Origin of the sequence: Amycolatopsis sp. NBC_00348 (genome assembly GCF_036114655.1) — a bacterium.
Classification (GTDB): Bacteria; Actinomycetota; Actinomycetes; order Mycobacteriales; family Pseudonocardiaceae; genus Amycolatopsis.
The window spans coordinates 8,327,005-8,441,194 of record NZ_CP107994.1 but is presented as its reverse complement, the minus strand read 5'-3'; the positions used below and the strand labels follow the sequence as shown (position 1 = coordinate 8,441,194).

Here is a 114,190-nt window from a genome sequence, read left to right as displayed (position 1 = left end):
CGCGACGCGGCACAGCAGGCGCTGACCGACGCGAAGCTGACGCTGGACACGAACGTCGCGGAGGTCGAGGTCGACGACCCGAACCAGGCCGGCCTGGTGCAGTCGCAGACCCCGACCGCGGATTCCGAGGTCGACGAGGGCACGAGCGTCAAGATCACGGTCGCGAAGTCCAAGGAACTGAAGCAGGTCCAGGACTTCACGGGCAAGCCGTACTCGCAGGCCGACCCGGCGCTGCGAGGCCAGGGCTTCAAGACGAAGCGCGTCGACCAGGCTTCGGACAGCGTCCCGAAGGACAGCGTCATCACCCAGAACCCGAACGGCGGTTCGGTGATCCCGGGCACCACGATCACCCTCACGGTGTCGACGGGTCCGGAGCAGACCGACAAGATCGAAATGCCGAACCTGTCCGGCATGACGACCGACGAGGCGCAGTCGAAGCTGCAGAGCATGGGCTGGACCGGAAACCTGCGGCAGCAGTCCGACAAGACGAGCAAGGAACCGGAAGGCACGATCACCAAGCAGAACGTGACGCCGGGCACCCAGATCGACAAGGACCAGGCGATCACCGTGGGCGTGTCGGAGGGCAACGGCGGCTTCCCGTTCCCGACGACCACACCGGGAACGCCCGGCGGCTGACGGATCCACGAGAAAGGCCCGCACGGTTCACACCGTGCGGGCCTTCTTCGTTTCAGGCTTTGTCGAGAAACCCTTGGACGGCGCCGAGAACCTGCTCGGCGTCGCTGCCGGCGCCGCAGTCGATGTCCAGTTCTTCGGCGGCCCCCGAGCGCTTGACCTTCAGGGAGACGCCGGACTGGCAGCGGCGCAGCCACCCGAACAGCGAGCGGCAGAAGACGCCGGCGGAGTTGCTCGTCACGCCGACGAGGACGGCGTCGAAGAGCTGGACCCGGCCGCGGAGCTCGTCCTCGCCGCGCAACCACGCCGCGAGGTCCCGGAGCTCACCATCGGAGTTCGGGACGGTGATCGCTACGATCCCAGCCGTCACCCGGTCTCCCTTCACCCAGAACCGGAGAGGACCCGAACCTTAGTCGTGTTCGAGGACCGCCGGGAAGTCTCGCCGGGCAATTGAAGATTGCAAATTGCACTCAGCTGAGACCGGCGATGGGAACTCCTGGAGACTTGGCTGGCCGGTAGACGCGGAAAAGCTTGTACGCGCTCGTGCCAGCGAACGAAGCGAAGAGAACGACACCCCACCAGCTCGACATCAGGTTGCTGATCACCATGCCGGTTTGGGTCGTGGCAGGCGCCCCTCCCGTCGACGTAGCCGCCATGGCAGCCGCGAAGATCACGGAGACAATCAAGATGACACCGAGCCACGCCACTCGCGCCTTCGACAAGCCTGAGGACCACGAGGGGAACACATCCTCGAGCCGGACAACCTTCGTCTCCCTACGTGCCTGAACTCGGCGGCGGATGAAAAACCCGCATGCACTGCCGACTACCAACATGGCCAGGCCGAACGGGAAATCAGCAGACGTACGTCCCGCCGGCACCTCACCGAAGAACGCACCCACGATCCCGGCGATTCCCATGCTGCCGCCCGCATAGAACCCCGTCCACAACAACACGGAGCCGGTTGCACCGACCAACCACCTGGCAAAGGCCTTCCCTAGCTCTCGCGACTCAGGCTGATTCGTTGACACGGCAGACGGCTGCGGCTGCGGCTGCGGCTGCGGCTGCGGCTGCGGCTGCGGCTGCGGCTGCGGCTGCGGCTGCGGCTGCGGCTGCGGCTGCGGCTGCGGACCAAAGTATTGATCCGCAGCCTGCACAACCGGGTGGCGCACGAGAGGCGGCGAAACAGGAGAGCGCTTGGCAGTCGGCGCATCCGGTTCTTGGCCCACCTGCCGTTTCTGAGGCGCCGGTTCCGGCAGAACCGGCTTCGGGTCCCTCCGGAGCAAGAGACTCCCGCTCGTGTTGCCGGTCTGGGTTTGGGGCTGAGGAAGGCCTCGTTTCGCCATGGCCGCCCTCAGTGACCGAATCAGCTGGCTGACGTCGAGCTGCTGACCGGGCACGGGTGAGCCTCGGGTCAGCAGAGAAAGCAGTTCTGTGGTGAACGCTGTGTTCCGCTCATCCGCCGGCGAGTGTGAAATCGAGTTCCTGGGCGACGAAGCGATCACCGTCGTGCCGCTCACCTCAAGGTCCCGTGCGTCCACGCCACTGCCAGACATCGCCCCGATGGCCATGCCTGAGTAGCAGCAGTCCAAGACGAGGAGACGGGTCTGAGCGGGACTGTCTTCGATGATTTCCCGCACTGCCTCGAACGAGACAGCAGTGGCCTCGAGTTCGTCCGGATCAGTCTCCCTCGTGCTGAGGTACAGCTTCTCCTTGTAGCGGTGCCGAATGCCGTGTCCGGCGTAGTAGACCAGCAGGAGATCCTCGGCCTGCTGAGCCGCCTTGCGCAGTCGTGCCAGGAAGCTACGCGGGGAATCCGGCGTATCGACGACCGTGCACTGGGCCCAGCTGACGATTCCGACGAGCTGATCTGTCAGCACACCTCGCAGGTCAGCGAGGTTGTGATGCACTGCGGGAAGGTCAGGGAGCCGGCTTGCCTGAAACTCTCCGGTTCCCATGAGGATGACGCGTGAGAGTTCGGCGACGGGTAAGGCGCTCACCCCGGCTCAGGCTCCTTCGCCAAGAACATTCCGCAAGGCTCGGAGGACCTGATCTGCGTCTTCAGCCGAACCGCAACTGAGCACCAGTTCTTCACCCTTGGGACTCTTGACCTTCAGATCGACCTTCGACGCATCTCGCCGGTGCTTCAGCCAACTGAACAGGCCGTTGCAAAACGCCGTGGCTGTGCCGCTGGTCGCGACAACCACCAGGGACTCGAGCGTGCCACCCATCTGTCCTGGGAGCGGGGGCGCCTCCGAGAGCTGGACTCTTCCGCGAAGGCCTTCTTCCGCGCGCAGCCACGATCCGAGCTGGCGCAACTCGTCCTGCGCATCCGGCATCGAGATCTCGATCATTCCTGCCGACACTTGCCATCCCCTCACCCGCGCCTTACTCGACTCGGCCAAACAGAGTAACCCAGTGATACACATCACGGGAAGTTCGGGCGAAAGATATGCCTTTTGCAAATTGCCACCGCAGAGCACCTGCACTCAGGAACGGCGCTGCACGAGCCGGGAGACGACCACGAAGCTGACGGCCAGCGCCACCGCCGACGTCACCACCGCCAGCGCCAGCGGACCGCCGACCGGATCTTCGTTCGTCAAAGCCCGCAGCAGCGGGTGGACCAGCGGGATCTTCGCCAGCAGCACGACGACCAGGGTGATCACCGCGGCGAGCACCGTCCAGCCGATCCGGTTCACCAGCAGCCGCGAGCACGGCAGCGCGATCGCGATCCCCAGCAGCGCGCACGCGATGTGGGCCAGCAGCCCGATGCCCAGCGCGGCCGGCTGGACCTTGAACGACTTGAGCGCCGACCACGTCTCGGTGATCACCGTCAGGACCAGCGAGCAGCCCAGCACGGTCAGGACCGCGCCGGTGATCAGCCGCCGCCACTGTCGCGCGTGGCTCAGGGTCACCAGGCGCTGCACCGGGTCTTCGATGTCGAGCAGCGCGATCGTCAGCCAGCACGACACGACCAGCAGCCCGCCGGCGCTCACCCCGAACAACGGCAGCGGCGGCGAGTGCGGGTCGGCGTAGAGGATCACGCAGAGCGCGAGGTAGGCCAGCAGCGCGGGCAGGTACCGCTGCGAATGTCCCAGCAGCGCCAGGTAGTACCGCGTCAACGCGAGCACGGCGCGACCTCCCGGACCGACCAGCCGTCCTTCAACGCGCGCAGCAGCACGGCGTCGACGGAATCGACGTCGACGGTGAGCACGACCTGGGCGCCTTCGACGACCGCGTGCCGCACGCCGGGCTCGTCCGCCCAGTCGGTGCCGTGCCCGCGCAACACGATCCGCGTGGCCGGTGCGGTGGTTTCGGTGGTTTCTCCGGTGAGCCGGCCGGCGGCCATCAGGTGCACGACGTCGGCGTGGTCGTGCACCACCTGCGGCCGGTGGTCGGTGAACACGACACTCGCGCCGCGCGCCCGCGTCTCGTCGACGAGCTCGCCGAGGATCGCGTGCGTGGCGACGTCGAGCCCGGACCACGGCTCGTCGAGGATCAGCAGGTCCGGCCGCACCAGCACGGCCTGGGCGAGCCCGACCTTCTGCGCGTTGCCCTTGGACAGCGTCCGCAGCGGCGCCGTCGGACCGCCGACGAGCGCGAGCCGCTCGAGCAGCGGGTCGATCGCCGACAGGTCGGTGAGACCGCGGATGCGGCCCATGTGCCGCAGGTAGGCCCGCGCGCCCATCCGCTGGCCGGCCGGGAAGCGGTCCGGCAGGTAGCCGATCCGCGGGCTGCCGGTGACGGTGCCGGTGGTGGCGTGCGAGACGCCGGCCATGATCCGCAGCAGCGTCGACTTGCCGGAGCCGTTGGTGCCGAGGATGCCCACGACCCGCCCGGGTTCGACGCTCAGGTCGACGTCGTGGAGGACGAAGTCGCCGCGCCCGTACCGCTTACCGACGCCCTCGAGCCGGATCACGCAACGGCGGCCTTCTGCAGGGCCTTCGTCGCGCGCTCCAGCTCGGCCACGCGCTTCGGGTCGACGGGGTGCCCGGCCGTGGCCATCCAGTTGGCCAGCATCCGGTGGCCGCCTTCGGTGAGCACGGACTCGGGGTGGAACTGGACGCCTTCCAGCGGCAGCTCGCGGTGGCGCATGCCCATCACGATGCCGGTCGCGGTGCGGCCGGTGACCTCGAAGACGTCGTCCGGGATCGTCTCCGGGAGCACCGTCAAAGAGTGGTAGCGGGTGGCCGTGAATTCTTCCGGCAAGCCTTTCAGAACGCCGACGCCGGCGTGGCGCACCTGGCTCGTCTTGCCGTGCAGCAGTTCGGGAGCGCGGTCGACGGTCGCGCCGTAGACGACGCCGAGCGCCTGGTGGCCGAGGCAGACGCCGAGCATCGGGGTCGACGTCTCGGCGCACTTGCGGATGACGTCCATGCTCTGACCAGCGCGTTCGGGGGTGCCGGGGCCGGGTGAGACGAGCACGGCGTCGAACTCGGAGACGCGGTCGAGGTCCACGACGTCGTTGCGCCAGACCGTGCAGTCCGCGCCGAGCTGGGCCAGGTACTGGACCAGGTTGTAGACGAAGCTGTCGTAGTTGTCGACGACCAAGACGCGCATGCGGCGAGCTTACCGGCTCCCACTGGCTGGACCGTACCGCAAATCACATTTTAGGTTAGGGCATCCTAACTTACCGTGGAGGGTGTGAGCCGATCCCTTCGCGTAGCCGTCGTGGGCGCTGGTCCCGCCGGCATCTACGCCGCCGACATCCTGGACAAGTCCGACGCCGACGTCACGATCGACCTGTTCGAGCGGATGCCCGCGCCCTTCGGGCTGATCCGCTACGGCGTCGCGCCCGACCACCCGCGCATCAAGGGCATCGTGACCGCGCTGCACAAGGTGCTGGACAAGCCGAACATCCGGCTGCTGGGCAACATCGACTACGGCACCGACATCAAGCTCGAAGAGCTGCGCGAGTTCTACGACGCGGTGATCTTCTCGACGGGCGCGTCCGCCGACCGCGCGCTGGACATCCCGGGCGTCGACCTCGACGGCAGCTACGGCGCCGCCGACTTCGTCTCCTGGTACGACGGCCACCCGGACGTCCCGCGCACCTGGCCGCTGAACGCGTCTTCAGTCGCGGTGCTGGGCGTCGGCAACGTCGCGCTGGACGTCGCCCGCATCCTCGCGAAGACGGCCGACGAGCTGCTGACCACGGACATCCCGGACAACGTCCACCAGGGCCTCAAGGCGAGCCCGGTGACGGACGTCCACGTGTTCGGCCGCCGCGGCCCGGCGCAGGCGAAGTTCACGCCGCTGGAGCTGCGCGAACTGGACCACTCGCCGAACGTCGAGGTCATCGTCCAGCCCGAGGACATCGAGTTCGACGAGGGCAGCATCACCGCGCTGCGGGCGTCGAAGCAGATCGACATGGTCGTGAAGACGTTGCAGGAGTGGGCGATCCGCGACCCGGGTTCCCGCCCTCGCCGCTTGCACCTGCACTTCTTCCACTCGCCGTCGGAGGTCCTGGGCGCCGACGGCCGCGTGACGGGCCTCCGCACGGAACGCACCGAACTGACGGGAAACGGAAACGTCCGCGGCACGGGCGAGTTCCACGACTGGGACGTCCAGGCGGTGTACCGCGCGGTGGGCTACCTGTCGTCACACCTGCCGGAACTCCCGTTCGACCACGTGAACGGCGTGGTCCCGAACCAGGCGGGCCGCGTGCTGGACCTGGACGAGAACCAGCTCCCGGGCGTCTACGTGACAGGCTGGATCAAGCGCGGCCCGATCGGCCTGATCGGCCACACGAAGGGCGACGCCGCGGAGACGATCGCCAGCCTCCTGGCCGACGCCGACACCCTGACGGCCCCGAAGTACCAAGCACCGGACGCGATCCTGGACTTCCTGGCCGCCCGCGGAATCCCGTTCACGACCTGGCAAGGCTGGGCCAAGCTCGACGCCCACGAGAAGTCCCTGGGCCTCGCGACCGGCCGAGAGCGGATCAAGGTGGTGGAGCGCGAGGAGATGACCCGGGTCTCGCGCGACTGAGCTTCCCCAACGCCGTGGCGGCCACCCCCGGGCAGGCCGGACCGGCCGCCACCGACCAGCCCAACACCCCGATCTTCGGCCCACTCACCTCACAAGACAGCCCCCACCCATCCCTGGGGGGCGTCCCCTGTCCAGCGTATCGGGACCCGGTCGCCCAAAAGGGTGACGCGGGGAATCTGTGGACAACTCGCGCCCTGTGGATGGTTTTGTTGCGCGTCAGCTCGCGCCGAGGTAGGCGAGGACCGCCAGGACGCGGCGGTTCGTGTCGTCCGAGGCTGTGATGGTCAGCTTGGCGAAGATGTTCGCCGTGTGCTTGCCGACTGCTCCTTCGCTGAAGTGCAGCCGCGTGGCGATCGCCGCGTTCGAACAGCCTTCCGCCATCAGGCCCAGGACTTCGCGTTCGCGTGCGGTCAGGGCCGCCAGTGGGTCGGATGGGTTGCCCGCCAACAGCTTGGCGATCACCTCCGGGTCCATCACCGTGCCGCCGGCGGCGACGCGGCGGACCGCGTCGATGAACTGGTCCGCGTTGAACACGCGGTCCTTCAACAGGTAGCCGATCGCGCCCGTGCCGTCGGCCAGCAGCTCGCGCGCGTACAGCTGCTCGACGTGCTGGGACAGCACCAAGATCGGCAACCCGGGGATCTCGCGGCGGACCGAGAGCGCCACTTGGATGCCTTCGTCCGTGTTCGTGGGCGGCATCCGAACGTCCACAATGGACACGTCGGGTCGGTGGGAACGCAACGCCGACTCCAGTTCCGGGCCGGTGCCGACCGCCGCGACGACGTCGAAGCCGTGGGCGGCCAGCAGGTGCGTCAGGCCGTCTCGGAGGAGGTACTGGTCCTCGGCGATGACGGTCCGGGGTCGAGCTGGCACGGGATCTCCACGGTCGCCCTCGTCGGCCCGCCGGTCGGGCTGGTCAGCGTCAACCTACCGTCGAAGCCGCCAAGCCGGCGCTCGATCCCGCGCAGGCCCGAGCCGCGCGCCGGGTTCGCGCCGCCCGGGCCGTCGTCGGTCACCGTCAGCGTCAGCACGCCGTCCTCGAACGCGACGTCGATGGTCGCGCGGCGCGAGCCGTGCTTGGCCGCGTTGCCCAGCAGTTCCGACACCGCGAAGTACGCGCACGCCTCCACCGGCTCCTCGACGCGCCCGGGCAGCGAGCCGGTGACTTCCGCTTTGACCGGGCTGTCCAGCGCGATCGCGCGCACCGCGTCCAGCAGCCCGCGCTCGGACAGGACCGGCGGGTGGATGCCGCGGATCAGCACCCGCAGCTCGGCGAGCGCCTCCGCCGACGCCGACCGCAGCTCGGCCGCCAGCCGTTTCGCCGCCGCCGGGTCGTGGTCCACCAGCGCTTCGACCGCGCCGAGCTTCATCCCCATCGCGACCAGCCGTGACTGGATCCCGTCGTGCAGGTCGCGCTCGATCCGCCGCAGTTCCGCGGCCTGCGCGACCGTGACGTCCGAACGCGTCTGCTTCAGCCGTTCGACGCGCTGGGCGAGCCGGGACGCCTCGGTCGGGCCCAGCAGCAGCCGCGCGAACTTGCCCGCCTCCTTCGCCAGGAACATCGTCGGGACGAGCCCGAGGACGAACGCGGCGAGCGCGACCGGGGTCAGCATGAGCGCGTGCCAGGTGTCCGACGGCCCGCCGAAGAACCCCGGCCAGGTGACGCCCCAGGTCGCCATGATCGGCCGCCAGATCCACAGGTCGAGCAGGCCGAGGAAACCGCCGAACACCAGCACGGCCGTCGGCAGCGCCAGCAGCGCCGAGCTCAGCGGCAGGACGACGGCCGCGAGCACGTCGCGCCAGGTCGCGCGGTCGCGCAGCACCCACCGCGTCCGCGAGAGCTGCATCGGCCACCACGGCTCTTCGTAGAGTTGCTGGCCCACCTGGAAAAGCCCGTCGGGCCGCGGCGTCGGCAAGGGCGGCAGTGGCAGGTATGGAGACAGGATCCGCACACCGGTCCAGTTGCCGACTTCGCGGCGCAGGGTGTTCGCGATGTCCCGGCTCCACCGCACCACCGGCGCCGCCATCGGCGGGGCCACGAGCAGCAGGGCCACCGGCCACACCGCGAACGCCGTGAGCACCAGCGAAAGCGCGAAGATCCCCAGCTGGTGCCCGAGCGAATCCAGCCGCCGGTGCATCCACCGAAGGGCGCCGATCTTCGACGCCGCACCGGGACGGCGGCCGAGCCACCAGTGCGTCCAGTGGCCGTAACCGCGCAGCGCCACCGGCCCGCCGAGCAGCGCGAACACCGGTAGCAGCAGCGTGACCAGCGGGTTCACCAGCTGCCAGCTGAACTCGCGCTGCGCCGCCGGGTCCTCCATCACCCACGTGAGCCGGCGGCTCCAGCTGATCCAGAACGCGCGCTTGTAGAGCGTGTTGCCGTCGCGGTACCAGCCATCGCGTTCCCGTTCCGGTGCCGGCGGCTCGGGTCGGTACGGCGGCTCGACCTCGACGCCGCACCAGCGCCCGGACAGCGTCCGGACCGTCGCCGAGCGGTGCCGGGCCCATTCGATCGCGGGGCCCAGGAAGAAGACGAGGCCGAGGCACAGCAACGCGAAAGCGACCAGCTCGACCAGGACGTCGAACCAGCTCAGCAACGCGAACGCCGCGAGCGCGAACGCCCGGCCGACCGCACGCACGTAGGCCATCTCCCACCTCCTGTCCCGTGATCCTCGCCGATCGACGCGCACCCGCGCACTGCCCGCAGCTCCCCGGACGAGGTGGGCCCAGCCCCACCCCGGCGTCAGCAAAACCCTACTTGAGCTGGGGATTCAGCAGGATTCTCCGGACGCTCCCGAGTTCGTAGCGTTCGAGCCATGCCCCTCATCGAAGTCACCGACCTCCACAAGCGCTACGGCGACCGGGTCGCGGTCGACGGCGTTTCGTTCACCGTCGACCGCGGCGAAATCTTCGGCATCCTCGGCACGAACGGCGCCGGGAAGACCACCACGGTCGAATGCCTCCAGGGCCTGCGCCAGGCCGACGCCGGCACGCTGTCGGTGCTCGGCCTCGACCCCGCGACCGACCGGGCGGCACTGACCCGCCGTGTCGGCGTCCAGCTCCAGGAGAGCCGGCTGCCCGCGAAGCTGCGGGTGCGCGAGGCGCTGGAGCTGTTCGCCTCCTTCTACGCCGAGCCGGCCGACGTCGACGTCCTGCTCGACCAGCTTGACCTGCGGGCGCACGCCCGCAGCTACTTCGGCAAGCTCTCCGGCGGCCAGAAGCAGCGCGTCTCGATCGCGCTCGCGCTGGTCGGGAACCCGGAGCTGGCGATCCTCGACGAGCTGACCACCGGCCTCGACCCGCACGCCCGCCGCGACACCTGGAAGCTCGTCGAAGCCATCCGCGACGCCGGGGTCACGGTCCTGCTCGTCACGCACTTCATGGACGAGGCCGAGCGCCTCTGCGACCGCGTCGCGATCTTCGACGCCGGGCGCGTGGTCGCCACCGGCACCCCCGCCGAACTCCGCGCCGCCGCCGGAGAATCCACTTTGGACGACGCGTTCGTGTCCCTGACCGGCCGCGCCTGAGGAGAACCAGATCATGCACACCTTCGCGAAGATCACCGCCACCGAAGCGAAACTGTTCCTGCGCACGCCGATGTGGGCCGTGACCGGGTTGCTGCTGCCGACGGGTGTCCTGCTCGCCGTCGGCCTCATCCCGGGCATGACCGAGCCGAGCGAGATCACCGGTGGGTACCGGTTCATCGACCTGTGGGTGCCGTCGCTGATCGTCATCAGCATCGGCATCCTGGCGCTGCAGTCCATCCCGGCCGCCGTCGCGACCTACCGCGAACAGGGCGTGCTGAGACGCCTGGCCACGACGCCGGTGCACCCGGCGTACCTGCTCGGCGCGCAACTGCTCGTCCACGTCGTGGTCGCGCTGGCCGGCATCGCGCTGACCCTGGGTCTCGCCGCCGCCGTGTTCGACGTCCCGCTGCCTAAGCACCCGCTGGCGTTCGCGGTGACCCTGCTCCTCGGCATCGTCTCGGTGTTCGCGCTCGGCCTGCTCGCCGCGGCGGTGGCCCGGACGGCGAAGAGCGCCGGCGGCATCGCGGCGATCGCGTTCCTGCCGATCATGTTCTTCGGCGGCGTCTACCTGCCGCGGCCGCTGCTGCCCGAGGTGCTGCGCCGGATCGGCGACTACCTCCCGCCGGGCGCCCAGCCGCTGCAGGACGCCTGGGTCGGCCCCGGCGTCCAGCCGCTGCAGCTGGTGGTGCTCGCGGCGTTCGCCGTAATCGGGACGGCATCGGCCGCACGGCTCTTCCGCTGGGAGTGACCGGCCCTTCCGCCATAATGGTGATGATCATCGTTTTCTCTTGTGGCCGGGCCACTCGGCCGGTAGCCAAGAGGGTGGCCCTGCTCAAACTGGAGGTTCGATGTCCCTGGACGTGTCACCCGCGCTGCTGGAGAAGGCCGAGCGCGGGGAGGTCTCCGACGCCGAGTTCGTCACCTGCGTCAAGGAATCCCTGCCCTACGCCTGGGAAGTCATCACCGGCGTCATCGCCGACGCCGAGGGTGCCGCGGACGGCTTCGCCGACAACGAGACGCCGCCGCCGAGCGAGGCCGCCCGCGGCCAGCTGCTGCGGGCGCTGGCGTCGGACGCGATCCGTGGCGGCCTGGAGCGGCACTTCGGCGTCAAGCTGGCGTTCCAGAACTGCCACCGGATCGCCGTGTTCAAGAACTCCGAGCTTGACGGCGACCGCTACCGCGCGTTCGTCTCACCGCGCGGGCAGCTGCTCAACCAGAGCCCGGAGCTGCGGGACTGCTAGCCCGCAGCGCGGGCAGCACCTCGGTGCCGATCCGCGCGCAAGTCCCCTCCGGCGCGCCGGCCGCCTCCACGAGCATCAGCACGTGGGCGACGCCGGTGCGCCGGAGGCTCGTTTCCCGCGTCCGCACGCAGCGCCCGGCGTCGCCGACGGGGTGGATCGCGCAGAGCCGTTCGGTGTACGACCAGGAAGATCCCGAACTCAGTTGACCGCGACCTCGTTGAACCACAGCCGCGGCTCGAGCCACGGGAACACGATGAACATCAGCAGGGCGACCACGCCGAGCGCGAGGACGACGGACACCGTCAGCTTCGCCGCGAACGGGCCCGGCAGCTTCCGCCAGAGCCAGCCGTACATCAGGCCTCCCCGATCTTCGAGAGCAGGTCGCCGTAGTCCTTGACCTGGTTCTTCGGCACCTGCTGGGTGAGCACCGAGGTGATGATGAGCCGCTGCTGGGCGGAGAACTGCGGGTGGCACGTCGTGAGCGTGAGCAGCGCGGCCTGCTGGGCCTTCGGCAGCGTCTCGGCGTCCTTGTACGGGACCGGGTTCACCGCGGTGCCCTGGCTGGGCAGCACGACCTTGCGGCCGAAGGTCTCGCTGTACGCGCCGCCCTCTTCGGCGTTCGTGTCGCGCAGCGTCGAGACGCCCTTGCACCGCGGGTCGGCGCCCTTGCCGCCGGCCCAGTCCTTCATCTCGTCGTCGTACGGGAGGACCTTGTAGATGTAGAAGTCGGTCGAAGTCTCGATCACGATCTGGTCACAAGATGAGAGGTTGTCCAGATCGTTGAACGGGGCGCCCTTGCCGACGCGGTGGCCGGCGACGGCGAAGTTGCCGGGCTCGCCGGGCAGCGCCGTGCCCTTGTAGTGGCCGGGACCGACTTCGAGCGAGGCGTCGTCGGTGCCTTCCTGGATGGTGAAGTTGTAGTCGACGCCGAACGTCGGGATGTGGATCCGGGCGAACGCCTTGCCGTCGACCAGCTCGGGGTGCAGCGTCCGGTCGTGCTCCCACTCGCCGTTGAGCTGGTCGCTCGCCTCGGACTGCTTGCCCGCCGAGAACAGGTCGGTCACGTACAGCTCGTAGACCATGAACAGCAGCACGACCAGGCCGAGCGTGATGAGGATTTCGCCGGCCGTGCGGATGGCGACGCCGCCCTTGCCCAGCGGGGCCGGGGCGGGTTTCTCCTTGGTCGCGGTGCCGCCCTTCCCGACCGGGGCGAAGACGACGGTCTCTTCGGCCGAGCCAGGCGGTGGGACGGGGCCGGTGTAGCGGCGGGGCGGCGGGCCCTGCGGACGCCGTGGCGGGGGCCCCTGCGGGGCCTGGCCGCGCGGCGGCGTCGGGGGCTGGCGGCGTTGGGGAACCGGCCGCTGTCCGGGGTGTCTGCGCCGGTCGTCATCCGGTCCTTCGCGCGTAGCCACGCAAGCTCCTCTCAAGCCGCGTCGAACCCTGGGTGACGCATGCGTCACGGTCCGGGAAATCCGACCACTCCTGGACGCTGCTTTACTGCGGTCGTTTACGTTAACGTGTGCGGGTGGCGCTGGTTGCGCACCCTAAGCGGGACAGCGCCACCAGACGAGCCCGAAGAGCACCGCGAGGAACACACGATGCCCAAGTCCAAGGTCCGCAAGAAGACCGCTTACACCCCGCCTGCCGACCGGCGCACGCCGGTGAAGGTGCGGGCCGCAGGCCCTACCGGCCTCGCCTGGAAGATCCCGATGTTCGGGTTGATGATCCTGGGCCTGGTGTGGCTGCTGGTGAACTACATCGCCGGGGACAAGATCTCCTGGATGGCCGACCTCGGCAACTGGAACTTCGCCGGCGGGTTCGCGCTGATGATCGCGGGTCTGCTGATGACGATGCGCTGGCGCTGATTATTACTCCGAATGGCGGCTTGACGCCGAATTACACCGGTGTGACTCATCCCCAGTGTGGATAACCCCTGTGGATAACTACCCCACCTCGTGGGCGCCGCGGCGAGCCCTTGTGGTATCCGCGTGGGCCGTCACGGCGTTGCTGGTGCTCGGCGTGGTCGTCGACGCCTTGACCGACGACCGCGGCGGCCTGGTGCTGTTCGCCCTGGCGGCGGTGGCTGTCGGCGCCTTCGCGACGCACGCCACGATCGTCCGGCCCCGGCTGGCCGCCGACGCCGACGGCCTGCTGACCAGGACGCTCGGCGGCACGCAGCGGCTGCCGTGGGCCCAGACCCGGACCCGGCTGCGCACCACGCGCCGGTTGGGCCGCGACGGCGTCACCCTCGAGATCGAGCACGACGACCAGCTGTACGTCTTCGGGTGGCTGGAGCTCGGCGAGGACCCACGGGACGTCCTGGACGTCCTCAGCTCCCTGCGTGCGCGCGGCTAGACGCAGTTGTAGAGCTGCAACCCGCGGTACGGGACGAGGCCGCACGTCTGGGCGGCGAACTGGCTGTCCTTGTAGACCAGCAGGCCGACGATCGCGACGACGATGATCGCGAGCCCGGTGATCTGCCAGCGCCGCTGGTCGGCCTCCGGCGCGTAGAGCAGCGCCACGGCGACCAGCGCCCCGGTCACCAGGCCGCCGACGTGCGCGTAGATCGAGATGCCCGGGATGCCGAACGTGATGAAGGCGTTCAGGGCGAGGGTGATGATCAGCCCGGTCGGGTTCAGCCGCAGCTTCAGCACGATCACCGCGTACGCGCCCATCAGGCCGAACAGCGCGCCGGACGCGCCGGCGGTCGACTTCTGCGGGTCGTCGAACAGCAGCACCGCCGCGGACGCGCCGAGCATCGAGATGAAGTAGAGCGCCAGGTAGCGGCCGCGGCCGCAGACCTGCTCCAGGGACCGGCCCATCATCCAGAGCGAGAACATGTTGACCGCGACGTGGATCGGCCCGAAGTGCAGGAACCCGCTGGTCAGGACCCGCCACCACTCGCCGCCGCCGAGCGTCGCGCTGCCGTAGAGCTCGCCGTACTGGAAGAAGCTCGAGTAGTCGTTGTTCGTGAGGCTCTTCGCCTGGAACGCCGTGAACAGGAAGACCAGGACGTTCACCGCGAGGATGACCTGCGTGACGAGCACCGACTGGGACAGCCGCGCGCCGAAGACGGTGCGCTGGCCGAAGCCGGCCTCCTGGTAGCTGCGTTGCTGGCGGCGCTGCTGCTGGCTGCCGGCGTGCACGCAGTCGGTGCACTGGAAGCCGACCGGGGCTTCCTGGAGGCAATCCGGGCATGCCGGACGCCCGCACCGGGAACAGCTCAGCCCGGTCGGGCGGTTCGGGTGCCACCAGCACCCGGGCAGTGCGGCCTGGGGATTTGCGGCGGGGTTCGGCGGTTGGCTCACGATAGGAACCAACCTACCGAAACTCCCCGCAGCTCAGCCCTCGTGGTCGATCGTGACCTTCTCGATGACGACGTCGGACAGCGGACGGTCCGCCGGCCCGGTCGAGGCACGGCCGATCGCGTCGACGACGTTGCGCGACTCCTGGTCGGCCACCTCGCCGAAGATCGTGTGCTTGAAGTTCAGGTGGGTGGTCGGCGCCACGGTGATGAAGAACTGCGAGCCGTTGGTGCCGGGCCCGGCGTTCGCCATGGCCAGCAGGTACGGCTTGCTGAACTGCAGCTCCGGGTGGAACTCGTCGCCGAACTTGTAGCCCGGGCCGCCGCGGCCGGTCCCGGTCGGGTCGCCGCCCTGCAGCATGAAGCCGTCGATGACGCGGTGGAAGATCGAGCCGTCGTAGAACGGGCCGGAGTTCGTGCCCGCCGCGTTCGGCTGGGTGTACTCCTTGGTGCCCTCCGCGAGACCGACGAAGTTCGCGACCGTCTTGGGCGCGTGGTCGGGGAGCAGGATCAGGTTGATGTCACCCTGGTTGGTGTGCAGCGTCGCTTTCACGCGCTTCATGGTGCCATCTGCGGCGGGCGCGCGGAAAAAGGGGCACGATAGGTTACGGGCAACAGAGCAGTGTCAAAACGATTGATGAGGTGAAGGCCATGTCCCGGGCGACAGCCCAGGCCGTCGATGCCGCCGACAAGCTTGTCTCCGAAGGAGCCAAGACCGGCCGCCGCGTGCAGAAGCAGCTCGCGAAGAAGACGGAACTGACCCGCAAGGAGCTCAAGAAGAGCTCGAAGGCCGCCCGCAAGGAGGCCCTCGCCCGGCTCTCCGAGCTGCGCAAGCCTGGTCGCAAGGCGAAGAGGGCCGCCATCAAGGCCGCGAAGGCGGCCGGTGACTCGAAGCGTCGCGGCAAGAAGGACTTCAAGTCCGCGAAGAAGGACTTCGCCGCTGCCGTCGTCGAGGCGAAGGCTGCTGCCAAGGGCACCCGCAGCCGTCGTCGCTGGCCGTGGCTGCTCGGGCTGGTCGTGGTCGGCGCCGGTGCCGCCTACGTGCTGCGCTCGAAGCAGGAGCCGCCGGTCGCCCCGGCGCCGCCGAAGGCCACTCCGCCTGCTCCGCCGAAGCCGGCTGAAGCAGTGAAGCCCGCCGCGGCTCCGGCTCCCAAGCCGGCTCCGCAGGCGAACGGCAAGGCGCCGTCCTCGTCGCCTGCCGAAAAGAAGAACTGAAGACGACGCGAAGAGGCCCCCGGGGGTGCACCGGGGGCCTCTTCAGTCGTGCTCAGGTGTTGCTCAGACCGCGGCGGCGTGCTTGTCGACCAGCTGGCCGAGACGGGGCAGCGCCTCTTCGACGTTCTTCTTGCCGTTCGGGCGGAGCTTGCCGTAGACCTTCTTGATGCTGTCGCGGCTGCTGCGCTCCGCGCGCGAGTCGGTGACGCTCAGCAGCGCGTCGGACGCCTCGTCCGAGCGGCTGGTCAGGTAGGCACCGAAGTCGCTGCCGCCCTTGGCGCGGAAGTCGCCGTAGAACGGCTCGAGCGCGCCGACGAAGTCGGGCAGCAGCGTGTCGACGGCCGAGGGGATGATGCCCGGCTTGATCTTCTTGACCGCGGCGAAGCCGGTCTTGACGACGGCACCCGAAACGCCGCCCTTGTCCGAGACCTCAGCGTCCACGAGGCCTTCGAAGTCGCTCACGACAGCCGGGCGACGGCTGGAGTCGAGCAGGATGTCCTTGAGGGTGTCAGCCACGAATCTAGTCCTTTGTCGTTGCAGAGTTGGTGCCCCGCCCCGGGGTGGGGATTCCCCGGCGGCTGCGGTGCGCGAGTCCACGAAGCCTGCGCGTGACGCACAGGGTAATACAAGATCAACTTCACTCACCCGTGTGGCTACGACTACCTAGAGCTTCAGGGCCGTGATGGCCTTCCTCACCACGGAGCGTGCCTTCACGCTCTGCTTCTGGTTGGTCGTCGCGACGATGGCCGCGGTCCCTTTCGAGACCGCGTAGACGGCGCCGTCGTCGGTCGACTGGTAGCCGCCCTTCCACCCCGTCGGGTCGTTGGCCGGGTTGGACGTCTCGACCGGCGCAGCCTTGTTGACCAGCGCCGTTGCGACGCTCGCCGCCCCGACGTACACCTGGACGGTCAGCTGGACCTTGCCGTCCGGGCGGTAGAAGAAGCACGCCGGATGGGGCTGGTCGGCGGACACGCGTACCTTCGAAACGTGCTGCCCGTTCGCGTCGGCCACGAACTGGCTGTCGAGGTACGGGCAGTCCTCGGTCGCCCCCGGCTGGGGATCCGGTGGCAGTTCGGTGCCCGCCGCCGCACCGGCGGACTTGGACGGCGGACTGGGAGTCGCGGTCCCGGACACGATGGTGGCGCTGCAGCCGGCGAGGAGAGCCACGGCGGGCGCGAGAAGTACGAGTCGTCGCATAGCGCGCTCAGTCAATCATGTCCAGTCACACGAGTGAGTGCGGTCGAAAGTTCAAGTACCGCTCAGTATTGGACCAATCACACATTGTGTTCCCTGGAGGCTTAGGGTCTCCTAACCTGGCTGTCACGTTTCTTTCCAACAGCCAGCCTGGGAGACGACGAAATGAAGCTGTTCGACAAGGGTCGAGACCACGTGATGGCGCTCTTCCGCATTGTGTTCGGTTTTCTGTTCCTGTGCCACGGCGCTTCACGGCTTTTCGGCCTCTTCGGGGCCAAAGCGGCGGAATTCGGGTCCTGGCCGACGTGGTGGGCCTCGCTGATCCAGGTGGCGGGCGGGGTGCTGGTGACGATCGGGATCGCCACCCGGCCCGCCGCGGTGCTCTGCTCCGGCTCGATGGCGTTCGCGTACTTCACCGTGCACCAGAGCGGCGGCCTGCTGCCGGTCGAGAACGGCGGCGAAGCGGCCGTGCTGTTCTGCTGGGGCTTCCTGGTCATCGCGTTCGCCGACCGCGGCCTCTGGTCGGTCGCGGGCGCGTTCCGCCGGGCCCCCGCCCAGCTGGAACCCGCAGCTTGACGCGACCGGCCTGACGGCGTCGGCACCGCCCGGCATGGGAGCATGACCGGGCGGTGTCCGGCCGTGTCCGTCTTCGGCGAGGGAGGTCTCCCCGCGTGCTCACCTCCGAGCAGTACCTCGGTGCGGTGGCCGAGCGCATCCAGCGCTCCGGTGGCCGGCTGAACTCCGTGCAGTTCGGGCCCGCGGTCGCCGTGGTCGGCCTGTTCACCGAGTCGGTGATGCTCTCGACGATGAACTACTGCGTGGTCGCCTGCGCCGTCCCGGAGGTCACCGCCGCCGCGCTGTACGACTTCACCAGCCGCGCGACCCAGCACGCCCGCGCGAACGTCATGGGCACCGTCGGCTGGACGGCGGCTTCGGTCGTCATCGCCGGGCTGATCGGCCAGCGCGTCTACCCGGACGCCGCGCAGGCCGCGTCGGCGAAGTCGGGCAACCAGTTCGGCGGCGAGACGCGGATGGTCGCCGTCGACGTCTCGGCCGGGCAGATGTACGCGTTCGTCGGCGGGAAGTTCTGGGGCGCCGCGGTGCAGGGCTCGGTCAACGCGAAGCTGACGTACTGCTTCCCGCAGCCCGCCGAGGTCTACCAGCAGGTGCAGTGGCAAGCGCAGCAACAACAACAGCAGCAGCTGCCGCCCGCGCAGCCGGGTCAGCTGCCGCCGCCGGGCTGGCAGCAGCAACAGCCGCACCAGCCGCCGCAGCACCAGCCCCCGTACGGTTACTGACATGGTCGCGTTGCGCGGATGGCCGTCGTTCCCCGAAGAGCTCCCGGCGTTCACGCCGGGAACGGCGTCGCCGGAGCCCCGGGAGCTGTTCCTGGAGTGGCTGACCGAAGCCGGCGAGCACGTGCTGGCGCCGCACGCCGTCACACTGTCCACTGTGGACGCCGATGGCGCGCCGGACGCCCGCGTGGTGATCCTCAAGGACGTCGGCCCCGGCGGCTGGGCGGTCGCCACCAGCTCGGAGAGCCCGAAAGGCCTGCAGCTGCGCAAGGATCCGCGCGCGGCGCTGACGTTCTTCTGGCCCGGCCGCGGCCGGCAGGTGCGGCTGCGCGGGCCGGTCTCCCCCGCCGCGCCCGAGGTGTCCGCCGAGGACTTCCTGGCGCGGCCGCCGGCGTCGCGCGTCGAGGCGTTCATCGGGCACCAGTCGCAGGTGCTGCGCGACCCGGCCGAACTCGACACAGCGGCCGCGGAAACCGAGCGTTGGGTGGCAGAAAACCCCGGCGTCGCCCCGGAAACCTGGACGCGCTACCTCGTCGACCCGGACGAAGTCGAGTTCTGGCAAGCGAGCCACGACCGCCGGCACGTGCGGTTGCGGTACCGGAAGGCCGACGGCGAATGGGTCCGCGAACGCCTCTGGCCTTGACGCACCGGGGGCGGCGCGGGTAGGCAGGAAATCCGACAAAACGGAGGCCCTGATGCGCCGAACCGTCGTCCTTGCCGCCACCGCCGCGTTGTCCGCCGGGCTGTTGTCCGGCGCGTCCGCCGGTGAAGTGTCCTCATCGCAGCGTCCCGCCGTCTTCGAGACGGTGTTCGCGTCGCCGCTCGGCCTCGAAGGCCTCACCACCGACGGCCGCGGAAACCTCTACACACCCGCGCGCGGCGCCGATCCCTGCCCGGTCTACCGCGTCGCGGCCACCGGCGGCCCGGCCGCGGTCGTCGGCACGATCCCCGCGCCGTGCGGCCCGGCCGGGCTGACCTTCGACCGCCGCGGACGGCTGTACGTCGCGAACGCCGACACCGTGGTGTCGTTCGTGCCGGACGCCGCGAACCCGCCGGCCGCGACGGTGTTCGCCCGCGGCGTCCCCGGCGCGAACGGCCTGGCGTTCGACCGCGCCGGCGCGCTGTGGATCTCCGACGGCGGCACCGGCCAGGGCCGCGTGTGGCGGGCGGGCAGCGACGGCGTCGCCGCGGAGATGTTCCGCGTCCAGCCGCTGGTCAGCGACGTCATCGCGGGTGGCGTCGGCCGGGACGTGCGCGGCTTGCCGCCCGGCACCGTGACGATCACCCCGGCCGGCCGGACCGCCGCGGACACCGCCGGCTCGCAGCACATCGTCGCGAACGGCCTGGCGTTCACCGAGGACGGCACGCTCCTGGTCGCGGACACCGCGCGCGGCGCGCTCTGGCGCGTCCCGATGGACCGCGCGGGCCGGCCGCGCGCGGCGACCGGCTGCGACGCCGCGTTCCCCGCGAACACGCTCTGCCTGGACGACCTCGACGTCCAGCACCCGTACCTCGAGGGCGCCGACGGGATCGTCCTCGACCGCGCGGGCAACGTCTGGACGGCGGCGAACGAGCGCAACGCGATCGTGCTGGCCCGGCGCGACGGCCGCGTCGTCGAGTACTTCCGCAACCCGGCCGACGCGGCGACGAAGCTGCGCAACGGCGGGCCGCTGGAGTTCCCGACCAGCCCGGTGCTGCTGCCGGACGGCCGGCTGTGCGTCACGCAGTCCGACGGCAACCGTCGGGACAACTCGTCGAACACGGCGGGCGAGGCCGGCCCCGGGAAAGCCGCGCTGGCGAAGGTTTCCTGCGTCAGCCGGTGAGACGGTCCGTTCGGGGGTTTACGGCGCCGGGGCCGGTGGGGCCATGATGGATCATGCGTTCGAAACTGCTGACCGCCGGGCTGGTCCTGGCGCTGACCGCCGCACTCGGGGGTGTGGCCGCGGCCGACACGCGTCCCGGGGGACGACCGACGCTGACGGACTCGCACCCGTGCCCGGGCCAACCGGGCTTCACGTGCTCGACCCTGACCGTCCCGCTCGACCACACCGGCCGCGTCCCGGGCACGCTGAAGCTGCCGATCGCGGCCGCGGACAACGTCGACGCGCCGAAGGGCGTGCTCCTGTTCCTCACCGGCGGCCCCGGCCAGGGCGGCGTCGGCACCATCACGCGGATCGCCACGCAGCGGCTGCCGGAGGTCGCGAAGGACTACCGGTTCGTCATGCTGGACCAGCGCGGCACCGGCCCGTCGGGGGCGCTCCTGTGCCCGGGCCTGCAGGCGCAGATGGGCAGTTCGGACATCGCGACGCCGACGCCGGACGCCGTCACCGAATGCGCCCGCATCCTCGGTGACACGGCACCGCTTTACTCGACGGACCAGACGGTCGCCGACTTCGACCAGCTGCGGCAGGCGCTGAACGTGCCGAAGATGGTCGTCGACGGCGTCTCGTACGGCTCCTTCACGGCGGCGCGGTACGCGATCGCGCACCCGGGCAACGTCAGCAAGGTCGTGCTGGACTCGGTGCTCCCGCACCACGCGACGGCGTCGGCCTCGCTGTACCTGACCGGCCTCCAGGCCGAGGCCCGCGTCCTGCGGCTGGCCTGCGCGACGCCCCCGGCGTGCGGTTACGACCCGGCCGAGGACCTGGCGTGGGTGGTCCGCCACCGGAGCACGGCGGACGGCGTGAAGATCTTCGACACGATCGTCTCGTACGAGTTCAGCGACCCGTCGTACCGAAACCCGGCGGCGGGCGACATCATCGGCGCCCTCCACCAGGCCCGCGGCGGTTCGAGCGGCCCCCTGAACGACCTGCTGGAGGCGTACAAGTCGGGCGGCGACAACCCGTCGTCGTTCAGCGCGGGCCTCCACGCGGCGACGCTGTGCGCGGACCAGCGCTTCCCCTGGGGCTCGGCGGCGACCCCGGTCTCCCTGCGCCAACCCCTGCTTTCGCTGACGGCGCGGGCGTTGCCACCGCAGGCGACGTGGCCGTACACCACGGCGGTGGCGACGCGGCAGGGGTTCATCCAGAGCTGCCTGCCGTGGCCGGCCGAGCGGCCGGGCTCGAACCCGTCGTCAAGGCTGCCGAACGTCCCGGTGCTGCTGCTGAACGGCGACCACGACCTGTCGACGCCGCTGGAGTGGGCGAAGGAGGAGGCTCGCCAGGCACCGCGGGGGACGCTGGTGGTGGTCCCGGGAGCATCGCACTCGATCCAGAACCGCGAGCTGGGCCACGCGGGCCGCGACGCGGTGATCGCCTTCCTCGGCTGAACGACCTCAGGGCCAGGTCAACGGATGACCTGGCCCTGAGGGGTTGTGGAGCTGAGGGGAATCGAACCCCTGACCCCCGCCTTGCAAAGGTGCGAACCCGTCTTCTCGCCGACCAGCAGAACCTTCGCTCCCTGGTCAGCGCTCTGCACGGCCTGCAGTTCCCCGTGGCTCCCCGTGCACTCCCTCGGCAACGGGCACGCGAGGGGCACGCGGGGACACAAGCGGCTGAAACATGCGGTGGTGGCCACCCACCCCGTGTTTCAGCCGCTTTCGTTCTTCCTGTGACTATAGAGACATAGAATTAGAGTGGGAGAAGAGTTGTCACCGGAGGTGTCACTCCCCTGTCACACCTAAACCCGCAGGTCAGAGCGGGGCGAGTGACAGGGTGACAGGTGTGACACCTTCGACACCCCGCCCGTGTCACACCCCGCCCGTCGTGACGGCCGGGCCAACGTGCACAGGGCCGACGTCGATCTTCAAACTGAACAGACCGGCCGCAGCGAGGACCAGGACGAGCAGTACGCCGATGAAGATGAGCGCACGGACCATCGCGCCTGGGCTCGCCACGATCCGACCTGCGAGATCGGCCAGCCCCCGCCGTTCATCGCCCGCTCGTCTATAGGGGCCAGCCATCGCGGTCTGCCGCCTAGCGTCCCGCGAACGCTGGTCGTCGTGCGAGCCTCGCGACCGGCGAGGGTCACGCCTTAAGGTCATTGGTGTCGCCCTTCAGTGACAGTTATAGAGAGCCCCGCTGACGAGCATCTGCTGTTGAGGCCGGATGAGATGTCGACGGGTGTGACGCAGTAGCTGGCTTCATGCCGAAGGCGACACCGGTCCGGGGCGCTCCAACGCACCGAATCGGCACGGGCGGCTTCCTCCAGTGCGAGGAAGCCGCCCGATCTCGCCTTCAACCTTTGCTCTCGTCCAAGAGTAGGGCTGGTCATGCTCGCTACGAAGACACTCGACGCTCCCTGTCGACGACCGGTGATTCCGGCGCGATGTGCGCCCAGTAGGCCATCAGTCCAACTGAATTCGCCCAGCGTGCTACGAATGTGGCGCAGTCCAGCGTGGTCCAGCGCAGTCCAGCGTGATCTATGTCAGTTCAGCGTGATCGACGTCAATTCACATGGCTACCGCTTAGCCCGTGACCTGCGTCTTCATGCCGCCCAACGGACGCTGCCCACCGTTCATCGTCCGATCTCGCTCCTTGAGCACGCCTTCTATGACGACTAACTCAGAGGAACGGAGAGAGTGCGCCCGCAGCGCCGCAGGAGGCCGTTGTTATGTCAACTTGAGTTAGCGACACTCACAGCGAGTCAACTTGCGCGTCATCGAACACGTGTTCTACGGTGGCGGATGTCGGGCGAGGCGGGGAAGGTCCCGCCCGACGCACCAAAGCACGTCGCCCCGTACCGCACATGGCGGGGCGACGTGCACTCAAACCGGACCATGCGATGGAAACGTCACCCAACCTGACCAACGCCGCAACGTAGGTCGTAGCCGACCAGCCCACAGCGGTCGACCACTGGCACATTCTGCTCAACCCGACCGAAGCGTCACCCTTCGAGTGCCCATCGAGCCCGCGCGGCTTCGTAGTGGTCAGCCAAAGCGAACCGGTCCGGCATCAGGTCTGCGGATATGGCAAGCCTTGTCCCAGCGAGTGGCCCATAAGTGGAGTGGTCTCGCAGGCTAGGCGCGACCACGACCGTGCCAGTAGAGGCCTCGATGGCAAGTAAGCCGGCATCGAAGAGAGCATGGATATCCGACCTGAGCAGAAGCCCTTCGCCGAGCTTGTGCGTCTCATGTTCGGCGAAGGCCCTGAGGTGGGCCGCCTGCAGCGCTTCCTTTGGCACAGGTCCTGTGACTGCACAGGTGAGGCCGTACTTCCCTAGCAACCCGGCACGGAACTGCCGCTGCCCACGTCGGACCTTGACAAGGGAGACCTGCCGACCGCCCGTCCACGACGTGTTGTCGTCCTCAGTTTCGTCCGGGTCTGACTTCGGGGCCGGCACGCTTGCGGTCCCCAGCCTGACGAGGCGGAACCTCCAGATCCGGAAGCCGTCCTGCTTCCTATTCTCTGGCCAGACCTCTGTGATGCCAAAGAGGCCGTCGTACCGGTAGCCACTTGCGGGCGAGAAGCGCCTATCGCCGTTCGAGCCGCGGATCACGCGGACTGGCTGCCGCTCTTCGTATGCTCTCAGAAGACCCGCATTGGCCCGAGTCAGTTCCTGGTCGGCCACGTGTCGCTTACGCGAGTTTGGGTGACGCCCGCCTCCCCCCGTGTAGATGATTTCGTCACCGTCGTCGACATCATCGGCGTACCCGCCATTCACCACAATCGAGTCAGAGCCATCCTTCCCGCCGGAGATTCCTCCCTGCGAAGCGCGATGCACTCTCGCTAAATTCATTGCGTCGTAGTCCGCGAACGTGTCCCCGATAGACACACCAGGAATCTCGCCATATCGAAATGCGCTAGCCACCGGCGAATCATACCAAGGTGTGCCGCCGCCAACTAGCCCTACTCTGCAAGTAGTTGATCTGGCGAATTCCAGCGGATTGCTTCATAGTGGTACCAATTATTCCTATCTGAGGCGCCAGGTTCATCTGATGCCTCAATAGACAATATTTGAACCTGCGCTTCTACCTCAACAACCTCTCGACCTGGCGGAAGTGGAACACTGAAGATAATCGAGTTACCGGTAAGTTGACTTGTCCAGAAGTCCATCTGACTGTACTGCGGATGACTCGTTCGCACGTCTTCCGATTTATCCCAATACCAAGCTAACGAGGTGACCGCACCGGTAACGTTGATAGGCGTTAGTGATTTCATGATCTTTGCCTCAAAAGTACACGTTTGCCCAGCGACCGATAGGACAGATATCCTCCACTTAGGAGCATTCTGCTGCTTCCATTGCGCCTCGGACAGAATGACTGATTTTTCTGCAGCGCTAGCAGATGCCGAGGCAGCCTCTGCCGAGCGTTCAGCGAGGGGCAGTGCCCGATGTGCCACATTGGCCGATCGTCGCGATTGCCAGAAACTCAAGATTGCAACAACCGCACTCAGTGCAGCAATCCAGGCCGATGCGTCGAAATTTCGATGAACCCAGTCAATAACTTCTGATGAATCGATGGAATTTATGACCAGCAGCGCCGCGGCGAGGATTGCGAATAGCGGTATACATAAAAGCAGGGGACGCCAGTTGTATTCATTCCCATTACTTATTTCACCTTTATTGCGGTTCGACACTTCTGCCGCTCCTTGCCGTTGTCCAGCATTCAGGCTGTGGAATTACTACTAACTCGTCAACTCAAGCCGCTGGATGAGCCAACCGTCGCTGGAACTAGGGGCACGACAATCCCCAGGCCGACTTACAAGTCAGTCATGTTCGACGGCGTTCGATGGCTGCTCACCCCGCAGAAATGCGGCGATCTGAAGGACTGCTACTTCATAGCACAACCGGTTGGTCCCCGGCACAGTTCGGGCGGAGTGCGGACTGATCACCGTACCCTGCTGCGCCCACAAGGGATGGTCGACAGGCAGCGGCTCCGGGTCGGTCACATCGAGCGCCGCGCGTAAGCGCCCCGACGCCAACTCGCGAACCAATGCGTCCGTTTCGACAATCTTGCCGCGACCCGCATTAACCAAAATGGCATTGTCATCCATTAGCCTTAGAAATTCTGAATTAACCAATCCGCGCGTTTTATCCGTTAAGGGCACAGTAATCACAACGACAGAGTGACCAGACACGACTTCCGGCAAGGAATCTGCACCAAGAACGCCTTTTCGAGGACGAGAGGCGACAAGGGTTGAACTCGCACCAAATACTTTGAGACGTCGCGCAACTTCAGTCCCAATTGCGCCAGCGCCGAGAATGAGCGCACGCTTTCCCGCTAACGTGTCAGCTTCGAATTTTCTGTGCGCCCACACACTTTTGTCTTGGAATCGGACTAGCGCCGGCCATTGTCGAAGCTGCGTAAGCACGGCCGACAAAACCCATTCAGATACAGGACCGGCGTGCGCACCCCTAGCAGTTGCAAGAACCACTCCCTTGGGCACGTCTGCAGCCCATTCGTCACCGCCCGCAGACAAGAGTTGCACCATCTTGAGCGCGCCAAACTGACCAAGTAGCCGAATAGGCCGGTGGCTGCTGCGATATGGAGGCAGCAGAACGGAGGCTGTCGACTGTTGCGAGGTTAGTTCCTCAACGTTCGGGTCGTACGACACGACCTCGACGTGTTGGAGCCGACTAAGCAAACCATGGCCGACCAAGTCGTCAGCTTCGTTGCTTACGAGAACCTTCACCGCGGGGACGTCCATTACTTCCCTTTGCTCTCAGATGCGAGCCGCTCGATAAGTTGACCCGCCTGCTCGACCATTACTCCACCCGATACTGAATTGTCGATTACGACATGTGGAACCGGTGGCCGAAAGTCGACGTCGACCCCCCGCATGTAGTTATCCCAGTTAGCAAGCTTAGTAGCGTCGCGCGGCGCATCGCGGTGCCGGACGTAGGTGTGCATCGTGTCGGCATCACAGTAGACCCAGACGATTGTCAACTGCGCACCGAGATTTCGACAAAGCAACTCACGCTGCCGAATCCATCCCTCATCTGCAAACTCGCGAGTGAATGGAGCCGTGACGATTGCGTTGTTGCCACATTGCAGGTTCTCGGCCATAGCCTCAAGAAGCGAGTCATACTCAGCGGGCCGAATTTTGGTCAGGTACGTCTCCGACTCACGGTCGTTTCGTGAAAGTCCCTGCATTTCGAGTGCAGACTCGACCACGAACCGAGTGAGGGTGTCTTTATCGAGCATCGGCCAGCCGGTCTCGCGGGCTAAAATACGCCCAAGTTCCGTCTTTCCGCTGCCAGCATAGCCGCCGATCATAAGAACTTGCGGAGCCGCAGCTCGGACCTCCCGGCGCCCTTCGCGATCCGGGGCGTTCACCGTGCGGGCAGCCCGCGGTTTACTCACCACGAGCCCCTTTTTGGCAAGTATGTCCATCGCTTCATTGATGGTGAAGACGCTTACGTCCCACTCACGAGCCAGCTCTCGGGACGAAGGCAAGCGCTGCCCATGTCGAAGACGTCCAGCGTCGATGTCGTTCTCGACGTTCCGAGCGATCTGCTGTGCAAGCGGCTCAGACCTCGCCACCGGCGATCGTGGGCGCGACATAACTACTCCTCGCCGGGCTCCCGCCCATCGACTCAACTGAACGGTCACCATACCAGAACCTATCAGTTGACTTTCATGTTCCCGCAGGTCGTAGGCCAGTTTCGATCAATCCAACATCTAACAGTTGACCTGCTGACCATTCAACTGTTAGGTTCTTGGTGGTCAGGGTCACACAGATTCGGCCGCAAGGGTCACCCCGAACACGGAGGCAGCGATGGCGCGAAAGCAGCAGGGAATGCCGGTCCTCAAGACCGGTTCAGGGTTCGGCCGGAAGGTCGTCGGGCTGGTGCTGCTGGTCGCGGCGCTGGTGTTCGTCGTGTCGTCGCCGCTGGAGGCGGCCGGTCACGTCCGGCACGTCGTGCACAGCCTGACCACGTTCTTCGGCTCGCTCTGATCATCCGCTGACCAGCAACTTTTCTCGAAGGGACCTCAGATGGACACCAACGTCTACCGCCGCCAGATCGACGCCGCTGCGCTGAACGCCGACGAGTACGCCGGTGAAGCCGTTTACCCGGACGGTCTGACCGAATCGGCGATCGACGCGCTGCTGGAGGACGTCGACCGTGAGCTGGCCGCCGATGCGTCCGCCGCGGAGGCCGCGTACCGCTTCGACTTCAACGACCAGCGCCGGGTGAGCCGGTCCCGCCGCCGCGCCGGACGCGAGCTGCTGCGGTCGCACGTCCTGATCGCCGGCGTGCAGAGGCAGGGCAAGAGCACCGCGGCGCTGTCGCTGCTGCTCGGTGACGAGGCCGCGTGATGGCCGCCCGGACGGTCCGCGGCCTGGCGTTGTTCGCCGCGTTGCAGGCGACGTTCGCCGACATTCACCCCCTGTGCGACCAGTGGTTGCAGTCCAGCGACGACGCCGCCGGCAAGGGCAAGCCGGGCCGCGAAGGCGCGAAGCACTGCGCCCGCCACGTCGCGAGCTACACCGCCGGTCAGGTCACCGCGGCGGTCGCGGTGACGCGGGTCCTCGGGTTCCGGGTGCCGCTGCGGGCGCTGGTCGCCGGCGCTGCGGTGAACGCGGTGACGCACTTCGTGATCGACCGCCGCGAGCCGCTCAAGGCCATGGCGCGGTTGACCGGCCACCAGGGCTACATCGAGCACGCCACGGTCCAGCGCCGGGACGGTGTGGTCGACATCGCCGGTCCGGGCACGGCGCTGACCGAGCTGGACCAGGCCGCGCACCGCGCGATCGGCGTGCTGGCCTCGCTCACCACCACCTGGCTTGCGCTGCGGGCCGGTGGTTCCCGATGACCATTCGCCTGCTGATTTACCCCGACGCGGCGGCCCCTTCCGGCAAGAACGTGCCGACCGCGCCGGGTTCCACCGACCAGTCACATAACCGCACGGAGGAACCCCAGATGGTAGACACCACCAGCCCGGTCCGCGACGTCCACACGGTGGCCTACACGGTCTCGGAGCTCAACCGCCTGGTCTCCCGCGAGATCGCCGGCCGCTACCGCGAACTGGCCTCGACCCTCTGCGACAACGCCGCGTTCCTGCTCGCCAACGACGACGTGCCCGCCCGGGTCAAGCAGCAGCGCTCCCGCGCCTACCTCGACATCGCGATGCAGCTGCACCAGCTCGCCGATGGCGAGATCCGCGGCGCCGAGCTGGGGCAGGTGACCCGGTGAACCCGCGCAACCGCCGTCAGACGGTGACCACGGTGTTTGACGGCCGTACCCACCACGTGGCGCTGTGTCGCGGGGAGCAGGACGGGCTGCCGGTGTTCGGGTGGGGCGAGGCCCCCTCGACGCTGCTGACCCGCTCGCAGTTGCGGGCGGTCGGGTTGCGTCCGAACGGGCAGGACCCGGTGGCGTTGCTGGTGTTCCGGCACCACCGCCCCTACGCCCGGGAGACCACTGCGGAGCTGTTCTCGGTCGAGCTGGCCGCGGCCTACCGGCCGCCGACGCCGGCGCAGCTGAGCGCGCTGGACCGCGCGATGGAAGCCCGCCGGACCTGCGTCGACTGCGCCGGGATCCAGGACTACTGCGTGCCGACCAGCACCCGGCAGTGCTGGACCTGCTTCGACCTGGAGCAGGGCGACCGGGCGGGGGTGGCCGCGTGAGCAGCAACGACTCCGGCGCCTGGCACCGGGAACTGCAGCGCCAGCAGGAAGCCCTCGACAAAGCCCGCCGCGAAGCCGCCAGCAAGGAGGGTTCCCGGTGAGCACGTTCGAGGTGTTGCAGCGCCACGGAACCCTCGCGCTGATCCGGTTCGCCGGCACGGTCTGTCTGTTCCTGACCCTGCACCTGCTGCGCATCCCGCTGGTCATCTGCGAACGCGTCCTCGCCGGCGTGCTGGTCCGCCTGGACCGGGCCGCCGCGGTGCAGGCCTCCCGACCGCCGCGCCGGCGCGTCAACCAGTTCTTCCCCCTCGACTTCCCCACCGGGCAGGAGGTGCCCCGATGAACGTCACCCGCGAGAAGCAGACCCGCCTGGAGCACGCGATGGAGTGGGCCGTCTGGCACTTCGGTGAGCTCGCCGGCGTCCTCGGACCGCTGGTGCTGGCCGTGGTGTTCACGCCGTGGTTCGCGCTGCTGTCGGCCCTGGTCGCCGCCGGGTGGGCCGTGCACGAGATCCGCGACCACCGCGAGCAGACCCGCCTGCGGGCCGCCGCGGTCGAGCGCAAGCAGCTGCCGGCGTGGCCGGCGACCGACACCGACGCCCCGGTGGCGGGCCGTGACGAGAGCCGGGAGGACGCGCGATGACCAGCTGGGCAGAGGAACGCCGCGCCAATCGCGCCGCCGACGCAGAGCAGAACCGCCAGAACGCCGACGCCGCCGTAGCTCGGAAGCTGCGGGAGCAGGCCGCGCGGGCGGAGCAGGCCCGCACCGACGCCGCTGCCGCGGCGAAGCTCGCCGACAAGCAGCGCGAGACCCGCCGCGCCGCCCGCGCCGCGATGCTCGCCCGGGTCACCGGGTGGCTGTCGACGAACCGGGTCCGGCTCCCGATCTACCTGCTCGCCCTGGTCTCCGCCGGCATGGCGGTGCCCGCGATGGCCGGGTACGGGCTCGACACCTACGGGGACGTGACAGGCGCAGCCCTGCCGGCGCTCTCGGAGCTGGGCATGTGGGCCTTCGCCCTCGCGGTCGAGGTGTCCCGGCACCGGCACCCGGATCGGCCGGTGTGGGCACTGCAGCTCGGAACGTGGGTGTTCGCCGGCGTCGGGTTCACCCTCAACGTCCTGCACGGCTGGCACCGCGGCTGGGACGCCGCCCTCGTGATGGGCATCGTGTCGATCGCCGGCGTCATCGCCCACCAGCTCGCCGTCGCGTCCCCGCCGCGGTCACCGGCTGAGCGGGCCGCCAGCCGGATCGAGCGCAAGGCTCTCCGGAAGGTCGCGAAGGTCCGGGCCGCCGCGGTCCGGACCGCGGTCGCCGAAATTGACGCCGCCGGCACGGCGCGGTTGGTGTTCACCCCGGGCCGCTACACCCTCGACGGGCGTCGGCTCGCCGCGGTGGTGGAGCCGGACCGGCACGCCGGGGACGTCCTCGCTGACGAGGTGTCCGCGTTCCTGGCCGACCAGGTCCGCCCTGCCCACGGGGTTGACGACGGCCCGATCGTCGATGCCCCGGTGCTGACCCTCGACCGGCCCGCTGACCAGCGGGAGTCGACCCCGCCGCGGCGGACCATCCCGGCGCCGAAAGCCCGCACGATCGACCAGCTGCGCACCGAGTTCGCGGCGGCGATCGACGACCCCGACGTGGCGATCAACCCGGCGTCGGCGGAGTCGATCCGCAAGACGCTGCACTGCGCGATCAAGGCCGCGCGGCAGCTGCGTGACGAGCACAAGAACCCGAACCGCAAGTGAGCCGGAGGGACACGACCATGGACACCACCGAGACGCCCGACGCCGGCGAGCTGGCGACGGTGCACCACCTGCCGATCCAGTCCGAGCAGGGCGAGGTGATCGAAGGCGAGATCGTCACCGACGAGGAGTACGCCCGGCTGACCTCGCAGCGGACCCGGGCGCTGGCCCGGTACGAGGGCTATCGCAGGGACGTGACAGTCGTCGTCGGCGCCGCCCGCAAGGCCGCGACCCACGAGAAGACGAAGACGGCGCTGCACCACAGCCTGACCGTCGTGCAGGGCCTCGACTCGTGGCGGGGCCGGCTGTGGGACGCCTCCACGATGGGCGTCTACCGCCGCCAGATCAAGGCCGCCGAAGCCATGGGCGACCAGACGCTGGTCGCGGAATGGCTGGAGCGCAAAGCGCGGGTGCAGGACGCCCGGCACCGCCGGGTCATGGACCTGCCGAAACTGCTGGTCGGGCTGGTCAAGGCCGGCGTCATCGGGCTCGCGGCGCTGGTGGTGATCGTGCTGCTGATCGGTCTGCTCGTGCAGCTGTCCGGGGCCGGCGAGTTCACCCGCGTCGTCGGCGGGGTGATGGACGCGCTGCGGTTCATCTTCACCGCCATCGCGTGGGCCTGGACCCCGCTCGCCCTGGTCGCCCCCTACGTCATCAGCATGGGCGTGGTGCTCGGGGCGTGGCGCGAGGGCCGCCAGCGGGGCAAGGTTCCGGGCTGGTTGGCCACGTCCACACAGGACAGTGACGTCACGATCGACGAGACGACCATCGCGCAAGCTCTCGGGGCGCTGCGGATTCCGCAGATCACCAACTACCTCAAGGAAGGCTTGCCGATGCAGTACCTCACCCCGGCTCGCCGCGACGGACGCGGCACGCACGCCGTCGTGCGCCTGCCGGCCGGGGTGACCGCGGAAAAGGTCGCCCGCCGGCGCGCTGACCTGGCCACCGGCTTGCATCGACTGTCCAAAGAGGTCTGGCCGACCACCGGCAGCGAAGCCGGGATCCTGGACCTGTGGGTGGCCGACAAGGGCGCCCTGTCCGAAGGCGCCGGCGCATATCCGCTGCTGGAGGACGGTGCGGTGGACGTGTTCAAGGGTGTCCCGTTCGGACGGACGCTGCGCGGGGAGCCGATGCTCGCGCCGCTGCTGGAGCGCAACACCATCTGCGGCGGCATGCCTGGTCAGGGCAAGTCGTCCGCGGCGCGGGTCATCATGGCCGGCGCGGCGCTCGACCCGACGGCTGAGCTGCGGATTTGGGTGCCGGACGCGAACTACGACTTTGAGGTGTTCGTGCCGCGGTGCTCCCGCTACGTGATGGGCGCCGAAGACGAGAAGATCGCCCAGATCGCCGCCGACCTGCGCGAGCTGCACGCTGAAGTGCAGCGCCGCGGTGACCTGCTGGTCAGGTACGAGATTCCGGCGGTGACCAGGGAGTATGCGTCGAAGAACGTCGGGTTGCACCCGATCTTCGCGCTGCTGGAAGAGGCCCACGTGGCGATCCAGCACAAGAAGTACGGCGAGGAGATCGGTCAGCTGCTGGTCGACATCGTCCGGCTGGGCCGCAAGCGCGCGATCCACCTGATCGTCTCGACCCAGGCCCCCACCAAGGACTCCATGCCCAGGGACGTGACACGCAACTGCTCCAACGGGGTCGCGTTCGCGGTCGGCGACCACGTCGCCAACGACGCGCTGCTCGGGCAGGGCGCCTACTCCGCCGGACACCGCGCGACCGAGCTGATTCCCGGCACCGACAAGGGAACCGCCGTGGTCAAGGGGTTCTCCGGGGAGCGGTCGGAGATCGTGCAGGTCTACTTCCTCGACGTCGCGAAGGAGCACGACCAGGTCACCCCGATCCTCGAACGCAGTCTCGCGGCGATCGCCAAGCGCGGTCGCGTCCCCTGGTCCACCAGGGACAACGCCGAGATTGAGGCGCCGCCGGCGCCGCGGAACCTGCTCGAAGACCTCGACGAGGTCCTCGGGGATGAGCCGGCGCCCGCGGCGAAGGTCGCACCGCTGCTGATCTCGCTGGCCACCGACTACAGCGGCCTGACCGGCAAGCAGCTCTGCGCCGACCTCGCCGCGGTCGGGGTCAAGGTCCCCAGCTCGAAGAATGTCTACCCGGTCGACCCGGTCACGATCCGTAAGGCTCTGGCCGACCAGGCGACCGCCGACCTCGACGACGAGAACTAGCCGAACGCCACCGGGTTAGCCCGCTCGCTGGGCTGCGCGCGGCCCCGGATTCCGGCCGGAAACCCGGCCGCCGGGAGCGGGCTAACCCACCTAACCCAGCTAACTTTCCGCAGGCCAGTGCCCATGCGGCGGCTCTAACCCCCGAGGTTAGAAACCTAACCCGGATTCGCCGACCTAACCCCGCCGATCTAACCCGCCACGCGACACCACACCGGGTGCTCGCGCCGGCACCCCCTACCCCAAAACAGGCACACACCGTCACCGATCGAAGGGAAGTCCGATGGCCAGCACACCTGTCTTGCATCGCGGCCGGAGGTCCTGGTGGTCCGGCAAGGTCACCACGCTCTGCGGGCTCGTGCTGGAGCCCGGCGAGGGCAGCTCGCCCTGGTTCTGGTGGTTCACCCCGAAATGCCCCGGCTGCGAGGCGGTCCACCAGCTCAAGCAGCGGACGTAGCTGCGCAGGTCAGCACGGGGACACGACAACTTCGACCACGCCGCAACGGGAAGGACTCGCTATGTGTCGCTCCACTTCGGACGGCGGACGCCGCTGCACCGGCAGCAGCCACGCCCGCAATCGCGCACTCGGCACGGCCCGCAAAGCCGTCGAACGCGCCGGCCGCGCCGTCGACCAGGCCCGCACCGCCGGTGACCAGGACGCGGTCGAGGCCGCGGAAGCCCAGCTCGCCGCGGCCGAGCAGCGGCTCGACGACACCCGCGCCGCGCACCCGCACACTCCCGCCGCTGGTCAGCCGCGGGGACACGACACCGCCGAGGAGACCGACATGCCCGAAGGCACCAGTCCTCGCAACGACGACGTCGCGAGCGCCAGCGCACACCGTCCTGACGAAACGCCTGTTCATGACGGGGACACGACACCCGGTGTCATCGACCTCGGCCCCGGCGAAAGCTACCGCGTCGGCGACAACGTCATTCACAACGGTGGCAGCGCGCCGACCCAGGTCTACCACTCCGGCGACGGCGACACCCACTTCACGGAACCGTTCGCATCGGCCAGGTCTGACCACGCCGACCGGGCAGACCGCCCCGCTGATACGACCGCGTCAGAACAGCGGGGCCCCGCCCTGGAGGCGCAGCTGAAGTCGCTGGCTCAGGCGCGACGCAACCTCGAAGACTTCGCCCAAGGGAATACGAAGGCTCAACCCGAGCACCACTACTACGGCAACGGGCCTGTGTTCCTTCACGGTGGCACCGGAGACACCTTCTTCAACGGCGAACGGGTCGGCCCGAGCAGTTCCGACGAAGCACACGGCACCGACCACGACGGACCGCAGACCACCAGCCACACCACCACGTCGGACGGCACGACGTTCACCAACGTCAACAACGCCGCACCGGGCGCGGTCGTGGGAATACAGGCCCACACCGTCAACGGCGCGACCGTGGTCATGGGCGGCGGCCCCATGCCTCCGGGCCTGCCCGACCAGCTGCGCCAGGTGCACGAGCAGGTCCAGACCGCGATGGCCAGCGGCCACTACACCGTCCACCACAGCGACGACATCACCGAACCCAGCGGCCCGACCGCTCCGGGCGAACGCGTCGCCTTCCAGGTCGGCTACGTCCACCGGCGCGACAACCCCGCCACCTGAGCCCACCACACAAACGCCCTGCTCACGACAGGGACACGACAACCCCAGATAACCGTCCGGAAAGGACACACGCGATGGAACACACCGACGACACCCACGAGACGGTCCGGCTGACCTCCGACGTGCTCGCGTTCGCCCGCCGCAACGACGTCTGGCACATCCTGATGATCCAGCGCCGCTGGGAGCCCTTCCGCGGCCAGTGGGCGTTCCCCGGCGGGCACGTCGACCCCGGCGAGACCTTCCGCGCCGCCGCGGCCCGCGAGCTGACCGAGGAAACCGGGCTGCTCCTGTCCGACCTGCGGCAGCTCGGGATCTACGACCAGCCCGACCGCGACCCCCGCGGCCGCTACGTCACCGTCGCGTTCTTCACCGTCGTCGGCCACCTGGTCAAGCCCACCGCCGGCGACGACGCGGCGGCCGCCGCGTGGGTGCCGGTGCCGTGGCTGCTGCGCAACCGCGACGCCATCGCGTTCGACCACGCCGACATCCTCGCCGACGCCGCCGCGACGCTAACCCACTTCACCCCCGAGGAGGCCCGATGACCACGGCAACCGGGCTGACCGTCTGGATCGACGAGGACAGCAACTACAACGTCCTCGGGCCGTGCACCCGCGAGCAGGCACTGCACCTCATGCGCGAGTACGCCGTCGCGGTCGCGGTCGACGACCACGACGGCCCGACCGCGCAGAGCCCGACGGACCTGGACACCGGGTGGGTGCTGAACCCGGTGCCCGGCTTCCCGGACGGAGACGTGATGTACGCGCCCGTCCCGGCCGGCACACCCGGCGCCATCCCGATCACGACGTCGCTCTACTGAACGGGGAAACCACGATGGACACCACCACTTTGGACGCTGCCCTGGACGCCGCGGCTCGCGGCTGGCACGTCTTCCCGTTGCGGCCGGGCAGCAAGCGCCCGGCCGGGCACCCGGAGGACCGGTGCCCTGGCATCGGCCGGTGCGCCGGCGGGCACCGCACGTGGGAGCAGCGCGCCACCACCGACCCCGACAAGATCCGCGCGGCGTGGACGCACGCCCCCTACGGGATCGGCGTGGCGACAGGCCCGTCCGGGCTGTGCGTGCTCGACCTCGACACCGCCAAGCCCGGCGAGGAGATCCCGCCGCGGTGGGCCGCGGCCGGCGCGCGATCCGGGGAGGACGTGCTCGCCGTCGTCGCCGAGCAGGCCGGGCAGGAACTGCCCGGGGACACGCTCACGGTCCGGACGCCCTCCGGTGGGCTGCACCTGTACTACCGGGCGCCGGGGGACGTGACACTGCGGAACACCAGCGGGGAGCGCGGGAACGGGCTCGGGTGGAAGGTCGACACCCGCGCGTGGGGCGGCTACGTCGCCGGCGTCGGCACCACCACCCCGGCCGGGCGCTACGAGTTCCTGTGGGACGGCGCCGTGGCGGAACTCCCGCGGTGGCTGGTCGAGCGGTTCACCCCGGCGCCGCTGCCCGCGGCCCCGGTCGTGCCAATCCGCCCGGCCGGCGACCGGCGCGCCCGCTACCTCGACGCCGCGGTGCGCGCGGAGGCAGGGAAGGTCGCCGACGCCACGCAGAACCGCAACGCCACCCTCTACGCCGCCGCGGTCGCACTCGGGCAGCTGGTCGAAGGGAACGCGCTCACCGAAGACGAGGTCCGCGCGGCACTGATGACCGCGACCGGACGCCACATCGGGACGCGGCACTTCACCGCCCGCGAGGCCGAAACCGCGATCACGTCCGGACTTCGTGCCGGCGCCAAGCGTCCCCGCCGGATCGCCTGACCCGCACGTTGTCACGTCCCTGGAGGTCCGAACCATGACCACGCCCCGGCCACTGGCCGCCGTCCCGGCACCACCTGCCCGCCGCACCCGGTGGACAGATGCGGAGCTGATGCGAGAGGAGTTCCCGCCGCCGAAGTGGGCCGTGCCCGGTCTGCTCGCGGAAGGGCTGAACCTGCTGGCCGGCGCGCCGAAGCTCGGGAAATCGTGGCTGTCACTCGGGTTCGGCGCCGATATCGCCAACGGCGACCCCGTCCTGGGATCGATCGACGTCGAACGCGGCCCCGTCCTCTACTGCGCCTTGGAAGACACCGGACGCCGGCTGCAGCGCCGCCGGCGGCAGATGCTCGCCGCCGGCGGCCGGGCCGCACCGCTACTCACCCTCGAAACCGCCTGCCCCACGATGACGAACGGCGGCGACGCCGTGCTGGTCGAGTGGCTGGAGGAAAACCCGCACGCTCGGCTGGTCATCATCGACACCTTCGAGAAGATGCGCGGCACGGACGCGGCCGGGTCATCGGCCTACAGCGCCGACTACGCCGCCGCTGGCCGGTTCAAGCAGCTGGCCGACCACTACAGCGTCCCGTTCCTGCTCATCCACCACGTCCGCAAGCAGAGCGCCGAAGACTGGCAAAACCTCGTCTCCGGCACCGCCGGCATCACCGGCGCGGTCGACGCGACCCTCGTGCTCGAGCGCGCCCGTGGTCAGGCGGACGGGGTGCTGCACGTGACCGGCCGCGACGTCGAAGAAGCCGACTACGCCATGAGCTTCGATGCCCAGTCCGGTGCGTGGACCAAGCTCGACGGCCCGGCGACCGATCACCTCGTGCAGAACGGGCGAGCGGACATTCTTCGGCTGCTGCGCGAGCACGGCCCGCTCAAGCCGGCCCGGATCGCCGAAGCGCTCGACCTGAACCCGGCCACCGTCCGCAAGACGTGCTCGCGGATGGCCGGTGACGGCCAGCTGCGCGTCGCCCCGAACGGCACCTACAGCCCACCGGAGCCCGGTGACACCAGCGACACCTCGCAGCTGTCACACCTGCCGCACCTGTCACCACAAGCCGCTGACCAGCACGAATAGGTGTGACAGCAGGTGTGACACCCCCGCGAGCTGTCACACCCCAGCCGTCACCGCCGTGACGCCTGCCCATACCGGGTGGGGACGTGACAAAGCCCAGGTCAACGTGCCGAGAGGAGAACCCCGGATGTGTCGCTCAAGCGCTGAAGGCGGACGCCGATGCAACGGACGCAGCTGCGGCGCCGCCGGCGCCCGACTCCGCCAGCAACGCAGCCGCGCCCGCCGCGGCCTCGAAACCGCCTACGCCACCGGCGACCCGGCCGCGGTCGCCACCGCCGCAGCGAAGTACACCGCCGTCACCGGCCACCCGCTACCCGAAGTCGACCAGTTCGCCGGCGACCTACACGCCCCGCCCGCGCCGACCGCGCCCACCATCTCCGGCCAGTTCGCCGGCGAGCTGACCACACCAACCGAGCCGACCGCACAGGAGGACCCCATGCCGAAGCCCGAACCCCAGCCCAGCAAGCCGGAACCGGCCAGCACTCCGTCCGGGTCGACCGAGGACCGCGTCCGTGACGCAGTGGCCAAGCTGGCCGCGCAAGGCGAATGGGTCGGCATCATCGACGTCCGCAAGGCACTCGGGGACGTCGACCACGACGAGGTAACCCGGGTCCTGCTGAAGATGAACCGCAACGACCCCAACGTCCACATGGTGCCGGAGGACAACCGCAAGGCCCTCACCGACGCAGACCACGCCGCGGCGGTCGAGATCGGCGGCGACGCCCAGCACGCCATGCGAATCGAGCGCCCGCGCGACACCAGCGCGAAGGACCGCGTGCAGGCCGCCGGCGTCGGCAACGCCAGCGCGGACGACCTCGCCCAGGCCCTGCGTGACCCGCTGACCCCGTCACGGACCTACGACGAGATCCGAGCCGAGCAGAAACGCCGTGAGCAGCAGGTTGTCACGTCCCCGGCTCCAGCTGACGCGACGCCGGCGAACGAGACGGCACGCGTCGAAACCCAACCGCCCGCAACGGCCGAGCAGCGCGTCCGCGACGTCTACCGCGAGTTGGCCAGCAGGCCGCAGGGCTGGGTGCGCCTTAGTGACGTCCGCGAGCGGCTCGGAGCCACGCTCCCGCGCGACGAGGTCGACAAAGCCCTGCAGGCCATGACGCGGACCGGGCGGGTCCACCTCTCCCCGGACTCCGACCGCCGTGGCCTCACCCAGGTCGACCACGACTCCGCCGTGCGGATCGGCCGAGAAGACAACCACCTTCTCGCTATCGAGCCGGACGACGACGAGTAGCTGCCTGACCTGCACGTTGTCACGTCCCCGGCAGGTGTGACACCAGCGACCACCCCATGGGTGTCACACCTGTCACTCCGTCACTCAACCTGCCCTGACCAGCACAAACAGGTGTGACACCTGCTGTGACACCTCGACCTCGGAGGACAGAGCCATGACGCGTTCCGCCGCCAGCATCCGCCTGCACGAAAGGTCTACCACGCCATGGATTCCGCGCGCACTGGTGAGCGCTACCTCAACGTCGAACAGGTCGCCGAGTTGCTCGGGACCACGGTGCGGTTCCCGCGCCGCCTGATCGAAGAACGGCGAATCGAGTTCGTCAAGCTCGGACGACACGTGCGCATCGCGGAAAGCGTGCTGGCCGAGTTCATCGCTTCAAACACCGTTTCACCTCGAACAACGGCTTTTAGGGGGGCTGCCTGATGGCTAGCAATCGACGCGACTGGGGCCGAATTCGACAGCTCAAGTCTGGCCGGTGGCAGGCTCGGTACCCGGGGCCGGACGGCGCTCTGCGGCCGGCGCCCGAGACCTTCGAGACGCGCAAGCTGGCGTCGTCCTGGTTGGCGGAGAAGCGCACGGAAATCATTCGCGACGACTGGGTCAACCCGGACTCCGGGAAGGTGCCTTTCATGGCCTACGCCACGACGTGGGTCGCGGAACGGAAGCTCAGCGACACGACACGCGAGCGCTACGAAGGCATCGTGCGTAACCACTACGCGCCGACGTTCGGCGAGCTGACGGTGGCCGGCATCAAGGAAGCGACGGTGCGCCGGTGGCGGAGCGAATTGCTTGCGCGGAAGGTCGGCGAACCCACGGTCGCGAAGGCGTACCGCCTGCTGCGCGCGATCTACAACACGGCGGTGGACGAGGACCGGATCGTGAAGCGGAACCCTTGCCGCATCAAGCGCGCCGGCGAGGACAACTCCGCCGAACGGCCGGTGCTGACGATTCGCCAGGTGTACGCCGTCGCCGACGCGATCCAGCCGCGGTATCGGATGCTCATCCTGCTGGCCACGTTCACGTCGCCTCGGTTCGGCGAGCTAGCCGCACTTCGGCGGCGAGACGTCGACCTCGAACGCCGGGAAATTCGGGTGCTGCGCTCGCAAGCAGAACTGCGGGGCGGCTCGACGATCAAGGGACCGAAGAGCGAGGCCGGGAAGCGACGCGTGGCCGTTCCGAAGGCGATCGTGAGCGAGCTGCGCGAGCACATCGGGCGGTACGCCGAACCGGGCGCGGACGGCCTGGTGTTCGTCGGCCCGCAGGGCGGTCGGCTCCGCCGGCACAACTTCCGCCGGGTGTGGGTCAAAGCCCGGAAGGCCGCGCGGATCCCCGATGACGTGCACTTTCACGACCTGCGGCACAGCGGCAACGAGCTGGCTGCCGAGGGAGGCGCGACGACGCGGGAGCTGATGGCGCGGATGGGCCACTCGACCACGCGGGCCGCCCTGATCTACCAGCGCGCGCGGCGGGAGCGTGACCACACGATCGCCGACGCGATGAGCGGCAACATCGAGCAGGCCCGGCGACGTCCGCAGGGCAAGAGGAGCCGGAAAAGTGCCCGCCGGCGAGGTGAGGGGCACGCAGGGGGCACGACGGGCAGCACGGCCGCCTGACACGACGAAGGCCAGGTCAGCGGAAACACCGCTTGACCTGGCCTTTGTCACGTCCCTGGGGTTGTGGAGCTGAGGGGAATCGAACCCCTGACCCCCGCCTTGCAAAGGCGGTGCTCTACCAATTGAGCTACAGCCCCGGGTGCGGGCGGCGGACCGCCCGCACGAAGACTCAGTTGTGGGACGCGCCCGCCGGCTTGGCCGGGGTGGTTCCGTTGTTGGAGGGGACCGGAGCGGTCGCCTCGCGCCAGAGGTCGGCCTCGGCCTTCGCCGCCTTGTTGCGCTTGACCACGAACAGGACGCCGCCCGCGATAACCGCGAGTGCCAGCAGCTTCTTCACCGAAGCCCCCTTCTCAGCTTGCTTCCCTTACCCCGCGATGTTACCGGACCGGCCGGGCACGAGATCGACCGGTGCCGTAGCGCCGTGTTCCACGTGGAACCACTGGAACCACCAGTAACCCACGTCACACCAGGCCGGAAATACCGCACCGAGCGCCGTCGTTGTACAAGGTGGTCGACCCCCAACTCAGCCCTGCCGGCACTTCTCTTCCCGGCAGGGCTGACCTGTACCCAGGATCGTGGCTCTCGCAGTACCTGGATCACCAGGATCTCCCAGCCGTCCAGAACGCCTGCCAACCTGGTCGAGCACTGCGGTTTCCACGACAAAAGGAATGACGACCAATGGCGGACGGCCGATTCACCACTCACGCGGACCTTTTCGATCTGAGTGGGAAGTACGCACTTGTCACTGGCGGCACCAAGGGCATCGGGATGATGATCGCGCGCGGCCTTCTGCAGGCGGGCGCCCACGTCGTCATCAGCTCACGCAATGCGGATACGTGCGCGCAGGCCCAGGATCTGCTGTCCGAATTCGGCGACGTTCGAGCAATTCCCGCCGACCTTTCCAGGCACGACGAATGTCAGCGCCTCGCCGATCTTGTCGAGGCCGGCTCGGAACGCCTGGACATCCTCGTCAACAACGCGGGAGCGATGTGGCGCGAGCCGCTGGAGACATTCCCGGACGAAGCCTGGGACACGGTGATCGACCTCAACCTCAAGTCGCCGTTCTGGCTGGTGCAGGCGCTGCTCCCCGCACTTCGCAGGGCGGGCACCGCCGACGATCCCGCGCGGGTCGTCAACATCGGCAGTATCGCCGCCATCCACGTCGCCGCGTCGCCCAACTACTCGTACGCCAGCAGCAAAGCGGGACTCCACCAGCTCACCAGGGTGCTCGCCAGGGAACTGGGCCCACAACACGTCACGGTGAACGCGGTGGCCCCAGGACCGTTCCCGTCGCAGATGATGGCGTCCACGCTCGACGCCATCGGCGACACGATCGCGGCGAAGGCCCCGCTGCGCCGGCTCGGCCGCGACGACGACATGGCGGGTATCGCCGTGTTCCTCGCCAGCCGGGCCGCGTCCTACCTCACGGGCACCATCATCCCGGTCGACGGCGGCATCGCCACGACCGCAACAGGTACCTAGGCGTCGGGGGTACCAGCAGAACCTCCCTCCGCCTGCGGACAACGCCTACGGTGACGAGGTGGCCACGATCGATCTGCGCACCGAGATCAAGGAATTCCTGAGCTCCCGTCGCGCGCGGATCACGCCCGAGCGGGCCGGACTGCCCGCCTACGGCGGCAACCGCAGGGTCAAAGGCCTGCGTCGCGAAGAGGTAGCTCTGCTGGCAGGAGTATCGGTCGACTACTACGTGCGCATGGAGCGCGGCGGCCTCGCCGGCACTTCCGACGGAGTGCTCGACGCGTTGGCCGCCGCCCTGCAGCTCGACGAGGCCGAGCGCGATCACCTGCTCCACCTCGCGCGGCAGTCCAGAGCCCCCAGCGTTCCACGCCGCCGGCGACCCGCCTTGACGGTGCGTCCGGCGCTTCAACAGGTGCTCAACGCCATCACCGATGCGCCGGCGTGGATTTGCAACGGCCGTTATGACGTACTGGCCGTGAATCACCTCGCCCGCGCGCTGTATTCACCGGTGCTGGCCGACACGCGACGACCGGCGAACACCGCGCGGTTCTTGTACCTGAATCCCGAATCGGCAAGAAAGTTCTTCGTCGACTACGACCGAATCGCCCGCGACACGGCCGCGAAGCTCCGCATGGAAGCCGGCCGCAATCCGCACGACGAGGAGCTCATCGCTCTGGTCGGCGAATTGTCGACGCGCAGCGAACTATTTCGCCAGCGGTGGGCTTCCCAGGACGTTCGGCTCCACCGGTCCGGCCGCAAGCGTCTGCACCACCCGGTAGTGGGCCAGCTCGACCTGGACGTCGAGTCGATGGAGCTGCCCGCTGAACCCGGCTTGCACCTGACCGTCTACACCGCCCCCGCCGGCACGCCGACCGCGGACGGTCTGGCCCTGTTGGCGTCGTGGGCGGCCAGCCAGGAGAACCTGGTGCGGTGACCTTCAAGGTTCACCGGGATTGGTGGTAGTCGCCCAGGTCACGCGAAGCCCGGCTCGCACATCGCGAATCGGGCATCACGCCGGCTGCGATCTTCCGGATGCTCGCCGACGGCCCGATGACGCTCCTGTTCGACGAGATCGACGCCGTGTTCAACCCGAAGACGGGCGGGAACAACGAAGACCTCCGCGCGCTGCTGAACGCGGGCTACAAGCGCTCGGCGACCGTGACGAGGTGCGTCGGCGACGCCAAGAGCATGAACGTGACCCGGTTCCCGGTCTACGCGCCGGTCGCGCTCGCCGGAATCGCCGGCGGAATGCCGGACACGATCACCACGCGGGCGATCACCGTGCACATGCGCAAGCGCCGCTTTGACGAAGTGGTCGAGGAGTTCATCGAAGAGGACGTCGAACGCGAGTCGGCGCCGGTACGAGCCGAGCTGGCGGGGTGGGTCGGACGTGTCGGCGACGAGGTGAGCCGCGCTCGACCGGACCGGCCGGACGGCGTGCGCGACCGCGCCGCGGAGATCTGGCGTCCGCTGCTCGCCATCGCAGATGCGGCCGGCGGGCACTGGCCGCAGACAGCACGTCGCGCCTGCCGCCACTTCGTGCTCGAAGCCAACGCACAACCCGTCTCAGTCGGTGTGCGGCTGCTGGCGGACGTCCGGCAGATCTTCGCCGCGGAGAGCACCGACCGCATGGTGACCGCCGAGCTGATCCGCGAGCTGCACGCCATCGAGAACGGCCCGTGGACCGATCTGCAGGGCAAGCCGCTCGACAGCCGCCGTCTCGCGAAGGAACTCGACCGGTACCTGGTCCGACCGAAAGACCTCAAGGTCAGCGGCAAGACGCTCAAGGGCTACCGCATCGACGGCGATGGCGGCCTCGCCGACGCCTGGAGCCGCTACCTCCCGCCGCTCGAATCGGGCGCGACTGCCGCGACCAGCGCGACCCCGCAGGTCAGCGCCGTACCGGGCGCCGCGGAGTCGCCGAACCTGGCCGCGACCTCCGCGACCGAGGTCGCGGACGGTCGCGGCATCCGAGAGCCGCTCGCACCAGTGCTGATCAGCCCGGTCGCGGAGGTCGCGGACGTCGCGCCCGCCAAGCCGGACCACGACCACGAGGGGGATCGATGAACGCCGTATCCATGCCGGTCGCTGTGCCCGAACGGCACCTCTACCGGATCACCGAAGCGATGCGACTGCTGTCGATGAGCCGCTCGGTCATCTACGAGCAGTTGCGCGCGGGGCGCCTGCGCTCGGTCAAGCAGGGGCGCGCCCGACTCGTGCCGGCGGTCGCCATCCAGGAGTACGTCCAGTTGCTGATGAACGAAGCGGAGGTCAGCTATGACGAAACGGCGTAGCCGCGGAGACGGCGGCCTCCGCTGGTCGGAAAGCCGTCAACGTTGGATCGCGGAGATTACGGTGGGCTACACGCCGGCCGGAAAGCGAAAGGTCCGGTCTGCGTACGGCAAGACGAAGACCGAGGCGAAAGACAAGCTCAGGGAGATGCTCCGCGAGCACGACGACGGGCTTCCGCCGGAAGACCGGTCGTTCACGGTGGCTCAGGCGGTGCGTGACTTCCTCGCGCACGGTCTGCCCCGGCGATCGGCCTCGACTGTCGAGAAGCTGACGATCCTCGCCGACAAGCACATCGTGCCGTTGATCGGTCGCCGTAACGCGCGCGAGCTGACCGCCGACGAGGTCGACACGTGGCTCGCCGGCCGGGCGAAGGTCGTGTCGACGCGGACGTTGCAAGAGCTGCTGTCGCTGCTCCGACGGTCGCTGGCCAGGGCGCAGAAGCGGGAGAAAATCAAGCGCAACGTCGCGCTCCTGTGCGAGGTCCCCGAGGGGCGGGCCGGCCGGCCGTCGAAGTCGCTGACCTTCGAACAGGCCGAGGCCGTGCTCGCGGCCGCTGAGTTCACCTCGATGCGCGCCTACATCGTGATGTCACTGCTGACCGGTGCCCGGACCGAGGAAATGCGGGCCCTCACCTGGTCGCATACCGACTTGGAGGGCCAGCCAGACGTGACGCCGCCCGTCCCACCACATGTCATGGTGTGGCGATCGGTGCGGGAAGGCGGCGACACGAAGACGGCGAAGTCGCGCCGGTCGCTCGCGCTTCCAAAGCGGTGTGTGGACGCCCTACAGGCGCACCAAGAGAAGCAGGCGTTCGCGCGCAGGCTGGCCGGCGGCAACTGGGAGGAGAACGGGCTGGTGTTCGCGTCTGCCGTCGGGCGCGAACTGGACGCGGCCAACGTCCGCCGAGCGTTTCGCCGGGTGCTCAAGAAGGCTGACATGAACCCCGCAGAGTGGACACCACGTGAGTTAAGACACAGTTTCGTGTCACTGCTGTCCGACAATGGCATGGAACTGGAAAAAATTTCACGACTCGTCGGCCACAACGGAACAACGGTGACCGAGAAAGTCTATCGCCATCAGCTGCGGCCAGTGATCCAGCATGGCGCCGAGGCGATGGACAAGATCTTCGCCGGGAACTGAAGGTTCGGAACGATGGAGAGTTGGCCCGAGTCGTCGCCGACTCAGGTCACTCTCCACCCGTTCACGCCAAGGCCGCCGTTGAATCATGCTTGGCGCAATTTGGGCGAACTTGCTAATCGTGTCGCAGGTGAAGGAGTATCAGTAACGAATCTACCAAACTTCCAACTACGTCATCCGATGCCCTGTGAGGGACATGCAAGAACTGGAGGAGCGCAAGCGCTCGGATCGACTCCGGCAAATCGTCAGGTCGCAAGGTGCCGCGAGCACCAAATAGCACTGGAACAACAATCAGATCATTCGACAGTGCAGTGGAAACCTCCTGAACCACCCAGTCATCCGACGCTCGATGTCGAGATTCCCAGCCAGGACCAATAACAACAACTATAATCTTTGAACGAAGGATCTCATCTGAAACTACACGCGCAAGATGAGTCCCCGGCAAAGTTGACCGGGAAGGCGGAAAAACGCTATCCGACCCCAGCTTACTAGCCAACGCTTGACGGAGACTTGAGGCAAAGCGGTGCTCCTTGTCCCCAGCAGCGAGAAAGACGCTCGCCTTCTGAGGATAGTCGTCATGCCTTTCCGACACTGCGGCCGTTAGCTCTCCACCCTTTGGACGGTTGACGTCTTCGACGCGGCGCAACTGCCGAACCATTGCTGCAAGATCTGGCGCACGGTCTGCCGGCTGAGCCTCTATTGCCGCCCGTAGCGCCGCGCCAAGGATGCCGGGCTGATACGGCCATGGCGCCCGTCCAGCCATTAGATAGGTGACCCTAGGCCCGCGATCACCCACAGGAGATGGTTCCGCAGTCCTCCAATTCTCTTGCCATGCAGCCTCGGTCGCACCAACGAAGCAACAATCTAGAATGACGACGATTGACCGGGCCCTTGCGTCAGCAAGGGTCCGACGTACCGTATTCCAGGAGAGACCGGTTAGTTCAGAAGCTCGCGAATCATAATCGCGGGTGGCCAAGACTAGATCGCCAAAGGTAGACACAACACCGTGACCTGAAAAGTACAAGAGAAGCTGATCGTCTGCCTCGGCACACGCATTCGCCAGGGCCCGCACGAACTCATCCCGAGTCGGGTCGACGACAGTCTCGATATCAAGAGCACCGCTGGACTGCCATTTGGCTGCCTCGGCAGCTAAGTCTTCCGCGCCTCGACTACCTGACGGCAAGTCCGGCAACGCCGGGTCGTCATACCTGGCCACGCCGACCAAGACGGCCCGGGACCGCGTACCACGCACCACGCGATCAGACATGGCTGTCTCCTGACCACTTGTTGTCCTCTATACCGTCGTACAGGAAACCTTGTCCGAGACCAAGCGCGTCATAGCGTTCAGCCGACAACCACAGCCGGTCGAACCGATCTAGGACAGCATCGACATCCTCGGTTGGTGCCATCGACGCGAGGATCCGTACGACCTCCAGGAGCAGGGGCAGCTTGGGGGTCTCTCGACAGCTGCTGAACAGCCGATGGATCGCGTCGCGCCCGAAGCGATCCCCTGTCGGGCTGTTCTGCCTCTTGCGCATCTCATCGAGGCTGGGATGGCCTGCCCTCGCATGCAGAAGGTGCAGTTCGATCAGGAGGGCGCGCAGCGGTCCTTCAGGGACACCGTCCGGAAACGCCAACCTCCCCATGAGCTCTCCTGCCCTGTCGCGTCCTAGCGGCTTCTGTCGCAATCCATCGGCGTTCGATGGCCGGGCGTTGCAGGACGGCCGTGCGCCTTGGGGGCGTGGGTTTTCCTAACGGGGTACCGAACGAACCTCACCGAGGAGACAGACCCAATGGCCGGACAGCCGCACGGTGGTGGAGCAGGTAAGCCGCCGTTCATGGAACACCGAACAGTCTTGATCCTGCTCGTCGCCTTCGTCTGCGGCACGGTCGCCGGGGTGCTGACGTTTCTGGCGTACCACAACGTCGCCGGCGCCGTACTTGCCGGGATCGGAGCTGCGGGCGGCGCGATCATCGTTCTTCACCAACTGCTTGATTGACGTCGGCTCTCACCGGGGCCTGTCTCGCGAGGTCTCCTAGGTTACGAGACCGTCAGTCAGGCAGCTAGTCAGGCACGCCGCAAGAAGGCCGGTTCGCGATACATGCGAACCGGCCTTCTACGTGCAGTGGGCCTACCAGGACTTGAACCTGGGACCTCTTCGTTATCAGCGAAGCGCTCTAACCACCTGAGCTATAGGCCCTTGAACGAGGAGAACTTTACAGGACCCCCGAGGGGGCCCTGCAACCGGGTTACTCCCGTTCCGACAGCGTGACTTCCAGGCCTCCGGCGAGGTCGGCCGACACGTTGTAGATGAACGCGCTGACCGTGGCCAGTGCCGACACCAGGACGATGTTGATCGCGCCCAGGATGGCCGCGATGCCGAAAACTCGGCCCGCGCTGATCAGCGGTTCGGAGGACGCGTTCGCGCCTTCGCCGCCGACCAGGGAGGAGTACGTGCCGTTCAGCTTGTCCCAGACGCCCATGCCGTCGAGGACCGTGTAGAGGACGCCGACCGCGACGAGCCAGACGAAGAACATCGCGACGCCCAGCACCAGCGACAGCTTCAGGACCGACCACGGGTCGAACCGCTTGACCTGCAGGCTCGCCCGCCGCGGGCCTCGGCCCGGGCGGCGGAGGGCGCTGGGGCGGGCGCGCTGGGTCGACGCCGACGGGATGGCGGCCGCGGACGGCTCGCCTCCCGGCGGGGTGTCGCCGCCGCCGAAGAGGCGGGGGGCGGCGCTGCCGGTCACCACCGGGTGCTCGGCCGGCGAGACGGTTTGCGTCTCGCCGGCCGGGCGCACCTCGTCCGTGGCCAGCCCGACCGTCGCCTCGGCGTCGCCGCCGTCCTTGCCGACCCGCTGCCAGGGTGGGCTCGACGGAGTCCCGTTCGAACCCGCTGCCTCGGGATTCTCGGATGGTGTCACGAAGAGTCAGTCCTTATCCGTGCCGTGGTGGCGCCGTCTCACTGCTCCGGCGGCGCCGTCGTTTCTTCATCCGCGTCTGTGGTTTCGGCCACTGCTTCCGACACGGCTTCCGCAGTGTCGTCCACCGTGACGTCTGCTTCCACGGTGTCGTCACCGTTGGCGACGTCCGAGGGCTCGTCCGCGTTGCGTGCGACCGCGAGAAGAGTGGTGCCTTCGCCGAGATTCATCAGCCGCACCCCCTTCGTCTGCCGCCCCGCCTTGCGCACGTCGACCGCCGGCGTGCGGATCACGCCGCCGCTCGAGGTGATCGCGTACAGCTCGTCCTCGGCGTCGACGATGAGCGCCCCCACCAGCCTCCCACGTTTGCGGTCGTGCTGGATGGTGAGCACACCCTTGCCACCGCGACCCTGCACCGGGTAGTCCTCGATCGGCGTGCGCTTCGAGTATCCGCCGTCGGTCGCGACCAGCAGGAACTTGTCCGGCTTGACCACACTGATGCCGAGCAGCTCGTCGCCGTCGTTGAACCGCATGCCGAGCACGCCGGACGTCGGGCGGCCCATCGGCCGCAGCGCCTCGTCGGTCGCGTGGAAGCGGATCGACTGGCCCTCGGCCGACACCAGGAGCAGGTCGTCCTCGGCCGCCGCCAGGACCGCGCCGACCAGTTCGTCGCCCTCGCGCAGGTTGATCGCGATGAGGCCGCCGGAGCGGTTGGAGTCGAAGTCGGTGAGCTTGGTCTTCTTCACCAGGCCGCGCTTGGTGGCGAGCACCAGGTACGGCGCGACCTCGTAGTTCTTGATCTCGATGACCTGGGCGATCTTCTCGTCCGGCTGGAACGCCATGAGGTTCGCCACGTGCTGGCCGCGCGCGTTGCGGTTGGCCTCGGGCAGGTCGTACGTCTTGGTCCGGTAGACGCGGCCCTTGTTCGTGAAGAACAGGATCCAGTCGTGCGTCGAGCAGACGAAGAAGTGCTGGACGATGTCGTCCTGCTTCAGCGTCGCGCCCTGCACGCCCTTGCCGCCGCGCTTCTGCGAGCGGTACAGATCCGTCTTCGTCCGCTTCGCGTACCCCGTGCGGGTGATCGTGACGACGACGTCCTCGACCGCGATGAGCTCTTCGTCGGTGACGTCGCCGTTGAAGGCGATGATCTTCGTGCGCCGGTCGTCGCCGTACTTCTCGACGATCGCCATCAGCTCGTCGCGGATGATCGAGCGCTGCCGCTCGGGCTTCTCGAGGATGTCCTTGAGGTCGGCGATCTCCAGCTCGATCTCGGCCAGCTGGTCGATGATCCGCTGCCGCTCGAGGGCGGCCAGGCGCCGCAGCTGCATGTCGAGGATCGCGGTGGCCTGGATCTCGTCGACGTCCAGCAGCTCCATCAGGGCCGGCCGGGCCTCGTCCGCGGACGGCGACCGCCGGATCAGCGCGATGACCTCGTCGAGCGCGTCGAGCGCCTTGACGTACCCACGCAGGATGTGGGCCCGTTCCTCGGCCTTGCGCAGGCGGAAGCGGGTGCGCCGGACGATGACCTCGACCTGGTGCTTCACGTAGTGCCGGATGATCTGGTCGAGCCGCAGCGTGCGCGGCACGCCGTCGACCAGCGCCAGCATGTTGACGCCGAAGTTCTGCTGCAGCTGGGTGTGCTTGAACAGGTTGTTCAGCACGACCTTCGCGACGGCGTCGCGCTTGACCGTGACGACGATCCGCATGCCGGAGCGGCTGTTGGACTCGTCGGCGATGTCGGAGATGCCGGTGAGCTTGCCGTCGCGGACCAGGTTCGCGATGTTCTCGACCAGGTTGTCCGGGTTGACCTGGTACGGCAGCTCGGACACGACCAGGATCGTGCGGCCCTTGACGTCTTCCTCGACCTCGACGACCGCGCGCATCCGAACCGAGCCGCGGCCGGTGCGGTAGGCGTCCTCGATGCCGGACGTGCCGAGGATCATCGCCTTGGTCGGGAAGTCCGGGCCCTTGATCCGCACCAGGAGCGCGGCCAGCAGCTCGTCGTCGTCCGCCTCGGGGTTCTCGAGCGCCCAGACGACGCCCTCGGACACCTCGCGCAGGTTGTGCGGCGGGATGTTCGTCGCCATCCCGACCGCGATCCCGGAACCGCCGTTGACCAGCAGGTTCGGGAAGCGCGACGGCAGGACGTCGGGCTCCTGCGTGCGGCCGTCGTAGTTGTCGCGGAAGTCGACGGTGTCTTCTTCGATGTCCGCCAGCATCTGCATGGCCAGCGGCGCGAGCCGGGACTCGGTGTACCGCATCGCGGCGGCGGGGTCGTTGCCCGACGAGCCGAAGTTGCCCTGGCCGTCGATCAGCGGGTACCGCAGCGACCACGGCTGGGCGAGCCGGACGAGCGCGTCGTAGATCGCCGAGTCGCCGTGCGGGTGGTAGTTGCCCATGACGTCGCCGACGACGCGGGAGCACTTGTTGTACCCGCGGTCCGGCCGGAAGCCGGAGTCGAACATCGAGTACAGGATCCGGCGGGCGACCGGCTTGAGGCCGTCGCGCACGTCCGGCAGCGCGCGCGACACGATCACGCTCATCGCGTAGTCGATGTACGAGCGCTGCATCTCCTGCTGGATGTCGACCGGTTCGATCCGGTCGTGGTCCGGAGCCGGCGGCAGAGTTTCCGTCATGGGTCCTTCTCGAGTGCGGGGGTCCTAGCGGGACAAACGAACGGGGGACGCCTACACGTCCAAGAAGCGCACGTCCTTGGCGTTGCGCGTGATGAACGAGCGGCGGGCCTCGACGTCCTCGCCCATCAGGACGGAGAACAGGTCGTCGGCCTGGGCGGCGTCGTCCATCGTGACGCGCCCCAGCAGCCGGTTGGCCGGGTCCATCGTGGTCTCCCACAGCTCTTCGGCGTTCATCTCGCCGAGACCCTTGTACCGCTGGATCGCGTCGTCCTTCGGCAGCCGCTTGCCGGCCTCGACGCCCGCGCGGATGACGGCGTCACGCTCGTTGTCGGAGTACACGTACTCCGGTTCGGCCCGCGGCCACTTGATCTTGTACAGCGGCGGCCGCGACAGGAAGACGTGGCCGTGCTCGATCAGCGGCTTCATGAACCGGAACAGCAGGGTGAGCAGCAGCGTGGTGATGTGCTGGCCGTCGACGTCGGCGTCGGCCATCAGCACGATCTTGTGGTAGCGCAGCTTCTCGAGGTCGAACTCGTCGTGGATGCCGGTGCCCAGCGCGGTGATCAGCGACTGGACCTCGGTGTTCTTGAGGACGCGGTCGATGCGGGCCTTCTCGACGTTGATGATCTTGCCGCGGATCGGCAGGATCGCCTGGTACATCGAGTCCCGGCCCTCCTTGGCCGAGCCGCCGGCCGAGTCACCCTCGACGATGTAGAGCTCGCACTCCTCCGGCTTGGTGGAGCGGCAGTCCTTCAGCTTGCCGGGCAGGCCGCCGATGTCGAGCGCGCCCTTGCGGCGGACGAGGTCACGCGCCTTGCGCGCGGCCATCCGGGCCTGCGCCGAGGAGATCGACTTGTTGATGATCGTCTTCGCCTCGGCCGGGTTGCGCTCGAACCAGTCGGCCAGCCACTCGTTCGACTGCTGCTGCACGAACGTCTTCGCCTCGCTGTTGCCCAGCTTGGTCTTCGTCTGGCCCTCGAACTGCGGCTCGCTCAGCTTGATCGAGACGATCGCGGCGAGGCCCTCGCGCACGTCGTCACCGGTCAGGTTGGTGTCCTTCTCCTTGAGCAGCTTCTTGTCGCGCGCGTACGTGTTGACGACGCGGGTCAGCGCGGCGCGGAAGCCCTCTTCGTGGGTGCCGCCCTCGTGGGTGTTGATCGTGTTGGCGAACGTGTAGACCGACGGCGTGAACCCGGTGTTCCACTGCATCGCGACCTCGACCTCGAGGCCGGGGCCCTTGGCGTCGAAGGAGATCACGCTGGCGTGGATCGGGTCCTTGCTGCCGTTGATGTGCTTGACGAAGTCTTCGAGCCCGCCCGGGTAGCAGTAGACCTTCTCCTTGACCCGGGCGACCTTGCCTTCGGCGTCCGCCTCGGCTTCCTCGTCGGCGACGCGCTCGTCGCGCAGGGACAGCGTCAGTCCCTTGTTGAGGAACGCCATCTCCTGGAGGCGGCGCGAGATCGTCTCGAAGTTGAAGGTGGTGGTCTCGAAGATGCCGCCGTCGGGCCAGAAGGTGATCGTGGTGCCGGTCTCGGACGCCGGGCCGAGGTCGTCGAGCGAACCAGGGATCTGGTCCGTGTACAGCTGGCGCCAGTCGCGGCCGCCGTACTTGACCTCCGCCAGCAGCCGCGTCGACAGCGCGTTCACCACGGAGATGCCGACGCCGTGCAGGCCGCCGGACACCGCGTAGGAGTCGCTGTCGAACTTGCCGCCCGCGTGCAGCTGGGTGAGCACGACCTCGATGGTCGGCTTGTGCTCCTTGGGGTGCATGTCGACCGGGATGCCGCGGCCGTCGTCGACTACCCGCACCCCACCGTCGGCGAGGAGGGTAACCTCGACCTTGGTGGCGTGGCCCGCCATCGCTTCGTCGACCGAGTTGTCGACGACCTCCTGGACGAGGTGGTGCAGCCCGCGCTCACCGGTGGAACCGATGTACATACCGGGGCGCTTGCGGACCGCTTCAAGGCCTTCGAGCACCGTGATCGATGACGCGTTGTACTCGCTCTTGTTCTCGGTCACAGGCCTTGTTTCTCCTCGTCTCGCCCGAGCGGACGCTCGCTCCCCTCCAGTGTACTTGGCCGTGTCCGCTGACATGCGGCAAGGACACCCCTGAACGCGTCACAGACGGACGAAATCGGTCCGAGCCGAGTCTTGACGTATTTCAGCGCGTCTGGATGCGTTCTCGGGGCATTCAACCGAGCAACGCGCAACCCGGGTCAGCCGTACGTGTCACGCGGGCCGCGACCCGACACGTGCCGGGGCCCTTTCCGCCAGCTCGGGGCCATCGGACCCTGGATCCGCATGCGCTTGACCACGCCGTTTCCGACCCCCGCCGCGATCTTGGCCAGCAGCTTTCCCTGCAGCAACCGCAGCTGGGTGGCCCACGCCGTGGAGCTGGCGCGGACCGTGAGCTCGCCGTCTTTCAGCGCGACCGGCTGGGCGTGTTCCGCGACGTCTTCGCCGACCAGGCGCGCCCACTGCGCGAAGACGCGGGCGCCGGAGACGCTCTCGTTCCAGCCGCGGTCGCTGACGAGCCGCGAGACGAGCCGGCCGAGGGGCTGGGGATCACGCGCGTCCGCACCCGGTCCCGACCAGCGGCGGCGCCGGGGGTTCTGTCCGCTACTGGCCACGCGGCGGCGCTGCCCCGGCGGGACGCCCCGCTCCTTGGCCTTGGCTTTCGCGGCCTCGAGCGCGGCGTGCGCGAGGTCCCGGCCCGTCATCGCCGCCCCGTTCGGAGCAGTGGGGTTCTCACTCTGCGTACTCGGCGTGGCGTTCCCGGCCGGGTTAACCCCCTTGAGGGGGGTGTCAAGCGGCCGATCCGGCCTTTTGGTCACGCGCGGCGATAACCCGGGTACGGGTTTATCCACACTGTCCACAGGTTTGTCCCCAGATCGGTGGGTAACTCCTGTGTCAGCGGTCACACCGGGTGGTCGAGTCGATCTTGGCGCGCCTTTTTTGCGCTGTTCAGCCACGCGTGACCTCACCATCCGCCACCACGAACCGGCTCCCCGCCAGCTCGCTGGGCACGTCTTCGTCGACGGCGGCCGTCACCAGCACCTGCTCGGCGCTCGCGGCCACCTCGGCCAGCCGGGCCCGGCGCTTGCGGTCCAGCTCGGCGAACACGTCGTCGAGCAGGAGCACCGGCTCACCCGCCTCCCCGCGCAGCAGCTCGTAGCTGCCGAGCCGGAGGGCGAGCGCGAACGACCACGACTCGCCGTGGCTCGCGTACCCCTTGGCCGGCGCCTCGCCCAGGATCAGCTCCAGCTCGTCCCGGTGCGGGCCGACCAAGCTGATCCCCCGCTCCAGCTCGGCTTTGCGAGATTCACCGAGCGCTTTGAGCAAGACGTCCTTCAGGACATCGGGTTGCGCCCGCTCGCCGTCCGGTACGCCGTACGTCTCCGGCAGCCCTTCACCCAGCGAAGACTTGTACGAGATCTTCGCCGGCCGGGAGTCCGGAGCGACGCCCATGTACGCCGCCGCAGCGTACGGCCCGAGGTCGGCGACGAGGTTCAGGCGCGCGGCCAGCAGCTCCGCGCCGGCCACCGCGAGGTGGTCGTCCCAGACTTCGAGCGTCGACAGCGCGTACGGGTCCTCACGTCCGGTCCGGCGTTTGCCGGCGGTCTTGAGCAGGGCGTTGCGCTGCTTCAGCACCTTCTCGTAGTCCGCGCGAACCCCGGCGTACCGCGGCGCGCGCAGCACGAGCAGCTCGTCGAGGAACCGGCGTCGCTCGCCAGGGTCGCCCCGCACGAGCGCCAGGTCCTCCGGGGAGAACAGCACTGTGCGCAGGATGCCCAGCACGTCACGCGGCCGGCCGACCGCGCCGCGGTTGACCCGGGCGCGGTTCGCCCGGCCGGCGGTGATCTCGAGCTCGACGGTCAGCTCGCGGTCGTCGTTGACCACCGCGACCCGCACCAGCGCGCGCTCACAGCCGTGCCGGATGAGCGGCGCGTCCGTCGCGACGCGGTGCGAGCCCAGCGTCGCGACGTACCCGATCGCTTCCAGCAGGTTGGTCTTGCCGCGACCGTTCTGGCCGACCAGCACGGTCGGCCCCGGTTCGAGGGCGAGATCGGCCTGGGGCCAGGAGCGGAAGTCGGTGACCTGCAGGTGGCGCAGATACACGTGGTTCCTTCCCGGACGGGACCTACCCGCCGACCTTCTTCACGGCGTGTCCACCGAACTGGTTGCGCAACGCGGCGACCGCGCGCATCGCGGCCGAGTGCTCCTGGCGGGAGGCGAACCGGGCGAACAGCGCGGCCGAGATGACCGGCGCCGGCACCGCGTTGTTGATCGCCTCTTCGAGCGTCCACCGGCCTTCGCCGGAGTCCTCGACGTACCCCTCGAGGTCGTCGAGCTCCGGGTCCTCGTCGAGCGCGCGCACGAGCAGGTCGAGCAGCCAGGACCGGACGACGGTGCCACGCTGCCAGCCCTTGATCACGGCGGGCACGTCGTCGACGACCTTCGCGGCCTCGAGCAGTTCGAAGCCTTCGGCGAAGGCCTGCATCATGCCGTACTCGATGCCGTTGTGGATCATCTTCGCGTAGTGGCCGGCGCCGACGCTGCCCGCGTGCGAGAAGCCTTCCTCACGCGGGCCTTCCGGGCGCAGCGCGTCGAAGATCGGCATCGCGCGCTCGACGTCGGCGGCCGTGCCGCCGACCATCAGGCCGTAGCCGTTTTCCTTGCCCCACACGCCACCCGAGACACCGCAGTCGGCGTAGCCGATCTTCTTCGCGGCGAGCAGCTCGGCGTTCAGCTTGTCGTCGGTGTACTTCGAGTTGCCGCCGTCGATGACCATGTCACCTTCGGCGAGCAGGTTGCCCAGCTCGGTGATGGTCTGCCGCGTCGGGTCGCCGGCCGGGACCATGATCCAGACGATCCGCGGAGCGTCCAGTTTGGACACCAGGTCCTCGAGCGACGTCGTGTCGCTGACGTCCGGGTTGCGGTCGTAGCCGACCACTTCGTGACCGGCCGCGCGCAGCCGCTCACGCATGTTGAAGCCCATCTTGCCCAGGCCGATCAGACCGAGCTGAACCATGAGATCCCCTTACGTACTAACGAAAAATTGTGGGTCAGCCCGGAAGACGGACGGGCATCAGGAGGTAGAGGTAGCCGGGGATGAGGTTGCCCTCGGCGTCGGCCGGCTTGATGAGGGCGGGGCGGTTCGGCGTGGTGAACGTCAGCTCCGCCCGGTCGCTGTGGAGGGCGCCGAGACCGTCGACGAGGTAACCCGGGTTGAACGCGATCGTCACCGGCTCACCTTCGTAGTCGACCTGGAGCTCTTCCTCGGCGCTTCCCTCGTCGTCGCCGCCAGCGGACAGCCGCAGCGTGTTGTCCCCGAACTCCAGTCGTACCTGAGTCCCCCGCTCCGCGACCAGCGAAACTCGCTTGATCGACTCCGTGAGAGCCGACACCTCGATGACCGCGCGCGACGTGTGCGTCGCGGGCAGCAGCTGGCGGTAGGGCGGGAACTCGGCGTCGAGCAGCCGGGTCGTCGTGTAGCGCCCGGAGCCGGACAGGCCGAGCAGGCCCTCGCCGCTGGCGAGCGCGAGCCGGATCGTGGCGCCGCTCGCGCCGAGCGTCTTGGCCGCCTCGGCGAGCGTGCGCGCCGGGACGAGCACCGCGGCGTCGGCCAGGCCCTCGGCGGGCTGCCAGGTGAACTCGCGCATGGCGAGCCGGAACCGGTCGGTCGCGACGAGGGTCAGCGAGCTGCCGGAGATCTCGAGCCGCATGCCGGTCAGCATCGGCAGCGTGTCGTCCTTGCCCGCGGCGACGACGACCTGGGTGACGGCCTGGCCGAACGCGTCGCCGGCGAGCTCACCCGCGAAGGCGGGCTGGGACGGCAGCTGCGGGTAGTCCTCGACCGGCATGGTCGGCAGGGAGAAGCGCGCGCTGCCGCACGTGATCGTGGCGCGGGCGCCGTCGACGGCGATCTCGACCGGCTGGTTCGGCAGGGACTTGGTGATGTCGGCGAGGAGCCTGCCGGACACCAGCAGGCGGCCGCCGTCGGCGATCGTCGCCGGGACGCCCACGGTCGCGGACACCTCGTAGTCGAAACCCGACACGGTCAGCGCGTCGGAGTCGCCGTCGGAACCGGCGTCGAGCAGGACTCCGCCCAGTACCGGCACGGGAGGCCGGGAGGGGAGGCTTCTCGCCACCCACGCGACGGCGTCGGCGAGCCCGTCACGCTCGACGCGGATCTTCATGCGCGCATCCTTTCGACGACCCGAGCCACTCGGCTCGGACAGGGCGACGGGGCCGGCCCGGCCTCGCTCTGGCTTGGGGCAGTGACCGGCTGCCCGCTCCGGCCGGTCCGCCCTCCGCGTCAGCGGCCGGAGCACGGACCAGGTGCAGACATCCACGGTAGGCCGTCGCGGGGGCAGCCGTCACTTCGGCCTCCCCTTGACTTTGTCGACTTGACGACAGTCTCTCGCGGTTGTCCCCAGATTCGTCCTCCGCCTGTTTTTATCTTTTTCTCTCTTAGAAGAGATCTAAAAGGCAGTAGCAGTAGTAAGTCCTGTGGATTGTGTGGATTGAGGTCGTTCGCGCAGGTGGGAGTGCTTGCGGGCATGTGGAGAACCATGGTGGTGGATCTGGGGACAGATCGGGCCGTCCGTGGACAACTTCGAGCGGCCCCGGATCCGTCCACAGTTGTCCCCAGTTATCCCCACGGTTGTCCCCAGGTGTGGGGCCTTCTGTACCCAGGGTCTGGGGGTGCGCGGCACGGTCCGGATCGCTCTTCCGGGTGATCGGGCCCTCCTGTGCACACAATGTGGGCAACCTGTGGAATCAGCGTGGACAACGGTGTGGATTTCTTGTGGATCACCTGTGGGCGGGGTGTGGACGGATTCCGGGTCGTCGCTGGTGGGAGATCCGCGGACGCTGTGGGCAAACTGCCCACACCATGGGGAAACTTCCTTGTGTACAAACAATTTTCGCGACTTTGCGAAGCGTGCGTACGTGCGCTTCGCTGCTTCGCGGGCCTAGGCGTGCTTCAGGCAGTCCAAAGACGACTCAGGGGCGCCCACATCGCGTGGACGCCCCTGAGTCGTTGGGAGGTAAGGAAAGCCGGGCTACTGGCGGGCGCGCTGCTTGATGCGCGACGTCAGCTCCTGCACCTGGTCGTAGATGCGCCGGCGTTCGGCCATCTCCTTGCGGATCTTCTTGTCCGCGTGCATGACGGTCGTGTGGTCGCGGCCGCCGAACGTCTGCCCGATCTTCGGCAGCGACATGTCGGTCAGCTCGCGGCAGAGGTACATCGCGATCTGGCGGGACGTGGCGAGCGCCTTCGTCTTGCCCGGGCCGCACAGGTCGTCGAGCGAGACGTCGAAGAACTCGGAGATGACGCCCATGATGGTGGGCGCGGTGATCTCCGGGGCGTGTGAGTCGGGGATGAGGTCGCGCAGCACGATCTCGGCCAGCCCGGCGTCGACCGGCTGCTGGTTCAGCGACGCGAACGCCGTGACCCGGATCAGCGCGCCTTCGAGCTCCCGGATGTTCGCCTCGACGCGCGAGGCGATGAACTCCAGGACGTCACCCGGTACCGCGAGCCGGTCCTGCGCCGCCTTCTTGCGGAGGATCGCGATGCGCGTCTCCAGCTCGGGCGGCTGGATGTCGGTGATCAGGCCCCACTCGAACCGCGTCCGCAGCCGGTCCTCCAGCGTTTCGAGGCGCTTGGGCGGGCGGTCGGAGCTGACGACGATCTGCTTGTTCGCGTTGTGGAGGGTGTTGAAGGTGTGGAAGAACTCTTCCTGCGTACCTTCTTTACCCTCCAGGAACTGGATGTCGTCGACGAGCAGGATGTCGATGTCGCGGTAGCGGCGCTGGAAGGCGACCTTGCGGTCGTCGCGCAGCGAGTTGATGAAGTCGTTCGTGAACTCTTCGGTCGAGACGTACCGCACGCGCATGCCCGGGAAGAGCCGTTGCGCGTAGTGGCCGACCGCGTGCAGCAGGTGCGTCTTGCCGAGCCCGGACTCGCCCCAGATGAAGAGCGGGTTGTACGCGCGGGCCGGCGCTTCGGCGACGGCGACCGCGGCCGCGTGCGCGAACCGGTTGGACGCGCCGATGACGAACGTGTCGAACGTGTACTTCTCGTTCAGCTTCGTCTTCGACGTCTGCGGCTGCGCCGGCGCGGTGTAGGGCTGGCCGGCGATCGGCTGCCCGGAGAACGTGGGCCAGATCTCGTGGACGGCGGCGAGCGCTTCGCCCTCTTCGTCGACTTCCTCGTCGGTGTCGTCACCGTCGTCGGGCTTCGGCCCGGCGGACTGGTGGGCCGGCATCGGCGGCGCGGGCTCGGGACGCTGCGGCGGCATCATCGGGCCGGGGCCCGGCATCGGCGCGGGGGCCGGCTCGGCGCTCACGCCGTTTTCCACCCGGGCGGGTGACGGGACGTAGCGCGGCGCGGCGACCGGGGCGAGGGTCTCGGCGGTGTCGACCTTCACGGCCAGCGAGATGGCGCGGCCGAGCCGGCGGGAGAGCGCGTCGGTGATCGCGCCGCGGAGACCGCGTTCGATCGCTTCCTTCGCGAAGTCACTGGGGGCCGCGAGCAGCGCGGTGCCGTCGAGCAGACCGATGGGGCGGGTCACGCGCATCCAGGCACGCTGCTGGGGGGACAGGGTCCCGTCGGACAGTTCGCGTACCACCTGTTCCCAGATGACACCCAGGTTGTGCTGGTGCTCCGACACCTGGCTGGCTCCCCTCCCCTCGACGGCGCGTACGGCCGGATCGGCCCGGGAACGCCCCTGGTCACACCGCCCTATGACCCCCTGCGGACCTGACCGGGTACCGGCACAGCGAATATCCACATAGTTGTCCACAGCTGTGCACTAATGTACGGCGACCCGCGGCGACGCCACCTGCGGGCTCGTCGTAAGCCGGTGGGCACTCCACCACCCGGATACTCGTGCACCTCGACCGGTGACCCGAGAGAGGCACGCTAACAAGCCCCGCTCGCTGCCACAAGGCATCCTGGGCCGCCAGCATTTCATGGTGTACGGCGTGTTGCCATTCGATGCCGCGGCGTCGACGAACGGGCCTCGCGCGGCCCGTCACCGGCGGTGGCGGAGGGGGTGCTTATCGGGCTCCGGGCGGGGGTGCGTACCCTCGTAAGGTCTCCCGTATGCGACGGGCGCGTTTCGCGTGCCCTAGTTGTCGTCGCTCGTCGTGACGAGGCCACACGTTGGTAGGAGACACCAGAGACTGCCGTGCGCCCGCACGACACGCCAGGTGAGAGGGATGACCGTCCCTCTCCGGCGGGTGGGCAGACGACACAGCGACACACAGGAGAAGCAGTGAGCAAGGGTAAGCGGACCTTCCAGCCGAACAACCGCCGTCGCGCGAAGACCCACGGGTTCCGGCTGCGCATGCGGACCCGGGCAGGCCGGGGCATCCTGGCGGCTCGCCGTCGCAAGGGCCGCGAAGCGCTGTCGGCCTGATCCGGCACGTCGGGGCGCGCCGTGCTGCCGGCTGCCGCACGTTTGCGGCGGAGTGAGGATTTCCGCGTGGTTCTCCGTCGCGGATCCAAGGCAGGCAGGCGCCGCCTCGTCGTCCACGCGTTGACCACGGACCCGTCCATGGCCGCCGATGCTTCGTCGGCGACCAGGGCGGGTTTTGTGGTGAGCAAGGCCGTGGGGAACTCGGTGGTCCGCCACCGGGTGTCCCGCAAGTTGCGTCATCTCGTTTCGGCCCGGCTCGGAACCCTGCCCGCCGGCAGTGCGTTGGTCGTACGGGCATTGCCGCCGTCCGCGTCCGCGTCCAGCGCGGAGCTCGGGGCCGATCTCGACGCCGCGCTGCGGCGGCTCGGACTACTGTCGTCGCGCCGTCCGGCCGGGGATGTCCCCAGCCCGACGCGTCCCGCGGACGCGGCCCCCGACCACGGATCAGCGGTGTGACCGGTATGCGAGCCACCCCCGAGCACTCAGTGCACGACGAGCACGACCACGACGACGAGCCCGGGCCCACCCGGCCCGGTCCGGTCGCGTGGGTCCTGTTGCTCCCCATCAAGCTCTACCGCAAGGCGATTTCGCCCTTCCTGCCACCGGCGTGCCGGTTCTACCCGAGCTGCAGCGCGTACGCCGTCGAGGCCCTCACCCGGCACGGCGCCGGCCGCGGCTCCTACCTCGCGGCGCGCCGCCTGCTGCGTTGCGGCCCGTGGACCATGCCCGGCCGCGACCCCGTGCCCGAGACGTTCTCGTGGCGGCACCGACGACCTGAAACACCGATCGAGGAGTAGCAGCAGTGCTCGATTTCATCTACTACCCCGTGTCCTTCATCCTCTGGTGTTGGCACAAGGTCTTCGGGCTCGTCTTCGGGGAGTCGACGGCGATCGCCTGGATCCTCGGCATCATCTTCCTGACGTTCACGGTCCGCGGCATCATGTTCAAGCCGTTCGTGAACCAGGTCCGGTCGATGAAGAAGATGCAGGACTTCGCGCCGGAGATGAAGAAGCTCCAGAAGAAGTACGCGAACGACAAGCAGCGCCAGGCGCAGGAGATGCAGAAGCTCCAGAAGGAGCACGGCGTCAACCCGCTGGGCAGCTGCCTGCCGATGCTGCTGCAGATCCCGGTGTTCATCGGCCTGAACCACGTCCTGCGCGCGTTCTCGATCATGCCGGCGGACGGCAAGCCGAAGACCGAGAACTACTTCTTCACCCAGCACGACGTCGAGTCCTACGTCAACGCGAAGCTCTTCGGCGTCAACCTCGGCGAGGCCGTCTACAACGGTGTCGGCGTCGTCAGCGGGGGCAACGCCGCGAACGTCGGCTTCCACTGGAGCGTGCTCCCGGTCGCCCTGCCCCTCATGATCATCGCGTCGATCGCCACGCACCTCACCGCGCGGCACTCGGTGGCCCGCCAGAACGCCGCGTCGGCCACCTCGCAGACCGCGATCATGAACAAGCTGACGATGTACATCTTCCCGCTCGGTGTCCTCGTCTTCGGTGCGCTGTTCCCGCTCGGCCTCCTCTTCTACTGGCTGGCGAACAACGGCTGGACCCTGATGCAGCAGCGCCTCGTCTACACGAAGATCGACAAGGAAGAGGCGGCTCGCAAGGTGGAGGCCGCGGAGAAGCGCGCGACGCTCGGCCCGAAGCCCGGGCAGAAGCCGACCGCGCCGAAGGTGGGCCAGAAGCCCGTCCAGCAGAAGAAGAACCAGCCCGCCCAGACCGGCTCGCAGAAGAAGGTCACCAAGGCCGGTTCGGCCCACGGCTTCGCGCAGACCACGCCGGCGGAGGCCGCCGCGGCCAAGGCCGCCGAGGCCGCTGCGGCCAAGTCGGACGGCGCGACGGTGGCGGAGGCCACCCCGGTCGCCACGAACGGCCAGAACGGCTCATCGGAGAACGGCACGGGAGTGCCCGGGCTCCTCAAAGACTCGACCAGGAAGTCGGGCCGGAAGCGCCGCTGAGGCGCGACCGGTTCGGAGAGGAGACGAATGATGTCGGAGACGATCGACACGATCGACGCCGATCAGGACGACGCGGCCGCGGGCGCGACCACCGAAGAGGAGACCGAGCAGAAGGCGGGAGGTGGCGACGACGTCCTCGTCCAGGAGGGCGACATCGCCGGCGACTACCTCGAGCGGCTGCTGGACCTGCTCGACTACGACGGTGACATCGACCTGGACGTGGAGGCCGGCCGCGCGATCGTGAGCATCGACGGCGGCGAGGACCTCGAAAAGCTCGTCGGCCCCCGCGGCACGGTGCTCGAAGCGCTGCAGGAACTGACCCGCCTGGCGGTCCAGCAGGAGACGGGCTCGCGCAGCCGCCTCATGCTGGACATCGCGGGCTGGCGCGCGGACCGCCGCGAGGAACTCCGCGAACTCGGCCGTTCGACGGCGGAGTCGGTCCTCTCGAGCGGCGAGCGGGTGCGGCTGCAGCCGATGAGCCCGTTCGAACGCAAGGTGGTCCACGACGCGGTGGCGACGGTCTCGGGCGTCACAAGCGAGAGCGAGGGCGAAGACCCCAAGCGTCGCGTGGTGATCTTCCCGGAGTCCTGACGGACTTCGTTTCAGCGGCCCGTCGGACTTCGGTCCGGCGGGCCGCTTTTTGTGCCCGTGCGGAGGGGTATGGGCGGGGCGGACCTGCCTCGGCGGCGACCGCGGGTACGACGTGACGCTGCCCGGCTCGGCATCGGCTGGGGTGAGACGCGGAGGCGGTCATCCCGTCGTGGATGGGGCACGCCCCGGCTTCAACGGATCCGCCTCCTGGGGCCGCACCCGCGCTGACGTTCGGGGAGGCGCGGCGCCTTCGTCCTTCGGCACGACTCGCCCGCGGCCTCCGCCGGGCGGTCGACCGCCCGGCAGGCGAGCCGACGAAGTCGGCGCTCGCCGGTGACTCGCGATTACAGCCTTCCCGGACGGACAAAGAGGCCGGCCGTTCGGCCCTGCCTCACGGCTACCAGTCCTCTGGCCCCAGCCCAGCCCAGCCCAGCTCAGCCCAGCTCGGCCCAGCCCAGTTCGGCCCAGCTCGGCCCAGCTCGGCCCAGCTCGGCCCGGCTCGGCCCGGCTCGGCCCGGCCTGGCCTGGCCCAGCTCGGCTCAAGCCGGCCCAGCACCGCCTGCCCCGCACCGCCCGCGCTGCTGGAGCCGTACCGTCCTGCCCTACCGCCACTTGCTGCGGTGGCCTCCGCTTCACCTGCTGCGGCCGTCGCGGTCGCGGAAGTGCCGCCGTTCCGTTCTCCGTGCGCCCGCGGGCAAGCTGACCGGCGGACAACACGCCCAGCTGACCCTCGGCCTCGCGCTGGCACCGTTCCGCTGCCGCGCACCGCGACCACCACCGTGCACTTCGCCACCGAGCGGCTCCGCCTAACCACGACGGTCAGGCGCTGCTGCTGTGGGGCGGCTCTCGCCTGCTTGGCGCGACCACCGCGGTCGCGGCGACCGCCGCGGGCCGTTACCGCGAGGCTGCGGGGGCGCCGTGTGCCAGCAGCGGGCGCGACCACTACTCCCACCGGCTGCTGCCACGGCAGCTATGGCCGCCACCCCTTGCCACGGCAGCCACGCCCTCCACCTCATGGCGCAGCCACGCTCGCCGCCTGCCGTTGCGACATCTCGCTCTGCCCGGTGCCGCCGTGGCGTCTCGCTCCGCCCTGCTGCCTCGGCAGCGACCGCCTCACCGTGCACCATGCGTCGGCACCGGCCGCCGCGATCGCCGCCCCGGCACCCTGAGGTCACGGTCTCCCGCTTCGCGTCACAGTCGCGCGAGCGACTGAGGCCGTTCATGTGCCGGTCCCCTCCGCCGCCGCTGTTTGCCGTGATCATCGCTGGGACTCAATCACCCTGCCGCTGTGAACATCGCCGCGGCTGCAGTCACCCGCTGCCGTATGGGCTGCCGTTGCCGCAGCGGTAGTCACTGCGCGGCTGTCGTCGCCCCAGGATCGCCCTGCTTCGCCTCGCCCGTTGTGCTGTCGTGTCTGGACGCTCGGCGTGGCTGGCCCACCAGTCGCACCCGCCAGACCGCGACCTCCCTGACCGGCTGCGCGCGACCGTCACATCTGCCGCGGCCGCCGCCGTGCCCCGGCACGTCACCCTGCCGCCACGTCCCCTCGGGCTGGTTCTTCGCCAGCGTGGCCGCTGCCGCCGTGGCTCCCGCTGCTGTGGCGGAGCGCGGCCTTCGCCGGCCTTGACCCGCCTGCCTTCACCACGGTGACTTGACTGTGTGGTTGTCGCATCGGCTGGGGCCTGCGGTCAGGCCACGCCGCCGCGTGGTTGCCGCCGCCGGGAGTGCAGTCAGCCGTCGCCACTGCCCATCTCTATCGCCATGGCCGCACCCGATCGTGGCCGCAGCCAGCTCGCCTTGCCGGTCGCTCCGCTGCCATGGCTGGTCGCTTGCGTGGCTGCGGACGTGTGCTGCCCCGCAGCGGCTGCGGTCATCCCGCCACCGTGCGATCCATCGCCCACCATCGCCGCCGCCGTGGTGAGTGTGCAGACTGTCGGCCCTCGACGGTCGCGGCTGCGCCCTGACTGGTCGCGTACTGCGGCGATCGCATCTGCTGTAGGCGCCGTGGTCGCCGCGCCACGGGCTGCCGTCCCGCCGCTGCGGTGTGCCTCGCCACCCACGGCCGCACTGCCGCCGCTGCGGCGACACGGCTGTCGCCGGCGTGCCTCGCCAGTCGCGCCTCCGCTCTGGCGGGCCGTGCGCTGCGACCGCGGGCCCCGTCGCCGCAGTCTTGCCGCGGCGGCCGCCACTCCGTTGCCGCGCCTCAGTGTGGCTCGTCACCGCCTCGCTGCCACTGTCCTTCCGTCGTTGCCTCGGCTCCCGCCCTGCCCCGCCGCGGCGCACCCCGCCGGCCGCCCCCCGCCCCGGCGTACCCTGCCGGGCCGCGCCCCCGCCCTGCGCCGCACCGCGCCCCCGCCCCGCACTGCGTCCCGCTGCGCCGCACTGCGCCTTGCCGCGCCCCGCCCCGCCCCACCGCCCCGCGCCCTGCCGCGGCAGGGCGCGGCCGCCGCTACCGCTGCCGCTGCGGGGAACGACCGCTGGCCCGCGACCGCTCGCCTTGCCCCGCCGCCGCTTTGGGGCGTCGGCTGCTGTGGCTGACAGGCTGCTGTGACTGGGGTCGTGTGCACTCGTGGCGGGCTGGGTGACGTTGCCGATGCTGTCGTGGTCGGTCACTGTCGCGGCTCCTGCGGGCCGCGTGCTGCGCAGCCGCTATCCGTGGCTGGGCGCCTGCCGACGCTGGCGTCGGAGGCGCAGCGTCGGTTGCCGCGCTGCCGTGGCTGGTCGTCGTCACGGGGTGATCGTTGAGACGGTCACCGTCCTGTCCTCGGTCGCTCGGCGCCTTGCTGGGTGCGGTTGTGGCGCGGTGGTGGTGCGGGGCGAATTACAGCCGTGATGTTTCACGTGGAACGCGCACCGGGGCCGGCGGTGGCGGGGTGGTGTTTCACGTGGAACGCGCCGCTGGGTGAGTGGAGTTGTCCACATCTGCGGTCTGTCGGCTCGTTTTCGCGTCGACATCAGGGACAATCGCTGGAGCGCCGTTTCACGTGAAACGCGCGGACTAGGAGTAGCCGGAGTGAGCTTGGAGCAGGCCGCAGGTGCGGTGCGGACCGCGGCGGAGCGAGTGTTCGGTGCTCACGTCGACCAAGCGGCTGGGTATGTCGAGCTCCTTGCGAGCCATGGGGTTGAGCGTGGGCTGATCGGTCCGCGGGAAGTCGAACGGCTTTGGGAACGGCACGTGCTCAACTCGGCGGTGATCGGCGAGCAGATGCCTGAGGGGGCTCGCGTCGTCGACGTCGGGTCCGGGGCGGGGCTTCCGGGTGTGCCGCTCGCCATCGCTCGGCCGGACCTCGATATCGTCTTGCTCGAACCTATGGCCCGCCGGGTGGACTGGCTGGCCGAGGTGGCCGAGAAGCTGGAACTCCCGATCACCATCGTCCGTGGACGCGCGGAGGAGCGGCCTGTGCGTGAGCAGCTCGGTGGCGCTGACATCGTCACCGCTCGCGCGGTCGCCCCGCTGGCCCGGCTCGCGGACTGGTGCTTGCCGCTGGTTCGTCCCGACGGCTTCCTGGTTGCCCTCAAGGGCGCCAGTGCGGCGGACGAGATCGAGCGGGACGGTGCCGCCATCAGGAAGGCAGGCGGCGCCGACCCGATGATCGTGGAGTGCGGTGTGGCAGTACTAGAGGTCCCCAGCACGGTCGTGAAGATCCGTCGCCAGTCGTCGAAGACGGCTCAGGTGCGGAGCAGGAAGCGCTAGCGCAGACAACGGGCCGCGGTGTTCCACGTGAAACGACGCGACTCGTCCATCGACCAGACGTCTATATGGAGGAGGTGTCGAGACCGGTGAATCCCCCGCCGTCCGACTCCACGGAGACCAGCCACGACGTGGGCTGGACGCCGATCGCCGAAGAAGCCACCCGCGCCGCTCGGCTGTTGCACCCGGATGGGTCGCTGCCGCGGCCTGGCCGTCGCCGCGTGATGACCGTGGCCAACCAGAAGGGCGGCGTCGGCAAAACCACCAGCACGGTCAACCTCGCCGCTGCGCTCGCCGTTCACGGGCTCAAGACGCTCGTCGTCGACCTCGACCCGCAGGGCAACGCGAGCACCGCGCTCGACGTCGACCACCGGTCCGGAACGCCCTCCATCTACGAAGTGCTCATCGGCGAGGTGACGCTCGCCGAGGCGGCGCAGCCGACCGAGCAGTCCCCCAACCTCTTCTGCGTCCCCGCCACGATCGACCTCGCCGGCGCCGAGATCGAGCTCGTCTCGATGGCGTCGCGCGAGTCGCGGCTCAAGGAGGCCATCTCCTCGGAGATCCTCGACGAGATCGGCGTCGACTACGTCTTCATCGACTGCCCGCCGTCGCTCGGCCTCCTGACGGTCAACGCGATGGTCGCCGCGCAGGAGGTGCTCATCCCGATCCAGTGCGAGTACTACGCGCTGGAAGGGCTCGGGCAGCTGCTGAGCAACATCGAGCTCGTGCAGCAGCACCTCAACCGCGAACTCCGCGTCACGACGATCCTGCTCACCATGTACGACGGCCGGACCAAGCTGGCCGACCAGGTGACGAACGAGGTGCGGAACCACTTCGGCGACACCGTCCTGAAGACCGTCATCCCCCGCAGCGTGAAGGTGTCGGAGGCGCCCGGGTACGGCCAGACCGTGCTCGCCTACGACCCCGGTTCGCGCGGGGCGCTGAGCTACGTCGACGCGGCGAAGGAGATCGCCGAGCGAGGTGCACTCATGGAAAGGGGTAGTTCCACATGACCGAGCGCAGAGGAGGGCTGGGGCGCGGCCTCGCCGCCCTCATCCCCACCGGGCCCACCGGCGGCGCCCTCCCCGCGCCCAGTGACGGGTCGGCGGCGGACAAGAAGGCGGCCGACGAGAAAGGCTGGTTCGCGGCGAACGGCCAAGCGAAGCAGCACAGCGGCGAGGTCGCCGGGGCGGTCTACCGCGAGATCCCGGTCGGCTCGATCAAGCCCAACCCGAAGCAGCCGCGGCTGGCCTTCGACGAAGAGGCGCTCGCCGAACTCGAGCACTCGATCCGCGAGTTCGGGCTCATGCAGCCCATCGTGGTTCGCGAGCTCGGGAACGACGAGTACGAGCTCGTCATGGGCGAGCGGCGGCTCCGGGCGTCGCAGCAGGCGGAGCTCGAAGCGATCCCGGCGATCGTCCGGCAGACCGCCGACGAGTCGATGCTGCGCGACGCGCTCCTGGAGAACATCCACCGCGTCCAGCTGAACCCGCTCGAAGAGGCGGCGGCGTACCAGCAGCTGCTCGACGAGTTCGCGGTCACGCACGAGGAGCTGGCGAGCCGGATCGGCCGCAGCCGGCCGGTCATCACCAACACCATCCGGCTCCTCAAGCTCCCCCTGCCGGTGCAGCGCCGGGTCGCCGCGGGCGTCCTGTCCGCCGGGCACGCGCGTGCGTTGCTGTCGCTGGAGGACGCCGACAGTCAGGAAGAGCTCGCCGCGCGCATCATCGCGGAGGGCATGTCGGTCCGGGCGACCGAGGAAGCCGTCACGCTCAAGAAGAGCGAGAAGCCGGCCAAGCCGAAGCCCGCGCCGCGCAAGCCGATCCAGGCGCCCGGACTCCAGGATCTCGCCAACCGGCTTTCGGACCGGTTCGACACCCGCGTGAAGGTCGACCTCGGCCGGCGCAAGGGGCGGATCGTGCTCGAGTTCGGCTCGGTCGACGATCTCGAGCGCATCGTCTCGATCATCGACGCGAATGGGGCGAATCAGACACCGGAAACCGATTAGGGATCACCCCAGGGTGTTTCGTCACGGTGATGATTGCTCCACGCGGTTGCGGCGACCACGTCCGGTGATGATCGCTCGCGACGCCAAAAGGCTGTGACAGTCGGGGCTCCGCCACCCGGAGCCCCCGCGAAAAAGGCCACCACGGAAATTCCGTAGTGGCCTTTCGCGTACGAGGAATCAGCGGGAGATCGCGCGTCCGATCAAGTCGGCGAACACCGTGCCGAGCGACTTGCCCGCCGCGTCGATCGCCATCGGGACCGTCGACGTCTCGGTGAGTCCGGGTGACGGGTTCACCTCGAGGAAGTGGACCGTGCCGTCTTCGGCGACGATCGCGTCGGTCCGGGAGATGTCCCGCAGTCCGAGGACGCGGTGTGCGGCGACGGCGAGTTCGGCCGCCGCCTTGGCCGCGGCGTCGTCGAGGCGGGCCGGGGTGAAGAAGTCCGTCAGGCCGGCGGTGTAGCGGGCCGTGTAGTCGTAGACGCCGCTCTCCGGCACGATCTCGACGGCGGGCAGGGCCTCGGGACCGTTCTCGCCCTCGATGACCGTCACAGCCACCTCGACGCCGGCCACGAACCGCTCGGCCAGAACCGTGTCGCCGTAAGCGAAGCAGCCGACCATCGCCGCGGGCAGTTCCGCCGCTTCGCGCACCACCTGCGTGCCGAGCGCCGAGCCACCCTGGTCCGGCTTGAGGATCAGCGGCAGGCCGAGCTGCTCCACCATCGCGTCGAGCACCGCCTGGGCGCCGAGCTCGCGGAACGTGCTGTGCGGCAACACGACCCAGCCCGGCGTCACGAAGCCGGCGTTCTCGATGAGCGCCTTGGCCGTCGGCTTGTCCCACGCGCGGCGGCAGCCCTGGGAACCGGTGCCGACGAACGGCACGTCCAGCATTTCCAGCACCGTCTGCACCGAGCCGTTTTCGCCTTCACCGCCGTGCAGCGCGACGACCACGGCGTCCGGGCGCTGCGTGCGCAGGCGCTCCAGCAACCCCGCGTCGGTGTCCCACTCCTCGATGCCGAGGCCTTCGGACTTGAGCGCCGCGGAGAGCCGTCGCCCGGACCTCAGCGAGACGTCGCGTTCGTGCGAAAGTCCGCCGGCGAGCACGGCAACGGTACGGTCGACCACCGTGGAAACTCCTTAGCTGGATTAAGAAAAGACTCAGACCGTGTCGGGAGACGGGTTCGGCGGTCCCTGGATCTGGCGCGCGCTCACGTTACCGAAGGTGCGCGCGAGGTCCATTTCGGACTCCAGCACGGCGGCCAGCCGCCGGACGCCTTCCCGGATGCGCTCCGGTGTCGGGTAGCAGTAGGACAACCGCATCTGGCGGCTGCCGAAACCGTCGGCGTAGAAGCCGGTTCCGGACGCGTACGCCACCCGCGCGGTCACCGCGCGCGGCAGCATCGCCTTGGTGTCGACGCCCTCCGGCACCGTCACCCAGACGTAGAACCCGCCGTCCGGCTTCGTCCACGAGCAGCCCGGGGGCAGGTACTGGTCGAGCGCGGACAGGATCGCGTCACGCCGCTCGCGGTAGTTCTCGCGGAACTTCTTGATCTGGCCCTTCCAGTCGTGCGTGGCCAGGTAGCGCGACACGATCAGCTGGTTGAGGGTCGGCGGGCACAGCGTCGCCGACTCCGCGGCCAGCACGAGCTTTTCGCGGACGGCGTGCGGCGCCAGCACCCAGCCGACGCGCAGACCGGACGCGAACGTCTTCGAGAACGAGCCGAGGTACACGACGTTGTCCGGGTCCGTCGAGCGCAGCGCCGGGTAGGTCTGCCCGTCGAAACCGAGTAACCCGTACGGGTTGTCTTCGACGACCAGGACGCCGTGCTCGCGGCAGATCTCCAGGATCTCCGCGCGGCGCTCGACGGCCAGCGTGACGCCGGCGGGGTTGTGGAAGTTCGGGATCGTGTAGAGGAACTTGACGCGCCGGCCGGCCTTCTCCGTCTGGCTCAGCGCCTCGCGCAGCAGTTCCGGCACCAGGCCGTTTTCGTCCATCGCCACGTGCACGACCTGCGCCTGGTACGCGGCGAAGGAACCCAGGGCACCGACGTAGGACGGGCCCTCGGCGATGACGACGTCACCCGGATCGCAGAACAGCCGCGTGACCATGTCCAGGCCCATCTGGGAGCCGACGGTCACCACGACGTCGTCCGGGTGCGCCTTGATGCCCTCCAGCGCCATGATTTCGCAGATCTGCTCGCGCAGCGCCGGGACGCCGTGCGCCGAGCCGTACTGCAGGGCCACCAGGCCGTCTTCGGCGATGATCTCCGCCACCTGCGCCGAGAGCGTGTCGAGCGGGAGCGCGGCCAGGTTCGGCATGCCGCCGGCGAGGGAGACCACCTCGGGCCGGCTGGCGACCGCGAACAATGCCCGGATCTCGGAGGCGGTCATCCCGGCGGTGCGCGCGGCATACCGCTCGAGGTGCGGGTCGAGGTTCTGACGGCCGCTGTGCGGCTTGCTGGGGCGGTTCTCGGTCATCGACGATTCACCCGGGGGTCGGTGGACACGGTCCGCTCCCGCGCGGGAGCGGTAGATCCATCGAGTGTAACCGGGGCCTGTCGAGGACCCCTGACCTTTCGGTGCTTCTCACATCGGCCTACCATCGACCATGGCTCCCGGGTTCGTGCTGTGGTTCCGCGCGGCTTGACGGCGGAGGAGCCCACCGGGAGCGCAGGTCAGGGAGGTCGCGGGTGTCGCGTCGCGTCGTGGGCGTCACACTGGACAACCTCGAGCATCTGCCGAAGAGCTGTCGCAGGTGCGTGTACTGGGAACTGGCTCCGCACCTGAAGAACCAGGCCGAGGAGTTCGGCGCCACCGAGGTCGAGAAGGAAGCCTGGGTCTCGAGCGTGCTGCTCGAGTGGGGTTCTTGCGGCCGCATCGTCTACAGCGACACGCTGCCGGTCGGGTTCGTGCTGTACGCCCCGCCGAACGCCGTCCCGCGCTCGCTGGCCTTCCCGACGTCCCCGCCGAGCGCGGACGCGGTGTTGCTGACGGCCTTCCAGATCCTCCCGGAGTTCCGCGGCGGCGGCCTCGGCCGGATGCTCGTCCAGGCGGTCGCGAAGGACCTCACCAAGCGCGGCGTCCGCGCCATCGAGGCGTTCGGCGACGCGCGTCCCGACGAGTCGGACCCGGACGGCGGCCACAGCTGCGTGCTGCCGTCGGCCTTCCTGCAGAGCGTCGGCTTCAAGACCGTCCGTCCCCACCAGAAGTGGCCGCGCCTGCGCCTCGAGCTGCGTTCGGCGATCACCTGGAAGGAAGACGTCGAGGCGGCGCTGGAGCGGCTGCTCGGCCAGGTCACGATCACCACGGCCGAGCCGATCCTCGGCCGCGCCTGACCTGCCGCAAACGTTTGCGCCGGAGCTCCGGCGCGGCTGGAACACGGATTCCGTCGTGTGTGCACAGCTGTGGAAGAAGTGCCGAGTTATCCACAGAGCCCTGATAGGCGCGGTGGAAAAGCTGTGGATGACTGCACCGAAACCTGGGGACGGCGCATGCGCGTCCCCAGGTGTGGTGGAGCAGATGAAGATGAGCCGCTAGGGGTTGTGGTCGCCCTACTCGGCCTTCGCGAGTTCGTGCGCGAGGACGTCTGCGAAGGTGAACGTGCCCGTCGGCTGGTCGCCCTCGCCGAGCAGGTACAGGCGCTTGACGGCGATCAGGATGCCCTCGGCGACGATGTCGCGGAAGGCCGGGTCGCCCAGCTTGCGGCTGTCGTCCGGGTTCGTCAGGTAGCCGATCTCGACCCGGACGGCCGGGCAGCGGGTGCGGGTGAAGATGTCCCACGACTTGTAGTGCGTGCGGTTGTCCTGCAGGCCCGTGCGGGCCGCGACCTCACGCTGGATGAAGCCGGCCAGCAGCTCGCCCACGGTCGACGTCGTGCCGTTGCCGTTGCCGAAGTGGAAGCTCGCGACACCCTGCGCGCGCGGCGACGGGTTCTTGTCGCTGTGCAGCGAGAGGAACAGGTCGGCGCCCGCGTCGTTCGCGAACTTCGCGCGCTCCAGCTCGGTGGGGCTGTGGTTCGGGCCGCGGGAGATCAGCGCCTCCATGCCGGTGGCCTTCATCCGGCCTTCCAGGCGGCGCGCGAGGTCCCACGCGATGTCTGCCTCGCGGAGCCCGCCGGCGACCACGCCGAGGTCGTCGCCGCCGTGGCCGGGGTCGATCACGATGCGCTTGCCGCGCAGCCGGGGACCGGCCTGGCGCACCTGCTCCTGCTCGCGCAGGAACACGGGGCGGCCGCCCCGGGCCCGCGGCGAGGACAGGCGGTGCAGCTCTCGGATGGTCGCGGGGCCGCACATGCCGTCCGGCGTCAGGCGCATGTCGCGCTGGAACGTCTTGAGGGCGCGCTCGGTCGCCGCGCCGAAGTAGCCGTCCGGGCGGCCGGCGTCGAAGCCGAGTTCGGTCAGCCGCTCCTGCAGCGTGAAGACGTCGTCACCCTGGATCGGGGCCGCGATCGTGTACGACAGCAGCCGGCTGCCCAGGTGGTAGCTGGCGCCCTTGAGCGCCTGGAAGGTGGCCTGACCCACGATGCCGTCGGTCATCAGCCCACGGCTCTGCTGGAAGGCCCGTACGGCGTTCTCGACGGCGACATCGAACGTGTCGTAGGCGTCGGTACCGGTGACCGGCGGGAGCAGGTCCATCCCGGCCAGGATCGACCTGATCTCGGCGACGTCCGGACCGGCGTCACCGCGGCGGAGTACCCGCATGCACTCCTCGCTCTTCCTCAGGCACCGATTGGGGGTTCGGTGCGTGGCAAAACTTCGGGGAAAACCATCACTGGGACGGGCCCAGGTCCTCTATTGTGCCTTGCGAACTCTCGGTGACACCGCAGGCCCGGTCGGTTCGTCAAGAGCCCGTTCGTGGCGTCCCGGTGGTGGCCCTCGTCACCCAGGATTCACCCACACCGGTGAGATTCCCCCGAACGACGAGAACCCGGGGCCCACGGGAGGGTTCCCGCAGGCCCCGGGTTCGCCGGGCTTGTTCGGTTCAGAGAACGTCGGCGAGGTCCGACAGCAGCGCGGCCTTCGGCTTGGCGCCCACGATCTGCTTCACCGGCTTGCCGCCCTGGAACAGGATCAGCGTCGGGATGGACATCACCTGGTAGTCACGCGGCGTGTTCGGGTTCTCGTCGATGTCGATCTTGGCGATGGTCAGCTTCTCGCCGTTCTCCGCCGCGATCTCCTCGAGCACCGGGGCGACCATCTTGCACGGCCCGCACCAGGTGGCCCAGAAGTCGACCAGAACGGGCTTCTCGCTGGTCAGGACCTCGTCGACGAACGTCGCGTCGGTCACCTTCACGGTGTTGGACATGGTTTCTCCTTCAGGTGGGTGTTACGCCGGAAAGTCAGTTGGTGCCCGCGCCGTAGCCGCCGCCGACCAGCTCGGCCGCCTCGTGCGCGTCCGAGTCGCCGTGCTCCGCGAGCCAGCGTTCCGCGTCGATCGCCGCGCTGCAGCCGGAGCCGGACGCGGTGATCGCCTGCCGGTAGGTGCGGTCCACCAGGTCACCAGCGGCGAAAACGCCGTCCAGGTTCGTGTAGGAGCTGCGGCCCTGGGTGATGACGTAGCCGTCCTCGTCCAGGTCGACCTGCCCGCGCACCAGCGCGCTGCGGGGGTCGTGCCCGATCGCGACGAAGAAGCCCGACACGTCCAGAGTCGACTCGGAGCCGTCCTGGGTGTCCTTCAGCTTCAGGCCCTCGACCTTGTTGTCCCCGACGACGCCGGTGATCTGCGAGTTCAGCTTCCACTTGATCTTCTCGTTCGCGCGGGCGCGCTCGAGCATGATCTTCGACGCGCGGAACTCCTCACGCCGGTGCACCACGGTGACGGACTTCGCGAACTTCGTCAGGAAGGTCGCTTCCTCCATCGCCGAGTCGCCACCGCCGGCGACCACGATGTCGTGATCGCGGAAGAAGAAACCGTCACAGGTCGCACACGCCGACACGCCGCGCCCGAGCAGCTCCTGCTCACCGGGCACGTTCAGGTACCGTGCCGCGGCACCCATCGCGAGGACGACCGCGCGGGCGGCGTAGCGCTTGCCGTTCGCGGTCACGTACTTGACCTCGCCGGTCAGCTCGACCGACTCGACGTCCTCCGCGCGCAGCTCGGCGCCGAAGCGCTCGGCCTGCTTGCGCATCTCCTCCATCAGGTCCGGACCCATGATGCCGTCGCGGAACCCGGGGAAGTTCTCGACTTCGGTCGTCGTCATCAGCGCGCCACCGAACTGCGTGCCCTCGAACACCAGCGGTTCGAGTTGCGCCCGCGCCGCGTAAACGGCAGCGGTGTATCCGGCAGGACCCGATCCGACGATGATCAGGTTCCTGATGTCTTCGGCAGCCACCCGTGACCTCCGCTCGTAGTGACCCGTGTACCAGGCTCAACACGATCGTAGGTGGCCATGTTCCCAGTGGTGACAGCCGCTACTTCTCCCCGACGACCTTGTCGAACAGGACGGCCGGATTTCCCGGTCCGCAGTCCGCGCCGAAGGCGACCAAGCGGAACTGGGCCAGCTTGCCGGTGGTCAGGATGATCAGCACCCCGGCCTTGCCGCCGACGTTCACCGGGCGGATGCCTTCGGGCCGCACCTTCGGGTCCAGTCCGGCGGCTTCGACGCAGGCGTCGAGCCGGTCCTCGGTGCCCAGCGGGCCGAAGTCGCGGACGCCGACCGCCTTGCCGACCAGGGCCTGGGCGCCGCTGCCGTCGGCGCCGACCGTCGGGCCGGACGGTGCCGGGGCCGCGACGTTCGGGGTGCCGCTCTGCTGGGACGTGCTCGGGATCGCGACCGTCACCGCGACGACCGCCGCGGCGGCCGCGGTCAGGACGCCGGCGGCCCAGCCGAGCCGCTTGTTCCGGCGCCGCCGGGCGGCCGCGAGGTCCACCACTTGGGCGTCCCCGGCCCCGGTCTGCTCCGGTGCCGGCGCGGTCCGCTGCTTCGACTGTGCTTGTCCAAGAAATGCGGCGGCCACTTCCGCGGCCAGGGCCGCGTCGAGCCGTGCCGCGAACTCCGCCGGCATCGGCGGCGCGGGTGCCTCGGCGAGCGAGGCCAGGTCGGCCTGCGTCGCGTCGAGGGCGTCCAGGATCGCGCGGGCCTCCGGGTCGGCGTTGACGACCGGCCACAGCTGCGCGGCCCGGTCGTCGTCCAGCACGCCGGCGTGGAGATCGGCGAGCACGTCGACAGACCAGGGCGGACCGACGGTCCCCCCGATCCCCCGGCTTTCGTCCGTCATCGTCCCTCCCCGCTACCCGGCTGGCGCCCGGCCCGTTTGCTTTCGTGAGTTGGGACGTTCGCAATCGCATCGGGGTTCCGCAGGTGTCCGAGAACCTTCGCGAGTTTTCCGCGCCCCCGGGCACATCGGCTCTTCACCGTGCCCTCGGCGATGCCGAGCATCTTCGCCGTCTCGGCCACGGAATAGCCCTCGACGTCGACGAGCAGGATGGGCGCGCGCTGGTCTTCCGGCAGCTGGGCGAGCGCTTCGCGCACCAGCAAGCTGGTCTCGCGCTCGGCCATCGAATCGCGCGGGGTGGCCGGCTCGTTGAAGCCGGTTTCCGGCAGCGGGACGGTCGGGCGGGCCTGGCGGCGGCGGATCCGGTCGAGGCAGGCGTTCACCACGATCCGGTGCAGCCACGTCGTGACCTGTGACTCGGCGCGGAACTTGCCGGCGGCCCGGAACGCCGAGATGAACGCGTCCTGCAACGCGTCGGCGGCTTCCTCCGGGTCGCGGACCGTGCGCAGGGCGACCGCCCACATGCGGTCGCGATGTCGCTGGACGAGTTCGCTGAACGCATGAGGGTCCCCCGCGGCGTGAGCCGCTATCAGATCCGCATCCGTGGGAGCTGCAGCTGTCACCCGCGAGAGCCTACTGACCCTGTCGGGTGCGTCACCCCGCAGGCAGGAAGGACAGGTCCGCGATCTGGGTCAGGAACTGGCCGTCCTCGCCGCCCAGCTGGGTGATCCAGACGATGAAGTACTCACCCTGGGTGGGCTGAGCCAGCGGGATCGTCGTGTCGCCGTCCTGCAGGTCGCCGTTGCCGACCACCTTCGTGTCGGCCAGGTCCGGGTTCTTCTCGGTCGCCGAGCGGATCTCGACCTTGGTGCCCGCGGTGCCCCCGGAGACCTTGACCTGGCTCAGGTTGATCGGGTCCTTGAAGGTGACGACCAGCCCGACGCCCGACTTGATGACGGGGAACTGCTGCTTGTACTTCTCGGTCCGCCAGGCCGTCTCGGGCTTGCCGTCGGTCGCGTACCGCGCCCGGGCGGTGTTGTCGCCCTTGCCGTCCGGGTTGTAGACGGCGATCGCCTGCGGGGCCACCGCGGCACCGACCGCCGGCGACGGCGGGGGCGCGGGCTGGCTCGACGCCGGCGGCTGCCCGGCCGGCTGGCTCGACGCGGGCGGCGCCGCGACGTTGATCGTCGGCCCGGTCGCCTTCGAGTCGCCCTGGAAGACGTTTATCAGCATCAGCCCGCCCCAGGCGAGGATGACGACCGTGGCGACCACCAGCACGGTGACGCCGAGCGCGAGCTTGCGCCGCCGGGCGACGTCCTTGACCGGCTTCTTCGTGGTCCAGACGGTGCCCTCGGTCTCGGCGGCCGGATCACCGCCGACGGCCTTGATCAGCTGGGTGCGCTCTTCCTCTTCGGCCACCTGCTCGAGCATGCGGAGGATGGCCGCGCTGGTGCGGATGCCGCCGTTGCCGCCGTCCTCGATCGTGCGGACGGCCAGCGACGACAGGTCGGCGGGCACGGTCGGGATGAGCTGGCGCGGCGGGACGATCCGGCCCTGCGGGTTCAGCGGCGCCGCCGGGATGGCGGGCGGGCCGCCGGGCAGCGCCCAACGGCCGGTGAGCAGCAGGTACAGCACCGCGCCGAGCGCCTTGACGTCGTCGCGCAGCGTCGCCTCCGGCAGCGGGCCGGGGAACGCGAGCTTCAGCGCGCCGTTCGGCGTCAGCCGGAGCCGCTGGGGGTGGTCGAGGCCGAGGACCAGACCGTTCTGGTGGGCCTGCTCGACCGCTTCGGCCAGCGCCTGCACCATCCGGGCGGCCGCGCCGGGCGCCACCGGGCGCTGCGCGACGAGGTCGACCAGGTCGCTGCCCTTGGTCCATTCCGCGACGACGACGCCGAGCAGGCCCTCGCTCGACGTGATGCCGCTGCCGAGCGCGAGCACGTCGAGCACGCGGGCGACGCCGCCGTGGCCGAACTTCGACGCGTGCGTCGCGCGTTCGAGGGTGCGGCGCGCGAGCCGCGCGGCTTCCGGGTCCGCCGGGTCGCCGACCAGCAGGGTCAGCGCGACGTCCCGCTTCAGCTGGCCGTCCCGCGCGCGCCACAGGTGCGCGTCACCCCGCTCGTCCACGCCGAACTGTGCGAGGAGGCGGTAGCGGCCGTCGCCGACCACACGTCCGGGGGCCAGCGATCCGACCTGGGCCTTGCCCACGTGGTTCGCACCCCCTGCCTGTTCGCTGCGCCTCGTATCCACCCGCACTCTCCCGTTAGCTCCCCGCGTCGAGGGTACCCAGAATACGACGCGGGAGTCGTAGGCAGCCGTACCGGAATCGTTACCCCCGCTTGATCAACCGGGTGAACCTGCTCGTGGCCGGCTGCAGCTCCTCCACCTTGAGCGCCATCAGGACGCCGAACGAGACCACGATGCCGACGACGCTTTGCAGCAGAAGCTTCACCCAGGCCCCGAAAGTCGGCCCGAACGAGTCCGGGACGACCTTGCCCACGACCCACGCCGCGGCCACCCCGAGCCCGCTCGCCACGACCGTGAACAGGATCACGCCGATGATGCGCTTGCTCCGCAGGTTGCCCAGCGTCACCCAGAGCCACACCTGGCCGAGGATCGCGCCGACGACGAACGTCAGCGCGTTGACCATCATGACGCCCAGCACGACGTTGTCCGGCGTCAGCAGCACCGGGCACAGGTACAGCAGCGGCACCTTGACCAGTGTCATCACGATCATGATCAGCGTCGGCGTCCGCGCGTCCTTCATCGCGTAGAACACCCGCATCTGGAGCATGACCAGCGCGTACGGCAGCAGCGCGAACGCCGAGATGGCCAGCGCGTCGCCGAGCCGCTCGGCGGTCTCGACCGTGCCCTTGCCGAACGTGAACAGCGCGATGCCGATCGAGCCGCCGACCACGGTCATCACCGCGGAGATCGGCACGAGCATCACCGTCGAGATCCGCGACGCGTAGGACAGGTCGCCGATCAGCTTCTTGTGGTCGCCGTCGGCGGCCGCGCGGCTCATCCGCGGCATGATCGCCGTCAGCAGCGAGACGCCGATGACGCCGTACGGCAGCTGGAAGAGCAGCCACGCGTTGCTGTAGGCCGTCACACCGCCGGGGGAACCGCTGGTCAGGACGCGGGTGTTGATCGTGTAGCCGATCTGGCTGACCGCGACGTAGCCGAGGATCCAGAGCGCGAGACCGCCGAACTCCTTCATCTGCTTGTCGAAGCCCCAGCGCCACTTGAACCGGAAGCCCGACCGCAGCAGCGGCGGGACCAGCAGGATCGCCTGGGCGACGATGCCGGCGGTGACGCCGATGCCCAGCGTCAGCACCTTCGGGTCGGTGAGCGACGGGTGCGCGGTGTCGATGTCGCCCGGCATGACCCAGACGACCATGATCGTGAAGATGACCACCAGGTTGTTGATCACCGGTGCCCAGGCCGTCGGCCCGAAGATCTGCTTGGCGTTCAGCACCGCCGAGAGCAGCGCGAACACGCCGTAGAAGAAGATCTCCGGCAGCAGCAGGTAGGCGAACGCCGTGGTCAGCCCGGAGCTGGCCTTGCCGGAACCGTCGACGTAGAGGCTCGTGAACGCCGGCGCCGCGACGACCGCGACCGCCGTGCCGACCAGCAGCAGCGAGAACGCGACCGTGATCAGCCGCTGGGTGTAGGCCGCGCCGCCGTCGGGCTCGTCCTGCGCGCGCACCAGCAGCGGCACCACCACGCTGGCGAGCACGCCACCCATCAGCAGCTCGAAGATGATGTTCGGCATCGTGTTCGCGACGTTGAACGAGTCGTTCGCGATGCCCTGGCCGATCGCGCCGACCAGCAGCAGCTTCCACAGGAAACCGGTGATCCGGCTGATCAGCGACGCGATGGCCATCCGGCCGGACGCCTTCGCGAGCGACGGCGCCTTCGCCGGGGCCGCGGCCTCCGTGCCGGGTTCGACCGGCTTGACGAGCGGCGTCTTGATCGCCGGCATGACCTGGGTGGCCAGCGCGTCGTAGGGCCGCATGACGTCGGGGTCGGCGACCGGCCAGCGGGAGGCCATCGGGACGCCGGCGGTGCGCGGGATGAACCGCGTCGCCTCCGGGTCGACGGGCCGCTGGGCCTCCTCCTGCCACGGCCGGACCGGCGCCGGACGGCGGGGCGCGCGGCCGCGCGGCGGCACCGGGATGCCCGGGGGCGGGGTGCCCATGGCCGGGTTGCCCGCGGCCGGCGTGCCTGGCGGCGGGGTCGCCGGCGGTGCGGCGACCGGCGGCGTCACCGGCGGGGCCGGCTGCGGCAGCCGCCCCTGGTGCGACGGCGGGCCCTGCGGTGGCGGGCCCGGCGGGTTCTGCGGCGGTAGCGGCGGCACCGGCTGGACGCGGGTGGGTGCCGGACCGGCGGCGGCGCGCGGCGGTTGCCCGCCACGCGGCGGCTGGAGCGGTGGCCCCTGCGGGGGCGGGCCCTGCGGCGGCGGGACGCGGCGCGGCGGCCGGTCGTCCCTTGGCGGGTGGTCGTCGCGCGGCGGACGCTCGCGGACCGGGCGCTCGTCGTGGACCGGCCGGTCGTCCCGTGGCGGGCGCTGGCGGTCGTCCTGGACCGGCGGCTTGCCGCGGGCCGGGCGCCCCTCACGCGGTTCCTCGCGCAGGGCGCGGTCGTCCCGGGGAGGACGGCCGTCGCGTGGTTCGTCACGCGGCGGGCGGCCTTCGCGGACCGGCCGGTCGTCGCGCGGCGGACGCCCCTCGCGGACCGGCTGGTCCTCGCGGGGCATTTGGCGCGTCTGGCCGTTGCGGGGCGGCTGGCGGCGGCCGCGCTCCGGTGGCGGAGGCGGCTGCTGCTTCGGCGGCGGCTGGCGGCGGCCCGGTTGCGCCGCTCGTGGCGGCCCGTCTCCCCGCTGCGGGGGCGGGGCGCCTTCGCGCCGAGGACGACTCGCACGCTCGGGGGGTAAGCCCGGCTCTCTCTCCAACGCGTGCCCAATCCTCAGTGCTCGGTCCCCGGTGCCGCGGCCCGTTCGCCGCGCACGTGCGGACCCAGGGTAATCGGGAACCGCCCGGAACACTCGAAGGCCGAGAGATCAGTCCACTGCGTCCCGGCCGGCCTTCGCGTCCTTCACCCGCCGGTAGATGCGCCGGGAGGCGAGCAGAAGCAGGGCCGCACCTGCGGCGACGGTCGCGATGATGGTGATCGCGCCGTATTCCGTGGACGTCAGTTCGAACCGCGCGGATGACCCGAGCGGGGTATCCGTGGGGGTGCGCAACGACACATCCACGCTGAACCGGCCGGCCCGCAGCGCCTCGACGGGCAGGAAGTAGTTCTTGCCGCCGCCCGCCGGGAAGAACCAGGCCTTGGCGTCGTCGGAGCGCAGGCCGGTGTTGTTGGTCAGGACGAACCGGGCGTTGATCCCGACCGGCAGGTCGTTGCTGACGTACACCGGCAGCGGCGAGTTGCCCGAGGCCAGCGCGATCGTCTGCTTCGGCTGCGAGACGGACACCTGCTCGCTGATCGCCGCAAGGTCGGCGCGCGCGTTCGCGGTCGCCGCGTCGGCGGGCAGGCCCCGCCACGCGGTGGACGCGCCCCGCAGCTCGGCCAGCCGGACCGGCGCGACGACGTCGTCCGGTTTCACCCGTTTGGTGGGATCCAGCTGCATCGCGGCGGCCAGGCCGGTGGTCTTGTCGTCGAGGGTCGACAGCGTCGAGACGAGGGCGGGGTCGGCCGCCGCGGCCGGGTCCTGGCCGCCGTCGCCGACCGGGCCGGAGCCCTCCGGGTCGGCGGCCAGCAGCGTCGGGAGCGAGGTCGCCGTGACGAGCCCGGCGTCGAGGTAGTTGCCGACCTGCAGCAGGTACGCGGTGAGCTCGGCGGCCGGGGCGGCCCAGCGGCGCGGCGGCGCGACCAGCAGGTGGTCCGGCCGCTGCTGGCCGGCGGGCAGGCCGAGGCCGGCGCGGAAGGCGAGCGCGCCGAGGCCGTTCTGGCTCGCGACGGCCGCCTCGGTGGTGGCCGGCATGGTGACCGAGTCGGGCACGGTCGGCACGCCCGTCATGGCCGAGGAGACGAGTGAGTCGGTCGGCTGCGCGCGGACGGTGCTGCCCTGCACGGTGACGCCGCCGCCGGCCGCGGCTGGCGCGAGCTTGCCGGCGTCGGTGAGCACCGTGCGGATCCCGGCCTGCGACAGCGCGGTGAGGACGGCGTCGCCCGGCGTGCCGTCCGGCCAGAGCACGCCGGTCTGCGGCGTGGCGCCGGTCAGCTGCTGGATCACGGCCGCGCCGGAAGCCGCCTTGGTGACCAGCGCGGGGTCGCCCGGGCGGATCCGCGAGACGGCGTTCAGGTCGGCGTCGGCGAAGGGCAGGGCCACCACGCACCGGCTGCCGACCAGCGAGCGCAGCGCGGCCAGCCACGTCTGCGCGGTCCCGGCACCCTTGCCGTCGACGTTCCCGGCGTCGGTGTGCACCTGGTAGCCGCGGCTCATCGCGTCGACGGTCGCCAGCAGGTCCGGGTCGAGTGCGAAACACATCGACCTGGCCAGGTTCGAGTCGCCCTGCACGGCCGTGTGCGCGGCCGTGACCAGCGCGTTCAGCCGGCCGTCCGGGCCGATCTCGTCGGCCAGGCGGTCGTCGGCCAGCACCGGCCTGCCGCCGAGCGGCGCCGCGTAGACGTGCGGGACGCTGCTGGTCAGCGGCCAGAGCAGCGTCATGCTCGGCGCGCCGGACGCGTGCGTCGCCTGCTTGCCCGGGCCGGCCAGCACCGGCATCAGCATGCTGACCGCGCCCAGCCGGGCCGGCCCGCCGAACTCGGGCGTGCCGTTGACGTTCACCAGCAGCGGGTAGACGCCGGGCTTGCCGAACAGCGCCGCGCGCTGGCCGGTCAGGGTCACCGAGATGTTCAGCGGCGCGGTCTGCCCGGGCTCCAGCGCGTCGGCGACGGCGGTGAAGTCCGTCAGCGGGCTGTCCTTGATGACCGCGCCCGACAGGACCTCGCCGATCCCGCGTTCGGTCGTCTGCCGCTCGCCGACCTGCAGCCGCACCTGCGGCCGGTTGACCTTGCGGTCGCCGGTGTTGGTGACGCTGCCGGCGACGGTCAGCGTCGTCGTCGAGCCGGTGATCACCCGCGGGTTGAGCTCGTCGAGCTCCACGCGCAGGCGGGCGCCCTCTTCCGCGTGGGCCACCGTGGCGCCGGCCAGGGCGGGGACGGCCAGGAAGAGGACGGAAAGGAAGGCTGCGGCGAACCGCTTCACTCGGGGGCTCCCTCAGGGGCGTGCTCGTCTCGTCCGTGGACGTCCGGGCGCGCTAAAAGTTCCTTGGCTTTCCGGACGAGCTTCCGCTCGTCGGAATACGCGAGTTTGGTCTCCAGCTCGGCCAGCGGGACCCAGGCCACCTCGGTGACCTCGACGTCTTCGTCGGACAGCTCACCGCCGAGCGCTTCGAGCAGGAAGTGGTGCACGGTCTTGTGGATCCGCCGCTTCTCGGCGACGAACCAGTAGTCGATGGTCCCCAGTGGCCGCAGGACCCGCGCGGAGATGCCGGTCTCCTCCTTCACCTCGCGCACGGCCGTCTGTTCCACTGTCTCACCGTCCTCGATGTGGCCCTTGGGCAGCGACCAGAGCAGTCTGCCGTGCCGGTCGAGCCGGCCGATCAGCGCCGCCTGTTCGCGCGCCGCGTCCAGCACGAGGCCACCGGCCGACGTCTCGTCGACCGTGGTCAGGCGCCTGCCGCGCTGCCGCCTCCGCCGCCTCCGCGGCTTCGAGGCGCCGGGGCGGCCGGCTGATCCAGACATGCTGCGATGCTAGAGCAAACGGTTGCCCCGGTAGGCTGGCTCTCCGTGTCCTGTCCGGTGGTGCCTGTAGTAATCGCACCCGAAAGTAGTGGGTTTTACGTGAACGACGTGGTCGCCAAGCAGAACGCGGTGGTGGAGCGGATGCAGGTCCCGCCCCTGGCGGAAGAGCTGGCGGAAAGGTTCGCCAGGTCCGGTCACCGGCTGTACCTCGTCGGTGGCAGCGTGCGCGACGCGCTGCTCGACCGGCCCTCCGGCGACCTCGACTTCACGACGGACGCGCGGCCGGACCGCGTGCTCAAGATCGTCAGCGACTGGGGCGACGCCGTCTGGGACGTCGGGATCGCGTTCGGCACGGTCGGCGTGACGAAGAAGGGCATGCAGCTCGAGATCACCACGTTCCGCGCGGACACCTACGACCGCGTCGGCCGCAACCCCGAGGTCACCTTCGGCGACACCATCGAGGGCGACCTCCTGCGCCGCGACTTCACGGTGAACGCGATGGCCATCGAGCTCGCGTCCAAGACGTTCATCGACCCGCACGACGGGCTGCACGCGCTGGCCGAGCGGGTGCTCGACACGCCCGCGACGCCGCAGGAGTCGTTCGCCGACGACCCGCTGCGGATGCTGCGGGCCGCGCGCTTCGCCGCCCAGCTCGGCTTCACCGCCGCGCCGCGGGTGATCGACGCGATGACGTCGATGGCCGAGGAGATCGACCGGATCACCGCCGAGCGGGTGCAGGCCGAGCTGGCGAAGCTGCTGCTGGCGGCCGACCCGCAACCGGGCCTGGAGCTGCTGGTCGACACCGGGCTGGCCGAGCGGGTGCTGCCCGAGGTGCCCGGGATGCGGCTGGCGATCGACGAGCACCACCAGCACAAGGACGTCTACCAGCACTCGCTGACCGTGCTGGCCCAGGCGATCGACCTGGAGTCCTCGCACGAGCCGACGTCGGAGCCCGACCTGATCCTGCGGCTGGCGGCGCTGCTGCACGACGTCGGCAAGCCGGCGACGCGGGAGTTCCAGGCCGGCGGCGGCGTGAGCTTCCACCACCACGAGGTGGTCGGCGCGCGGATGGCCCGCAAACGTTTGCGGGCGCTGAAGTTCTCCAAGGAGATCATCGACGACGTCTCCCAGCTCGTGTTCCTCCACCTGCGGTTCCACGGCTACGGCAAGGGCGAGTGGACGGACTCGGCGGTCCGCCGGTACGTCACCGACGCCGGCCCGCTGCTGAGCCGGCTGCACAAGCTCGTCCGCGCCGACTGCACCACGCGCAACCGCAAGAAGGCGGCCGCGCTGCAGGCGACCTACGACGACCTCGAGGCCCGCATCACCGCGCTCAAGGCCAAGGAGGACCTCGACCGCGTGCGGCCGGACCTCAACGGCGAGCAGATCATGGAACTGCTCGGCCTCCGGCCGGGGCCGGACGTCGGCAAGGCGTGGAAGTTCCTCAAGGAGCTGCGGCTGGACCGCGGGCCGCTGGAGCACGACGACGCCGTGGCGGAGTTGAAGAAGTGGGCGAGTGCGGAGGGAATCGGCAACTCCTGACCAAACTTCGGTGAATTCCGTAGAACGCTGGACCTCGGCGCCACGGATTGGGGATACTCCGGACCTCGGCTCACCGATGTGACCAGGGAGTTGTCTGCGCGATGTCCACTGAAGCGCCCGACTCGCCGAAAGCGGTGGGCGGCGGGAGCTTCTTCGTGGCGCTCCTGCGGCAGGGTGCGCCGGCCATCGCGACGGCCACCAGCGAGCTGTCGGAGGAGATCGGCGACCCGACCCCGATCCACGCGCTGAAGCGGATCTCGAAGATGGCCGGCCCGATCGACCCGGCCCAGCGCGACGGCCTGCTGCTGCGCGCCACCCGGTACGTCGTGCTCATCCCGCTCGCCTACCGGCTGCTCGCCGTGCCGGGCCAGTTCGGCGTCCACGTGATCGAGCACGGGACGACCGGGTTGCTGCCGGTCGGTGTGTTCACGCTGCTCTCGGTCGTGCTGAACGTCGTCGGCTTCCGCTGGATGCTCCGCTCGGCGCCGTTCCACGGCCGCGACGCGGGCAAGCTGCTCGCCGTCGACATCGCGTTCACCGTGCTCTCGCCGCTGGTCCTCGCGCTGACCGTGCCGCGGGAGGCGTACTTCGACGCGCTCGCGGTCAGCAGCGTCCACCTCTTCGGCGAGGCCGGGCTGCTGACGCTCGCCCTCGGCGTCCCGGCCGGCCTGGTCTTCGCGCTGATCAGCTTCCCGCTGCGGATGCTGGCCAACTGGCTCAACACCGGCCAGTTCCACGTCGACGCCGCGTTCTCGACGTACTCCGCGCTGCTCGCGCTGATGTTCCTGGCCACCGCCGGGCTGGTGCTCACCGGGCTCGGCACCCGGCTGGCGCTGGCCTACGGCACCCGCAACGGCCGGCTCGCCGAGCGCGCCCAGCAGCACCGGATGCTGCACGACACCGTGCTGCAGACCCTCGAGGCGATGGCGCTGTCCGGCACCACGAACCCGCAGGAGCGGCTGGTCGAGATCCAGCGGCTCGCCCGGGCGCAGGCGATGGAGATCCGCCAGGAGATCGAGTCGGCGGCGTCGGAACGCGCCGAGGCCGGCGCGCGGCCGCTGGGTGAGAAGCTCGCCACGCTGGCCGCCGAGATGGCGCGCGACGGGCTGCGCGCCCAGCTCGTGGTGGCCGAGCTGGACGACGACACGCTGTCCGAGGTCCGGCAGATCGCCATCCGCGACGCCGTCCGCGAGGCCCTGCGGAACACGATGAAGCACTCCGGCACCGACCGGGTCGTCGTGCGCGTCGAGGCGCGCGACGGCGGGATCGCGGTCATCACCCGCGACCACGGCACCGGCTTCAGCCCGGCCGACCGCCCGGCGGGCTTCGGCATCAGCGAGTCGATCACCGCGCGGCTGGCCGAGGTCGGCGGGACGTCGCTGGTGGAATCAAGCCCGGGCGGGGGAACGCGGGTGACGCTGTGGGTGCCGTTCTGATATTCCCTTGGCATGACCTCGATCGAGCTGCTCGCCGACGCCCTCGCCGCCTACCGCGCCGGTGACCGCGAGCAGGCCACCGACCTCGCCGGCCAAGCCGGCCGCGACGGCTCCTCACTGGCCGACGAGCTGCGGACCTACCTCGCCGGCGACGGCTCCGCGCCGGTGTACGACGCGCCGAGCGCGTTCACGGCGTTCATCCGCGGCGGCGGCAACGTGGGCCTCTACCGGGCGCTGAGCGCCGAGCTCGCGGCCCGCTACGACGCCGGGAAGCCGGAGTCGCTGCTCGACCTCGGCTGTGGTGACGGCCTGGCCGTCGTGCCCGCGCTGGAGCAGGCGACGCACGTGCCGAGCCGGATCGACCTGGTCGAGCCGTCGGCCGCGCTGCTCGAAGGCGTCCACGAGCGGGTGCCGGCGGCCCAGTGCTGGCAGTCGACCGCGCAGGAGTTCCTGGCCCGCGACGACCTCGGCTGGGACTTCGTCCAGTCGACGTTCGCGCTGCAGTCCATCGAGCCGGAGCAGCGCGCGGAGGTGCTGCGCGCGATCCAGCTGCGCGCCGGGACGCTGGTGCTCGCCGAGTTCGACGTCCCGGAGTTCACCGAAGGCTCGCCGGAGCACCTGCGCTCGCTCGTCGAGCGCTACGAGCGTGGTGTCGCGGAGTACGGCGAAGACGCTTCGCTCGTCGCGCAGGGTTTCCTGCTGCCGGTGCTGCTCGGCCTGGTCGCCGGGCCGGAGCGGACGAACTGGGAGCACCCGGCCGCGGCCTGGGTCGAGCAGCTGAAGACGGCGGGCTTCACCGACGTCGGCGTCGAACCGCTCGCCGACTACTGGTGGTCGCCCGCCGTCCTGATCACGGCTTCCTGATCACACCCGGCTCAGGGAGCCCGTCTCGAGGTGCTGGGCGATCGGCCGCGGCAGCAGGTACGCGACCGCACCGCCCGGCATCCCGCTCCACGGCGCGGTGACGCCGGTCAGCACCCGGATGGACCGCAGCACCCGGTACTGCCGCTTCTCCCGCTCGCGCTCGAACGCCAGCGACGTCTCGACGAACCGCGTCGCGTCGGCGTGCACCAGGTTGCCGGTCTCGTTGCCGAACCGGACGACCTGCGTGCCCGGCGGCAGGACGATCAGGCGCTTGCCGCGGTAGAAGTTCAACGGCGGTTCGCCGCGCATCGGCAGGATCGGCCAGTCGGCGGGCTGGTCGGACTCCTCCGCCGGGCGCGCCGGCAGCATCAGCAGCACGCCGAGCAGGAACCGGGCCGCGTCACCGAGCGAGGTGAACGCCACCGGCTCGTCGGCGGGCGGCCGGGAGACCTCCCAGCCGTTCTCGGCTCGGCGCAGCGTCCAGACGCCTTCGGCCGGCACCTCGTTCGCGCCGATCCGGTAGGTCGCGGCCGGCACGCCGTGCTCGGCGAGCCGCTGCTGGAGCAGCTCCAGCGTCTCCGCGCCCTTCAGGTTCCGCACCTGCTCGCCTTGGGCGACGCGGGTGAGCGCGCGGTCGTCGGGCAGGTCGGCGGCCGTTTGCGGCGGCCGCGGGTGCCCGGCGACCTCCGCCTCCGCCGTCGCCCGGACGAGCTCGCCGACGAACGGCGGGCGGAACCCGGCCGCCCGGACGTGCTCGACCAGCTCCGGCTCCGGCGGCACCCCGTACTTGCGCAGGTAGTGCGGCACGGCGGCGGGCCAGATCCAGGTGCCGTCGGTGTGGAACGCGTTCGGCACCTCCGGCTTCGCGCCCGGCACCCCGAAGATGTCCGGCAGCGGCGTCGGCCGGTGCAGCGCGACCGGCGCCCGGAACAGGTAGTCGAGCACGCCGCGGACCTGGTCCGGCGGTACCGGCGGCCGGTTGACGACCGGGCGTTCGCCCTCGGCGTGCGAGTCGGCCGCCCTGGCGAGCCGGAAGGTCAGGTCGAGCGGGAGCCCGGCGCGCGCGGTGAGCCACGACGGCAGGTGCTTCGCCGACCGCGGGAACGTCGCCAGCTCCAGCTCGTAGGCCGCGGTCGACGGCCGGCCGCCGTCGTTCGGCGGGACCCGCCACTCGGGCTCGCGGTCGGCGTCGAAGTCGAAGTCGAACTGCGAGGCCGAGTCGAGCGTGAACGTTCCCTGGAACCACGTCCCGGACTCGGGCTGGTACATCGACGCGCGCAGCCGCGCGAAGAGCCCGCCGAGGCGCGGGACGGCGGGCAGCGAGACCGAAACCGGCCCGTCCTCGTCGCCGACCGCGCGCAGCTCGATCTCGGCGTAGTCGCCGACCTGCCGGAACTGCGCGCCGACGCGCGCCCAGCCACCCGGCACCGTGTGCAGCAGCGTCCGTCCGATGGCCCGCAGCAGCGCGTTCTGGTCGCCGTCGCCCGGCTTCGGGCGCGCGTCCGGCGCTTCGGTGAAGTCCTGCCGCGCCTGCCAGATCGACTGGACGCGCTTCGCCGGCACGGTCACCGAGAAGTCGGTCAAGCCCAGCTGGGCCGCGCGCGCGGCGTCGTCGCGGACCCAGCGCAGCGTCAGCTCGGGCCGCTCGCCCGGAGCGACCTCGAAGACCTCGTCGTCGTACTCGCAGAAGGTGCGCAGCGTGAACGTCGACGGCACCTCGCTCGCCGGCACCACCCGCGCGGGACGGCCGTCCTGCTCCTTGTCGAAGCCGTCGGGTGCCTCGTCGTCCGGCAGCACGGACAGCAGCACCGTGCCGTCCGTGGTGGAGCGTTGCGCGCGGAAGGTCCCCTCACCCCACGCGGCGTACAGGCCGTCCGGGCGTTCGGCGACCTCGACCCGGTAACGCACGTTTCGTCCTCCCCTGACCCCAGTGACACCGGAAACCTAGTCGAGCGGGTACCGAGCGAACCACCGGTCTTCGTCCGGCGCATCCGCGCCGAACTCGGTGAGCGCGTCGTCCGCCAGCTCGACGATGACATCGCGCAGCTCGAGCTGGTCGAGCCAGCTCCGCCGCAGTGCTTGCTCGCCGTACATCGCGCCGACGAGGTTGCCGCAGACCGAACCGGTCGAATCGCTGTCCCCGCTGTGGTTGACGGACGCGAGCAGCGCCGTGTCGGCGTCCGTCGTGGTCAGCGCGACGTAGACGGACATCGACAGCGCCGTCTCACCGACGTTGCCCTGCCCGAGCGACTCCACCTTCTCCGGCGTCGGCGGCCCCTGCTCCGCCAACGCCAGCGCGGCGTCCAGCGCCGCGCTCTGCTCTTCGTGCGCGGGGTACTTCACCAGCTCGGCCCGCGCGGTCGCGACGGCGTCGAGGAGTGCCCTTCCGTGCAGCAGTTCGTGCACGATGACCGCGAAGCAGCCCGACGACAAGTACCCGCTCGGGTGACCGTGGGTCAGCGCCGCGCTCTCCGCGCCGAGCCGGAACACCTCGGCGAGGTCGTCCGACCAGAGCGCGATCGGTGCCGCGCGCATCACTCCGCCGCAGCCCTTCGAGTTGTTCACCGGCCGGTCCACGGTGCCGCGGACGCCGGAGCGGCCGTACGCCTCCAGCTCGCCGAAGCACGTCAGCCCCGGCGCGCGGCGGCTGAACAGCTCCTGGTGCGTGACGAGCCAGCCGTCCGGCGCCTCGACGTCGGACCGCGGCCCGCGCGCCCGGTCCCACGCGACGCCCTGGGTGTGCAGCCAGCGCTGGTAGGCCAGCTGCAGCGAGTGCACGACGTCGGCGGAGCCGGTGTGCCGCCGCTGGGCGTGCGCGCGGATCAGCGCTTCGAGCGTGAACAGCGTCATCTGCGTGTCGTCGGTGATCCGGCCGACGCCGCCGTACGCGGGGATGAAGTCGGTGATCCCGGCCGGCCCGGCGATCTCGCGGATCCGGTCGATCGAGTCGAACTCCGTCTTCGCGCCGAGCGCGTCGCCGATCGCGCCGGCCAGCAGGCTGCCGCGCAGCCGTGAGCGCAAGTCGGGTCCCGCCGCGTCCGGCGGGGGTTTCGGGGTGAACCGGCCGCTCGGGTACCGGCGCTCCCACCGCGCGTGCTCGGCCGTCTCCGTCTGGAGGCCGTTGCGGTTGAAGTACCAGAAGACGTCGCTCGCGACGTCGTCGAGCAGCCCGAGGTCGGGCAGCGCCGCCACCCAGGCGGCGGGCAGGCCGGGCACGCCGAGCCGGGCGCCGACCATGGCGCCGGCCAGTGCCCCGGCGACCGGGCCGGACCGCGCGGCGAGCGTGATCGCCGCTTCCGGGTCGTAGCCGCGCTTGGCCGCGGCGAACAACGCGCGGCCCAGCACCGACCGGACGCTCCGGCCGTCACCGATGCTTTCCAGCTGCGTGACGTCGTCGGCGTCACGGTCTTCGCGCAGGGCCAGCGTCGACGTTGCCAGCTCGCCGCCCAGCTCCCCCAGCCGCAGGTGCACCGGCAGCGCGAACTCCTCCCGTGTGAGCAGCGCCTGGAACAGGGCCACCAGCAGCTCGACGCCTTCGGTGACCTCCGGCCCGGCCGCGCTGCCCGTCAGCTCGCGGGCGACGTCCTTCGCGTACTGCTCGCCGTCGACGTCCGCCAGCGCCACCGCGCCGGCCGGGGTCGCGGCCAGCGCCGTGGCCAGCAGCGCGGAGAACTCCGCGGGCGCGGGGCCCGCGTGCCGGGTCGCGACGGCCAGCCAGCCGACCGGGTCCGGCTCGGGCAGCGTCGCCGGCACCTCGCCGGTGGGAACGGGCGGCAGGCCGCGCAGCACGGCGTCGGTGTGGAACAGCAGGTGCCGCGTCAGGCCGCCCAGCTCCAGCCGGCCGGCGTCGGCACCGCCGCCGAGCGCGTCACCGATCGCGAACCCGACGTACGCGCCGACGATCCGGTGCCAGGCGAAGCGCCCGGCGAGCGTGCCCGTGGCGAAGAACTTGCCGGACGTCCACGGCACCGGCCGCGGGCCGGCGTCCTCGCCGACGTGCGCGATCAGGCCGTTCGCGCCCAGGTCGGCCGGCCACTGCGGGTCCTGGCCGGCTCGGCGGCGGACGCCGTTGCGGTGCTGCCAGGCGAACCCGCGCAGGTACCGGACGCACTCCGCCGGCGTCAGCTCGACGCGGTGGTCACGGGCCTGGTCGACGGCGTAACGCAGGTGGCGGGTCAGCAAGTCCGGCGGCTCGATGCCGAACTCCCCGGCCAGCGCGGCCAGCGCCTCGGCGACCTCCGGCCCGGCTTCGGGCGCCGGCTCGTCGAGCCACGGCCGGGGGGCGGTGTCGTGCCCGGCGTCCGCCAGCTCGGCCGCGGCCAGGCTGCGGACGAGCCCGGTGCCCGGGTCGAGCGTCAGGCCGGTCCCCGGCTGGTGCCGCAGCAGCTCGCGCACGACCACCCGCCACCGCTGGGGGTAGCGGCCGGGCACCTTCGCCGACGAGCTGAAGGCGATGACCTCGTGGCCCGAGGTGCCGGGCACCGGCCGCAGCAGCGGCTCGCCGTCCGGCGTCGGCACGAGGACCTCGGTGTCGAGCAGGGCCTGCGCGAACTCGGCGCGGCTGATCCAGTTCGCGCCCAGGTAGTTCAGCAGCTTCTCGGCGTCGGTCGTCGGCTTCGGGAAGCCACGCCAGACCGGCCCCGGGGTGTAGCCCTCGTTGTCGCGGCGCGGGCCGGTCGGCTCCCCGAACAGCGTGTACTGCGCCCAGCCGCGGATCGCGCGCACGGGGATGCCGAGGCCGGGGAACGCCGCTTCGTCGAACTCCGGGTCGACGTCCGGGCGCCACTCGACGAAGCCGTCGTCGACCGCCGCGGCCGCGCCGGGACGCGCGACAGCTTCCTCTTCGCTCATTCTCCCCATCCTCGCGCTAATGCCGCGGGTACCGCTCGATCCACCGGTCGCCGAGCGCGCTCAGCGCCGAGTGCCGGTCGAAGTGCCAGTAGGCGTCCGAAGCCACGTTCTCGACCAGGTAGCGCAGCTCCAGCTGGTCGACCCACTTCTGCGGCAGCCCGGGGATGCCGGTCCGCGCGCCGAGCAGGGCGCCGGCGATCGCGCCGGTGAGCGCGCTGCGGCCGGAGTGGTTGACCGCGCGCAGCAGCGCCTGCTCCGGGTAGTTCTCGAAGCCGGACAACGCCGCGAAAGCGCGTCCCAGCACCGAGAGCGTGCCCTTCCCGTCGCCGATCAGCTCCGGCATCCGCAGGTCGGGCAGGCCGTGCTCACCGAAGAACGGCACCGACTCGGCGACCATCTCCTTGATCTCGGTCCACTCCGGACCCTGCTGGAACTGGTTGTCCGGGTTGAGGATCTCCCGGCCGAGGTTCCAGATCGGGAAGCTGAACGCGTCCTTGGTCAGCGCCTGCTCGAACAGCCAGGTCAGGTAGGTCGCGGCGGCCAGGTCGGGCTCGCCGGGGTGGGTGACGCCGGCCATCGCGCGCACGGCCTGGCGCGCGCCGCCGCTGAACCCGCTGCCGGGACCGGCCATGGTGAGCGCGGCGGGCAACGCGGGGAGCAGCGCGGCCGGGCCGGCCAGCGGCGTGCCCCCGGCCCCGGTGGCGAGCTGGTGGTAGGCGTTGAGCTCGGCGTCGTCGGCGTCGCGGCGGGCGTGCAGGTCGGTGACCTGCACGAGCCAGCCGTCCGGGTGATCCAGCGGCGCGCCCTGCGTCTTCAGCCAGCGCTGCAGCGCGCCGCGGGTGACGTCGGGGAGCAGCTGCTCGGCCTCGCGGGACTCCGGCTGCTCGCGGTGCGGGCTGCGGATCACGGCCTCGGTGTAGAACAGCAGCCGCTGCGTCAGCGAGCCGATCCGGCCCGGCTGGTCGAACGCCGGGAGCAGGTCGGAGACGCCCTCGATGCCGTACTTCGCGTGGATGTCGTGGAGCGGCATCCGGTCGACCGCGGCGCCGAGCGCCTCGCCGAGTGCGAAGCCGACGAACGCGCCGGTGACGCGCTGCCAGCCGTAGCGGAACCCGTCGAGGTCCCGCTCGAAGTACTTGCCGAACGTGTCCAGCCGCGGCACCGGGCGCCCGTCGTTGTCGTACGCCGGCGCCAGGCCGTTCGCGCGCAGGTCGTTGGGCTTGCTGCGCGGCGGCTCCGGCATGGTCATCCGCTTCAGCCACGACTCGCCGAGCACGGTCTTCGCGCACTCCTCGGCGGTGAGCTCGTAGCCGCGCTTGCGGGCCCGCTCGGCCGCGGCGAGCGGCGGCTTGACCGGCGCCGGCAGCGCCATCCGCGACGCCGTGTCGGCGGCGACGCGGATCAGGTCCTCCTCGGCCTCCGGGCAGCGGCCGTGGACGTCGATGCGCGGCTCGTGCCGCGGGAACCGCTTGACGATCTGGGCGAGCTCGTTGCTGGAGACGTCCTCGATGGTCGTCGGGCCGCCGTTGATCACCAGGTTCGGCGGGTGCTCGAACTCGGCCAGCGTGGCGACGTCGACCCGCCACCAGCCGTGCTCGCGCGGGGGCAGGTGCCGCGTCGAGCTGAAGACCTTGAGCTCGTTGCGCTCCTCGGCGAAGTAGAACCGGTCCGTCTTGCCCGTCTCCAGATCGAGCGGCACGAACACCTCGCACCGGATCAGCCCGATGAGCAGCAGCTCCCGCGTCAGCCAGCCGACGCTGGCGAACGACAGCAGCGTCTCAAGCGTGTTCTCCGGCTTTGGGTAGCCACGGCGGATCGGCCCGGCCTTGTACTCCGGGTTCTCGCGCTCTTCGCCGGTCTGGTTGCCGTCGGCGTCGACCTTCACCCAGCCGGCGACGGCCTGCAGCGGCACGCCCAGCTCGCCGAGCCCGGCCTTCACGTACTCGGGGTCGACGACCTCGCGCCAGTTCTCCTGCCCGGGGAACGCCACCGGGACCGAGAGCCCGCCGGGGTGCGGGTGCGCTTGGCGCAGCTCGCCGTCCGGCTCGCGGACCACCACCGACGGCGGCGGGAAGATCTCCTTGTCCGGCCGGCCCTCGTCGAGGAACGCGATCGTGTTGTAGGGCACCGACCAGCCTTCGGGGATGCGCAGCACCTTCTCGGTGTCCACCCGCAGCCCGGCGGGACCGGAGACGTCCGGGCCGTGCACCGCGCGCAGCCACTGGCCGACCTTGGCAATCGCTTCCGCCGCTTCCACCTACTCGATCCTCTCCAGGCTTCCGTCGGACTCGTGCTCGGCGATCGTCTTCGGCAGCACGTAGGCCACCGCGCCTCCCGGCAGGTTCGCCCACGGCACCGTGATGCCGGTGATCACGTGCACGGGGCGTCTCAGCCGGTAACTCCGCTGCACCCGTTCGCGTTCGAGCGGCAGCGACGTCGTGGCGAACCGTACCTCCCCGTGGTGAACGAGGTTGCCGGGTTCCTCGCCGAAGCGCAGCACGACCGTACCCGCCACCAGCCGGGTGATGCGCTTGTTGCGGAGCAGGGTGAGGGGAGGCTCACCCGGGGCCGGGTGCACCGGCCAGTCGGCCAGCTCCCGAGCCGTTTCCAACGGTGTTTCGTGGCCGGCGGTCATCCGGGCGGGGTGCAGCAGCAACGCGCCCAGGAGCTGCTGCGCGGCGTCCTCGAGCCGGCCGAAGTGCTTCGGCTCGCGGGGCGCGCCGTCGGCGTACGCCGCGACTTCCCAGCCGTCCGGCGTGTAGTTGAGGCACCACGTGCCGTCCGCGCGGTCGCCGACGCGGTAGGCCTCGGGCCAGACCCCGTGCTCGCCGAGCCGCTGCACCAGGACGGTCAGCAGCTCTTCGTCGTCCAGCGACGGGTCCGGCGTGGTCTCCAGCGCCGCGACGACGTCACCGCCGGTCGTCTTGCCGTCGGTGCGCCCCGGCTTCGGCCGCGGCTTCCCCAGCAGGTCCGCCTCGGCGGTCCGCCGGACCAGCGGCTCGACGTACGGCGGCTGGAAGTGGTAGCGCCGGATGTGCGCGACCAGGTCCGGTTCGGGCGGCAGGCCGAACTCGGCGAGCAGCCGCGGCACGGCCGCGGACCAGATCCAGGTGCCGTCGGAGTGGAAGCGCTCGTCGCCGTCGGGACTCTCGTGGACGACGGCCTCGCGCTCGAGGTACTGCAGCACGAGCGGCGCCTCGGTGTCGGTCAGCAGCGGCCGGTCGGTCTCCGGGCCCCCGACGTCCGCGATCCGGAAGACGACGCCCAGCGGTAGCTGCGCGCGGATCCGCCACCAGTCCGGGACGTGCTCGTCGGGCCGCGGGAACTCACCGAGCTCCTCCGGGAACGCCGTCGCCTCCGGCGGGTCCGTCCACACGGGCTCGTCGTCGAGCGCGAAGTCGAAGTCGAAGGTGCCGTCGGGCGCGAGCGTGAACCGCGCCTGCAGCCAGGTCCCGCGCTCCTCGGCGTACATCCCCTGCCGCAGCCGCCCGAAGAGGTCGGCCAGCCCGTCCGGCGTCGCGGCGTTGTGCCCCTCGACCTCGACGTGCTTCCCGACCTGCCGGAAGTCCACGACGGCCGGCCGTCCGGCGTCGGCCCGGTGCTCGCGCAGGAGCTTTCCCAGCTGCACCAGGAGGGCGCGCTGCTCATCGGGCGAAAGTCGTTGTTCCACGTGAATCATTGCCTCGGGTAACGCGGCTTGGCTTCGAACGTCGGCGCCTCACCGGCCGCACGACGGGTGGCTTCGTCTTCCCACATCTTGAAGGTCCGCTTGTAGATCGACTGGACCAGTGCGGACTCCTGCGGCTCCAACCGTCGGCTCTCCCGTTTCCTCGCCTGCTCGTAGAGCCCGCCCACCGTCTCGTAAAGCGCGAAGATCGGCCCGTCGCCGGTCAGGTGGAAGTCCCGTTCACGCTCGGTCTCCTGGACGAATCGTTCTTCCTTGAAGGGACCGTCGATGTTCGACTCGGTGGTCGACCAGATGACCTCGCGGATATGGCTGCTGTCCTGGACGAAGAAGCCGCTCTGCAGGTCGAGTAGGAAGCCGACCAGGCCGCCGTCGGGCGTGGCGTCGATCCGGTACGTCCGGGAGTAGTACTTGTAGAACATCGGGGTCTGGAAGGCCATCAGCCGCTCTCCTCGGATGTCAGTCCCCGCCGGAACGCTTCTTCGAAACGGCCTCGGACCTGCTCGGTCAACGCCGCGTCGAGCGCCGCTTCTTCGGGCGACAGGATGCCGTCGCGCCCTTCCTTCCTGCTGAAGGTCTCGAAGTCACGACGCACCTCGTAGAGCGCGTGTTCGTACGACGCCACCTCGTCGATGTGCGTCAGGTGCAACCGCAGTTCGGCGACGTGCCCGTTCGGCAGCCGCACGTTGAGCTGCAGGTCCCGGTAGCCACTGCCCTTCGGCTCGGCCAGCCGGTCGGTGAAGTCGACGATCGTCAGCTCGGGGTCGTTGCGCACCGCGTCCAGCGCGCGGTACATGTCCGCCACCCGCTTGAACTGGATCTTCGCACCGACGAGGTCGTGCAGCTTCCCGCCGTTCCAACCGTGCTTCTCGATCTTGGCCAGAGCGCGTACGTCGTCCTTGGGCTCCGGCCGGAACCCCGCGTGACCGTCGGTCTCACCCGCGATCCGCTCGGTGATGCGGTTCAGCGTGCCCTGGGTTTCGGGCCAGCGCTCGCGTTCCTCGGCGACCCATTGCCGGCAGTACTCCGGATCTCCCGCCCTGCCGAGGTCGAAACTCTCGTGCAGCCGCAACCCCCGGTCGACATCCGTGGCGATCGCCGCCACGTCGGCAGAGATCTCCGCCTGCTCGGGAGTCGGGTCGAACGGCCCGACCCCTTGGTGCTCGACGTCGTCGACCACGCTGTACCCGCGCTCGTTCACCTCGTGGACGGCGTCCTCCAGGATCGGGATCGCCTCGGGGTGCTTGAGCAGGCTGGCCAGCGTCTTCGGGTTGTCGAGCAGCGAGCGCGTCAGGTAGTCGTTGGCCGGATCGGTGAGCACCCGCACCAGATCGGGGTGCTCGCCGAGGTGGGCGCGGATGTAGTCGGCGTCCGGGTGGCCGTCGAGCGCCGCGGCGACGTCGTCGCGGGCCAGGAAACCGTCTTCGGAAATGCCGTAGCCGCCGTGGGTTTCGGTGTGCACGTGCTCGGTCTGGACGTGCTCCGTGCCCGGCGTCCCGACGTGCAGCAGCTTGATGTCCTTCGGCGGGTGCGGCAGGTGCATCAGGTCGCCGGACTGCGGGTCGATGAACGCGACGCCCTCGCGGGTGTGCACGACCATCGCGACGTGCCCGTACTCGACGCCGCCGCGGCCCTCGTACTTCACCGCGACCACGGCGTGGTGGTCCACCGGCCGCTCGCGCATCTCGCGGATGACGTCGTCGTAGCTCGCGCGACCGGAGAACGTCTCGCCGAACCGGCTCTCGATGTGCTCGAGCGTGCCGCGGGTGCCCATCTCGTGCAGCGGGATCGGCTCGGCCGTCGCGTCGCCGCCGTGCAGCCGGTCCCAGTACGCCTCGGGGCCGCGGGTGCAGTTGGAGACGTAGCCGTTCTCCAGCGCGCCCGGCTCGTGGAAGCCCGGGTTGACCTCGCGCAGGTGCGGGTGGCGGTCCTGGACGTAGGCCGCGCGCTCTTCCGGCGTCGCCGCGCCGGCGTGGATGGCCGGCTCGGCGGGCGGGTTGGTCGCGCGCGCCAGCGACGAGTAGTCCGGTTGTGTTGCTGTGTCGACGTGCGGCTCGGCCGGGCCGTCGAGAACGTCGCTGACCTTCGGCTGCTCCGGCTGGTGGTGCTCCACGACCGGCTCGTTGAGGCCGCCCAGGCGCTCGGCGATCGACTCCTGCTTGCGCCGGTCGAACTCGGCCGCGTTGTGCTCGTTCTCGGCGCGCCGCTCGGCCATCTTCCGCTGCGCGGCCTCGGGGTCGAGGTAGCGCGGGTGGCCGGGCCCGATCTCCTCGGCCTCGACGACCCACTTGCGGCGCCCCTCGGGCGTGCTCTCGAGCCGCTTGTCGTGCACCAGCAGCTGCGTCCCGGGCGGCGACAGCGACTCGCGCTCACCCGGGTTCTCGGCGAGCTTCGAGATGTCGCGGACGTTGTCCGACCGGACGTGCAGCTCGACGTCGTCACCGAACTTCGACGTCGAGAGCTCGCCGGTCTTGATGGACGCGCTGGAGAACGCGGGCTCGACGACCACCGCGCCCGGCTCGTACGGCCCGGCGACCAGCTCGGCCAGCCGCGGATCGCCGCCGACGTCGATGCCGCGGACGGTCTCGCCGGACGTCCGCGGCACCTGGCCGAGGCCGTCGACGATCGCGCGGGTGTTCTCCTGCGCGAGGTCGAACCCGGGGTGGCCGGGGCCGCGGCGCAGGGCGTCGTTGACGTCGTAAGCGTACTCGCCGCGGGTGTAGCCGTGGACCGCGACGGCGCCCTCGTCGGTCAGCGGCAGCCCGGCGGCGTCCCGGCGGGCGAGCGCGCGGTCGTGGACGTCCTGGTAGACGTCGTCGTCGCCGACGGCCCGGCGGATGCTCTCGTGGTCGGCCGGGGTGGCGTGGTGCTCGCCGTCGAAGAGGTAGCTCTCGTTGTGCGGCACGCGCTCGGGCGTGGGGTTGAGCCGATCCGCGATCTCCGGCGCGTGGTGTGGCGCCGCGTCTCCGCCGCCCAGCGGCATCTCGTGGATCCCGGTGGCGTCGTGCGGCAGCTCGGCCAGACGGCCGGTGACCGGATCGGCGAAGACGACACCGTGCTCGGTGTGCACGCCGGCGACCAGGTGCGGCTCGCCGCCGGCTTCGAAGGCCACGGCCGTCCGCGCGCCGACCGGACGTTCGCCCAGGTCACGGGCGACGTCACCGAAGCCGTCCCGGCTGTGCCACTGCTCGCCGAGCTGGTCGCTGACGTGCGCGGGGCCCTGGTTCGTACCCGGCCCGGCGACGACGTCTTCGCCGTTCATCCGCCGTTCGAAGGCGACCATCGACTCGGCGGAGTTGGTCCGGAAGCCGCCTTCGAGCGCGTCCGGGCCGTAGTGGTTGCGCGTGTTGACCGCGGCGAGCTCGGGAACGGCGTCCCGGACGAGCCGCGCGTGCTGCTGCGGGCTCTCGACGGACCCGGCGTGCAGCACGGGCGCACCACCCGGCGTGAGCGGCTCGGCGAGCCGCGACCAGCCACCGTCGGGCTCCCGCGTCGCCGGCACCCGCCGCTCGGGCGCGGGCGGCTCGGCGTCGTCCCCGCCCAGCAGCTTGAACAGGTTGCCGCTCGGCTTGAGCTCGGGGTGTTCGGCGTAGAACTTCTCGGTCTCGGCGTCGGCCTCACGCTGGAACCGCTCGTCGTCGGCCCGCTCCTGCGCCCGCCGCTCGTCGATCGCACGCTGGGCGTCGCCGTCCCCGAGGTGCCGCGGATCACCGGCGGTGACCTCCTCGGCGTGCACGACCCACTGCGGCTGGTCCATGGTCCCGCCGGAGCCGTGGACGTAGTCGGGGTGCTCCGGGTGGCCCGGACCCTTCTCGATACTCGTGATCTCGAACTGCGACCCGGCCTTGAACAGCACCTCGCGCTCGCGCCCGATGCTGGCCATGGACTCGACGTCCCGGCCGGTCTTGGAGTCGATCCGCATCTCGACCTCGCCGGGAAAGATGCTCCGCGGGTGCTCGCCGTCGATCTTCGACGAGCTGAGGAACGACGGCTCGGTGATGTGCGCACCCTCGTGGAACCGCCCGAGGAAGGCCTGGACCCGCGCAGGATCGCCCTGGAAGTCGATCCGCCGAGAGACGGTGCCGACATGCGGCGGCATCTCGTTCAACCCGGAAACAAGCGCCCCGGCTTGCGGAGCGAGGTCCGCAAGCTCCGGGCTGCCGAACCGCAGGGCCCGATTGAGCGGCCCGACCATCTCGTGCCGCGTGTAGGCGTGCACGGCGAAGGCCCCGTCGTCGGACATGCCGGGATGGAACTCGTCGCGCCGGAGAAGCGCCTCGCGCCGAACCTGCTCGTGCCGCCACTCACCGGTCTCGGAGCTTTGACGCCCAGAGTCGATGAAGGTGTCCTCGATCCGCCGAACCCCGGCGGGATCATCGGTGTGGAACCGCTCATCGGTCAGGTAGGGCTCATCAGCCCGCCCCTGCTGCAGTCCCTGCACAGCCGAGTCGTCGCCGCCACTGTGCTGTTCGGCAGGCGCCTGCTCAGCGGGCGGTTGCTCAGCGGGGTGCTCTGCAGTCGGCTGCTCGGCGGAGTGTTCAGCGGGTGGTTGCTCCGCGGGGTGCGCGCCGGGCGTTTGCTCGGCGGAGTGCTCCGCGGGAGCGTGCTCAGCAGGTGCCTGCTCGGTGGGCCTTTGCTCGGAGCGTGCCTGCTCAGCGGAGCGTTCGGCGGGCGGTCGCTCCGCGGGGTGCTCGCCGGGCGGTTGTTCATCGGTGTGCTCGCCCGGCGGTTGATCCGCGGGTGCATGCTCCGCGGGCCCTTGCTCAGAGCGTGCCTGTTCGGCAACTGCCTGCTCAGCGGCATGCGATTGCTGGCCGGAGCGCTCAGTCGGTACCTGCTCGCCGGGCCGTTCCTCGGCGGTCGCCCGCTCACCACCGGGCTGCCCGGCCGCCAGCTCAGCAGGCCGTTCAGCCGCACGGTCCCGCTCTGCGGCCGACGGTTCGGCGGGGCGCTCGACCGCAGGCGCGTGCTGCTCAGCCACGCGGTCGGGAGTGGCCGATTGCTCGTCGACGGGCTGCCGGACCGCCCGCTCGGCGGGCTCAGCCGCGTGGCCGCGCCCGACCGGCGCCGGCTCAGCGGCGTGTTCCCGGGCCGGCGCCTGTTCGCCCGGTCGCTGAGGAGCGGTCGGTTCCGCCGGACGCGCAGGCTGAGCCGGTCCGGCGAACCGCTCCGTCGCCGGCGCGACGGGCGGTCGCGAAGCTTGGTCAGCCGGACGATGCACCGGCGGCTGCTCCGGGGCGCGATCCACCGGCCGAGGCTGCTCGAAAGCCCTGGGCGGCTGATTGTGCGGACCGCGCGGAAGATTCTCCTGCGGCGGCCCGAAGCGCGGCGGCGGCACCACACGCGGATCATGCGGCGGCATCGGCGGCCGCCCACCAGGCGACGGTGACGGCATCGAAGGCCGCCCACCCGGCCCCTGCGGCCCCCGCGGCTGGCTCGGATACCCCGCAGGGCGCTGCCCACCCTGCGACGGCCACCCACCCGGCGGCATCCGCCGAGGATCATTCGGATGCGGCCCACCCTGAGGCGGATGCCCCTGCGGAGGCAGCCCCCCATGCGACGGCGGCCCCGAACGTCCACCCTGCGACGGCCCCCCAACCTGCGGACCCTTCGACGGCAGCCCACCTTGCCGCGGCAGCCCACCCGGCGTCGACGACCCCCCATGCGACGCCTGTCCACCTTGCTGCGGCTGCCCACTGTGCGGAGCCTGTCCGCCCTGTTGCGGCTGCCCGCCACGCGGCGCTTGCCCACCGCGCGACGACTGCTGACCCTGCGACGGCTGCCCGCCACCACTGTGCGGCGACTGCCCGCTCTGCTGCGGCTGCCCGCCGTGTGGCGCTTGCCCGCCGTGCGACGGCTGTCCGCCTTGCGGCGGCTGTCCACCTTGCTGCGGATGCCCGCTGTGCAGACCCTGCCCGCTGTGCGGCGGCAGCCCGCTCTGCTGCGCCCGCCCGCTGTGCGGAGCCTGCTCACCGTGGGAGGTCGGCCCACCCTGGATCGGCTGTCCACCGGGGCCGGCTTGTCCCCCGTGCTGCGCCGGTCCACCCTGCGTCGGCTGCCCACCGAGCGGTGCCTGTCCACCGTGCTGCGGCTGTCCGCCCCGTGGTGGCTGTCCACCCTGCTGGACCTGCCCGGCGTGAGGCTGTTGCCCACCATGCGGTGTCTGGCCGGTCTGTGGCTGCTCCCCGCGGACTGGCTGCCCAGTCCGCGGCTGTTGCCCACCATGAGGCGGCTGCCCACCTGGCTGCGGCTGTCCGCCGTGCGAGGACTGCCCGCTGTGGGGCGGTTGGCCGCCCGGCTGCGACTGCCCACCGTGCGAGGACTGCCCACCGTGTTGCGGTTGCCCACCCTGGGGCGACCGACCGCCCTGCGACATTGGCGGCTGACCACCCGGCGGCATCCGGCGCGGGTCCTGCGGCGGTACTCGTCGCGGCTGCTCGTGCGGGGGTTGGCCCCCTCGCGGGGGCATCGGCGGCGTCGGCCCGCCCGGGCGCGGACCCGGGCTACCCGCGCGTCCGCCCGGAGCACCGCCGCTCGGCATCCCGCCAGGCTGCGGCGTGAATCCGCCCGGCGGTGGGGGCGACATCTGCTGCGGCGCTCCACCGCCCTGGAACGGCATTGGTCCCGCGTCCGCAGCGAGTGGCTGGCCCGGGCCGCCGGTGAACCCGGCTGCGCCGACGTTGTCCGTCGGACGTCCGCCGCTCTGCCGTCCCGGCTCGGGGCCGAATGCCGGCGGGGCCATGCCATAGCCGCCGCTCGACGAGCCGCCGGATGAACTCTCGCCGTGCGACGAGCCCCCGGCCTGCGACGGGCTGCTCGGCGAGCCGCTACCGTGCGACGGGCTGCCCGACGAGCTACCCCCGTGCGACGGGCTGCTCGGCGAACCGCCGGCCTGCGACGGGCCACCAGAGAAATCCGCGCCGTGCGAACCGCCCGACGAGCTGCTGCTGTGCGGCACCCCACCCGACGAACTCGGCATTCCGCCGCCACTCATCGGCGGCGTTGATCCACCTGCGGGTGTCTGCTGCTGGGGAGCCGGACCATCCGACGCGACTCGCTGCGCCTCGGGCTGCCGCTGTGCGACGGGCTCAGCCGCCTGACGTGCAGGACCCTGCGCATCGGGCTCCGAACGGTGCGACGCGGATTCCGGCTCCCGCTGGGAAGCAGGTGCCTCACCTCGCGACTCAGGCTCTTGCCGCGACTCCGACGCCGCCTCGTGCCGCGACTCCGGCTCAGACGACGCCTCACTCCGCGACTCGGGCTCGGACGGCGCCTCGCTCCGCGTCTCCGGTTCTGACGACGACTCCGCCCGCGACGGCGGCTCTTCACTCCGCGTCTCCGGTTCCGACGACGAACTCGGCTCCTCCGAGCCCCGCCGCGAATCCCCGGGCTCGTCGGCACCACGGGACTCACCGGATTCACCCGAGCCGCTCGGCTCGCCGGATTCACCGGTGCTGCGCGAACCCCCGGACTCGCCCGATTCACCAGAGCTGCGGGACTCCCCAGAGCTGCCCGAGTCGGAATCTCCCGAGCCCGAGCCTCCGGACTCGCCGGTCCCACGAGACTCCCCGGAGCCGGAATCCCCCGACCCCGAGTCCCCGGAGCCAGAACCCGACTCCGAATCCCTCGAGCCAGAGCCAGAGCCAGATCCCGAGTCCCCGGCTCCCGGGTCACCGGCGCCAGTCCCAGACCCAGCGCCCCCATCCCCACCAGGCTCAGCCCGCGGAATGTTCGCCTCATGCACCGAGTGCATCTGCTCCTTGGCGCCCCCAACAGCCCCACCGACGGCCCCACTCGACGCGCCCGTCAGCAGCTGCTCCGGCGTCAACGACCCGAGATCCCCCGTCACCGCGGCCTGACCGACCGTCTGCGCGACCCCCTCGGCAGCCCCCCGCGCCCCGGCGCGCATCGCCGCATCCGCGATCTGCCCACCAGCGCTGTGCGACAACCCCTCGGTCGCTCCACGCCCGATCGCGCCGCTACCGGCTCCGACGACTCCGCCGACCGCGCCCGAGATCGCCGAATCCGTGGTCTTGGACCAGTCCCAGCTCTGGCGGTCGCCCTTCGCCATCTGCAGGCCCTGGATACCCGCGTCCATGCCGAGGTTGATGGCCTCGTTCTTGAGGACCTCCATGCCGATCTTCTTGAGGCCCTGCTTGAGCAGCTTCTCCAGCAGCTCCTTCGCGACCTGCTTGAACCCCTGCTGCGCCAGCTTCTCGAGCAGCTGCCGGAACAGCATCTGCACGGTCATCCGCGTCGCGATCTGGGCCGGCGCGATGCCCGCCGTCGAGCCGCCGAACGTCACCGCCGCGGCCGCGATCATCGCCGCTATCTGGGCGGCCAGCACGATCAGCGAGATGATGATCATGTACTTCGTGTACTCGACGTCCAGGGCCGTCTGGTCGCACGAGTCGCCCAGTGCCTTCGTCGCGTCGGCCAGTTGCTTGAAGTACGCCTCGTCGCCCTCGACGAACTTCTTCCACTGCTCGACGAACGCGTCGGCGCCGTCACCCGTCCAGTTGTCGCGGATCCCGGACGCCGCCTGGTTGCCGGCGTCCGAAGCCGGGCCGATCGCGGACGACGCCGTGTGCCACGCGTCCCGCAGCGCGCGCAGCTTGGTCTCGTCGCCCTCCGGCCAGCTCTCGCCGACGACGATGGGCAGCAGCCACTTGACCGCGTCGGGCATTTCCATACCCACGGGTCATTGCCCCTTGCCGAGCTGGGACGTCACGTCTTGGTCGGCGCCCGTCAGGGCCTTCATCGACTTGTCGACGTTCTGCTGCATCCCGCGCAACCCCTGCACGAGGTTGGTGAAGCCCTCGACGGCGCCCTGCGCGCCCGGCACGTAGTCCTTCGCGAACTCCTTGCCGGAGTCGTCGTCGCCCCAGCACTCGCCCTGCGCGGACAGCGCGCCCTGCAACGCCTTCAGCGCGTCGTCGAGCCCGTCCGCGGCCGTGACCAGGCCGTTCGACGCGCGCAGCACCGCGTCCGGCTCCGCGGTGAAGCCGGCTCCCCCGTCCGGCATCAGTCGCCCCTCGTCATCCAGGACGACGGCGGCTCCTCGTCCTGGTCCGCGCGCGGCGGGCGGACGCGCTTGGGCGCCGGCGGGGCAGCGGGGGGCGCCGGCGGCTGGTCGTTGCGCAGGATCGAACCGTCGTCCTCGAAGGATTCGGGCCGCGGCGGCTCGGGAGCTTCCTCGGCGAAGTCCGGGATCGGCGGCACCAGCCCGGCCAGCGACGGCGCGCCGTCGACCAGGTCGGCGAGGTCGGGCAGGCCTTCGGTGATCGGCGCCATCAGGTCCGCGATCTTCTGCTTGACCTGCAGCGATCCCTGACGCACCAGGGTCTGGACGGTGTTCGCGAGCTGCGCGGGGGTCGTGCGCTCGAACGCGTTCGGCGAGAACTCGAGCTTCGCGAGGCTGCCGCCGGCGTCGATGGTCGCGCGGACCAGGCCGTCGGGGGACGTCACGTGCGCGGTCGTCTCCGCCGCCGCGGCCTGGGCGTCACGCAGCTGCGCCGTCTGCCGCTCGAAGTTCTCCAGGAGGGTGTCCATCTGGTCCTTCATCGCGGCATTGCGTGCCTGAAGGCGCGCACGGTCGTCGCCCGCGGTGGTCACAGGAGCCCCCGGTGTCCCTCGAACCTACTAATGACTTCCCGTCACCCTAATGCCAATGGAGCAGTCATCGGAGCCGGTTCGGGCTTTTGCCTCAGCGAATCGTCCGGCGCCGGGCGAGGAGGTACCCGGCCCCGCCGACCAGGTAACAAACGGTTGCGGCGATCAACAGGCCCGGCGACCGGCCGTCGTCCGGGATGACGAGCGCGCCCAGCGATACCGCCGCCACCTGGGTGATGTTGAAGAGCGTGTCGTAGAGCGCGAAGACGCGGCCGCGGGCTTCGTCGGCGACGTCGAGCTGGATCGACGAATCGACGGACAGCTTCAGCACCTGGCCCGCGCCGGTGATGAAGAACGACGCGAGCAGCGCGCACGGCAGCACCATCGGCAGCCCGAGCGCGGACTGCGCGATCGCCGCGACGACCAGCGCGCCGAGCACCGCGCGCACCCGTCCGGCGCGGCGGATCAGCCGGGCGGTCAGCAGGCCGGCGATGAGCAGCCCGGCCCCGGCCAGCGCGGCCATCTGCCCCAGCCCGGGCAGGCCGGCGCGCAGGAGACCGTGATCGGTGAAGTAGTTGCGCATCAGCAGCACGGTGACCAGCAGCGAGACGCCGAACGACGCCCGGTGCGCGAAGAGCGCGATGAACCCGGCGGTGACGCTCGGCGCGCGCCAGGCGTGCTTCGCGCCGTCGGCCAGCCCGCGGGCGACCGCGACGAGCGGGTTCGTCGGCTCGTCGACCACGGACGGCCCGAGCAACCCGCGCGCGAACCCGCGGGCGATGAACGCTGCGACCAGGGTGCCGAGCACCGCGAACGCCGTCGTGTACGCCGAGCCGGCGTCGTCGCTGCCGAACAGGGCGCGCAAGCCGATCGCGCAGCCGCCGCCGATCACGGCGATGACCGAGCCGATCGTCGTGGCGAACGCGTTCGCCGTCACCACACTCGGCGGCGGGACGACGTGCGGCAGCGACGCCGAGAGCCCGGAGCCGATGAAGCGGGAGATCCCTTCCGCGGCCAGGGCCAGCGAAAACAGGCCGATCCCGCCGAACCCGAACCCGACGGCGGCGGCCGACGCGAGGATCGCCAGGCCGCGCAGGAGGTTCGCGAAAATCAGGACCTTGCGCCGGTCCCAGCGGTCGAGCAGGGCGCCCGCGAACGGCCCGACGACGGAGTACGGCAGCAGCAACGCGGCGAACCCGCCGGCGATGGCCAGCGGGTCGGCGGCGCGTTCGGGGTTGAAGAGCACGGCACCGGCGAGCCCGGCGCGGAAGACGCCGTCACCCCAGCTGGCGGCGAAGCGGGTGAAGAGCAGACGCCGGAAGGCCGGGTCCTTGAGCAGCTCGCGAGGGCCCTTTCGCCCTGTGGCCACATCGGCGCTGATCGTCACGAACCCAGAGTAGAGGGTGGCCGACGCACTGAGGTCGCCTCTCGGCGGCTATGCGCAGTGTGGCTCCAGCCGGACTGGTATTCCACAAAGGCGGTTCTTCAGTGAGCCCGGGGGACACGGAGTGCGCCGACCACTGTTTCAAACGAGGCGGGTGGGGCGATTGTTCCCGAGCCGAAGTAATTCGCCGGGCCAGAGGTGAGATCATGGGTCGCGTGCCAGCGGACGCCGAGGTTGAGCCGGGAACGCTCCTGGTCGCCGCCCCCACCATGGTCGACCCCAATTTCCGGCGGACCGTGGTGTTCGTCATCGATCACCGCGACGAGGGCACGCTCGGCGTCGTCCTGAACCGGCCGAGCGACGTCGCCGTGCACGACGTGTTGCCCAACTGGGGTGGCCACGTCGCCGAGCCGCAGTCCGTGTTCGTCGGCGGGCCCGTGGAGAAGAAGACGGCTTTGTGCCTGGCCGCGCTGCGCACCGGCGAGACCGCGGCGAGCGTGCCGGGCGTGATCGCGGTCCGCGGGCCGGTCGCGCTGGTCGACCTGGACACCGATCCCGAGGTCCTGGTGCCGAAGGTGCGCGGCGTGCGCGTGTTCGCCGGGTACGCGGGCTGGGACTCCGGCCAGCTGGCCGGCGAGATCGAGCGGGACGACTGGGTGATCGTGCCCGCGCTGCCGAGCGACATCCTGGCCTCGCCGAGCGGCGACCTGTGGAGCCAGGTGCTGCGCCGCCAGGGCGTGCCGATCGCGCTGCTGGCCACCCATCCGGGTGACCTCCAGCGCAACTAGGCCTTCTTGAAGACGCCGCAGCCGCCCTCGCCGCACGCGCAGCCGCTGCAGCCGGCGGGCGCCGCCGGAGCCGGCGCGGGAACGGTCAGCGCGGCCCGGTTGCCGAGCACGCCACCGCCCACGACCAGCACGAACATCGCCACGATGCCCCCGAGCGCGGCGGCGATCAGGCCACCGGTCGACGGCATCGCGAGCCCGGCCAGCCCGGAGAGGATCGAGATCGCGCCACCGGCGGCCGTCGGCAGCCCGGCGACGCGGTTCGCGAGCTTGAACGCGTCTTCGCTGCGCAACGCGGCCTGCGTGCGCACGCCGGTGCCGCCTTCGCGCGTCAGTTTTTCGCGGACGCCGAGGACACCGCCCCAGCCGACGACGACACCGAGCAGGATCGGAACCAGCGCGATAGCGAACACGGGTCAAGGATAAGCGTGACGTCCTGGCAACCTGCCGGATACCCTGATCGACTGTGCTACAGGCCATGTCACCCCGCGTACTGCCCACCGTGTTGGCCCTTGCCCTGATCGGGGGATTGGCCGCCGCGGCGCCGGCCGATGCCACCGAGAGTCACCAGCGCCCGATCCGGCTGCTCGGCGAGAAGATCGTCCCGAACTCCCTGCAGTACCAGGGGACGACGGTCGGCGGCCTGTCCAGCATCGACTACGACCCCCGGACCGGCGGCTACGCCCTGATCTGCGACGACCGGTCGGCGATCAACCCGGCCCGGTTCTACACCGCGACCTTCCCGATCACGGCGAAGGGCGTCGGCGACGTCACCTTCACCGGCACGAAGCCGCTGCTGCGGCCGGACGGCACGCCGTACCCGCCGCTCACGCAGAACGACCCCGCCAAGCCGCAGAACGAGCAGACGATCGACCCCGAAGAGCTGCGCGTCGACCCGTGGACCGGCGACTACTACTGGTCGCAGGAGGGCGAGCGCACCGCGACGACGTTGATCGACCCGTCGATCCGCGAGGCGCGCCGTGACGGCAAGTACGTCCGTGACCTGCCGATCCCTGCGAACGAGAAGATGACGCCGACGGCAGGCCCGCGGCAGAACCTGGTGCTCGAGGGCATCACGTTCGCCGGCTTCGGCGCGTTGCTGGCCAGCGACGTCGAGGGGCCGCTCCTGCAGGACGGCCCGGAGTCGACGCTGACGACCGGCGGCGTCTCCCGGATCACGCTGCAGGGCCGCTACGGCCCGGTCCTCGCCCAGTACGCCTACCCGCAGGAGCCGATCTTCGCGTCACCGGTCCCGGCCGGCGCGTTCGCGACGACCGGCGTCTCGTCGATGCTGGCCGTCGACCAGGCCGACCCGACGAAGTTCCTGATGATGGAGCGCTCGTTCGTCACCGGTGTCGGCAACAAGGTGCGCGTCTACGAAATCGACACGAAGGGCGCGACGAACGTCCTGAACGTGCCGTCACTGGGTGCGGCGAAGCACGTCACGCCGGTCAAGAAGCGCCTGCTCTTCGACGTGGCCGACCTCGGATTGTCCACTGTGGACAACATCGAGGGCATGACCTGGGGCCCGAAGCTGCCGAACGGCGAGCGCAGCCTGGTGATCGTCAGCGACAACAACTTCTCGCCCACCCAGGTCACGCAGTTCGTCGCACTGGCGGTCCCCTCCGAACGGCTTTGACCAGCAAGTTACGATGAACGTATGAACACGGCTCGGCTGCTCCTCAGCCTGCCGCGCTGACCGGGCCCCGGCCGGCGCGGCGACCCCTCATGCCCTCGAGGCTGAGGGGTCGAGTTGTTTCTGGAGTACCTCGCGACGAAGGAAGACGGCGATGACCGAGACAACAGGGACCGACGTCCCGGCGCACCGCTACACGGCCGCGCTGGCCGGTCAGATCGAGCGGCGCTGGCAGGACTTCTGGGCCGACCACGGCACGTTCCACGCGCCCAACCCCGTCGGGCCGCTGGCGGTCGAGGGGCAGCCGGTCCCCAGCGACAAGCTGTTCGTCCAGGACATGTTCCCGTACCCGTCGGGCTCCGGCCTGCACGTCGGGCACCCGCTGGGCTTCATCAGCACCGACGTCTTCGCCCGCTTCCACCGGATGATCGGGCGCAACGTGCTGCACACGATGGGCTTCGACGCGTTCGGCCTGCCGGCCGAGCAGTACGCGGTCCAGACCGGGCAGCACCCGCGCAAGACGACCGAGGAGAACATCCGGACCTACCTGCGCCAGATCCGGCGCCTGGGCCTGGGCCACGACGAACGCCGTCGCATCTCCACGATCGACCCCGAGTACTACCGCTGGACGCAGTGGATCTTCCTGCAGATCTTCAACTCCTGGTACGACGAGGCCGCGGGTGGCGCGCGGCCGATCGCCGAGCTGGAGGCCGCCTTCGCCGACGGCTCGCGCCCGACACCGGACGGCCGTGACTGGGCGTCCCTGAGCGCGGTCGAGCGCAAGACGATCATCGACGACCACCGTCTGGTCTACATCTCCGAGGCGCCGGTCAACTGGTGCCCGGGCCTGGGCACGGTGCTGTCGAACGAAGAGGTCACCGCCGACGGCCGCAGCGAGCGCGGCAACTTCCCGGTGTTCCGCCGCAACCTGCGCCAGTGGATGATGCGGATCACCTCCTACGCCGATCGCCTGGTCGACGACCTGGACCTGCTGGACTGGCCGGAGAAGGTCAAGTCCATGCAGCGGAACTGGATCGGCCGCTCGCACGGCGCCCGCGTCACGTTCAAGGCCGGCGAAGACGCCATCGAGGTCTTCACGACCCGGCCGGACACCCTGTTCGGCGCCACCTACATGGTGCTGGCGCCGGAGCACCCGCTGGTCGACAAGCTGACCGCGGCCACCTGGCCCGAAGGCGTCGACAAGCGCTGGACCGGCGACGCGGCGACGCCCGCCGACGCCATCAAGGAGTACCGCGTCGCGGCGTCGCGGAAGTCCGAGCTGGACCGGCAGGAGAACAAGGAGAAGACCGGCGTCTTCACCGGCGCGTACGCGACGAACCCGGTCAACGGCAAGCAGATCCCGGTCTTCGTCGCCGACTACGTCCTGATGGGCTACGGCACCGGCGCGATCATGGCCGTCCCGGGCCAGGACGTCCGCGACTGGGAGTTCGCCGAGAAGTTCGGGCTGGAGATCATCCGGACCGTGCAGCCGTCCGAGGGTTTCGACGGCAAGGCGTTCACCGGCGACGGCCCGGCCATCAACTCCGGCTTCCTGGACGGCATGGACGTCGCCGAAGCCAAGAAGACGATCATCGAGCGCCTGGCCGAGGACGGTACCGGCGTCGGCACCGTGCAGTTCAAGCTGCGCGACTGGCTGTTCTCGCGCCAGCGCTACTGGGGCGAGCCGTTCCCGGTGGTCTACGACGAGGACGGCCAAGTGCACGCCGTCCCGGAGTCGATGCTGCCGATCGAGCTGCCCGAGGTCGCCGACTACTCGCCGGTGACGTTCGACGCCGACGACCGCGACTCGATGCCGTCGTCCCCGCTGGCCCGCGCGACCGACTGGGTCGAGGTCGAGCTGGACCTGGGCGACGGCCCGAAGACCTACCGCCGCGACATCAACACGATGCCGAACTGGGCCGGTTCGTGCTGGTACCAGCTGCGCTACGTGGACCCGACGAACGCGGAGTCGTTCTGCGCGCCGGAGAACGAGGCGTACTGGATGGGCCCGCGCGCCGCCGAGCACGGCGCGGACGACACCGGCGGCGTCGACCTGTACGTCGGCGGCGTCGAGCACGCGGTGCTGCACCTGCTGTACTCGCGGTTCTGGCACAAGGTGCTGTTCGACCTGGGCCACGTGACGTCCAAGGAGCCGTACCGGAAGCTGTTCAACCAGGGCTACATCGAGGCGTACGCCTACACCGACGCCCGCGGCGTCTACGTCGCGGCCGAGCAGGTCGAGGAGCGCGACGGCAAGTACTTCTTCGAAGGTGAGGAAGTCAGCCAGGAGTACGGCAAGATGGGCAAGAGCCTGAAGAACGTCGTCACGCCGGACGAGATGGCCGAGAACTACGGCGCCGACACGTTCCGCTTCTACGAGATGGCGATGGGCCCGCTGGCCATGTCCCGCCCGTGGGCGACCAAGGACGTCGTGGGCTCGCACCGGTTCCTGCAACGGCTGTGGCGCCTGATCGTCGACGAGGCGAGCGGCGAGCTGCGAGTGTCCACAGAGGACGCTTCGGAAGCGGACCGCAAGGTGCTGCACCGAACCGTGGCGGGTGTCCGCGAGGACTACGCGGAGATGCGCTTCAACACGGCCGGCGCCAAGCTGATCGAGCTGAACAACCACGTCACCAAGACGTACGGCGCGACCGCGTCGACACCGCGCGAGCTGGCCGAGCCGCTGGTGCTGATGCTGGCCCCGCTGGCCCCGCACATGGCGGAGGAGCTGTGGCGCCGCCTGGGCCACGCGGATTCGCTGGTGCAGGGCCCGTTCCCGGTGGTGGACGAGAAGTACCTGGTCGAGGACTCGGTCGAGTACCCGATCCAGGTCAACGGCAAGGTCCGCTCCCGCATCACGGTCCCCGCGAACGCCGCACCGGACGCAGTCCAGGCGGCAGCACTGGCGGACGAGAAGGTCGCCGCCCTGGTCGGCGACGGCACGCCACGCAAGGTGATCGTGGTCCCGGGCAAGCTGGTCAACATCGTCCTGTAGGCCACGCTGGTGGCCACCCTTTGCGGGGTGGCCACCATCCAGCCCGAGCCCGGCCACCGTCCGTTGGGGGCCTCGCCCGGGTCCAGCTGCGGTTGTCCGCCGTCGCCGACCGACCGTCACCGGTCCTCCGGCCAGTTGTCCACACCCACTGCCGAATGTGGATAACCGTTGCTGCACAACCGTTTTTCCGGCCCTCCGTCGTACCCCGCCGGTAGACTGAACCTGGGGACGCCCCCCTGGGAGCGGTGGGGGGTGTCTTGGTCCCGTAGCGCGACGGCGGAAAGGTGCCAGTGCTCGCGAGGTGTTCTCGATTTGATTGAGCGGTCAAGGAAATCCGCTCGATCGAAGGAGAACCCGGCATGACCCTCGACGGCAAGGTGGCCCTGGTGACGGGCGGCAGCCGTGGCATCGGTGCGGCCACGGCACTGCGGCTCGCCGAGGACGGCGCGGACGTCGCCCTGACCTACCAGCACAACGCCGGGCAGGCGGCTGACGTCGTCGACAAGATCAAGGCCCTCGGCCGGCGGGCCCTGGCGATCCAGGCTGACTCGGCGGACGCCGCCGCGGTGTCGGCGGCCGTGGAAACCACGGTCGCGGAGTTCGGCCGGCTCGACGTCCTGGTGAACAACGCCGGCGTCGGCTTCGTCGGGCCGCTGTCGGACACCGCGATCGAGGACGTCGACCGCGTGCTGGCGGTGAACGTCCGCGGAGTGCTCGCGGTGACCAAGGCCGCGGCCGCCCACCTGGGCGAAGGCGGCCGCGTGATCACGATCGGCAGCTGCGTGGCCGACCGCGTACCCGGCCCGGGCATGGTCCTGTACGCGACGAGCAAGGCGGCGATGACCGGCCTGACCAAGGCCCTGGCCCGCGAACTCGGCCCGCGCGGCATCACGGTCAACCTGGTCCACCCGGGCCCGACGGACACGGACATGAACCCGGCCGACGGACCGTACGCGGCCGACCAGCGCGCCCTGACAGCGTTCGACCGCTACGGAACGGAGGCCGAGGTGGCGTCGGCGGTGGCCTACTTCGCGGCCCCGGCCAACGCGTACGTCACGGCGTCGACCCTCTCGGTCGACGGCGGCCACGCGGCCTAGCTGCGGTCGAGCCCGATTTCCTTCGCGAGGTCGATCAGCATGGACTCGAACAGGACGTCCGGCTTGGACATCGGGATCGGGTAGTTGCCGAAGACCTCGAGCGTGACGTGCCCGTAGAGCCGGGCCCAGAACTGGATCATCAGGTACGTCACGCCGAGGTCGAGCCGCTCCGCCGGGATGTTCTGCCCGGACTCGGAGAGCACGTCGGCCAGCGACTGCTGGAACGTCATGAGGTCATCGCGCAGCTCGTCCGGCACCCCGCTGCTGGGCGGCGTGACCAGGTCGTGCATCGCGAGCACCCGCCCGGCGGCGGCCAGGAAGATCCGCCCGAACGGCTCGTCGACCCGGCTCAGCGCACTCCCGGCCGCGGACCCGACCCCACCGGTCGGCGACGCGAACACGAGCGTGAATTCCTTCGTGTGGGTGAGCGCCCACCGCCGGAAGCCCTTGCAGATGGCGAACAGCTGCAGCATCCCGTCGTCGGGGATCTCCGCGATGTCCTCGGCCAGCTCGTCGGCCAGGTCCGCGCAGACGTCCAGCCGCAGGTTCTCGACCAGGTCATCGCGCGATTCGTAGTACCGGTACAAGGCGGGCGCGGTGATCCCCAGCTCCCGCGCGATCGCGCGCAGGGTGACCGCCTCGGGCCCCTGCTCGACCAGGAGCCTCCGGGCGGTCCGCCGGATGTCCAGTTCGGTAGCCGCACGCGCGCGACCCCTCCGCGTGGGGTGGCTCATCCGAACAGTCTAGGCGCTTACGACAACAAGTCCCGAACCAACGCGGCGGCGAAGGTTACGGAAAGGTGCAGCTCAGGCCCTCGCCTTGAGGTTGGTCAGCACCAAGTCCGCGACGCTGCGGCTGATCTCGCAAGCGTCCTTGCCGTCGGCGGCGGCTCGGTCTCCGAGGATCAGCGTGACGCCGTAGGTCAGCTTGTCCGTCACGCCGACGACGACGTTGCAAAGCCGCTTGTCGGACGTGTCCCCGTAGGCGATCGCCGGGTACTCCTGAACCGGGCTCAGCTCTTTCCAGAGCGAGGATTTCGGCTT

At 69.9% G+C, this 114,190-nt stretch carries 106 protein-coding genes, 2 tRNA genes and 2 pseudogenes (2 of these 110 running past the window's edge); 54 read left to right on the top strand and 56 right to left on the bottom strand.

Going from position 1 to position 114,190, the window contains the following annotated elements; genetic code table 11:
- A protein-coding gene (pknB, locus tag OHS58_RS37525) for a Stk1 family PASTA domain-containing Ser/Thr kinase (protein WP_326945465.1) crosses the window boundary here: on the top strand, positions 1-636 show its 3' end. Its footprint begins 1,335 nt before the window's first position; 636 of the gene's 1,971 nt are visible here — the last part of the coding sequence; its start codon lies beyond the left edge, outside the window; its stop codon occupies positions 634-636.
- Positions 637-688: 52 nt separating this feature from the next.
- Here the strand turns inward: pknB and OHS58_RS37520 are convergent, their stop codons facing one another.
- The 6 genes from OHS58_RS37520 to OHS58_RS37495 all read right to left on the bottom strand — a co-directional run bounded on the left by OHS58_RS37520 (position 689) and on the right by OHS58_RS37495 (position 5,190).
- On the bottom strand, positions 689-1,003 hold the full coding sequence (locus OHS58_RS37520) for an effector-associated constant component EACC1 (protein WP_326945464.1): 315 nt from the start codon (positions 1,001-1,003) through the stop codon (positions 689-691).
- Between the two features lie 100 nt (positions 1,004-1,103).
- Positions 1,104-2,630: a caspase, EACC1-associated type gene (locus OHS58_RS37515; RefSeq protein WP_328645571.1), complete on the bottom strand. Its 1,527-nt coding sequence runs from the start codon at positions 2,628-2,630 to the stop codon at positions 1,104-1,106.
- Positions 2,631-2,636: 6 nt separating this feature from the next.
- A complete protein-coding gene (locus tag OHS58_RS37510) occupies positions 2,637-2,984 on the bottom strand; it encodes an effector-associated constant component EACC1 (protein ID WP_328645570.1) in 348 nt (115 codons plus the stop codon).
- 135 nt (positions 2,985-3,119) lie between these two features.
- The gene (locus tag OHS58_RS37505) at positions 3,120-3,761 is read right to left on the bottom strand and encodes a hypothetical protein (protein ID WP_328645569.1); all 642 of its coding nucleotides are present in this window, start codon (positions 3,759-3,761) and stop codon (positions 3,120-3,122) included.
- Positions 3,749-4,549, bottom strand: a complete 801-nt coding sequence (locus OHS58_RS37500; protein WP_328645568.1) for an ABC transporter ATP-binding protein — start codon at positions 4,547-4,549, stop codon at positions 3,749-3,751. Before OHS58_RS37500 ends, OHS58_RS37505 begins: the two co-directional genes overlap by 13 nt.
- A complete protein-coding gene (locus tag OHS58_RS37495) occupies positions 4,546-5,190 on the bottom strand; it encodes an aminodeoxychorismate/anthranilate synthase component II (protein WP_247059691.1) in 645 nt (214 codons plus the stop codon). The genes OHS58_RS37500 and OHS58_RS37495 overlap by 4 nt, the downstream gene beginning before the upstream one ends.
- Positions 5,191-5,301: 111 nt before the next feature.
- Here OHS58_RS37495 and OHS58_RS37490 point away from each other — a divergent pair, with 111 nt between their 5' ends.
- Positions 5,302-6,621, top strand: coding sequence for an FAD-dependent oxidoreductase (locus OHS58_RS37490; RefSeq protein WP_328645567.1), 1,320 nt, complete (start codon positions 5,302-5,304; stop codon positions 6,619-6,621).
- A 216-nt stretch (positions 6,622-6,837) separates the two neighbouring features.
- Here the strand turns inward: OHS58_RS37490 and OHS58_RS37485 are convergent, their stop codons facing one another.
- Positions 6,838-7,494: a response regulator transcription factor gene (locus OHS58_RS37485; protein ID WP_328645566.1), complete on the bottom strand. Its 657-nt coding sequence runs from the start codon at positions 7,492-7,494 to the stop codon at positions 6,838-6,840.
- Positions 7,434-9,269, bottom strand: coding sequence for a sensor histidine kinase (locus OHS58_RS37480; protein ID WP_328645565.1), 1,836 nt, complete (start codon positions 9,267-9,269; stop codon positions 7,434-7,436). The genes OHS58_RS37485 and OHS58_RS37480 overlap by 61 nt, the downstream gene beginning before the upstream one ends.
- A gap of 168 nt (positions 9,270-9,437) precedes the next feature.
- Here OHS58_RS37480 and OHS58_RS37475 point away from each other — a divergent pair, with 168 nt between their 5' ends.
- The 3 genes from OHS58_RS37475 to OHS58_RS37465 all read left to right on the top strand — a co-directional run bounded on the left by OHS58_RS37475 (position 9,438) and on the right by OHS58_RS37465 (position 11,389).
- Positions 9,438-10,148, top strand: coding sequence for an ABC transporter ATP-binding protein (locus OHS58_RS37475; protein ID WP_326945459.1), 711 nt, complete (start codon positions 9,438-9,440; stop codon positions 10,146-10,148).
- Positions 10,149-10,161: 13 nt separating this feature from the next.
- Entirely contained in the window at positions 10,162-10,896 is a 735-nt protein-coding gene (locus OHS58_RS37470) for an ABC transporter permease (RefSeq protein WP_326945458.1), read from the top strand.
- Between the two features lie 100 nt (positions 10,897-10,996).
- Positions 10,997-11,389: an SCO5389 family protein gene (locus OHS58_RS37465; protein ID WP_247059684.1), complete on the top strand. Its 393-nt coding sequence runs from the start codon at positions 10,997-10,999 to the stop codon at positions 11,387-11,389.
- 198 nt (positions 11,390-11,587) lie between these two features.
- On the opposite strand, the gene OHS58_RS37460 is transcribed toward OHS58_RS37465, so the two are convergent.
- Positions 11,588-11,743: a hypothetical protein gene (locus tag OHS58_RS37460; protein WP_247059681.1), complete on the bottom strand. Its 156-nt coding sequence runs from the start codon at positions 11,741-11,743 to the stop codon at positions 11,588-11,590.
- On the bottom strand, positions 11,743-12,801 hold the full coding sequence (locus OHS58_RS37455) for a class E sortase (RefSeq protein ID WP_328645564.1): 1,059 nt from the start codon (positions 12,799-12,801) through the stop codon (positions 11,743-11,745). Before OHS58_RS37455 ends, OHS58_RS37460 begins: the two co-directional genes overlap by 1 nt.
- 186 nt (positions 12,802-12,987) lie before the next feature.
- Between OHS58_RS37455 and crgA the strand changes: the two genes are divergently transcribed.
- Together crgA and OHS58_RS37445 are read left to right on the top strand one after the other, a co-directional pair.
- A complete protein-coding gene (gene crgA, locus OHS58_RS37450; protein ID WP_176173814.1) occupies positions 12,988-13,254 on the top strand; it encodes a cell division protein CrgA in 267 nt (88 codons plus the stop codon).
- A gap of 112 nt (positions 13,255-13,366) precedes the next feature.
- Positions 13,367-13,744, top strand: a complete 378-nt coding sequence (locus tag OHS58_RS37445; RefSeq protein ID WP_326945455.1) for a PH domain-containing protein — start codon at positions 13,367-13,369, stop codon at positions 13,742-13,744.
- On the opposite strand, the gene OHS58_RS37440 is transcribed toward OHS58_RS37445, so the two are convergent.
- Together OHS58_RS37440 and OHS58_RS37435 are read right to left on the bottom strand one after the other, a co-directional pair.
- Positions 13,741-14,535: a rhomboid family intramembrane serine protease gene (locus OHS58_RS37440; protein WP_328645563.1), complete on the bottom strand. Its 795-nt coding sequence runs from the start codon at positions 14,533-14,535 to the stop codon at positions 13,741-13,743. The genes OHS58_RS37445 and OHS58_RS37440 overlap by 4 nt on opposite strands.
- 195 nt (positions 14,536-14,730) lie before the next feature.
- Entirely contained in the window at positions 14,731-15,255 is a 525-nt protein-coding gene (locus OHS58_RS37435; RefSeq protein WP_247059678.1) for a peptidylprolyl isomerase, read from the bottom strand.
- 89 nt (positions 15,256-15,344) lie between these two features.
- Between OHS58_RS37435 and OHS58_RS37430 the strand changes: the two genes are divergently transcribed.
- Positions 15,345-15,908: a hypothetical protein gene (locus tag OHS58_RS37430; protein ID WP_326951722.1), complete on the top strand. Its 564-nt coding sequence runs from the start codon at positions 15,345-15,347 to the stop codon at positions 15,906-15,908.
- Positions 15,909-15,971: 63 nt separating this feature from the next.
- On the opposite strand, the gene OHS58_RS37425 is transcribed toward OHS58_RS37430, so the two are convergent.
- Together OHS58_RS37425 and OHS58_RS37420 are read right to left on the bottom strand one after the other, a co-directional pair.
- Positions 15,972-16,424 carry a DUF6918 family protein gene (locus OHS58_RS37425; protein ID WP_247059677.1) on the bottom strand — a complete coding sequence of 151 codons (453 nt, stop codon included), beginning with the start codon at positions 16,422-16,424 and terminating at the stop codon, positions 15,972-15,974.
- A gap of 147 nt (positions 16,425-16,571) precedes the next feature.
- Positions 16,572-17,105 (bottom strand): DUF2020 domain-containing protein, encoded by a 534-nt coding sequence (locus tag OHS58_RS37420; protein WP_326945452.1) that lies wholly within the window; start codon positions 17,103-17,105, stop codon positions 16,572-16,574.
- Positions 17,106-17,267: 162 nt separating this feature from the next.
- Between OHS58_RS37420 and OHS58_RS37415 the strand changes: the two genes are divergently transcribed.
- From OHS58_RS37415 to OHS58_RS37395, 5 genes are all read left to right on the top strand, one after another.
- Positions 17,268-17,678, top strand: coding sequence for a DoxX family protein (locus OHS58_RS37415; protein WP_328645562.1), 411 nt, complete (start codon positions 17,268-17,270; stop codon positions 17,676-17,678).
- Between the two features lie 95 nt (positions 17,679-17,773).
- The gene (locus OHS58_RS37410; RefSeq protein WP_326956443.1) at positions 17,774-18,400 is read left to right on the top strand and encodes a hypothetical protein; all 627 of its coding nucleotides are present in this window, start codon (positions 17,774-17,776) and stop codon (positions 18,398-18,400) included.
- 1 nt (position 18,401) lies between these two features.
- The gene (locus tag OHS58_RS37405; RefSeq protein WP_328645561.1) at positions 18,402-19,040 is read left to right on the top strand and encodes a pyridoxine/pyridoxamine 5'-phosphate oxidase; all 639 of its coding nucleotides are present in this window, start codon (positions 18,402-18,404) and stop codon (positions 19,038-19,040) included.
- A 52-nt stretch (positions 19,041-19,092) separates the two neighbouring features.
- A complete protein-coding gene (locus tag OHS58_RS37400; protein ID WP_326956445.1) occupies positions 19,093-20,220 on the top strand; it encodes an SMP-30/gluconolactonase/LRE family protein in 1,128 nt (375 codons plus the stop codon).
- Between the two features lie 53 nt (positions 20,221-20,273).
- Positions 20,274-21,665: an alpha/beta fold hydrolase gene (locus OHS58_RS37395; RefSeq protein ID WP_328645560.1), complete on the top strand. Its 1,392-nt coding sequence runs from the start codon at positions 20,274-20,276 to the stop codon at positions 21,663-21,665.
- Between the two features lie 420 nt (positions 21,666-22,085).
- Here the strand turns inward: OHS58_RS37395 and OHS58_RS37390 are convergent, their stop codons facing one another.
- From OHS58_RS37390 to OHS58_RS37370, 5 genes are all read right to left on the bottom strand, one after another.
- Complete coding sequence (locus OHS58_RS37390) at positions 22,086-22,232, bottom strand: hypothetical protein (protein WP_328645559.1); 147 nt, start codon at positions 22,230-22,232, stop codon at positions 22,086-22,088.
- Positions 22,233-23,221: 989 nt separating this feature from the next.
- Positions 23,222-24,145: a YDG/SRA domain-containing protein gene (locus OHS58_RS37385; RefSeq protein ID WP_328645558.1), complete on the bottom strand. Its 924-nt coding sequence runs from the start codon at positions 24,143-24,145 to the stop codon at positions 23,222-23,224.
- A 38-nt stretch (positions 24,146-24,183) separates the two neighbouring features.
- Positions 24,184-24,912, bottom strand: a complete 729-nt coding sequence (locus tag OHS58_RS37380; protein WP_328645557.1) for a hypothetical protein — start codon at positions 24,910-24,912, stop codon at positions 24,184-24,186.
- Between the two features lie 129 nt (positions 24,913-25,041).
- Positions 25,042-25,983, bottom strand: a complete 942-nt coding sequence (locus OHS58_RS37375) for an NAD(P)-dependent oxidoreductase (protein ID WP_328645556.1) — start codon at positions 25,981-25,983, stop codon at positions 25,042-25,044.
- Complete coding sequence (locus OHS58_RS37370; RefSeq protein ID WP_328645555.1) at positions 25,983-26,840, bottom strand: AAA family ATPase; 858 nt, start codon at positions 26,838-26,840, stop codon at positions 25,983-25,985. Before OHS58_RS37370 ends, OHS58_RS37375 begins: the two co-directional genes overlap by 1 nt.
- Positions 26,841-27,054: 214 nt before the next feature.
- On the opposite strand from OHS58_RS37370, the gene OHS58_RS37365 reads away from it, so the two are divergent.
- The 18 genes from OHS58_RS37365 (at position 27,055) to OHS58_RS37280 (ending at position 40,147) form a co-directional block, all read left to right on the top strand.
- The gene (locus OHS58_RS37365; RefSeq protein WP_328645554.1) at positions 27,055-27,234 is read left to right on the top strand and encodes a hypothetical protein; all 180 of its coding nucleotides are present in this window, start codon (positions 27,055-27,057) and stop codon (positions 27,232-27,234) included.
- A 39-nt stretch (positions 27,235-27,273) separates the two neighbouring features.
- A complete protein-coding gene (locus tag OHS58_RS37360) occupies positions 27,274-27,597 on the top strand; it encodes a hypothetical protein (RefSeq protein WP_328645553.1) in 324 nt (107 codons plus the stop codon).
- Entirely contained in the window at positions 27,597-28,094 is a 498-nt protein-coding gene (locus OHS58_RS37355) for a hypothetical protein (RefSeq protein ID WP_328645552.1), read from the top strand. The genes OHS58_RS37360 and OHS58_RS37355 overlap by 1 nt, the downstream gene beginning before the upstream one ends.
- Before the next feature lie 107 nt (positions 28,095-28,201).
- Positions 28,202-28,474, top strand: coding sequence for a hypothetical protein (locus OHS58_RS37350; protein ID WP_328645551.1), 273 nt, complete (start codon positions 28,202-28,204; stop codon positions 28,472-28,474).
- Positions 28,471-28,908 carry an RRQRL motif-containing zinc-binding protein gene (locus OHS58_RS37345; RefSeq protein WP_328645550.1) on the top strand — a complete coding sequence of 146 codons (438 nt, stop codon included), beginning with the start codon at positions 28,471-28,473 and terminating at the stop codon, positions 28,906-28,908. The genes OHS58_RS37350 and OHS58_RS37345 overlap by 4 nt, the downstream gene beginning before the upstream one ends.
- A gap of 97 nt (positions 28,909-29,005) precedes the next feature.
- Positions 29,006-29,251 carry a hypothetical protein gene (locus tag OHS58_RS37340; protein WP_328645549.1) on the top strand — a complete coding sequence of 82 codons (246 nt, stop codon included), beginning with the start codon at positions 29,006-29,008 and terminating at the stop codon, positions 29,249-29,251.
- Entirely contained in the window at positions 29,248-29,550 is a 303-nt protein-coding gene (locus OHS58_RS37335) for a hypothetical protein (RefSeq protein WP_328645548.1), read from the top strand. The genes OHS58_RS37340 and OHS58_RS37335 overlap by 4 nt, the downstream gene beginning before the upstream one ends.
- On the top strand, positions 29,547-30,653 hold the full coding sequence (locus tag OHS58_RS37330; RefSeq protein ID WP_328645547.1) for a hypothetical protein: 1,107 nt from the start codon (positions 29,547-29,549) through the stop codon (positions 30,651-30,653). Before OHS58_RS37335 ends, OHS58_RS37330 begins: the two co-directional genes overlap by 4 nt.
- 17 nt (positions 30,654-30,670) lie before the next feature.
- Complete coding sequence (locus tag OHS58_RS37325) at positions 30,671-32,839, top strand: cell division protein FtsK (RefSeq protein WP_328645546.1); 2,169 nt, start codon at positions 30,671-30,673, stop codon at positions 32,837-32,839.
- A gap of 280 nt (positions 32,840-33,119) precedes the next feature.
- A complete protein-coding gene (locus tag OHS58_RS37320; protein ID WP_328645545.1) occupies positions 33,120-33,293 on the top strand; it encodes a hypothetical protein in 174 nt (57 codons plus the stop codon).
- Positions 33,294-33,354: 61 nt separating this feature from the next.
- Positions 33,355-34,446, top strand: a complete 1,092-nt coding sequence (locus tag OHS58_RS37315; protein WP_328645544.1) for a hypothetical protein — start codon at positions 33,355-33,357, stop codon at positions 34,444-34,446.
- A 74-nt stretch (positions 34,447-34,520) separates the two neighbouring features.
- The gene (locus OHS58_RS37310; RefSeq protein ID WP_328645543.1) at positions 34,521-34,988 is read left to right on the top strand and encodes an NUDIX hydrolase; all 468 of its coding nucleotides are present in this window, start codon (positions 34,521-34,523) and stop codon (positions 34,986-34,988) included.
- The gene (locus OHS58_RS37305) at positions 34,985-35,263 is read left to right on the top strand and encodes a hypothetical protein (protein WP_328645542.1); all 279 of its coding nucleotides are present in this window, start codon (positions 34,985-34,987) and stop codon (positions 35,261-35,263) included. Before OHS58_RS37310 ends, OHS58_RS37305 begins: the two co-directional genes overlap by 4 nt.
- Positions 35,264-35,277: 14 nt before the next feature.
- Positions 35,278-36,213: a bifunctional DNA primase/polymerase gene (locus tag OHS58_RS37300; protein WP_328645541.1), complete on the top strand. Its 936-nt coding sequence runs from the start codon at positions 35,278-35,280 to the stop codon at positions 36,211-36,213.
- Between the two features lie 34 nt (positions 36,214-36,247).
- Entirely contained in the window at positions 36,248-37,291 is a 1,044-nt protein-coding gene (locus OHS58_RS37295; RefSeq protein WP_328645540.1) for an AAA family ATPase, read from the top strand.
- 124 nt (positions 37,292-37,415) lie between these two features.
- On the top strand, positions 37,416-38,534 hold the full coding sequence (locus tag OHS58_RS37290) for an SPOR domain-containing protein (RefSeq protein WP_328645539.1): 1,119 nt from the start codon (positions 37,416-37,418) through the stop codon (positions 38,532-38,534).
- Between the two features lie 204 nt (positions 38,535-38,738).
- A complete protein-coding gene (locus OHS58_RS37285) occupies positions 38,739-38,957 on the top strand; it encodes a helix-turn-helix domain-containing protein (protein ID WP_328645538.1) in 219 nt (72 codons plus the stop codon).
- A complete protein-coding gene (locus OHS58_RS37280; protein ID WP_328645537.1) occupies positions 38,957-40,147 on the top strand; it encodes a tyrosine-type recombinase/integrase in 1,191 nt (396 codons plus the stop codon). Before OHS58_RS37285 ends, OHS58_RS37280 begins: the two co-directional genes overlap by 1 nt.
- 64 nt (positions 40,148-40,211) lie before the next feature.
- Here the strand turns inward: OHS58_RS37280 and OHS58_RS37275 are convergent.
- Together OHS58_RS37275 and OHS58_RS37270 are read right to left on the bottom strand one after the other, a co-directional pair.
- Positions 40,212-40,284, bottom strand: a tRNA-Ala gene (locus tag OHS58_RS37275).
- Between the two features lie 32 nt (positions 40,285-40,316).
- A complete protein-coding gene (locus OHS58_RS37270) occupies positions 40,317-40,484 on the bottom strand; it encodes a DLW-39 family protein (RefSeq protein WP_086679331.1) in 168 nt (55 codons plus the stop codon).
- Between the two features lie 341 nt (positions 40,485-40,825).
- On the opposite strand from OHS58_RS37270, the gene OHS58_RS37265 reads away from it, so the two are divergent.
- From OHS58_RS37265 to OHS58_RS37245, 5 genes and pseudogenes are all read left to right on the top strand, one after another.
- Positions 40,826-41,629, top strand: a complete 804-nt coding sequence (locus OHS58_RS37265; RefSeq protein WP_328645536.1) for an SDR family oxidoreductase — start codon at positions 40,826-40,828, stop codon at positions 41,627-41,629.
- Between the two features lie 58 nt (positions 41,630-41,687).
- On the top strand, positions 41,688-42,560 hold the full coding sequence (locus OHS58_RS37260; RefSeq protein WP_328645535.1) for an MmyB family transcriptional regulator: 873 nt from the start codon (positions 41,688-41,690) through the stop codon (positions 42,558-42,560).
- Between the two features lie 74 nt (positions 42,561-42,634).
- A pseudogene (locus tag OHS58_RS37255) lies at positions 42,635-43,693 on the top strand (DUF3631 domain-containing protein); the annotation flags it as partial.
- Positions 43,690-43,920 carry a helix-turn-helix domain-containing protein gene (locus OHS58_RS37250; RefSeq protein WP_328645534.1) on the top strand — a complete coding sequence of 77 codons (231 nt, stop codon included), beginning with the start codon at positions 43,690-43,692 and terminating at the stop codon, positions 43,918-43,920. The pseudogene OHS58_RS37255 and the gene OHS58_RS37250, both read left to right, overlap by 4 nt.
- A 61-nt stretch (positions 43,921-43,981) precedes the next feature.
- Positions 43,982-45,058, top strand: a complete 1,077-nt coding sequence (locus tag OHS58_RS37245; RefSeq protein WP_328645533.1) for a site-specific integrase — start codon at positions 43,982-43,984, stop codon at positions 45,056-45,058.
- A 112-nt stretch (positions 45,059-45,170) separates the two neighbouring features.
- On the opposite strand, the gene OHS58_RS48835 is transcribed toward OHS58_RS37245, so the two are convergent.
- Both OHS58_RS48835 and OHS58_RS37240 read right to left on the bottom strand, forming a co-directional pair.
- Positions 45,171-46,322 (bottom strand): caspase family protein, encoded by a 1,152-nt coding sequence (locus OHS58_RS48835; RefSeq protein ID WP_442875488.1) that lies wholly within the window; start codon positions 46,320-46,322, stop codon positions 45,171-45,173.
- Positions 46,315-46,701, bottom strand: coding sequence for a hypothetical protein (locus OHS58_RS37240; RefSeq protein ID WP_328645532.1), 387 nt, complete (start codon positions 46,699-46,701; stop codon positions 46,315-46,317). The genes OHS58_RS48835 and OHS58_RS37240 overlap by 8 nt, the downstream gene beginning before the upstream one ends.
- A 147-nt stretch (positions 46,702-46,848) precedes the next feature.
- Between OHS58_RS37240 and OHS58_RS37235 the strand changes: the two genes are divergently transcribed.
- Positions 46,849-47,055 (top strand): hypothetical protein, encoded by a 207-nt coding sequence (locus OHS58_RS37235; RefSeq protein WP_328645531.1) that lies wholly within the window; start codon positions 46,849-46,851, stop codon positions 47,053-47,055.
- A gap of 127 nt (positions 47,056-47,182) precedes the next feature.
- Here OHS58_RS37235 and OHS58_RS37230 read toward each other — a convergent pair.
- The 9 genes from OHS58_RS37230 to dnaA form a co-directional block, all read right to left on the bottom strand.
- Positions 47,183-47,256, bottom strand: a tRNA-Ile gene (locus OHS58_RS37230).
- Positions 47,257-47,305: 49 nt separating this feature from the next.
- On the bottom strand, positions 47,306-47,980 hold the full coding sequence (locus tag OHS58_RS37225) for a DUF3566 domain-containing protein (protein WP_247059658.1): 675 nt from the start codon (positions 47,978-47,980) through the stop codon (positions 47,306-47,308).
- A 38-nt stretch (positions 47,981-48,018) separates the two neighbouring features.
- On the bottom strand, positions 48,019-50,613 hold the full coding sequence (gene gyrA / locus OHS58_RS37220; RefSeq protein ID WP_326945431.1) for a DNA gyrase subunit A: 2,595 nt from the start codon (positions 50,611-50,613) through the stop codon (positions 48,019-48,021).
- A 51-nt stretch (positions 50,614-50,664) separates the two neighbouring features.
- Complete coding sequence (gene gyrB, locus OHS58_RS37215; RefSeq protein WP_326945430.1) at positions 50,665-52,632, bottom strand: DNA topoisomerase (ATP-hydrolyzing) subunit B; 1,968 nt, start codon at positions 52,630-52,632, stop codon at positions 50,665-50,667.
- 197 nt (positions 52,633-52,829) lie between these two features.
- Complete coding sequence (locus OHS58_RS37210) at positions 52,830-53,333, bottom strand: DciA family protein (RefSeq protein WP_247059652.1); 504 nt, start codon at positions 53,331-53,333, stop codon at positions 52,830-52,832.
- A gap of 244 nt (positions 53,334-53,577) precedes the next feature.
- On the bottom strand, positions 53,578-54,732 hold the full coding sequence (gene recF, locus OHS58_RS37205; RefSeq protein WP_326945429.1) for a DNA replication/repair protein RecF: 1,155 nt from the start codon (positions 54,730-54,732) through the stop codon (positions 53,578-53,580).
- A gap of 22 nt (positions 54,733-54,754) precedes the next feature.
- Positions 54,755-55,645: a phosphogluconate dehydrogenase (NAD(+)-dependent, decarboxylating) gene (gnd, locus tag OHS58_RS37200; protein WP_247059649.1), complete on the bottom strand. Its 891-nt coding sequence runs from the start codon at positions 55,643-55,645 to the stop codon at positions 54,755-54,757.
- 34 nt (positions 55,646-55,679) lie between these two features.
- Positions 55,680-56,813: a DNA polymerase III subunit beta gene (gene dnaN / locus OHS58_RS37195; protein ID WP_247059647.1), complete on the bottom strand. Its 1,134-nt coding sequence runs from the start codon at positions 56,811-56,813 to the stop codon at positions 55,680-55,682.
- An 867-nt stretch (positions 56,814-57,680) separates the two neighbouring features.
- On the bottom strand, positions 57,681-59,291 hold the full coding sequence (gene dnaA / locus OHS58_RS37190) for a chromosomal replication initiator protein DnaA (protein ID WP_247059645.1): 1,611 nt from the start codon (positions 59,289-59,291) through the stop codon (positions 57,681-57,683).
- Positions 59,292-59,897: 606 nt separating this feature from the next.
- On the opposite strand from dnaA, the gene rpmH reads away from it, so the two are divergent.
- The 8 genes from rpmH to OHS58_RS37150 all read left to right on the top strand — a co-directional run bounded on the left by rpmH (position 59,898) and on the right by OHS58_RS37150 (position 68,297).
- Positions 59,898-60,041: a 50S ribosomal protein L34 gene (rpmH, locus tag OHS58_RS37185; protein ID WP_247059643.1), complete on the top strand. Its 144-nt coding sequence runs from the start codon at positions 59,898-59,900 to the stop codon at positions 60,039-60,041.
- A 21-nt stretch (positions 60,042-60,062) separates the two neighbouring features.
- Entirely contained in the window at positions 60,063-60,497 is a 435-nt protein-coding gene (gene rnpA, locus OHS58_RS37180) for a ribonuclease P protein component (protein ID WP_247059642.1), read from the top strand.
- Between the two features lie 5 nt (positions 60,498-60,502).
- Positions 60,503-60,838: a membrane protein insertion efficiency factor YidD gene (gene yidD / locus OHS58_RS37175; RefSeq protein ID WP_326956449.1), complete on the top strand. Its 336-nt coding sequence runs from the start codon at positions 60,503-60,505 to the stop codon at positions 60,836-60,838.
- 5 nt (positions 60,839-60,843) lie between these two features.
- Positions 60,844-62,007, top strand: a complete 1,164-nt coding sequence (gene yidC / locus OHS58_RS37170; protein WP_328645530.1) for a membrane protein insertase YidC — start codon at positions 60,844-60,846, stop codon at positions 62,005-62,007.
- A gap of 30 nt (positions 62,008-62,037) precedes the next feature.
- Positions 62,038-62,598 (top strand): Jag family protein, encoded by a 561-nt coding sequence (locus tag OHS58_RS37165; RefSeq protein ID WP_326956451.1) that lies wholly within the window; start codon positions 62,038-62,040, stop codon positions 62,596-62,598.
- 3,013 nt (positions 62,599-65,611) lie between these two features.
- Entirely contained in the window at positions 65,612-66,292 is a 681-nt protein-coding gene (gene rsmG / locus OHS58_RS37160; RefSeq protein WP_328645529.1) for a 16S rRNA (guanine(527)-N(7))-methyltransferase RsmG, read from the top strand.
- Positions 66,293-66,378: 86 nt separating this feature from the next.
- Entirely contained in the window at positions 66,379-67,302 is a 924-nt protein-coding gene (locus tag OHS58_RS37155) for a ParA family protein (RefSeq protein ID WP_442788264.1), read from the top strand.
- Positions 67,299-68,297, top strand: coding sequence for a ParB/RepB/Spo0J family partition protein (locus tag OHS58_RS37150; protein ID WP_326945424.1), 999 nt, complete (start codon positions 67,299-67,301; stop codon positions 68,295-68,297). The genes OHS58_RS37155 and OHS58_RS37150 overlap by 4 nt, the downstream gene beginning before the upstream one ends.
- A 177-nt stretch (positions 68,298-68,474) precedes the next feature.
- On the opposite strand, the gene OHS58_RS37145 is transcribed toward OHS58_RS37150, so the two are convergent.
- A complete protein-coding gene (locus OHS58_RS37145; protein ID WP_247059635.1) occupies positions 68,475-69,419 on the bottom strand; it encodes a D-alanine--D-alanine ligase family protein in 945 nt (314 codons plus the stop codon).
- A 33-nt stretch (positions 69,420-69,452) separates the two neighbouring features.
- Positions 69,453-70,772 (bottom strand): aminotransferase-like domain-containing protein, encoded by a 1,320-nt coding sequence (locus tag OHS58_RS37140; RefSeq protein WP_328645528.1) that lies wholly within the window; start codon positions 70,770-70,772, stop codon positions 69,453-69,455.
- 212 nt (positions 70,773-70,984) lie between these two features.
- On the opposite strand from OHS58_RS37140, the gene OHS58_RS37135 reads away from it, so the two are divergent.
- The gene (locus OHS58_RS37135; protein ID WP_326945422.1) at positions 70,985-71,629 is read left to right on the top strand and encodes a GNAT family N-acetyltransferase; all 645 of its coding nucleotides are present in this window, start codon (positions 70,985-70,987) and stop codon (positions 71,627-71,629) included.
- Positions 71,630-71,845: 216 nt separating this feature from the next.
- On the opposite strand, the gene OHS58_RS37130 is transcribed toward OHS58_RS37135, so the two are convergent.
- From OHS58_RS37130 to OHS58_RS37090, 9 genes are all read right to left on the bottom strand, one after another.
- Positions 71,846-72,994 carry an N-acetylmuramoyl-L-alanine amidase gene (locus OHS58_RS37130; protein WP_247059629.1) on the bottom strand — a complete coding sequence of 383 codons (1,149 nt, stop codon included), beginning with the start codon at positions 72,992-72,994 and terminating at the stop codon, positions 71,846-71,848.
- A 280-nt stretch (positions 72,995-73,274) separates the two neighbouring features.
- Entirely contained in the window at positions 73,275-73,598 is a 324-nt protein-coding gene (gene trxA / locus OHS58_RS37125; RefSeq protein ID WP_020642536.1) for a thioredoxin, read from the bottom strand.
- Between the two features lie 34 nt (positions 73,599-73,632).
- Positions 73,633-74,625, bottom strand: coding sequence for a thioredoxin-disulfide reductase (trxB, locus tag OHS58_RS37120; protein WP_247059627.1), 993 nt, complete (start codon positions 74,623-74,625; stop codon positions 73,633-73,635).
- A 79-nt stretch (positions 74,626-74,704) separates the two neighbouring features.
- Positions 74,705-75,511: a hypothetical protein gene (locus OHS58_RS37115; RefSeq protein ID WP_326945421.1), complete on the bottom strand. Its 807-nt coding sequence runs from the start codon at positions 75,509-75,511 to the stop codon at positions 74,705-74,707.
- Positions 75,508-76,131: an RNA polymerase sigma factor SigM gene (sigM, locus tag OHS58_RS37110; protein ID WP_247059624.1), complete on the bottom strand. Its 624-nt coding sequence runs from the start codon at positions 76,129-76,131 to the stop codon at positions 75,508-75,510. Before sigM ends, OHS58_RS37115 begins: the two co-directional genes overlap by 4 nt.
- Before the next feature lie 31 nt (positions 76,132-76,162).
- Entirely contained in the window at positions 76,163-77,755 is a 1,593-nt protein-coding gene (locus OHS58_RS37105; RefSeq protein WP_442792244.1) for a protein kinase family protein, read from the bottom strand.
- A 79-nt stretch (positions 77,756-77,834) separates the two neighbouring features.
- On the bottom strand, positions 77,835-79,706 hold the full coding sequence (gene murJ / locus OHS58_RS37100) for a murein biosynthesis integral membrane protein MurJ (protein ID WP_326951721.1): 1,872 nt from the start codon (positions 79,704-79,706) through the stop codon (positions 77,835-77,837).
- Between the two features lie 861 nt (positions 79,707-80,567).
- Positions 80,568-82,721, bottom strand: a complete 2,154-nt coding sequence (locus OHS58_RS37095) for a DUF6049 family protein (protein WP_328645527.1) — start codon at positions 82,719-82,721, stop codon at positions 80,568-80,570.
- The gene (locus OHS58_RS37090) at positions 82,718-83,260 is read right to left on the bottom strand and encodes an NUDIX hydrolase (protein ID WP_247059621.1); all 543 of its coding nucleotides are present in this window, start codon (positions 83,258-83,260) and stop codon (positions 82,718-82,720) included. The genes OHS58_RS37095 and OHS58_RS37090 overlap by 4 nt, the downstream gene beginning before the upstream one ends.
- A 99-nt stretch (positions 83,261-83,359) precedes the next feature.
- Here OHS58_RS37090 and OHS58_RS37085 point away from each other — a divergent pair, with 99 nt between their 5' ends.
- The 3 genes from OHS58_RS37085 to OHS58_RS37075 all read left to right on the top strand — a co-directional run bounded on the left by OHS58_RS37085 (position 83,360) and on the right by OHS58_RS37075 (position 87,102).
- Complete coding sequence (locus OHS58_RS37085; RefSeq protein ID WP_326956457.1) at positions 83,360-84,802, top strand: CCA tRNA nucleotidyltransferase; 1,443 nt, start codon at positions 83,360-83,362, stop codon at positions 84,800-84,802.
- Positions 84,803-84,903: 101 nt separating this feature from the next.
- Positions 84,904-86,238, top strand: coding sequence for a sensor histidine kinase (locus OHS58_RS37080; protein WP_247059618.1), 1,335 nt, complete (start codon positions 84,904-84,906; stop codon positions 86,236-86,238).
- 12 nt (positions 86,239-86,250) lie between these two features.
- Entirely contained in the window at positions 86,251-87,102 is an 852-nt protein-coding gene (locus tag OHS58_RS37075; RefSeq protein ID WP_326945416.1) for a class I SAM-dependent methyltransferase, read from the top strand.
- On the opposite strand, the gene OHS58_RS37070 is transcribed toward OHS58_RS37075, so the two are convergent.
- Genes OHS58_RS37070 through OHS58_RS37045 form a run of 6 tightly spaced genes read right to left on the bottom strand, consistent with a single transcriptional unit; the run spans position 87,103 to position 99,881 of the window.
- Positions 87,103-89,010, bottom strand: coding sequence for a TNT domain-containing protein (locus OHS58_RS37070; RefSeq protein WP_328645526.1), 1,908 nt, complete (start codon positions 89,008-89,010; stop codon positions 87,103-87,105).
- 36 nt (positions 89,011-89,046) lie between these two features.
- On the bottom strand, positions 89,047-91,953 hold the full coding sequence (locus OHS58_RS37065; RefSeq protein ID WP_328645525.1) for an ADP-ribosylglycohydrolase family protein: 2,907 nt from the start codon (positions 91,951-91,953) through the stop codon (positions 89,047-89,049).
- A gap of 16 nt (positions 91,954-91,969) precedes the next feature.
- Positions 91,970-94,210, bottom strand: a complete 2,241-nt coding sequence (locus OHS58_RS37060) for an ADP-ribosylglycohydrolase family protein (RefSeq protein ID WP_326945412.1) — start codon at positions 94,208-94,210, stop codon at positions 91,970-91,972.
- Positions 94,211-95,632: a TNT domain-containing protein gene (locus OHS58_RS37055; RefSeq protein ID WP_328645524.1), complete on the bottom strand. Its 1,422-nt coding sequence runs from the start codon at positions 95,630-95,632 to the stop codon at positions 94,211-94,213.
- Positions 95,629-96,078, bottom strand: a complete 450-nt coding sequence (locus tag OHS58_RS37050) for a hypothetical protein (RefSeq protein ID WP_326945409.1) — start codon at positions 96,076-96,078, stop codon at positions 95,629-95,631. The genes OHS58_RS37055 and OHS58_RS37050 overlap by 4 nt, the downstream gene beginning before the upstream one ends.
- On the bottom strand, positions 96,078-99,881 hold the full coding sequence (locus tag OHS58_RS37045; RefSeq protein WP_328645523.1) for a toxin glutamine deamidase domain-containing protein: 3,804 nt from the start codon (positions 99,879-99,881) through the stop codon (positions 96,078-96,080). Before OHS58_RS37045 ends, OHS58_RS37050 begins: the two co-directional genes overlap by 1 nt.
- Positions 99,882-99,887: 6 nt before the next feature.
- On the opposite strand from OHS58_RS37045, the gene OHS58_RS37040 reads away from it, so the two are divergent.
- On the top strand, positions 99,888-101,027 hold the full coding sequence (locus OHS58_RS37040; protein ID WP_328645522.1) for a hypothetical protein: 1,140 nt from the start codon (positions 99,888-99,890) through the stop codon (positions 101,025-101,027).
- A gap of 2,871 nt (positions 101,028-103,898) precedes the next feature.
- Here the strand turns inward: OHS58_RS37040 and OHS58_RS48830 are convergent.
- The 4 genes and pseudogenes from OHS58_RS48830 to OHS58_RS37025 all read right to left on the bottom strand — a co-directional run.
- Positions 103,899-104,324 (bottom strand): annotated as a pseudogene (locus tag OHS58_RS48830) (WXG100 family type VII secretion target); the annotation flags it as partial.
- Between the two features lie 15 nt (positions 104,325-104,339).
- Positions 104,340-104,663 (bottom strand): WXG100 family type VII secretion target, encoded by a 324-nt coding sequence (locus OHS58_RS37035; RefSeq protein ID WP_328645521.1) that lies wholly within the window; start codon positions 104,661-104,663, stop codon positions 104,340-104,342.
- Positions 104,663-105,202, bottom strand: coding sequence for a YbaB/EbfC family nucleoid-associated protein (locus tag OHS58_RS37030; RefSeq protein WP_326945403.1), 540 nt, complete (start codon positions 105,200-105,202; stop codon positions 104,663-104,665). Before OHS58_RS37030 ends, OHS58_RS37035 begins: the two co-directional genes overlap by 1 nt.
- A gap of 142 nt (positions 105,203-105,344) precedes the next feature.
- Entirely contained in the window at positions 105,345-106,637 is a 1,293-nt protein-coding gene (locus tag OHS58_RS37025) for an MFS transporter (RefSeq protein ID WP_328645520.1), read from the bottom strand.
- 203 nt (positions 106,638-106,840) lie between these two features.
- On the opposite strand from OHS58_RS37025, the gene OHS58_RS37020 reads away from it, so the two are divergent.
- Positions 106,841-107,422 carry a YqgE/AlgH family protein gene (locus OHS58_RS37020; RefSeq protein ID WP_247059601.1) on the top strand — a complete coding sequence of 194 codons (582 nt, stop codon included), beginning with the start codon at positions 106,841-106,843 and terminating at the stop codon, positions 107,420-107,422.
- Here the strand turns inward: OHS58_RS37020 and OHS58_RS37015 are convergent.
- The gene (locus OHS58_RS37015; RefSeq protein WP_326945401.1) at positions 107,419-107,832 is read right to left on the bottom strand and encodes an SdpI family protein; all 414 of its coding nucleotides are present in this window, start codon (positions 107,830-107,832) and stop codon (positions 107,419-107,421) included. The two genes, OHS58_RS37020 and OHS58_RS37015, sit on opposite strands and share 4 nt — an antisense overlap.
- 65 nt (positions 107,833-107,897) lie before the next feature.
- Here OHS58_RS37015 and OHS58_RS37010 point away from each other — a divergent pair, with 65 nt between their 5' ends.
- The 3 genes from OHS58_RS37010 (at position 107,898) to OHS58_RS37000 (ending at position 113,147) form a co-directional block, all read left to right on the top strand.
- Complete coding sequence (locus OHS58_RS37010) at positions 107,898-109,058, top strand: esterase-like activity of phytase family protein (protein ID WP_328645519.1); 1,161 nt, start codon at positions 107,898-107,900, stop codon at positions 109,056-109,058.
- Between the two features lie 151 nt (positions 109,059-109,209).
- Entirely contained in the window at positions 109,210-112,050 is a 2,841-nt protein-coding gene (gene leuS, locus OHS58_RS37005) for a leucine--tRNA ligase (protein WP_328645518.1), read from the top strand.
- 359 nt (positions 112,051-112,409) lie between these two features.
- Positions 112,410-113,147 (top strand): SDR family oxidoreductase, encoded by a 738-nt coding sequence (locus OHS58_RS37000; protein ID WP_328645517.1) that lies wholly within the window; start codon positions 112,410-112,412, stop codon positions 113,145-113,147.
- On the opposite strand, the gene OHS58_RS36995 is transcribed toward OHS58_RS37000, so the two are convergent.
- Together OHS58_RS36995 and OHS58_RS36990 are read right to left on the bottom strand one after the other, a co-directional pair.
- Positions 113,144-113,881, bottom strand: coding sequence for a TetR/AcrR family transcriptional regulator (locus OHS58_RS36995; RefSeq protein WP_326945397.1), 738 nt, complete (start codon positions 113,879-113,881; stop codon positions 113,144-113,146). The genes OHS58_RS37000 and OHS58_RS36995 overlap by 4 nt on opposite strands.
- 72 nt (positions 113,882-113,953) lie before the next feature.
- Positions 113,954-114,190, bottom strand: the end of a protein-coding gene (locus OHS58_RS36990; protein WP_328645516.1) for a DUF3558 domain-containing protein. It continues 381 nt past the right edge of the window; 237 of the gene's 618 nt are visible here — the last part of the coding sequence; the start codon falls outside the window, past its right edge — the gene reads right to left on this strand; the stop codon is at positions 113,954-113,956.

What these genes read in the sequence shown, in the direction of transcription:
- OHS58_RS37510 (WP_328645570.1), bottom strand. Translation starts at nt 2,984, where the DNA reads ATGATCGAGATCTCGATGCCGGATGCGCAGGACGAGTTGCGCCAGCTC.
- OHS58_RS37495 (WP_247059691.1), bottom strand. Translation starts at nt 5,190, where the DNA reads ATGCGCGTCTTGGTCGTCGACAACTACGACAGCTTCGTCTACAACCTG.
- OHS58_RS37480 (WP_328645565.1), bottom strand. Translation starts at nt 9,269, where the DNA reads ATGGCCTACGTGCGTGCGGTCGGCCGGGCGTTCGCGCTCGCGGCGTTC.
- OHS58_RS37475 (WP_326945459.1), top strand. Translation starts at nt 9,438, where the DNA reads ATGCCCCTCATCGAAGTCACCGACCTCCACAAGCGCTACGGCGACCGG.
- OHS58_RS37470 (WP_326945458.1), top strand. Translation starts at nt 10,162, where the DNA reads ATGCACACCTTCGCGAAGATCACCGCCACCGAAGCGAAACTGTTCCTG.
- OHS58_RS37465 (WP_247059684.1), top strand. Translation starts at nt 10,997, where the DNA reads ATGTCCCTGGACGTGTCACCCGCGCTGCTGGAGAAGGCCGAGCGCGGG.
- OHS58_RS37460 (WP_247059681.1), bottom strand. Translation starts at nt 11,743, where the DNA reads ATGTACGGCTGGCTCTGGCGGAAGCTGCCGGGCCCGTTCGCGGCGAAG.
- crgA (WP_176173814.1), top strand. Translation starts at nt 12,988, where the DNA reads ATGCCCAAGTCCAAGGTCCGCAAGAAGACCGCTTACACCCCGCCTGCC.
- OHS58_RS37435 (WP_247059678.1), bottom strand. Translation starts at nt 15,255, where the DNA reads ATGAAGCGCGTGAAAGCGACGCTGCACACCAACCAGGGTGACATCAAC.
- OHS58_RS37430 (WP_326951722.1), top strand. Translation starts at nt 15,345, where the DNA reads ATGTCCCGGGCGACAGCCCAGGCCGTCGATGCCGCCGACAAGCTTGTC.
- OHS58_RS37420 (WP_326945452.1), bottom strand. Translation starts at nt 17,105, where the DNA reads ATGCGACGACTCGTACTTCTCGCGCCCGCCGTGGCTCTCCTCGCCGGC.
- OHS58_RS37415 (WP_328645562.1), top strand. Translation starts at nt 17,268, where the DNA reads ATGAAGCTGTTCGACAAGGGTCGAGACCACGTGATGGCGCTCTTCCGC.
- OHS58_RS37405 (WP_328645561.1), top strand. Translation starts at nt 18,402, where the DNA reads ATGGTCGCGTTGCGCGGATGGCCGTCGTTCCCCGAAGAGCTCCCGGCG.
- OHS58_RS37400 (WP_326956445.1), top strand. Translation starts at nt 19,093, where the DNA reads ATGCGCCGAACCGTCGTCCTTGCCGCCACCGCCGCGTTGTCCGCCGGG.
- OHS58_RS37395 (WP_328645560.1), top strand. Translation starts at nt 20,274, where the DNA reads ATGCGTTCGAAACTGCTGACCGCCGGGCTGGTCCTGGCGCTGACCGCC.
- OHS58_RS37375 (WP_328645556.1), bottom strand. Translation starts at nt 25,983, where the DNA reads ATGGACGTCCCCGCGGTGAAGGTTCTCGTAAGCAACGAAGCTGACGAC.
- OHS58_RS37370 (WP_328645555.1), bottom strand. Translation starts at nt 26,840, where the DNA reads ATGTCGCGCCCACGATCGCCGGTGGCGAGGTCTGAGCCGCTTGCACAG.
- OHS58_RS37365 (WP_328645554.1), top strand. Translation starts at nt 27,055, where the DNA reads ATGGCGCGAAAGCAGCAGGGAATGCCGGTCCTCAAGACCGGTTCAGGG.
- OHS58_RS37360 (WP_328645553.1), top strand. Translation starts at nt 27,274, where the DNA reads ATGGACACCAACGTCTACCGCCGCCAGATCGACGCCGCTGCGCTGAAC.
- OHS58_RS37355 (WP_328645552.1), top strand. Translation starts at nt 27,597, where the DNA reads ATGGCCGCCCGGACGGTCCGCGGCCTGGCGTTGTTCGCCGCGTTGCAG.
- OHS58_RS37350 (WP_328645551.1), top strand. Translation starts at nt 28,202, where the DNA reads ATGGTAGACACCACCAGCCCGGTCCGCGACGTCCACACGGTGGCCTAC.
- OHS58_RS37335 (WP_328645548.1), top strand. Translation starts at nt 29,248, where the DNA reads ATGAACGTCACCCGCGAGAAGCAGACCCGCCTGGAGCACGCGATGGAG.
- OHS58_RS37330 (WP_328645547.1), top strand. Translation starts at nt 29,547, where the DNA reads ATGACCAGCTGGGCAGAGGAACGCCGCGCCAATCGCGCCGCCGACGCA.
- OHS58_RS37325 (WP_328645546.1), top strand. Translation starts at nt 30,671, where the DNA reads ATGGACACCACCGAGACGCCCGACGCCGGCGAGCTGGCGACGGTGCAC.
- OHS58_RS37320 (WP_328645545.1), top strand. Translation starts at nt 33,120, where the DNA reads ATGGCCAGCACACCTGTCTTGCATCGCGGCCGGAGGTCCTGGTGGTCC.
- OHS58_RS37315 (WP_328645544.1), top strand. Translation starts at nt 33,355, where the DNA reads ATGTGTCGCTCCACTTCGGACGGCGGACGCCGCTGCACCGGCAGCAGC.
- OHS58_RS37310 (WP_328645543.1), top strand. Translation starts at nt 34,521, where the DNA reads ATGGAACACACCGACGACACCCACGAGACGGTCCGGCTGACCTCCGAC.
- OHS58_RS37305 (WP_328645542.1), top strand. Translation starts at nt 34,985, where the DNA reads ATGACCACGGCAACCGGGCTGACCGTCTGGATCGACGAGGACAGCAAC.
- OHS58_RS37300 (WP_328645541.1), top strand. Translation starts at nt 35,278, where the DNA reads ATGGACACCACCACTTTGGACGCTGCCCTGGACGCCGCGGCTCGCGGC.
- OHS58_RS37295 (WP_328645540.1), top strand. Translation starts at nt 36,248, where the DNA reads ATGACCACGCCCCGGCCACTGGCCGCCGTCCCGGCACCACCTGCCCGC.
- OHS58_RS37290 (WP_328645539.1), top strand. Translation starts at nt 37,416, where the DNA reads ATGTGTCGCTCAAGCGCTGAAGGCGGACGCCGATGCAACGGACGCAGC.
- OHS58_RS37285 (WP_328645538.1), top strand. Translation starts at nt 38,739, where the DNA reads ATGGATTCCGCGCGCACTGGTGAGCGCTACCTCAACGTCGAACAGGTC.
- OHS58_RS37280 (WP_328645537.1), top strand. Translation starts at nt 38,957, where the DNA reads ATGGCTAGCAATCGACGCGACTGGGGCCGAATTCGACAGCTCAAGTCT.
- OHS58_RS37265 (WP_328645536.1), top strand. Translation starts at nt 40,826, where the DNA reads ATGGCGGACGGCCGATTCACCACTCACGCGGACCTTTTCGATCTGAGT.
- OHS58_RS37250 (WP_328645534.1), top strand. Translation starts at nt 43,690, where the DNA reads ATGAACGCCGTATCCATGCCGGTCGCTGTGCCCGAACGGCACCTCTAC.
- OHS58_RS48835 (WP_442875488.1), bottom strand. Translation starts at nt 46,322, where the DNA reads ATGTCTGATCGCGTGGTGCGTGGTACGCGGTCCCGGGCCGTCTTGGTC.
- OHS58_RS37240 (WP_328645532.1), bottom strand. Translation starts at nt 46,701, where the DNA reads ATGGGGAGGTTGGCGTTTCCGGACGGTGTCCCTGAAGGACCGCTGCGC.
- OHS58_RS37235 (WP_328645531.1), top strand. Translation starts at nt 46,849, where the DNA reads ATGGCCGGACAGCCGCACGGTGGTGGAGCAGGTAAGCCGCCGTTCATG.
- gyrA (WP_326945431.1), bottom strand. Translation starts at nt 50,613, where the DNA reads ATGACGGAAACTCTGCCGCCGGCTCCGGACCACGACCGGATCGAACCG.
- OHS58_RS37210 (WP_247059652.1), bottom strand. Translation starts at nt 53,333, where the DNA reads ATGACGGGCCGGGACCTCGCGCACGCCGCGCTCGAGGCCGCGAAAGCC.
- gnd (WP_247059649.1), bottom strand. Translation starts at nt 55,645, where the DNA reads ATGGTTCAGCTCGGTCTGATCGGCCTGGGCAAGATGGGCTTCAACATG.
- dnaN (WP_247059647.1), bottom strand. Translation starts at nt 56,813, where the DNA reads ATGAAGATCCGCGTCGAGCGTGACGGGCTCGCCGACGCCGTCGCGTGG.
- yidD (WP_326956449.1), top strand. Translation starts at nt 60,503, where the DNA reads ATGCGAGCCACCCCCGAGCACTCAGTGCACGACGAGCACGACCACGAC.
- OHS58_RS37165 (WP_326956451.1), top strand. Translation starts at nt 62,038, where the DNA reads ATGTCGGAGACGATCGACACGATCGACGCCGATCAGGACGACGCGGCC.
- OHS58_RS37150 (WP_326945424.1), top strand. Translation starts at nt 67,299, where the DNA reads ATGACCGAGCGCAGAGGAGGGCTGGGGCGCGGCCTCGCCGCCCTCATC.
- OHS58_RS37140 (WP_328645528.1), bottom strand. Translation starts at nt 70,772, where the DNA reads ATGACCGAGAACCGCCCCAGCAAGCCGCACAGCGGCCGTCAGAACCTC.
- OHS58_RS37130 (WP_247059629.1), bottom strand. Translation starts at nt 72,994, where the DNA reads ATGCGGGTACTCCGCCGCGGTGACGCCGGTCCGGACGTCGCCGAGATC.
- trxA (WP_020642536.1), bottom strand. Translation starts at nt 73,598, where the DNA reads ATGTCCAACACCGTGAAGGTGACCGACGCGACGTTCGTCGACGAGGTC.
- OHS58_RS37115 (WP_326945421.1), bottom strand. Translation starts at nt 75,511, where the DNA reads ATGACGGACGAAAGCCGGGGGATCGGGGGGACCGTCGGTCCGCCCTGG.
- murJ (WP_326951721.1), bottom strand. Translation starts at nt 79,706, where the DNA reads ATGGGCACCCCGCCCCCGGGCATCCCGGTGCCGCCGCGCGGCCGCGCG.
- OHS58_RS37090 (WP_247059621.1), bottom strand. Translation starts at nt 83,260, where the DNA reads ATGTCTGGATCAGCCGGCCGCCCCGGCGCCTCGAAGCCGCGGAGGCGG.
- OHS58_RS37080 (WP_247059618.1), top strand. Translation starts at nt 84,904, where the DNA reads ATGTCCACTGAAGCGCCCGACTCGCCGAAAGCGGTGGGCGGCGGGAGC.
- OHS58_RS37075 (WP_326945416.1), top strand. Translation starts at nt 86,251, where the DNA reads ATGACCTCGATCGAGCTGCTCGCCGACGCCCTCGCCGCCTACCGCGCC.
- OHS58_RS37065 (WP_328645525.1), bottom strand. Translation starts at nt 91,953, where the DNA reads ATGAGCGAAGAGGAAGCTGTCGCGCGTCCCGGCGCGGCCGCGGCGGTC.
- OHS58_RS37055 (WP_328645524.1), bottom strand. Translation starts at nt 95,632, where the DNA reads ATGATTCACGTGGAACAACGACTTTCGCCCGATGAGCAGCGCGCCCTC.
- OHS58_RS37050 (WP_326945409.1), bottom strand. Translation starts at nt 96,078, where the DNA reads ATGGCCTTCCAGACCCCGATGTTCTACAAGTACTACTCCCGGACGTAC.
- OHS58_RS37045 (WP_328645523.1), bottom strand. Translation starts at nt 99,881, where the DNA reads ATGTCCGACGACGGGGCCTTCGCCGTGCACGCCTACACGCGGCACGAG.
- OHS58_RS37040 (WP_328645522.1), top strand. Translation starts at nt 99,888, where the DNA reads ATGGAACTCGTCGCGCCGGAGAAGCGCCTCGCGCCGAACCTGCTCGTG.
- OHS58_RS37035 (WP_328645521.1), bottom strand. Translation starts at nt 104,663, where the DNA reads ATGCCGGACGGGGGAGCCGGCTTCACCGCGGAGCCGGACGCGGTGCTG.
- OHS58_RS37030 (WP_326945403.1), bottom strand. Translation starts at nt 105,202, where the DNA reads ATGAAGGACCAGATGGACACCCTCCTGGAGAACTTCGAGCGGCAGACG.
- OHS58_RS37020 (WP_247059601.1), top strand. Translation starts at nt 106,841, where the DNA reads ATGGGTCGCGTGCCAGCGGACGCCGAGGTTGAGCCGGGAACGCTCCTG.
- OHS58_RS37010 (WP_328645519.1), top strand. Translation starts at nt 107,898, where the DNA reads ATGTCACCCCGCGTACTGCCCACCGTGTTGGCCCTTGCCCTGATCGGG.
- leuS (WP_328645518.1), top strand. Translation starts at nt 109,210, where the DNA reads ATGACCGAGACAACAGGGACCGACGTCCCGGCGCACCGCTACACGGCC.
- OHS58_RS37000 (WP_328645517.1), top strand. Translation starts at nt 112,410, where the DNA reads ATGACCCTCGACGGCAAGGTGGCCCTGGTGACGGGCGGCAGCCGTGGC.
- OHS58_RS36995 (WP_326945397.1), bottom strand. Translation starts at nt 113,881, where the DNA reads ATGAGCCACCCCACGCGGAGGGGTCGCGCGCGTGCGGCTACCGAACTG.